This is a genomic window from Pseudosulfitobacter pseudonitzschiae (genome assembly GCF_900129395.1).
GTDB classification, from domain to species: Bacteria; Pseudomonadota; Alphaproteobacteria; order Rhodobacterales; family Rhodobacteraceae; genus Pseudosulfitobacter; species Pseudosulfitobacter pseudonitzschiae.
In genome coordinates, this window is the sequence record NZ_FQVP01000008.1 from 1 (window position 1) to 111,261 (window position 111,261).

Sequence of the window (111,261 nt, forward strand, 5' to 3'; positions counted from 1 at the left end):
TCGGTAAAACGTGTCTTCTTCATCGGAATCTCCTCGTTCATCCTGCCGAGAAAATTCTACTTCCGCATCCCCTTAAGATCGGGGGGGATTACCCCACGGCGCGGACATTGCCCATGATGTGATCGACCTGACCAAGCACACCTTCACGCATGGCCCGCAGTTCGGCGGGCGTTGCATCCGCGATAGCCTCGGCAGCATCCTCCACGGTCGTTTGCGGCCTGAGAAGTGACTGGCCAGCACGAACGGCGGCGCGGCTGCGAATGTCCGTGGACGCGGCGCTCAGGGCTTCGCCATATTCCGGCACCGCTTCTTTCACCGCTTCACGAAGATCCTTGGCAATGCGGGCAGCAAAAGCGCCATCGCTGGACAGTTTTCCGGTCACGGCGTCCTTGCCATCTTCGGCGATTTCATCAAAGGCGCGCTTGATGTAATCCAACTGCATGACATTCGGCATTTCCGAGAACACGACTTTGCCGTCATCGCCGATAGAGGCCATGATCTGGGCATTGGGCAGGCCATCATAGGCCATGCGCTCGGATGCGCTCTGGATAGCCTTCTGGGCTTTCCCTGCGGGGATGCGTGACACGATGTCCTCGATTGCGCGTCCCTCTGGCGCTGAATAGTCGATTGCCGTGTTGTAGGCCTTTTCATAGAGCGGGTGTACCTTCCCGCGTGCCGCCGCGCCCATTGCCCGCTGCGTGGCAACTGGTGGCATACGCGGGCCGCTCTTGCCGCCCGTGAGCGCGTCAATCACGCCGTAAGATGCCTCTGCCGCCCGATCATCGACACGAGTGCGCGCAACAGCAGCGCCTGGCGCTGGGTTCCGCATGGAGGCGTCAAGCATACCTGACATGTTGGGGGACGCGTCGGCCAGCATAGCATTGGGACCGGCGCGGCGGATCGCGTCCTGCATCGCGGCTGGGTTTTCTTCTCCAACCAGACGCGAGACAACCCGGCCAGCCTCGGGGGAAACGCCGAATTGGTCGCCAATCTCCTTGCCAATTCGCGAGTTTCGAAAGGCACCTTGAGCGGTACGATATACCTGCTTGCCGAATGCAGCCGCCGGAGGGATAGCGCCTCCAACCACTGCCCCAGCACCGGCCCCGATGCCACCAGACACCTCCCGATCAGAAAAGCCACCTTCGCCTTCCATGAAGCCCTGTGTGCCGCCTGCCGTTGCGCCAAGGCCCGCGCCACGTCCAATTGCACCCCAAATTGTAGGGGCCGCCTTAACGACACCAAGCCCAAGAATGGCGGGGACAACACTGCCGGTCACATCCGCAGAAAACTTGCCGACACCGGACATACCTTCCTCGTTCGCGCGAAAGCGGTCCCGCTCACTCTCGTATGAAGCTTCGGCATCGCCACCGAGACCAACCGCCGCCAAGGCGCGCTTTGCCGGTGCATAAACTGCTCCTGACAACTCATCACCGCCAAGGCCAAGCGTCATGCTTTCACCCGCACGATTTAACCATGTGCCAAGGCTTTCGCCGTAAGATTGGACCCCATCATCGGGGTTGCCGATCACGTTGTCGTAGAGAGCCGCGCCGAAGCCACGCTCTTGTGTTGGCTCCGCTGTTGTCTGCCCTTTATCAAGTGAAGCCTGCGCACGCTGAATGGCCAGGCGTTGCTGCGCCCTGCGAATCGCTGACTGTTGCTCTGGTGTTATGCCTTGAGCCGCACGGCGTCGCTCCTGTGCATTTGCAACGGCCCTGCGGCGTTGCGCTTGTTTGATTGCTTCTTGCTGTTCAGGTGTCATCTTGTGTTTGCCTTTATTCTGCTACTGATTGGTTGTTGTGGTCGGTATGGGAACTTGGGGTTTCCGCCTGTGTAGGTGCGGTTCGTCTGGCTGCTTCGCGACTAACGCGCTCGCGGAACTGGTCCGACGCTTCTTCGTCCAGCTTGGTGATGTAGACGCTTGTTCTGTCGCCATAGATGATCGACGCTGCCCAGACATCGTCGGCAATGGGCGCTGGCGAGCCATCGCTGTCCGGTTTGCCTTCGATCAGGGTGCGGAAATAGAAAACGAGGCTGTCAGTCCCACCCGTTGCACGTTCCAGGTCCTCTATGCGGTTTCTGAGGTTCATTTTTCTGCCTCCAATGCCGTGATCCGGCGTTCAATTTCTGTGGTTTCGAGTGTGCGGCGGAACTGCTCGACCACCGCCATGACAGACGCCGCTTCGAGGGGCGTAACCTCGCCGTCTGCGACGGCCCTCAGGATGGCCCGCGCTGCGTTGGCTGCATCGTCCATCGTTTCGATATCGGGCAGGTCAAATGATACCGACGCATCTTTGCGTGCTGGTGCGATCCGGTCGAGGCAGAGGCGCAGGGCCGTCACGTCGCCTTCCAGCGCCCTGTCGATGGCTTTCTGGGTCAGCGCCTCCTGCTGGCCTTCCAGCATCGCCTCGATGGCCTGCGTAGCCCTGTGGCGCGCGCCCTTGGGCTTGCCGGGATTGCCGAGGGCAAAAGTGCCATCGGGGTTCCGGTCGTCCGTATTTGAGCCGCTGTTACGGTCGCTGTTTCTTGTCACAACGAATGCCTTTCCTGAGAATGAGGTTGCTGTTGCGTCACACTGTTTTGCGTCACCACCTCGCGAGGACCAACTGAGCGCGTGACCACCACCTCCCCCCCTTTAGGGGGAGGGGTGGTGACGCAGTGGTTTTGGGGGGTGTTTGCGTCACCTTGCGTGACCTGCTTTTTCGGGGTGGTGACGCACATCATTCGGTTGCCCATTCGCCCACCTCAATCGTCGGTACGGGCTTTCTGATGGGGCCAAGCTTTGATCCTTTCACCAGTGCCCCTGATTGCAGCCATGCCGCGATCATCTTCTTGATCCGGCGTTTGTCTTTGTCCGCATCCAGACCCAGAACGTGGGCGACGATAACCCCGACCCAATCTTGGCCAGCTTGATCCGAGAAGCGCGGCTGTTTGCCTTCGATGGCGTTCTGCACTGACAGCAGATCCTTGCTGTCGAAGCCGTCGAAAGTGTCCGGCCATTCCCAGACCTCTGCCACTCCGACGCTTTCGCCGTTCGCCAGTTCAACGGAAACCATGCGTCGCCAACTGCGTTTCCCGATGGGGGCGAGGTTTGCCTTGTCACGGGTGACCGTGAAGTATGTGGTCAAGTCGTCGGGCAGGATACCAGCCTGCTCCCTCTCGTCCGATGTCATGCGGTTAAGCACGCGTCCCGACCTTGCAGCAGCCAGCAGAGCAGATCCGCCCCTGCTGTCCTCTGTGGTGGCCTCTAGGCCGTTGGTCTTGCGTGTGTGGTGAACCAACTCAATCGCGCAATTGCACCGATCCGCCAGCCGCGCCCATTCCTTTGCGATGAGGTCAACTGCGACGTTGTCGTTCTCGCCCGCTTGATGTGAAGAGACGAACGGATCAACGACCATGACATCAATTTTGCGTTCGCTGATTTCCCGCGCCAGTTCCTCAATCTCAGGCTTTACGATAACCACGCCCTCGCGGGTCTGAACTGCCGTGCAAAGCTCCCGTTCGCGGCCTGTGTCTACGAACAACCGGCCTTCAATCTCACCGGGCTGCACATCATGGTGCTGCATGGCCGCTGTGATGCGCAGGTTCATTTCATCGCGCGGATCTTCGAGGTTGTAGAGCCAGACCTTTAAGCCCTTCGCAGTCCATTCCCCCAGCAACTCGCGCTCAGAAACCATCGCCAGCCCCTCCACAATGGTCAGGGAAGACTTGCCCACGCCACCGGGGGCGACGGTCACGGCAACCTGTTTCCGCAGCAGGTGCCGCCCGTAGATCCACGGACGGCGGGGCAGGGTATTGGGGTCCTGCCAGATAAAGGGCGTAGGCAGGCGGTCCGCGCCGTTCGCATGTTCAGCCCGGTGCTGATCGAGTTGCGTCGCCATGACAGTGAAATCACGCATCAAGCTGCCTGCCTCCCCTGGACGAAGTCTAGGAAAGCGGACTGACGGTAGCCCGGCATCGCTTTGAAGCTGGCAAGGCAATATGCCTCCAGTTCCTCCGGTTCTGCCATGTCAGCCCAGAATGCAGCCTCATCCATGTGATTAAACAAGGGTGCGATGGGCTGACCTACACCGCATTGCAAAGCCGCCTCTGCCACCTGCGCGGCGATGTCGGCGTCCAGCGTTTTAAGGGTCAAAAAAGCCAGCGATGCGCACTGGTATGGCGTGAGCTTATCCAGCACGTCAGGGATCAACGCCCACCAAGCATCTTGCGTACCAATGGCAATGGCGCGGTCGAAGTCGTTGGCAATCATCAGGTTATTGGTGGTCATGTTGCGCCTCCGTCACAAAGGACTGCAACGCGTTCAGCATGTCGGGCAGCAGGGCCGCGCGGAACGCGACCCCCTGTTTGCCTGGTTTCATTTCGCCGCCGCCCGCGTCGAAGAAGACACGGACGTTGACCATGTCGTGACCTTTGAAGTCGTCACGGGTGACCCGGATGATCTCGCGACTGTTCTTGACGATGTCCGCCATTACACGGCCTCCCCGTAGTGCAGGCCAGCAACGAGGCGGGCTTGGGTTGCGGTCATGCCATAGAGACGTTGCAGGCGGGCAATCTGGATTTTGAGGGCCATAATCAAGCTGCGCCCCCATCAATCCGGCGCACCGCGCCGTTGAGGAAGTAGACGCCGAACTTGGCGCGGTCAGTCGCGCTATCGTTGGTGTACATTTCCTTGGTAATCGGCACCCCATAATCGCGCCGCAGAATGCAGACGCGGTCAGAGATGCGCACGGGGCTGGCGCAGAAGACGGGGCGTTCGATCAATGCATCCAGAATGATGCGGTTGCCTTTGGCCAGCGTGATAGTGGTGGTCTGGCCGTCCTCACCGAGTATCTCATAGCGCGCGGGTGATGTGCCGGTTGGCATGTCGCTCCACTTATCAACGCGCAGTGCGTTCGCCGGGGGACGGTCGGTCGGGATTCTGATTTTGGTTTGGTTGGTCATGGTCCGCGTTCCTTTCGGATTGAAAGGCACGGGCATTTGCGCTATCTCTTGTTCACCGCTGAAAAGAAATATCGCCCCTGTCCGTGCCTTGCGGGTGGGGGTTTTCTTTTAAGCGGTTGAGGCCGTGCGATTGGCTTCAGCTTTGCTGATGACTGCTTCGATATCGCTCAGACGCCAGCGTGACATGCCGCCAATCTTGATGGCGGCGGGCACTGTTCCGTCCGCAACGCGACGCCAGAAGGTTGCTTTGGAGCAGCCCATCATAAACGCGCCATCAGCGTCTCGGATCAGGGGGTCTTTCGCCACCAATGCGGCAACCGCAGGCATATGCTCTGAATTGCTTGGGTGGTTGAAATCTGCAGTGAGGGTCATTGCTCATCCTTTCGCCTGATTGCGTTGGGATGATCCTGCATGCTTAAACTAACGGCTCGTAGGCAGTTGAATCAGTTATCTTCCAAGGTATGTCCAAGCCGGGTGAGTGCATTTTTGAATGCCTCTGGCTGCGGGAGAAACGCTGGGACATGGGGTCTTCCGATCAAAGCATCAACGACAGCGCTACGACTTCCGAGTAGATTGGGGTGGCTGCTGCAGTAAGACCGCAGGTCTTTGTTTTCTCTTATAACTTTTCCAACTTGAGAATCCGTGACGGCCACTTCAAATTCAAGGCAAGCAGCCCAGATAGCTTGTGTTGCAGAGAAATTGCTCTCGCTGAAGCGCGCAATGCCAAAGCTCTCCTTCATTCGTTCAGCCAAAATGACAAAAAGGATGTTTCTTTCGCCGACGCTTCTCGTGCCTCCATCAGGTGGCGGCCGGACACCAGCTCTTAAAGATTTGGCAACCAAAAGTCTGATTGGCTCCGGCACGGGGTGGCCAAGGAGGATGTTTGTCTGCGCGATGTCTAAGATAAATTCATGCGCGCGCTTCGCCGACGAATAAAGGTTGCGAATTTTCTCTGTTTCAACGCCAGTGATTTCATAGCCGATGAGACTTTCATCCGACCTCCCTCGGCGTTGATAAACCGGTGTAAATGCGTGAACAATTTCAGCAAGCGCGGGATCCAGTGCGGGAATGCTTATTCGCCGGTCCCGCGCCCAGTGACCGATTACCTCGGTGGCGAACTTAACCGCTCCAATCTCATTTTCTAACAAAGTTCGGCTCATATCCATCGTTCCCCTGTAAGCAAGGCCTCTTGCGGAATGATGAGTTCTAGGTCGGCGGTCACGATGTTTTACTCAGCGAGACCGGAGCAGGTATTCCGTCGGAACGTTGGTGGATGCCTACGACCTCTGCACCACTGGAGGGCGGGACTTCGGTCAGCATTTCATGCCAATCATCAATGACTTTACGCCGAACATCGCTGTTTTTAGCACGGTTGTAGATCCGTGCGACTGCGCTGGGTGCTGACGATACCGCCGCGTGGTTCATGATGCGATCAACGATGATTTCATCTGCACCGGCTTCGCACATGACGGTCGCAAACCCGGTCCTCAAGTCATGGAACGTCCAATGTTCCATGTCCGAGCCAAGCGCTTCATCCAACCTTTCTTTGAACTTGGAGTAACCGGATGGCGGCGTGTTCCCTGTGGTCGTGAAAATATACCGGTCGTTTAAGCCCTCAGCGCCCCATCGGGCTTTGGCGGCGTCCTTCATGCTCCGCAACTCATAAATGCAAAAGCTGGGAATGTGGACGAAATGGTTCCACTCGTTGTTCTTGGTACGGCCTGCTCCAAAATTGATCTGTTGGGCGTCGAAGTCGATTTCACGCCATTTCAGATTGCCGATTTGATGCCGCCGCTGCGCAGTCGCGATGAGCAGTCTCAGCAGCGGCCCCCAAAGAGGACCCATTTCGAAAGAGACGCGTTGAATCTGCTGCATTTCCTTCAAGGATAGCACTCGGTCACGCGGGACTTCCTTGGTGGGTTTCTCCAATCCCTGCCCGATGTGGGAGGTTTGATAGCCACGCTGCCATGCGAACTTTGAGAACTTGCTAAGGTATGCTGCGACCCTGTTTGCTTGAACCGGCGCGCCGGACCCAGCCTTTTTATCCACGATGGATTGCAGGACTGACCTGTCCAGGTCTTCAAGGCGCTCATCCATGTATGGTGCAAGTACTTCATTGAGGCTCCGCATCCGCTCCGTGCGACTCTTCAGGTTTGAGCAGTGTACTTCATCATGGATCTGCAAAACCTCTCGGACCGTCTTTTGGGCTGCAAGGGCGCGCGTTCTTTGCTTCTCGGCTTCCTGTGCGTCAAGGATCCGGTCAATGCCGCGCTCCGCTTCTAGCTGAAGCTCAAGTGCAACGTCCCGCGCTTCCTTGATCGACATGCCGGGATACGTTCCCAGCGTGTGCTTTCGCTTTGCCCCGCCGCGAATGCGCTTTTCATACATCCATGTGCGCCGCCCAGAGGGCAAGACCCGCAGTCGAAGACCTTGACGAAGTGTGTCCGAATATTCGTCTCGCCCCTCGGTTGGGGGCTTCACCTTGCGCAGAAACGCGTCTGTCAGGGCCTGGGCCATTGTGTCTCCTTTGAACGGTGTTGCCCGTGGGGGACATCTGGGGGACAAACGATTTGCGAAGTCCTGACACCGATTGAGATACAATAGGTCCTCGTGCGATGTGAAATCAAACCCTAAAAACAAGGATTTGTAGGGTTGTTCACATAAATTGACACCGAATGACATTTGGTGCGACCGCATGAAAAATATTGAGCAACTGACTTTTAATCAGTAGGTCGTTGGTTCGAACCCAACACGGCTCACCACTAGATCTAAAAATGCAAGCAATCTTGGCTGGGTTTCATCCCGGTCAGGTTGCTTGCTTTTTGGTTTGGAGCGGCATGACGCGCCCGTATTTGCGCCAAACACCCTTTCAATGGAAATCCCGGCTTGGGAACAGACGTTTGGCCTGTTCGCGCGGGTGATGGGCGGCCGTTTTGTGACGTGGTCTGGGGGCGTCGTCGGCCTGGGGCTGGGTGATGCCCACGGCGTCGTCGCGCGGATGGCCAAGCTCCGAAAGCTTGTGGGACAGATCCTCGATATGTTCGGCGATAAGATGCACGACAATGCCCTCGCGCTCTAACCGGCCAGTCACCCGCAACAGCCGCCCGCCCATGACGACACGCCGAAAACGTTTGTAGACCGTCGGCCAGACCACCACGTTGGAGACGCCGGTTTCATCCTCAAGCGTCAGGAAAACCACGCCCGACGCGGTCCCGGGACGCTGGCGTGTGATGACCAGGCCACAAACAGAGGTGCGTTTCAGTGGCGCGACGGGCAAACGGTCATGCGGTGTCAGATCGGGAATCATCGGGCGCAACAATTCCATCGGATGCGCGCGCAGCGTGAGGCGGATGGAGATGTAATCCTCTACGACCTCTTCACCCAGATGCATGGTTGGCAGATGCACCTCGGGCTCGTGAATGTTTTCGCCGCTCAGCGGGTCGGCGAACAGCGGCAACGGTTTCGGTGCGCGAATCGCGCGGACCTGCCACAGGGCATCGCGCCGCGTCAGCCCCATGCCGATAAAGGCATCCGCCTCTGCCAGCCGTTCCAGCACGGATGGCGCAACACCGGCACGCAGCCAGACGCTCTCGGGGTCCTGATAACCGTTGCCCCGCGCCGCCTTAAGCCAGGCTGCGTCTTCCTCGCGGAATCCTTTGATCTGACGAAAGCCAAGGCGCAGCGCCAACATGCCATCGGCGCGGCGCTCCAGGCGGTTGTCCCATTCCGAATGATTGACGCAGACCGGTCGCACTTCGACGCGGTGATCGCGCAGATCGCGCACGATCTGGGCAGGCGCGTAAAATCCCATCGGTTGCGAATTCAGCAGCGCACAGGCGAAGACCGCCGGATGATGGCATTTCAGCCAGGACGAAATATAGGTCAGCATGGCAAAGGCTGCGGCGTGGCTTTCGGGAAACCCGTAATCGGCAAAGCCTTCGATCTGTGCGAAACAGGCCTCGGCCACATCTTGGGCATAGCCGTTATTCATCATGCCCCGGACAAAGCGGTCACGGTGTTCGCCAATGGTGCCCAGACGCCGGAACGTGGCCAGCGAGCGGCGCAGCTTGTCGGCCTCTTCCGCGGTATAGCTCGCGCCCACGATCGCGATCTGCATCGCTTGTTCCTGGAACAGTGGCACGCCAAGCGTCTTGCGGGTCACCTCTGCGAGCGCGGGCCCAAAGGGTTCGGGCGCTTCCAGCCCCTGTCGCCTGCGGATGTAGGGTTTGACCATGCCGCCCTGGATCGGGCCGGGGCGCACAATGGCGACTTCGATCACCAGGTCGTAGAATGTCGCGGGTTTCATCCGGGGCAAAAAATTCATCTGTGCCCGGCTTTCGACCTGAAACACCCCCACCGCATCGGCCCGTTGCAGCATCTCATAGGTGGCGCGATCTTCCTGCGGTACGGTGTCGAGCGTCAGGTGCATGTCTTGGTGATCCGCCAGCAGCTCAAAGCTTTTGCGCAGGCAGGTGAGCATCCCGAGCGAGAGAATATCGATCTTCAGGATGTTCAGCGCGTCGATGTCGTCCTTGTCCCATTCGATCACAGTACGGTCCTCCATCGCGGCATTCTCGATGGGGCACATTTCGTCCAGCCGTCCGCGCGTGATGACAAACCCGCCGACATGCTGGCTCAGGTGACGCGGAAAGCCGATGACCTCGCTGATGAGTTTGAGCGTTTGCGCCAGCCGCAGGTCTGTCGGGTCCAGACCAATCGCCCTGACCCGGTCCATATCGACACCCGCGTTCGACATGCCCCAGATGTCGCCCGAAAGCCGCGCCGTGATGTCCTGGGACAGGCCCATGACCTTGCCCACCTCGCGGATTGCGGCGCGGGTGCGGAAATGGATCACCGTGGCGCAAAGCCCGGCACGGTGGCGGCCGTATTTCTCATAAATCCACTGGATCACCTCTTCGCGGCGTTCGTGTTCGAAATCCACGTCGATGTCGGGCGGTTCGCCACGATGGCGCGAGATGAAGCGTTCGAACACCATGCCGATCATGTCGGGGCTGACATCGGTGATGCCCAGCAGGTAACAGAGAATCGAATTGGCCGCAGAGCCGCGTCCCTGGCACAGAATGCCACGGCTGCGTGCCTCTTGAACGATATCATGCACGGTGAGGAAATAAGGCGCGTAGCGAAGCTCGTCGATCAGCGACAGTTCCTTTTGCATCAACTGATGCACGCGCGCCGAGGCGCCATTCGGATAGCGCCGTTTCACCCCCTCATCGGCCAGGCGTGCAAGGCGGGCCTGTGGCGTTTCTCCCTCGGACATTTCGTCGGGGTATTCATAGCTTAGCTCGGACAGGTCAAATCCACAGCGTGCCGCGATTTCCAGGCTGCGTTTCAGCGCCGCCGGATACCGGTGATAGAGCCGCGCCATGTCGGATGCGCCTTTGAGGCGGCGCTCGGCATTGGGCAGCGCCTTGGTGCCGATCTGGTCAATGGTGATCCCTTCACGCAGGCAGGTAAGCACATCCGCAAGCTGACGGCGTTTGCCGTGATGCATAAGGACATCTCCCACCGCCACCATCGGCGCAGCGCACCGCTGTGCCATGGCGGCACAGGCATCGAACCACCCCTGATCGGAGCCGTCGTAACGTGGTGCAACCCCGAGAAAGACCGCACCGGGAAACCGACGTGCGAGCCGCTGTACAGGGGCCCGCGCGCGGCCCAGGTCCGCAGGAGGCAGAGCGATCAGGATCATCCCCTGGCACCCCTTCTCCAGGTCCTGCATATCGAGGAGACACTCGGCCTTTTCCGCCCGCCGTTTGCCAAGGGTCAAAAGCCGTGACAGCCGGTGATAGGCCGCGCGGTCTGTCGGCAAGGCCAGCCAGTCCACAGGGCAATCGCGCAGCATAAGACGGCTGCCGACGATCAATTTGGGCAGAGGGGACGTTCCGGTATTGTGCAGGTCCTGTGGCTGCCCGATCTCCTGACGCGAGGAAGGATCAACTTGGTGCCGCGAACGCACGGGCAGGGCCTGTGATGTTTCCTCTTGCAGGGTCTTCAACGCAGAATAGGCCCGCACGACGCCGGCAAGCGTATTGCGGTCGGTGATCGCAATGGCCCCCAGACCCAGTTCCGCAGCCCGCAGCACAAGCTCCTCGGGATGCGAGGCGCCGGTGAGAAAAGTGAAGTTGGTCGTCACACAAAGTTCCGCATAGCCCGCCCTGTCGCGGTCCCAAGGCATCGTTTCGGACCGGGCGGCTTTGACCTGTCGCTGATCGTGAACAGCCTCGGTCATGTGAATTCCCCCTGCACGAACCAGCCGGGGTTTTGTGGGGTATAGAACAGCCACAGCCGCCGCCCCTCACGCGTATCCACCTTCCAATAATCGCGCACTCCGCTGCGCCATTTGTCATCCGGCAGCCACCATTCCGGCGCGATCCGTTCGGGACCGGTGGCACGACCCGTTGTCAGGCGCATACGCCGCCAGCGGAATTGCGCGGGTGGCTGCGATCCACTGGCCGAAATCGACTCGGGGGGGAACAGGCACAGCGGCCGTGATCGTCGCACGCTCCAGCCCCGCTCGGGCGTGCTGTAGGCTGCGGGCGCAATGGAAAAGGCGCGCTCGGGGATATGGCTGTCGGCGGGCAGGAACCGCTGGACATTCTCCAGTCCGATCCGCGTGCCGATGCGTGTGATCAGATCGTTCAACTGATCGGGCGAACTGTGGCGGCTGCCGATCTGTTGGGCCGGAAGCGGCTCGACCAACGTGGCTTCGATCCGTATTTGGTCGATGCCGAACCCCGCAGCGACCTCACCCACGCCCCGCACGAACAGCGGCAGAATGCGGTTCGGGTCGTGCATCGGCGCGGCAAGGCGCAGCTCGACCTGTTGGCGTCCCTGGTCAACCCGGCGCAGGGTAAGGCAAAGCCTGCGCGCGCCCATTTCCTGCGCTTTGAGCTTGTCACACAAAGGTATAAGCAGCCGTGCGGTGACCCCCATCACGTCCTCGGTCAGCCCGATCGGCTCGGGCAGGCTCATCCGTGTCGCATAATGCGGCGGCTCGCCTTCGGGGCTGATGGGTTCGGACACGTGCCCCAGGGCCTGATCAAGTCGCAGCATCAGTTCGGGGCCAAAACGGCGGGCCAGCGGTGCGCGGACGGCGGTGGCAAGATCGCCGATACGGCGCAGGCCAAGACGTTGCAGCGCGGTGACCATCCGGTCCTCGATCCGCAGCGCCGCCACGGGCAGTTCCGTCAGCGGGCTGTGTGGATTGCCGAAATGCGCACGCGCCCATGCCGCACCACGGGTTTCGCCCAGTCCAAGCCGCAGTTCCAGCCCGGCACGCGCGCATCGGGCGTGCATATCGGCCAGCATCCCGGGCTCACCGCCAAAAAGATGCACCGCGCCCGTGACATCAAGCACCAGCCCGTCCGCCCCCTCGTAGCCCACCCAGGGGCAGTAGCGCGTCGCCCAGCGGCGCAGGACCGCCAGAAAAGGTGCATCGAGATCGGGGCGTGCGGGTTGGCTGATCAGGTCGGGGCAAAAGGCGCGGGCATCGGCAAAGCTCATACCCCGGCTCAGGCCCACCCGCTCGGCCGCGCGGTTAAGGCAATAAATCCGTTCGGTGTTATCGGCCTTGAGCGTCAGCGCAAAGGGGCCGTCAACCGGACGTGCCCGAAGAACCCGGTCGCTCGCCAACCGGGGAAACCACATCGAGACGACTCGTTTGTTGATTCCATCGAACATGCCAGACACCAAGTGTTCCTGATTTGTTCTTGATAGTTTCCCACCGCATCAGAGTCGAGTCTTGCCGTTCCGGCTCGAATACCGGGGTGGCGCGCCAACGGGTTTCCGAGGCGTTCGAGCCCATATTCTCGGGGATGATACACACCCCCGTCGTTCCGCCCGCTTTCGCCGCCAGTTGAACCCGCCGCCCCTCGCGCAGATCAAGCGGGCGGGTTATTTCCAGAACAACATAAGGCAGTGCGCCGTCCTTGAGAGCCTCTTCGGCCACGGCAAGTGCGTCCATCTGATCCTTTGGCCGTGCCAGCAAAAGCTGCGAGGGATCAAAAAGCGGCAATAGACCCTGCGGCGTCAGAGTGTCAGACAGCCATGCCTCGCGTATCCAAAGCACCGGTCCCCGCGCGGCGATTGCGGCAAACCCCAGGGCGCCGGCCCCGCAGACCTCGTGGACACGGGCAGGGCGCAGGGGAAAAAGGGTGTGAAGCGCGACTCGCATGGGGAAAGAACATAAAGGGAACACTCGAGTGCATCAATGAGCATGCTCGGCTTGCGCTCTGGGCCAGTGCGCTCAAGGCGACCAGCCTCCATGCGGCGGGCTGGTCGCCTTGTTCGGGTAACGCTCAGGCGGTGCGCCCGGCGAATTGGGTGACGGTGATTTTCGCGTCTTCCAGTGCGCTGCGCACTTCGGCGGCGATGTGCACAGCCGTCGGCGTGTCGCCGTGCAGGCAGATCGTGTCGATGGGGGTTTCGATGTGTTTGCCCGAATCGGTGATGATCGCCTGCGCCTTGACCATATCCACCATGCGCTGACCCGCGACCTTGGGGTCGTGGATCACCGCACCGGGGATCGACCGGTCAACCAGCGTGGCATCGTCGTTATAGGCGCGGTCGGCGAAGATCTCGCAGGCGAATTTGCAGCCCAAGCTGCGCACGGCGCGTTCCTGTGCGGTTGCGGCCAGCACCATGACGATCAGGTTTTCATCGACCGACAACGCCGCCTCGTAGCAGGCGCGTGCCATGTCTTCGTCTTCGGATGTCATGTTGCCCAAGGCGCCGTGCAGCTTGACATGGCGCACCTTGGCGCCCAATGCGGCGGCCATGCCCAGCGAGGCACCGACCTGACAGCGGATCGAGTTTTGCAGCGATCCGGTGGGCATCTGGATGCGGCGGCGGCCAAAGCCCTGTAGGTCTGGAAAGCCGGGGTGCGAACCGATGCCCACCCCGTTTTGCAGCGCGATGCCCATCGTGGTGGCCATCACGTCAGGGTCACCCGCATGGGCCCCGCAGGCGATGTTGGCCGAGGTGACAGTGGTCAGCAGGCTGGCGTCGTCACCCATTTTCCAGGGGCCAAAGCTTTCGCCCATATCGGCGTTCAGATCCACTTGCATGGCAATGTTCCTTTATTCAAACGGGTCGGCTTGCGCCGAGATGGCCCCGCTGACCAGTTGGTAGGACAGCAGGTCGGATATGTCGTTGATGTCACGCACCAGCGGTTGCGCCTTGGCGGCCAGACCGGCGCGGGCCTTGGCGTCCTGTTGCTGGATCGTCACGGCCTCTTCCAGCGTGATGAACTGGAATGTGATCTGCCCGCCTGCAGGGGTCTGGGCCATACGCGGCAGGTCGGCGGGGATGACGGTGCCAATGCGGGGATAGCCGCCAGTGGTCTGGCTTTCGCACATCAGCACAAAGGGGGTGCCATCGCCGGTGATCTGGATGTCGCCCTGCACGATGACCTCTGACACGATGGTGCGCATCCCCTGGGCGGCAAACCCCTCGCCGTCGTGTTCCATGCGGATGCCCTGACGGTTGGCGCGGGGGTCACGTTTAAAGACCGTGGCCTCGAAACGGGCGCGCTCCTCGGGCGGGAAGCGGTTGGTTTGCATCGACGGGACGATCCGCACGGTGCCACCGTCGAACCGCTTGTCGCGGGGCAGGTAGTACCCGGTGCGTGTGCCGCTGTCGGGCAGGGCGGGCAAGGTGTCCCCCTTGGCGATCAGCTTGCCCAGACCCGCGGACATATGGCCGCCACGTGCCCCCATGCGCACCGGCGCGTCAAAGCCGCCGCCGATGTGCAGATAGCCGTAACTGCCCGATCGTGCCGCGCCGATGGTCAGACGCTGGCCCGCCTCCATCTGATGCACCGCATTCCAGGCGGCGGTCGCGTCGTCGATGCGGGCGGTCATATCGGCACCCGTCAGGGCAATGCGCAGGGGGGCCGTGGCCTCGAACACACCGCCGACGCTGGCGATTTCCAGAACCGCGCAGTCGGGGGACTGTTTAAGCAGCGCCGCGCCCTCGTGAACCGCCAGCGTGTCGATGGCGCCGCCACGGGTCAGGCCAGAGGCGATGTAGCCGGGGCGCCCCAGATCCTGAAATCCGGCGGCGGGGCCGATCTGGATGACCTTGAGGGCGGCGGTCATGGCAGTGCCTCCCACGTTGCACCACCTGCGCCATCGGCATTGTGGGCAGCGATGGTTTTGTAATCGGCGGGTGTTGTCGCGTGGAACAGCAGTTCGTCACCGGGTGACAGCGGGAACGGCGTTTCTGACGTGGGCCGGAAGGTGTGGAATGCGGTTTGCCCCACATGGCGCCAGCCGGTCGGCGTGTCGTTGGAGAACAGGCACAGCTGGCGCACGGCGGCCACCAGCGCACCGCGCGGGATGTTGGGGCTGAGCGTGCCCAGACGCGGGATGTTCCAATGTTCGCCCAGCGTGCCCAGATAGGGTTGTCCGGGGGCAAACCCGATGGTGATCACGCGCATACGGGTGCTGGTCAGTTCGGCGATGGCGTCCTGTGATGACAGGCCTGCGGCCTCGGCGGCCTCGTCCAGTTGCGGGGCCAGATCGCCACCGAAAACCGCCGGAATATGCCACAGCTTGCGCCCCTCGGGCAGGGGGGCCGCGAACCAGTCGCGGGTGGCCAGCAGATCGGTCAACTGCTCGGTGATACCTGCTGCGGAATGCTGCGCCAGATCAGTGCGGAAAAAGGCCGAGATCAGCGAGGTCGCGCTTTCCTGCACCCAGTCCCAGCCCTGTGCGTCGACAGCCGCGCGAAAGGCCAGCGCGGCACGGTTGGCAGTGTCGTCCAATGCTTCGGCAAAGGTGACGAGGACGCCGGAGAGGCCGACCGTATGAATCGTTGGATAGGTGTTGGACATAGTCGGACACTACCTTTTCTCCGGGTGGGTGCAATCGTTGTCGCAAGAAGTGGGCCAGCCCTCCCCCGGCGTTTGCCGGGCAAGATGTAGGGTCAGAGCGGCGCGCGCAGCCAGTCGGGCGCAAAGTCGATTTCGCTGACCCCGGCGAGGTTCAGGATGCGGTTCAACTCTGCCATCAGGGCCGCCGTGCGTCCCTTGCCCCAGCGGATGCCACGTTCGGGCCAGCAGGCGCGAACCCTGAGCGTGTCTTCCGCGCGAAAGGCCTTCATGTCGATGCGTCCCACCAGCCGGTCGCCTTCGAGGATTGGAAAGACATAGTAGCCATAGGTGCGTTTGGGTTCAGGGACGAACACCTCGATCCGGTAGTGAAAGCCGAACAGTTGCTCGGCGCGTTTGCGGTCGCGCAGGGCGGGGTCAAAGGGGCTGAGGATGCGCAGGCGCGGGCTCGGTGGCGATTGTATCGCCGGATCGTCCAGCAGGTCGGGACGGGCATAGGCGGCGCGCAGGCTGCCGTCGGCGCTCTGGATGTCCACGGGGACGATGGTCCCACGCGCCAGCGCCTGTTTGACCCATATCTGCGCCTCGGCAGGGCGGATGTGGCCCCAGAAGGCGGCCAGTTCGCTGTGCGAGGCAAAGCCGAGGCGATCCAGCGCCTGTGAACAACACCAGTCGATGGTTTCCTCGGTGCCCGGCGCGTTGGCGGGATCGGTCAGCGCCGTGTCGATCACGCGTTCGGTCAGGTCATAGCGTTTCTGGAACCCGCTGCGCCCGGTGACGGCCAGCGCGCCCGACCGCCACAGGTATTCCAGTGCAGTCTTGGACGGGTGCCAGTCCCACCAGCCGCCCGAGCCTTTCTTTTCATCCGTGCCCACATCCGATGAGGAACAGGCCCCGTTGTCGCGGATGTGGTCCAGTACCGTCTGGTATTGTGCCTCGAACCCGGCGCGACGGTCCTTGCTCCACGCCTTTTTCAGTCGCTCGGCGTCGCGGGTGCGGCGCATGTGCCATTGAGGATAGAACTCGATGGGAATGACGGCCGCGTCATGCGTCCAATGTTCAAACAGGGCGCGATCACGGGTGTAGAGCGTGTCCAGCGCCTTGGGTCGATAGCGGGGCCGACGGGCGAACAGGATCAGGTCGTGGGCTCGGGCCACGGTGTTGATGCTGTCCAGCTGGACAAACCCCAGGCGGGTGATCAGCGTTTTCAGGGGGTCGCCGTGGGCCGCACCCTGCGGGGGTTCGTGCAACGCATGGCGGTCCAGAAAGACTCGCCTTGCGCTGGTGTTGTCAAGAACGGGTCGCGTCACACGCGGCGGCGGCGCAACGTATCGCCAAGGCTGAGCTTGGGTGTGAGGGTGATTTTCTGCGGCTCGGTCGGCGCGCCCTCTCGTCCGTGGTCGCGGATGATCTCGGCGGCGGCCCGGCCGATCTCGAGACGGCAGGCGTCCATTGTCGCCAACTGGCGCGGCAGACCCTGAAGCAGTTCAACCCCGTTGAAGCCGGCCAAGCCGATCTGTCCGGGCACGTCGATGCCCTGGTCAAGCAAGTACAACAGCCCGCCTGCACCAATCATGTCGTTGGAATAGTATAGGAAATCCAGGTCCGGGCTGCGGTCCAGCATTGCCTTGGTCATCTCGCGGCCCTTGGCCAGCGCCGAGCCGCCCGAGTAAAATTCGCGGTCCTCGATTTCAATCCCGGCCTTGGCCAGATGTTCGGTAAACCCTTCGAACCGTTTGCGTGCACGGTGGTCCAGCGGCATCTTGGTGCCCATGAAGCCGATGTGCTGATAGCCCTGTTTCAGGATCGCGCGGGCCATCTCTGCACCTGCGCGACGGTGCGAGATCCCCACCATCGAATCGACACAGCGCCCGTCGGTGTCCATGATCTCGACCACGGGAATGCCTGCGTTCATCATCATGGCGCGGGCGGCGTCCGTGTGTTCCAGCCCTGCGATGATCACACCCGATGGCCGCCAGGACAGCATCTCGTACAGCACCCGTTCTTCTTTCTCGGGCAGATAGTCGGTGACACCCACGACCGCTTGCAGCGGCGTGTCGTCCAGGATCTGGTTGATGCCGGTCAGCACTTCGGGAAACACCATGTTGCCAAGCGACGGGATGATCACCGCCACAAGGTTGACCCGCTTCGACGCCAGCGACCCCGCGATCTGGTTGGGCACGTAGCCCAGCGTCGTCGCCGCTTCGAGCACCTTTTTACGCGTCGCTTCAGAGACATCACCGCGATTGCGCAACACGCGGCTGACGGTCATTTCGGAAACCCCCGACGCTTCGGAAACGTCACGCAGGGTGAGAGGGCGCTGGGGGCGGTCAGTCACAAAAGCCATCCTGTTGTCATGCTGGGATCAGTAAGCCCCAGCCGCACAAAAGGTGCAAGTCTGCTCGGTCGTTTGGTGACAAAGGAAGCAAGAGGCGCTATGCGTCTGCGCGGCGGCCCCGTGGCTCAACTGGATAGAGCAGCCCCCTCCTAAGGGGCAGGTTGCAGGTTCGAATCCTGCCGGGGTCACCAAACCAGCTGAAAACGTGATTTGTGTGGAAGCTTGCCACGCGGCTTTCGAAGTGCTTGGGCGGACTCTTGTACAGAATTGGCATGATTTCGTACATCTTATCGCGCGCAGGAACGCGGGCGGGGATCGACGATGGCATGGGTGAGGTGCGTTAAGCCGGTGAGCGGTCCAGTGGGAAGGTGACAGGCTCGAGCAGTTCGATGATGACGCCTCCGGGGCCTTCGAAGATCGCGTTGCGCACATTCACCGCTGGCGTGCCAAGTGCCAGTGATTCAGCCTGGGTCACTCGCGTTGCCCCCGCTGCAATGATGTGCCGACTGGCGTCGTGCAGATCACTCACGGTCAGGCACATATGCGCCAAGGCGCCGGTTGCGACCTCTTGGCCCCGCGCGGCGCTTGCGCCCTGCATCGGGATGGCGGCATCCAGATCAAAGAGTTCGATCCAGCTGCGCGCGTCGGCGCTTTGCATCATGACGGCGGTGTCGATTTTATACGCGGGCAAGTGCCAATGGTGGACCTTTTGGTAACCTAGGGCCTGAAAAAAGGTCACGGCCTGTTCCAGGTCCGGTGCGCGCAGGGCAACGTGATGCAGACCGATGAAGGGTTGATTGGTCATGGGAGCCTCTCTTATTTACAAGAGGCACAATGTGCGGAAGGGACCTGTGTGGACCAGTCTGACAATTTTGACATAGCTGCGCGCGGCTGGACGACTGTGCAGGGGCGCAACCGCGATGCCTTGCATGGATGGTGCGATCTGGCCGTGGGGTTGCAGGCTGTACGGGGGCAGTGGAAAGCGTCGATCATCGTTGCGCTTTCCGAAGGGGCCGACAGTCTGCCACAGTTGCAAAAGCGTTTGCCCGATGCGGATCGTCGCGTGCTTGTGCGGGCATTGCGGCAGCTTGAAGCGGATGCGCTTGTTGTACGGACCGAGACGACACAGGTGACATATACGCTGACACCGGACGGGGTCGCGCTGGCAGACATCCTGCGCGCGCTGGCCGAATGGCAGGCGCAGCGCGGGTAACCGGGGTCAGTTCTTCAGAGTGTAGCTGGGCAATTGCTGGAAGGCGTCTTTCAACGCATCGCCCCAACCGTTCGAGATCGCCTGATAGACGCTGTCGGTGGCGTCGATGCGTGTCAGCCGCATGGGGTTCAGGCTGTCGCGGTCATAGATCATCAGATCAAAGGGCAGGCCGACGCTGAGGTTCGATTTGACGGTCGAATCAAAGGACACCAGCAGCAGTTTGACCGCGTCTTCAAAGCTCATTTCGCGGTCATAGGTCCGCACAAGGATGGGCTTGCCGTATTTGGTTTCACCGATCTGGAAGAACGGCGTGTCGTCGGTGATTTCGATAAAGTTGCCTTCGGGGTAGATCAGGAAGATTGTCGGTTTTCCGGTCCCGATCTGGCCGCCCAGAATGACCGAGGCGCGGAACTGGTCCGCGGCCCCCTGGCCATTGGGGGACGAATTTACGATCACTTCGTTCAGGGTTTCACCGACCAGACGGGCGACCTGGAACATGGTGGACTGACGCAGGATCGACGGATCGCGTTCCTCGGCGGTTTTGGACCGCTCTTCCAGCAGGCTGATCATCGCCTGCGTGGTGGCAAGGTTGCCTGCCGTCATCAGCACGATGGACCGCTCGCCGGGCACGTCAAAGCTGAATATCTTGCGGGTCACGGCAAAGTTGTCGACGCCCGCGCTGGTGCGCGTGTCGGCCATAAAGACCAAGCCCTTATCAAGCCGCATGCCGACGCAGTAAGTCATTTTGCAAAATCCAAAGAAGGTTCGATGACTGTGATTACTGCTGGACTTGCAAAGACACAATCATCGATTCGTCCGCAGACCCCATTCGCATGCCTTCGATGGGAGATGCTTCTTTTGCGTCACGGCCCACGGCGATGCGGATATAGCGTTCGTCTGGCGAAATGCCGTTCGAGACGTCGAAACCAACCCAGCCCAACGTGTCCAGATGCACCTCGGCCCAGGCATGGCTGGCATCTTGGTCGACCTGATCGTCCATCATCAGATAGCCCGAGACATAGCGTGCGGGCAGGCCCGCCAGACGGGCTGCCGCGATGAAGATTTGCGCGTGGTCCTGACACACGCCCTTGCCACCGGCGAGCGCCTCTTCGGCGGTGGTGGTGGCGTCGGTGTGGCCGGATTCGTAGGGCACCGCTTTCAGGATTGCGGCAGACAGCGCATGCAGGCCGGTCAGCAAGTCGTCGTGTTTGTCCAGCGTGCGGGCAAATGCCTTGATCTTGGGGCCAGCTTCGGTTGTCGGTGTCGGCATTCGCAGCAGGTACAGCGGAACGCGGCCATAGACCTTGCCAAAGACGCCGTGGGTGTCTTCGGTGTTTATGGTGCCCTGTGCGGTGATCTCGACCGCGTCGCCTTCGGGTGTGATCGAAACCAGGTCCGTCAGGTTGCCGTGGTGATCGGTGTACGAACACTCGATCTTGCCGCCTGTCACGGTCAGGGTCCAGTCAGAGACAGATTGCATATGCGACGCCACCGGCCGCAGCCGGATCTTTTGCAACCCGTAGATGACAGGTGCGTCATAGGCATAACGGGTCGTGTGCGTGACATGCAGTTGCAACTGATGTTTCCTGTCTGTGATCAATAGTTGAAACGATAGTCTTTTTCGATCTGCGCGCCCAGTGCGGCGACGTCCGAAATGATCGTGCCCAGAACGTCGTGCAGTCCCTCTTCGATGATCGAATGGATGTCGCGTCCTTTCAGCCGTGCCGCAAGACGGTCAGCCATGTCATGCGACGGGCGGCGGTCACAGTATTCTTCGGCCAGATAATCGAGGTTTTCGACGATCTGCCCTGCACAGAAGGCCAGCGACCGGGGCATACGCCGGTCCAGCACAAGGAAGTTGGCGATATTGGTGGCGGTATAGTCCTCTTCCACGGCCCAGCGATAGGACCGGTGCGCCGAGACGGAGCGCAGCAGGGTTTCCCACTGCACGTTGTCCATGCGGCTGCCCACCAGCGACGGAGACGGCAGCAAAGTGTAGTATTTCACGTCGATGATCCGCGCGGTGCTGTCCATGCGTTCGATGAAGGTGCCCAGACGGCAGAAATCATAGATATCGTTGCGCAGCATGGTGCCGTGCAGCGCACCACGCACCAGTGCCGATTGCTGGCGGATGATCGACAGCACTTCGGGCAGGTCGGTGTCTGGCACCGGGTTTTTCAACAGTTCGGTGATCAGCATCCAGGTTTCGTTCACCGCGGACCACACTTCGGTGGTCAGCGCCGTACGGACCAGCCGCGCATTGTCGCGGGCCTGTTTGACCACTGACAGAACCGACGACGGGTTGTCGGTGTCGCGCAGCAGATAGTCGATCACATTGGTGCTGTTGAATTCGGAATGCTTGGCAGTGAAACCCTGTTGGGCCGCCGAGGTCACAATGACCGATTTCCATTCGGTTTCGGTGTTTGTCGAACGTGTCAGGGCGATGCGAAATCCGGCCTCGATCAAACGGGCGTTGTTTTCCGCCCGCTCCAGACCCCGGAACATCCAGTACAGACCGCCTGCGGTTTTTCCCAGCATATCAGTCTTCCAATACCCATGTGTCTTTGGTGCCGCCGCCCTGGCTTGAGTTCACCACAAGCGACCCTTCTTTCAACGCAACCCGCGTCAGCCCGCCGGGTGTAATGTTGACCCCCTCGGGTGACACCAGCGCAAAGGGGCGCAGGTCGACGTGGCGCGGGGCCAGTCCGGCGTCGGTAAAGATTGGCACGGTGGACAGCGACAGCGTTGGTTGTGCGATATAATTGGACGGGCGCGCCTTCAGCTTGGCGGCAAAATCCGCAAGCTCTTGCTTGCTGGCGGCGGGGCCGACCAACATGCCGTAGCCGCCTGAACCGTGGACTTCCTTGACCACCAGGTCGGCCAGGTTGTCCAAGACGTATTTAAGCGAGTCTGCCTCGGAGCAGCGGTAGGTTTCCACGTTTTTCAGGATTGCGCGTTCACCGGTGTAGAACTCGACGATGTCGGGCATGTAGCTGTAGATCGCCTTGTCATCGGCCACGCCCGTGCCCGGAGCGTTGGCAATGGTGATGTTGCCTGCGCGGTAGACATCCATGATGCCGGGGACACCCAGCAACGAGTCCGGGTTGAACGTCAGCGGGTCCAGAAAATCGTCGTCGATCCGGCGATAGATCACGTCGATGACCTTGTGTCCTTGGGTGGTGCGCATGGCGATCCTGCCATCGACGATTCGCAGGTCGTGTCCTTCGACCAGCTCGACACCCATTTGATCGGCAAGGAATGAATGTTCGTAATAGGCCGAGTTGTGGATGCCCGGCGTCAGCACCGCCACCGTGGGGCGGCCTTCGCAACTGGACGGGGCACAGGCCGCCAGCGACCGGCGCAGGTTCTTGGGGTAGTCGCTGACCGGCTGAACCTTGATCTTGCTGAACAACTCGGGGAACATTTGCAGCATCGTCTCGCGGTTTTCCAGCATGTAGCTGACCCCGGACGGCGTGCGCGCATTGTCCTCCAGAACAAAGAATTCGCCCTCGCCGGTGCAGACGATATCGGTGCCGACGATGTGGGTGTAAACATCGCCCGGCGGGGTGAATCCGATCATTTGCGGCAGAAAAGCGTCGTTGTTCTGGATCAGTTCGATCGGAACGACACCCGCCCGCAGGATTTCCTGACGGTTGTAGATGTCATGCAGGAAGGCGTTGACCGCACGCACCCGCTGGTCGATCCCGCGGCTGAGCTTGGCCCATTCCGCCGAGGTCAGGATGCGCGGTACCAGGTCGAACGGGATCAGCCGTTCTTCGGCATCGGCCTGTCCGTAGACGTTGAAGGTGATGCCTGTACGCCGGAAGAAGGCTTCGGCTTCTTGGGCTTTGCGGGACAGTCGCGCGGTGTCTTGCCGCGAGAACCAAGCGTTATAATCGACATAGGGCGTGCGGACGTTGTCCTGCCCCATCATCTCGCTGAAATGCTGGCTTTGTGATGTCATGACCCAAGAGTACAGCTTTGCGGTCAATGCGCAACTGCGCCGTTATCTCGACCCTTCTAAGCCCCCTGAATTGCTTAATTATAAGGCAGGTGAAAAGGCTGCCAGTGATGACGACTAAACGCTGCCGTAGGGTCAATTGCGGCGGTGATGGTCGGTAAATTCGATGTCGAAATTTGCGGGAAAATTTCGCCCGATCCGATCGATATCGCATTTTTCCGATCACCCTGTTTCACAGACCCTTGGCAAGGAACGGCCTGTCGTGGTGTGGTCGGCGGCAACCCCTCAGACTCAGGATCGCGCCCATGACCACCCCCAGTTTTGCCCCGCCCCGACACGACAGTTATGATGTCATCCTGATTGGTGGCGCGATGTACGGATCATCCGTTGCATGGTGGCTGACGCATCTGGGGTTTGACGGTCGTATCCTGGTGATCGAACGCGACCCCAGCTATGCGATGTGCTCGACCGCGCACACCAACAGCTGCATCCGGCAGCAGTTCAGCAACGAGATCAACGTGCGTATCTCGCAGTTCGGGGCGGATTTTGTCCAGAATATGCGCGACCATATGGGTGACCCACAGGTGCCGAACCTGCCGATCCAGTCGTTCGGCTATATGTATCTGGCCGAGACCGAAGCGCAGGCGGAAAATCTGAAGCAGGCACAGGTGGTGCAGACTGCCTGTGGCGCGGGCACCCGTCACATGACCGCCGCCGAGATCAAGGCGGCCTATCCATTCTACAACACCGATGACATCATCGCGGGCAATCACAACCTGATCGACGAAGGTTATTTCGACGGCGGCACCGTGTTCGACTGGTTCCGCAAGGGCGCGCGGGCGGGCGGTGTGGAATATGTGGCGAACGAGGTGACGGGGCTGACCCTGAATGCGGCAGGCACGCGCGTGACAGGTGTGACGCTGGCCACCGGGCAGGTGATTGCCTGCGGCACTGTCGTGAACGCTGCGGGGCCGCGTGCGGCCAGGGTGGCCGCGATGGCGGGCATTCCGCTGCCGGTGGAGCCACGCAAACGCTTTACCTTTGTTTTTGCTGCAGCCCAGCGGCTGGACCGCGACCTGCCGCTGACCATCGACCCCAGCGGCGTGCATATGCGCAGCGACGGGCTGTATTACATGGCAGGTTGTCCGCCGGATGAGGACGGGGCCGTCGATGCCGACGACTTTGCCCCGGATCACAGCATCTGGGAGAACAAGGTCTGGCCGGTGCTGGCCCACCGCGTGCCGCAGTTCGAGCAGATCAAGCTGGTGAATGAATGGGTTGGTCACTATGCCTTTAACACGCTCGATCAGAATGCCATTCTGGGGCCACATCCAGAGGTTTCGAACTTCATCTTCGTGAACGGGTTTTCGGGCCACGGCCTGCAACAATCCCCCGCCATCGGACGTGGCACCGCCGAGATGATCATACACGGCGCATATCGGTCGCTTGACCTGACCTCATTCCACTTTGACCGGATCGCACAGGGCGCAGGCTTTGTCGAAAAGGCCATCATCTAAAGGACTTATCCATGCTGAACAAAATTGTACTGACAGGCGCGGCCGGCGCTTTGGGCCATGCCCTGCGCGAGCAGATGTCGAAAATGGCCAAGGAACTGGTGTCCACGGACATTGGCGCGCCGCAAGGCGACCTGTTGCCGAACGAGACCTGGGTCACCGCGGATCTGGGGGATTTCGATCCCATCCTGAAGCTGATGGAAGGCGCCAGCATGGTCGTCCATTTTGGCGCCATCGCCAACGAATCCGATTTCGATTCGATCCTGCATTCCAACTTCCGCGGCACCTATAACATCTGGGAGGCCGCGCGGCGGCACGGGGTGCAGCGGGTTGTTTATGCGTCGTCGATCCACGCGGTCGGAATGTATCCCAAGAACCAGCATATCGGCGTCGACACGCCGCACCGCCCCGATACGTTCTACGGGTTGGCCAAGTGCTTTGGCGAGAACCTGGGCCGCATGATGTGGGAGAAAAACGGGATCGAGGCGGTGTGTCTGCGCATCCTGTCCGCGGCTCCCGTGCGCAGCACGCGCGCGCTGGGCACGTGGTTGTCGATGCCCGATCTGGTGCATCTGGTGACCCGCGCGATTGATACGCCGACCACGGAATTCACGATCATTTATGGTGTGTCCAACAACGACCGCTGCCCCGTGGACAATTCGGGCGCGGCATTCCTGGGGTACAAGCCGCAGGACAACGCCGAACAGTTTGCCGAGGAAATCTTTGCCCAAGCGGCCCCAGCCGATCCGTCCGACCCTGCCCAGACGCGTCATGCCGGACCGTTCGCGACGATTCCCTTTGGTCAGGGTGTAGATCTGAGCAATATGAGCGGCAGTCAGAAGGCGGACGACTGAATTCAGACGGGCGGCGTTTGCGCGCCGTCCGTTTGTCAGCTTTCGTTCTTAATTTCGCGCAGGGTATCAGCGACCAGAGCATTCGCATGCCCGTGGCCCATGTTATGCTCGCTTTTCAGCCAAGCCACCAACTCCATGTGCTTCAGGCCGGTTTGCGCGCGGATCATTGATTTCCAATCTGCGATGGGGCGGCCGTATTTCGCCTCGATGGACGGAAAATAGGACGCGGGGCCTTTAACAGTGCCTGACATGATGTGCCTTTGTGTCTGCAAGGGGGTCGCTGCAGTTTTCATCACCACGTGTCGCACCGTCAAGCTTCGTGCAGCAACACAAAAGCCCCCGCAGGATTGCTGCGGGGGGCTGATGGTCGTGGTGTGATGTTGTGGGTCAGATATCGAAAAAGATCGTCTCGTCCGGCCCCTGCAGATGGATGTCGAACAGATAGGTGCCATCGCCTTGCGGCTCTCCCATCAGCGTCGGCACCCGCACTTGATGCTCGATCCGTTTCAGCACCGGATCGGCGGCGTTGGCCTCGGGTTCGTCTGCGAAGTACATCCGCGTATGAAGGCCAAGGTTGATGCCGCGCGCCACGATCCAGAAGGTGATGTGCGGCGCCATCGGCGTGCCGTCGCGGTTTTGTACGGCTCCGGGTTTGATCGTCTCGAACCGGAACGTGCCGTCGTCCATATCGGTGGGGCAGCGGCCCCAGCCGTAAACATCCGCGTCTGCCCCATCCTGACCGGGATAGATGCCGCTGGCGTCGGCATGCCAGATTTCCAGAAGCGCATCGCGCAGGGGCGTGCCTGTGCCGTCCAGCACGCGGCCTTTGATCGTGATCCGGTCGCCCTTTGGCGCGTCGCCCAGCATGGTCGTGCCCAGATCGGCGTCATAAACACCGGTGATGCCGCTGTAATTCGGCGTCAGGCCGATGTGCACATAGGGGCCCGCCGTCTGCGATGGGCTTTCCTTGAGGTTGTCCAGTTTCTGTACCATCACAGCCCCTCCATCCGGTTTTCGAACATGGTCTGGCGCACGCCGCGCAGCACGATGTCGAATTTATAGGCACGGGCGTCCATCGGCACGGTGCGGCGCATGTCCAGCGCGGCCACCAGCGTTTCAATCGCCTCGCGCGAGGGGATCGTCCCGACTATAGGGCACTGCCAGATCATCGGGTCGCCTTCGAAATACATCTGGGTGATCAGGCGCTGGCCAAACGATTGGCCGAAGATCGAAAAGTGGATGTGCGCGGGCCGCCAGTCGTTGGGGCCGTTGGGCCACGGGTAGGGGCCGGGCTGGATCGTGCGGAATTCGTAGTTGCCCTGTTCATCAGTGATCACACGCCCGCAACCGCCAAAGTTGGGGTCAAGCGGGGCAAGATAGCTTTCTTTTTTGTGACGGTAGCGGCCACCGGCGTTGGCTTGCCAGACTTCGACCAGCGCATTTGGCAGGCCGCGCCCGGTTTCGTCCAGAACACGACCATATACGATGATGCGCGGCCCGATGGCCGATTGTCCCTCGCTGGCAAAGTTGTGGATCAGGTCGGCGTCCTGCGGGCCCAGAATGTCGCGTGTGAACACGGGGCCGGTGTCTTCGCTCAGCGTCGAGGGCATCGAAATGGGGGCCGCAGCGGGCGAGCGTTTGACGCTGGTTTTATACGGCGGCGTTAGCGCGGCAGGGTGCCAGCTGCGGTCGCGATGGAACAGGCCAGAGGGTTTATCCGTCACTGTGTGTCCTCCATTTCGGCGTAGGTCGCCTTGGCCAAGGCTATCGCGTGGTTGGCCTTGGGGACACCCGCATAAATCGCGACGTGCTGGAACGCTTCGATCACGTCCTGTTTGCTGGCACCTGTGCGGGCGGTGGCGCGGATGTGCATCGGGATTTCCGAAAAGTTGCCGGTCGCCGCCAGCAGCGCCAGCGTCAGCATCGACCGCTCGCGGCGGCTGATGGCGTCGCTGGCCCAGACGGTGCCCCAGGCGCTTTCGGTGATCAGCCCCTGAAACGGTTGGTCAAAGTCGGTCTTGTTGGCCTCGGCGCGGTCCACGTGGGCGTCGCCCAGCACCTCGCGGCGTACCTTCATGCCAATGTCTGTCTTGTCGCTCATGTGGGGGTCCTCAATAGGGCAGGCCGACGTAATTCTGGGCCATTGCGGTCTGGGCGGCAGGGCTTTCACGCAAGAAGGCCAGTTCAGCCAGTTGCATCTTTTTGTCGAATTCGGACTGGCCCGGATAGGTGTGCATCAGGTTCGAGAACCACCAGCTGAACCGCTCGGCTTTCCAGACGCGGGCCAGGGCGCGTTCAGAGTAGTGGTCGATACCGTCGCTGTCGTGGTTTAGGTAGAACTGTTTCAGCCCGTTATACAGGTAATGCACGTCGGATGCGGCGGTGTTCAACCCCTTGGCCCCCGTGGGCGGGACGATATGCGCGGCGTCACCGCACAGGAACAGCCGCCCCCAGCGCATCGGTTCGGTCACAAAGGACCGCAGCGGTGCGATGGATTTTTCGATGCTGGGGCCGGTGATGATCGTGTCGGCCGCGCTTTGCGGGATACGACGTTTCAATTCGTCCCAGAATGCGTCGTCTGACCAGTCGTCGACGCTGTCGGTGGCGGGGCACTGGATGTAATAGCGGCTGAGATGGGCGTTGCGCATGCTGCACAGGGCGAAACCGCGTTCCGAGTTGGAATAGATCAGCTCGTCATCCACGGGCGGGGTTTCCGACAGGATGCCGAGCCAGCCAAAGGGATAGACCTTTTCGTATTCGCGCCGCTGCGCTTCGGGAATGGTTTTGCGGCTGACGCCATGAAAGCCGTCGCATCCGGCGACAAAGTCGCAGTCGATCCGGCTTTGCTGTCCGGCCTTGGTGTAGGTCACATAGGGCGCGTCAGTCTTGGCGTCGTGGATCACGACGTCCTCGACCTCGTAAATCGTTTGCAGGCCGGCCTTGTCGCGGGCTGCGTAAAGGTCGCGGGTCACTTCGGTCTGGCCATAGACCATGACAGAGCTGCCGGTGTGTTCGGCAAAGTCGATGCGGAACATGTCACCGTCATATCCGACCATGGTGCCGTCGTGAACAAAGCCTTCGGCGTGCATCCGGTCGGACACGCCTGCCTGTTCCATCAGACCCACCAGCCCGCGCTCCAGCACGCCCGCGCGGATGCGGGACAGAACATATTCCTGTGTCTTGCGCTCCAGAACGACAGCTTCGATGCCTTGCGTGTGCAAGAGTTGGCCCAAAAGCAGACCGGACGGACCCCCGCCGATGATGATGACTTGCGTTCGCATAGTGAGTTCCTCTTCCTGACGCGAACTTAATGGTGTTTCTATGCAAGTAAATTGATATGTTTGGTCGTATACTTATCAATTCTGGTAACCATGATCGATCCACGTATCAAATTCCGCCACATCCAGTGCTTTGTCGAGATCGTCCGGCAGGGCAGCCTGAAGGGTGCATCTGAGCGGTTGAATCTGACCCAGCCCGGCGTTTCGCGCACGCTCAAAGACCTTGAGGAAACGCTGGGGGCGATACTGTTGGAACGCGACAGGGGCGGTGTGACCCTGACCCCGCAAGGCGAGGTGTTCTGGCATTTCGCCCAGACTTCCATGGCTGCGCTGCAACAGGGGTTGGACGGTGTTGATCAGTTGACGCGCGGCGGGCGTACCGTGGTGGCCGTGGGCGCGTTGCCCTCGGTCGCGGCCAGCCTGATGCCGCAGGTGGTGGTGCATCTGGCGACAGCCGCCCCCAAGACGCAGATGCATATCGTCGAGGGCGCACATGGCGATCTGGTGGGACGGTTGCGGGCGGGGGCCTTGGACATGGTGATCGGGCGGCTGGGTCCGGTTGAGACGATGCAGGGTCTGTCGTTCACCCAGCTTTACACCGAGGTCGTGGACATGGTGGTGCGCCCCGGTCATCCGTTGCTGCGCGCCCCGCAACTGGCATCTTTGCGCGATTGGCCCGTGATCTATCCGCCGCGCGACAGTGCGATTTACGGGTTGGTCGAAACCTTCATGCTGGCGAACGGTATCGGTGATTTGCCTGACAAACTGGAAACCGTGTCAGGGGCCTTTGCCCACGTCTATACCCCCGTGTCGGATGCGGTGTGGATCATTTCGCACGGGGTGGTGGCTCCGGCGCTGGCGGCGGGGCGGTTGGTGCGGCTGCCGTTTGATACGGGGCCAACTCGGGGGCCGATCGGGGTGATGACGCGCGCGGGTCAGTCCGCCAGTGCGGCATCGGACACGGTTCTGTTGGCAGCGCGCAAGGTTCTGGCCGAGCGGGATTAACCCGCGTTGGGTCCGGCGGCGCGGTCTCTTGGAATCTACCGCGCCGCCCGTTGTCGGTTAGTCGGAAATCGACCCTTCGTCGTCGCCGCGCTCGTGCATCTTGGCCTTGACCTTGCGGCCCACGATCAGCGGCAGGACAAAGCCGATGATCGCAACCAGCCACAGACCAATCGCCAGCGGGCTGTCGATCAGGGTGAACCAATCGCCGTTGTCGATGGTGATCGCGCGGCGCAGGTTGTTTTCCATGGCGTTGCCCAGCAGCGTGCCCAGGATGATGGGCACCAATGGCACGTCAAACTTGCGCAGCACCCAGCCCAGCACGCCAAAGCCGATCATGACCAGCAGGTCGAAAGACGATCCGGAGATACCGTAGATGCCGACAAAGGACACCATCGCCACCACTGGCATCAGGATGCGCGGCGGCACCATCAGCACGCGGGTGAACAGGCCCACCATCGGGATGTTCATCGCAAGCAACATAAAGTTGGCGATGAACAACGCGGCGATCAGTCCCCAGACCACATCGGGGTTCTGGGTGAACAGCAGCGGACCGGGTGTGATGTTCAGCGACAGCAGAACCGCCAGCAGAACCGCAGTGGTCCCAGACCCCGGAACACCCAGCGCCAGCATCGGCACCAGCGCGCCACCGGCGGCAGCGTTGTTGCCTGCTTCGGGTGCCGCGACACCGCGCGGATCGCCCTTGCCAAAGGTCTTGCCATCCTTGTCGACCAACCGCTTTTCGAAGGAATACGATATGAACGACCCCAACGAGGCGCCCGCACCGGGCAGAACACCCGCGATGAAACCCAGGATCGTCGAGCGGATCATTGTTGGTGTGGTTTGCTTGAGCATCGACATAGGCGGCGTCAGGCGTCCCACCTTGATCTTTGAGGCCGATGCGCTGGCGTCGCCGTGACGATGCTCGAGGAAGATAAACACTTCCGACAGGGCAAACAGGCCCACGATGGCCACAAGGAAATCCAGCCCGTCGTAAAGGTGCACTTCGCCGAAGGTAAACCGCGGCACACCGGTTTGCGTGTCAACGCCGATCATTGCCAGGCCCAGACCCAAGGCAGCAGCAAAGGCCGACTTGGCCTGGTTGGTCGACGACACGCCGCCCAGTGTCATGAACGCCAGTGCAAACAGGGCGAAATATTCAGCCGGACCGAACAGCAAGGCGATCTTGACCAGCTGCGGCGCCAGGAAGATCAGCCCCCATGTGGCAAAGAACGCGCCGACAAAGGACGCGATGCCAGACAGCGACAGGGCTTGGCCCGCCATGCCTTTTTTTGCCATCGGGTAGCCGTCCAGGCAGGTCATCATTGCCGGTTCGTCGCCGGGAATGTTCAGCAGGATCGACGAGATCCGCCCGCCGTACATCGCCCCGTAATAGACCGAAGTCAGCAGGATCAACGACGCGGTCGGTCCCAGGCCAAGGGTAAAGGCCAGCGGGATCAGGATCGCCACGCCATTCGATGGCCCGAGGCCGGGCAGCGCACCCATGATGGTGCCCAGAAAACAGCCCAATAAGGCCAGCAGGATATTCTGCCACGTCAACGCGATGGCAAAACCGTCAGCAAGAGATGCGAAGGTTTCCATGTGGGGGCCTCCTTAAAATCCGAGGGGACCACGTGCGAGCGACAGGCCCAGCACGAGGTGAAAAATGACATAGATGCCCACCGATGTGCCCACACCCGTGGCAACCGAGGCCAAAAACCCCGAACCTAGGCGCCAGGTCAGGTAACCGGCGGCAAAGCAGGTGGCGATGATGAACCCCAGTTCAGGCAGCAACTCGGCGTACAAGATCATTACGACAGCCGCCGCGAGGATCTCTGCCAGACGGCCAAGGCTGGGCCATGCCGGCGACGCATCGGGTTTGAGCGCAATTGCAAGCGAGCTGAGGCCGAGAATGGCGGCGATGATCAGAGGGAAGGCTTTGGGGCCTACGGCGTCGGACAGAAAGCTTTCTTCGATCGCGAGGGCGGCAAATGCAAAGCCGATCGCGAGAAGGATGCCGACGACGCCAAAAATGCGATCAGACATAGGATGATCCTTTGCTGGAATGTCGAGGGGATGATGCACGCGGGGCGCCGCAACGTGTTGCAGCGCCCCTTGGGAAAAGCGGCAGTGACTGCAGCTTACTTGATGATGCCGATCTCGCGCGAGATGGCGGCGATTTCGGCGACGTTGTCAGCCACGAAGGCTTCGAAGTCCGCGCCTTGCAGGTCCAGCGGGGCCAGGCCGTTGTTGGCCATGACCTCTTTCCACTGGTCGCTGGCGTAAAGTTCACCGATCTTCGAGACCCAGGCGTCATAGGCTTCGTCGCTCATGCCGCCGGGGGCGTAGAAACCGCGCCAGTTGGCACCGATGGCGTCAACGCCCTGTTCCTTGGCGGTCGGGAAATCGGCGAAATCGCCTTCCAGACGCTCGGGCGCCAGAACCGCGATGACGCGGATGTCACCGCTGTCCACGAACCCTTTGGCTTCCGAGGCGTCGCCGGTGAAGGCCTGGACCGAACCGGCCAGCAGCTGGGTCACCGCCTCGCCGCCGCCGTCAAAGGCGATGTATTTGACCGAACGCACGTCGTCGATGCCATAGGCGTTCGCGGCGATCAGGACCTTCAGGTGGTCCCAGCCGCCAACAGCCGAACCACCTGCAACGGAAACGCTGGTGGGGTCGGTTTTGATCTTCTCAAGCAACTCGGGGAGATCCTTGATCTCGCTGTCCGCGGCCACGGCGATCACACCATAGTCGGCACCGACAGACGCCAGCCAGCGAACCTGTTCCATTGTGTTGCCCGGATAGGCACCTTGCGCCAGACGTGTGGCCGTGGCGGACGATGCCGCGACGATCAGGTCGTTGCTGTCATTGCGCTTGTTGACGACTTCGGCAAAGGCCACGCCACCGCCGCCACCGGCAAGGTTCACGACTTGCATGGTCTTTTCGATCAGACCTTCGTCCTGCAACATCTTGCCCACCTGACGGCAGGTGAAGTCCCAACCGCCGCCGGGGTTGGCGGGGGCGATGCATTCGGGGCTTTCAGGGGTAAAGCCCTGGGACTGTGCACCGGCGGCGAAAGTCGCCATAAAGGCCGCGGCGATGGTCAGGCGGCTTGCCTTGGTGATCTTGCTGATCATGGGTGGTCCTCCACTTTAAATCTGTCGGGCAGTTTCGATGCCCGAATTCCGTGCCAACGCACTGCAAATTGCAGTCTCCTCGCGAATGGCTGATAAGTGTTTAGGCGACAAAGCTGTCGTGAACCTGTCATGTGGGCGCAAGGCAGTCGAGGGAGAGGCTGATGCGGGTTTTGATCGTGGAGGATGCCACCGATGTGGCCGAGGCTGTGGCCGTTCGGCTGCGCAAGTCCGGCATGGCCTGCGATGTGGCCGATTGCGTCGCGACCGCCGAGGATTTTCTGGCGGTGCAGACCTATCAGGCGATCGTTCTGGACATCAACCTGCCCGACCGCAACGGCACCGCATTGTTGCAGGACATGCGCGCACGCGGTGATCGCACGCCGGTTTTGATGCTGACAGCACAGTTTTCCGTGGATGACCGGATTTCGGCGCTGAACCTTGGTGCGGATGACTATCTGGTAAAACCCTTTGACCAGCGCGAGCTGGACGCCCGCCTGCGCGCCCTTATGCGTCGCGAGGCCGCGCAGAAATCGGACGAGGTCACGCTGGGGCCGCTTTGCTTTTCGGCGGCTGCGCTGACGGCTACACTGGATCAAAGGCCGCTCGATCTGACCCGCCGCGAGGCGACCCTTTTGGGTATGCTCCTGCGTCATCAGGGACAGGTCGTCAGCAAGCAGCGGCTCTATGACGGGCTGTTCGCGTTCGACGACGCGGATGTCGGGTTGAACGCAATCGAACTTTACATCGCGCGGCTGCGCAAGAAGCTGACCCCGTCACCGGTGCGGATCGAAACGCAGCGCGGGCTGGGATACCGGATTTTCCAGGATGACTAGAATCCTGCGCGGCGGACCGCGGACATTGCTGGCGCGGGTGATGATCGGAGTTCTGTCGTTGCTGGCGCTGGGCGGTGTGGTGGTGGCCATTGCCACGTTTGAATACGGTCGCAGCGCTGCGCGGCAATCGTTCGACAGGTTGCTGGTGGGGGCGGCACAGGACATCGCGGAATCAATCAGCATCTCGGACGGTGCGCCGCTGGTCGATCTGCCTGTCTCCGCGTTCAGCCTGTTGTCGCTGGCCGCAGATGACCGCATTTTCTATGCGGTCCATGAAACCGATGGCAGCCTGTTGACCGGCTACGAGGGTTTCGACCTGCGCGGGGTGGTCCAGCAGGACCTGACGCAACCCGCCTTTTTTGATGGCCGCATGCAGCAAGAGCCAGCCCGTTTCGTGACCGTGGCCCGTCCATTTGCGGAACGCGCATATTCAGGGCGGATATTCGTCACGGTGGGCCAGACCCTGCGCGCGCGCAGTGCGCTGGCGCTGGATTTGACCACGCGCGCGCTGATGCTGACGGGGGCTGTGGGGATTGTGCTGCTTGTCAGTGCCTTTCTGGTGATCCGTTCGGCGATGCGCCCGCTCGAGGGGCTGACGGCCGAACTGTCGCGGCGCGATCCCTATGATCTGACGCCGATGCCCACAGGTGGCCCTGCAGAGATGGCGGTGATGGTGCAGGCGATGAACCGGTTCATGTTCCGTCTGGACCGGCAGGTGGGGGCGATGAAAAACCTGATCTCTGACACCGCGCACCAGTTACGCACACCGGTGGCCGCTATCCGCGCGCAGGCCGAGCTTGCGCTTGAGGATGACGAGGACAACCGCGCCCAACGATTGCAGCGGATGGTGCGGCGGACCCGGTCGTTGGGCACGTTGCTGGACCAGATGCTGTCGCGGGCGCTGGTCATTCATCGCACCGAAAACGCGGCACCCAAACCGGTCGACCTGCGCGACATTGCATTGGGTGTGTTTGAAAGCGTCGAAGATGATCCCGATGCGCAGGTCCAGTTGAGCATTGGCGACCAGCCGGTGATGGTCATGGCAGACGAGATTTCGATGGGCGAGGCGGTCAAGAACATGCTCGCCAATGCGCTGCGGCATGGGGTGGCCCCGGTGGTGATCGGCGTTTCGGGCGTGGGCGCGCACAGCGAGATCTGGGTACAGGATGCGGGCGGCGGCCCGCCTGCCGATGTGCTGACCACCATGGGGCGACGGTTTGAACGGTCCGCCGCGTCCAAAGGAAACAGCGCGGGTCTTGGCCTGTCCATCGTGCGCGCGGTGACCGAGGCTTTTGACGGTCAGATGCACATGGGGCAGGTCGCAGAGGGGTTCCGCGTTACGCTGACCTTTCCGGCCGACACTGAAGGGGACGCTGTATGATTGCCCTGATGCTTCGTCAGTTTGCTCTGGTCTGTGTGGGGCTGGTGATATGCCTGCCCCGCGCCGACGCACAGGAAGCGGTTGCACAATTCACCGCCCCCGGTGCCACGCCGACCTCCGAACTGACCTTGCGGTCCACCACCGACATTGCCGTTCTCAGCCCCGCCTTGCAGGCCTTTGTGACGCTCTATCCGGGTATCCGTTTGAACTATGAACAATGGGGATCAAATGCACTCTATGCCGACAGTCTTGGGGCGTGCATGGGGGACACCCGCGCCGCGGACGCGGTGTTTTCGTCGGGGGTTCACCAGATGGTTGATCTGGTGAACCGGTTCTGCGCCGAACCTTACATCTCTGGCCTGACAGCAGGCTTGCCCAAGGCGCGGCGCTGGCGGGACGAGCTGTGGGGCGTTACGAAAGAGGCGGCGGTGGTGATCTACAACACCGATCTGGTTCCGTTGGACGATGCCCCGCGCACACGGTTCGACCTGTTGGACCTGATGCGGCGCAAGTCCGCCACCTACAGCGGCAAGATTGCCACCTATGACATCGAGGAATCGGGTCTGGGTTATCTCTTTGCCTTCATGGACAGCCAGCAGGCAACCACCTTTGGGGGGCTTCTCGAAGGGTTCTCGCGCGTGGATGCGGTGGCAACGTGCTGTTCCGCCGAGATCATTTCAGGCGTGGACAGCGGACAGTACCTGTTGGCCTACAACGTGTTGGGTTCCTATCTGGATTTTGCATCCTTTCCCCGCGTCGGGGTGATCTATCCGCAGGATTACACGCTGTTTCTGTCGCGTGCCTATATGATCCCGAAGACGGCAGAAAACCCGCAGAACGCCGCCTTGCTGCTGGATTTCCTGCTGTCCGGTCCGGGCCAGGCGATTCTGGCCGACAGCAATCTGGTGCAGCGTGACAGCGCCGACGAGACCGGGCTAGAGCAGAGTATCCAGCGCTATATTTCCATTGATCCCACGCTTTTGGTGGCAATGGACAGGCAGCGGCGGCTGTTGTTCGAGGACAACTGGCGCACAACCTTCGACCGGGCTGAGCGGCCCTGAGCTTAGTCGGCTGTGCGCGGTGGCGATGTCCGGTAGGGACCCGTTGCCTCGAACGCGCAGGCGCAGGACAGCAGGCTGTTGTCGTCATAGGCGCGCCCGGCAAAGGTCAGGGCCACGGGCATCTGTGTATCGGCCATGGTTCCCATGGGCACGCTTACTGTCGGAATACCCAGGTGCCGGATCGCAAGGTTGCCATTGGCCACCCAGACCCCGTTGCGCCACGCCAGGTCGGCAGAGGCAGGATTGGTGTCGGCATCTGCCGGCCCCACATCGGCCACGGTGGGAAAGATCACGGCATCAAGGCCCAGGCCGTCCATCCAGTCCTCAAGGTCGATGCGCCGCGTGTCTTCCAGCCCTTGCAGTCCATCGGGCAGGGTGGGGATGGTGGTGAAATCATCGACGGGATGCGCGCGGGCGTGGGCGGGATAATGCGCGATGTCGTCGTCAAAGCCGGTATAGCGGTCAGGCAGGCTGCCCTTCGGCGCGGGGAAAATCTGCGCGCCGTCCACATCCGCAAGGCGGTTCAGGGACGGATCACCGTTGGCGCGCAAAAAGTCGTCCCAGCCCCAGACAGACAGGTCGACGATTTCACGCTTCAGGTAGTCCGCCGACACCAGCCCACGCGTGTGAATCTTTGGCGCGCCGGGGCGGTCGCCTTCGTAATTCGTGATGACCGGAAAATCGACGACAACCACTTCGGCCCCCGCCTGTGCCAATGCGTCGCGCGCCTGTTCCCACAGGGCGATCACCGACGCACGTGTTTCGATCCGCTGGCCGGTTGGGCCGCCGATGCCGGCATCCTCAGCCGTGCCCGCCTTGGGGTCGGCGTTGATATACATCGCAGGCACGCCAAAACGTTTGCCGCGCAGCGAAGCCTTTGCCAGCGCCGCATAGGACGCGGGCCGCACATCGGATGCACGGGGCAGACGCAACCACGGTTGCGCGCGCCAGAAGTCGCCGCGCGTTTCGGGGTCATCTGCCACGATCACGTCCAGCACCTCGAACAGGTCCGCCATGGTGCGCGTGTGCGGGACAACCACGTCCATGGTCGGCACCAGCGGCCAGTTGCCCCGCACCGAGATCACGCCGCGGCTGGGTGTGTAGGCACACAGCGCGTTGTTCGACGCAGGGGCGCGTCCGCTGGACCATGTTTCCTCGCCCAGACCGAAGGCGGCAAAACTGGCGGCGGTCGCGGTGCCTGATCCGTTGGACGACCCAGAGGCAAAGGCCGCTGTCAGGTAATCCGCATTATAGGGAGATTCCGCGCGACCATAGACGCCGCGTTGCATCCCGCCATTGGCCATGGGCGGCATGTTGGTCAGCCCGATCAACACGGCGCCCGCTTCGCGCAGCTGCGCGATGGCAAAGGCGTCGTCGGTGGCCACCAGATCGGCAAAGGCGGGCGAGCCTGCAGCGACGGTCAGCCCCTTGGCCTTGTAGCTGTCCTTGGCGGTGTAGGGGATACCGTCCAGCGGCCCGCGTGGCTGCCCTGCGGCCCGTCGCGCGTCCGAGGCTGCGGCATCGACCAGCGCATCGGGGTTCAGCACCGGCACCGCGTTCAGGCAGGGACCGCTGCGGTCATAACGTGCGATGCGGTCAAGGTAGGTTTCAACCAGCGCGACGCTGGTGGTTTCACCTGTCTCCAACGCGGTGCGCAGGTCGGCGATTGTGGCTTCGACGACGTTCATTGGGCACGCGGTTTCGGTTGTTGCTGGGTGATGCAATGCACGCCACCGCCGCGTGCGAACAGTTCGGTTGCATCGACGCCTACGATCTCGCGGCCCGGATAGGCGGCGGCCAATATCTCCTGGGCCTGTGCATCGGCGCGCGGTTCGTTGAAGGCGCAGGCGATGACCGCCTCGTTGATGACCAGATGGTTCACATAGCTCCAGTCGACAGGGCCGTGGGCGTCGGTCTGGGTTTCCGGCGCGGGCAGATCGATGATCTGGAAGCCGCGGCTCTGGGCGTCGGTTTCCTGCGCCAGTTGCGCGCGGATGTCTTTCATCACCGCATGATCGGGATGCGACGGGTCACGCTGGTCGTGCAGCAGGATCACACCGGGCGAGGGCAGGCAGGCCACGATGTCCACATGGCCGCGCGTGCCGAAGGTTTCGTAATCACGCTCAAGCCCGCGCGGCAGCCAGATCGCCTTGGTGGTGCCCAGCGTGCGCGCCATCTCCTCGGTCACGCGGGTGCGGTCGAGGTTGGGGTTGCGGCCGGGGTCCAGTTGCACGGTTTCGGTCAGCAATATGGTTCCTTCACCGTCCACATGGATGCCGCCGCCTTCGTTCACCAGCAGCGATGGCACGACGGGGACACCTTCCAGATCGGCGATGAACCGCGCCAGATCACGGTCGTTGCCGCTGGCGGTCCAGTCGCCGCCGCCCCAGCCGTTGAACACCCAATCCACCGCTGCCAGCTTGCCGTCTGCGTCATGCACGAATGTCGGACCGGAATCGCGCATCCAGAAATCATCTATCGTGCGCTCGTGGATGGTGATCCCTGCCGACAACATCTGTTTGGCGCGTGCCATCTCGGTCGGATCGACGACGATGGACACGGGTTGGAATTCAGCGATGGTGTTGGCCACATGGGCCCATGCTGCATATCCTGCCTCGCGTTCGGTCAGGGTTTCACCCAGCGTCTGTCCCTCGCGCGGGAAGGCCATCCAGATGCGATCCTGCGGGGCGGTTTCTGCGGGCATAAGCCAGGACATGAGGCGTTTCCTTTGGTTCTATGGCGGGGCTTGCAGCAGCCGTCCGCGTGGTCCCCGAGGTTAGACGGATTTCGCCGGAGTGTGTAAAGTCCCTTTGCACCATTTGCCATCAGCGGGGCCAATCACGGAACAGGGCGTTCCCTTTTGCGGTCCGCCGTGGTTCTGTCCGCGCGTACACGGAAAGAGGTCAGTTGAATGACAAAAGTCGGAATTATCGGCGTCGGGCTTATGGGGCACGGCATTGCAAAGAACATCCTGCAAAAGGGCTGGGACCTTGGCTTTTTGGATCACGTTGGCAACCAGCCCACCGAGGATCTGGTCGCACTGGGGGGTGTCGCATGGGACAACGCGGCCCAACTGGCGGAAACCTGTGATATCCTGCTGCTTTGTGTGACCGGTACGCCGCAGGTCGAGGATGTTCTGATCGGCAGCGGTGCAGCGCTTGCGGCCCTGCGTCCGGGGGCGGTGGTTGTTGACTGTTCGACCGCAATCCCCAGCTCGACTCGTGCGCTGGCTGCACAAGTACGCGAAAAAGGGTGCGATTTTGTCGATGCGGCCATGACCCGAACGCCCAAGGAAGCGGAAGAGGGGCGGTTGAACCTGCTTGTTGGTGGAGAGACCGCGACAATCGAACGGGTGCGGCCATTGTTCGACTGCTTTGCCGAGAACATCTTTGCCGCCGGTGGCGTCGGCAGCGGTCATCAGTTGAAGCTGACGCACAATATCATTTCGCTGGGCACGGCAACGCTGATTGCCGAGGTGGCCGCCTGTGCCATCCAGGACGGCATGGACCCCGAGGCGATGGTCGATTGCCTGCGCAAGGGCGGTGCCGGCGGCGTCGCATTGGAGCGGGTCGCACCCTATATCCTGGAAGGCAGCACCGACGCGCTGCGCTTTTCGATCCAGAATGCGTTCAAGGACGCGGGCTACTACACGCAAATGGCCACCGAACTGGGCGCGGCCCGTTTGATGGCGCAGGCCGTGAACGATACGCTGGCCGGGCTGGTCGAACGCGGCAACGGCGAGGCATTTGTGCCGGAACAGGTGTCTTTGCTGCAAAAGCCGTAACGGGTGACCGGGTCTGGCGGCAAAGGGGGGAAGATGGATATTCAGTATCTGCGCAAGTGGATCGGGCGCAACGAGACACAATCTGAATGCGTTACCCCGTCGCTGGTCCAGCGGTTCAACGCCACATTCGACCGCGAGGGTGAGACGGGTGCGGGCAGCGCGGCGCCCTTGCTGGTGCATCTGTGCCTGGCGCCGCCCGCCGCCCCGACATCGCAACTGGGTCCGGACGGGCATCCGGCGCGCGGCGGCTTTTTGCCACCCGTGCCCTTGCCGCGCCGGATGTGGGCAGGCGGGGCGTTCACCTTTCATGATGTGATCCGCGTGGGTGAAACGGTCACCCGCAATTCAACCATTCAGGATGTGGTGGTGAAAGAGGGCCGCAGCGGAACCTTGTGCTTTGTGACCGTGCTCCACGAGATCGACAGCGACGGACGGGCGGTGCTGACAGAGCGACAGGATATCGTCTATCGCGGGCCGGACGCACCGGGGGCGGCGGACAAAGTGTTGCCTTCGGCCCCGCATGGCGCGCACCGGGTGCAGGTCAATCCGTCAGCGACGCTGTTGTTCCGCTATTCGGCGCTGACCTTTAACGGTCATCGCATCCACTATGACGCGCCCTATGTGCGCAACGAGGAAGGCTATCCGGGGTTGATCGTGCACGGTCCGATGCAGGCGACGATGCTGGCGCAGTTCGCGGAAACCATCATGGGCGCGCCACCCGTCCAATTTGATTTCCGCAGCCTGTCGCCGCTGTTCGATGATGCCGATTTCACGTTGAACGCGACCGAGGACGGCGCGGGGCTGAGGCTGTGGACAGCCTATGTTGACGGTCCCGTGGCAATGGAAGCGACGGCAACGTGGTGAGAAGGGGCGAGGCATAAAACCCCGCCGCTTTCGGTGGCAAACCCATTAGGCGCAAGCCGTCGCTTCAATTTCGAACAGCAGGCCCGGGATGGCCAAGCGGGTCACGCCGACAAGCGTCATGGGCGGGGCGCTTTGCGCAGCGCCGAACCGCTGCCCCAGAACATCGAAGTTCTTCAGCGCGTCCTCCACATCTGTGGCGTATATGCCAAGGCGGGTAACGTTGCTCAGGTCCATGCCTGCGGACGTCAGAACCGCCTCCAGGTTGTCCAGTGCGAGGCCGATCTGGCCGCGCATGTCGCCGGGGTGCTGCGGGTTTCCGTTCGCATCCACGGCAGTTTGACCGGCACAGACAACCTGGCGGGTTGCGCCTTGGATGATCTCGGCCTGATTGTAACCCAGCTTCAGGGACCAGTCCCATGGATTGACGGCGGTACGTTGCATGACGAAATTCTCCTTGTTGAGGTCAATGAAGAATCCGTAGATTTTAATGGTGCCAAAAGTTGTCACCATTGATGCTATGCTGATCACATGAACATTCGCACCCGTCATGACGCCATCGTGCGCAGCCTGCGCCGTTCCGGCACGGCAACGGTCGATGCGCTGGCCGACGAGGTTGGTGCGTCGCGGCGCACGGTGTTGCGCGACATCGCCGCCCTTCGCGATCAGGGATTTGTCATTCATTCCGAGCCTGGACGCGGGGGCGGTCTGCAACTTGACCCGCAATCCATGCAGACCACCGCGCGCCTTGCCGTGGTCGAGGTCTTTGCCTTGCTGATCAGCGTTGCAGCAATGCGAGCGGCCGGGTTTCTCCCGTTTTCGGGGCTGGCGGATGCAGGACTCGCCAAGATCGAAAAGACCCTGCCACCAGAAAAGATACGCGACCTGCGCCGTTTTCTGGATTGCCTGCACGTGGGAAAACTGTCGCCGCTTCAGGACTTGTCAGACATGGGGACAATCCACACCGATCTGTTGCCTGCTTTCGAAACGGCGTTTCTGGAACGTCGTCACCTGAAGTTTGACTATCGCGACGCCAAGGGGCGGCAGACCTGCCGCGAAGTTGAACCGCAGGCCATGCTGATCCTGCCGCCGCTGTGGTATCTGGTGGGCTGGGACCCTGCGCGCGTGGACTTCAGGCATTTCCGCATGGACCGGATCAGTGCGCCAACAGTCGTCGAGGGGACAAAGTTTCGGCAACGCCACGTGCCGTTTGAAAAAGACGTGTGCCCCTACAGCAGTTTGCTTGAACGAAGCCCGTAACGCCGAGAAGCGTTCCTGTCTGGCAGGGGTTGAAAAAGTGCGGGGTGGTTTTCACCGGGGGCCAATTGACGACACAAAGGTCAAAGCCGTCTGACGTGCATATTGGTGATACTGGTCGGGCTGAGAGGATTCGAACCTCCGACCCCCTGCTCCCGAAGCAGGTGCGCTACCAGGCTGCGCTACAGCCCGACCGTGAGGCCGCGAGGTAGCCTCTTTGCCCATATTTGGCAAGTCTGAATCGCCATCGGCACCTGAAATCAGGGGCGGCGTGCGGCGATGGGAGGTGTGATGGCCGCGCCGGGTTTGGCGCCTGCCTCGCGGAAAACGATATACAGCCCCGAACCGATGATCAGCGCAGCCCCCAGCAGCGTCGGTCCCTTTGGGTATTCTGAGAAGAACAGGATGCCGAACAGGGTGCCCCAGATCAGCTGTGAATACTGCATCGGGGCAACCAGCGCCGCTTCGCCCCGTTTGAACGCCTCGATCATGCATAGCATTGCCACAAAGGAAAACAGCGCAAGGATCGCCAGTCCGCCAAAGGCCCGACCGCTGATCGGTTCAAAGGTGAACGGCATGACAGCGCCCAGCAGGACGATGATGCCCAGCATCGGATAGAGGATCATCAAGGGCAAGCGTTCCGACCCGCCGATCCGGCGCGACGAGATGTGGACCATCGCATTGCCAACGGCAGAGGCCAGCGCGGTGACATGCCCAATGTTCAGCGTGTTGGTGTCGGGACGCAGCACCACCAGCACGCCCGCCAGTCCGACCAACACCGCCGTGGCCCGCCGCCAGCGCAGCACCTCGCCCAGCAGCGGCACGGCCAGCAGGGTAACCAGCAGCGGGGCCGCAAAGAGGATGGTATAGGCCTCGGCCAGTGGCAGCACCAGAAAGGCATAAAAAGCCCCCAGCGTTGCGACCATCACCGCCACCACGCGGATCGCCATCCACAGCGGGTTGGCGGGGCGCAGGGTGCCGGGGGTGGTGTCGTGGATCAGCAGCAGGATGACGTAAGGCAGGCCCAGAAGGTAAGCAAAGAACGCGATCTGCACGGCGGGCAGGCTGCTGCCCAGGGCCTTGATGATCGCATCATGGGCGGAATAGATCAGACAGCCCAGCAGGGCGATCAGGATGCCTTGGATGTTGCGCGACATGGGATGACCTCTTGGAACCTGCGTTCGGCTTGGCCGGATTCTCGGGGATCTTCAAGGGGCCGGATGCATGCCCGCGCCGAAGGGGCGGGCACGCAAGGATTTCCGCTTAGAGCGAGGCGTCGAGCGCGGCCAGAATGGCGTCGCCCATGCCGGTGGTCGAAACGGGTGTCACACCTTCTTCGCCCAGCAGGTCGGCGGTGCGCACACCATCGGCCAGCACTTTTTCAACGGCGGCTTCCAGGCGGGCAGCCTCGTCGCCCTGGTCAAAGCTGTAGCGCAGCGCCATTGCAAAGCTGAGGATGCAGGCAATCGGGTTCGCCTTGCCCTGACCCGCGATGTCTGGGGCCGAGCCGTGTACGGGTTCGTACAGCGCTTTGGGGCGGCCATCTGCGTTCGGTGCGCCCAGGCTGGCCGAGGGCAACATGCCCAGGCTGCCGGTCAGCATCGCGGCGCAGTCGGACAGGATGTCGCCAAACAGGTTGTCGGTCACGATCACGTCGAACTGTTTGGGCGCACGCACCAGCTGCATCGCGCCGTTGTCGGCGTACATATGGGTCAGTTCGACATCGGGGTAGTCGGTGTCGCGCACTTTCTGCACCACCTCACGCCACAGGATGCCGCTTTCCATCACGTTGGCTTTTTCCATCGAACAGACTTTGTTGTTGCGACGGCGGGCCAGTTCAAAGGCCGAGCGCGCAACGCGGTCGATCTCGGATTCGGTGTAGCGTTGCGTGTTGATGCCGACGCGTTCATTGCCTTCTTCGAAGATGCCGCGCGGCTCGCCGAAATAGACGCCCGAGGTCAGTTCGCGCACGATCATGATATCCAGACCGGCCACGATATCCTTTTTCAGGGACGAAAAATCAGCCAGCGCGTCAAAGCATTGCGCGGGGCGCAGGTTCGAGTACAGGTCCATTTCCTTGCGCAGGCGCAGCAGGCCACGCTCAGGCTTTACGCTGAAATCGAGGTTGTCGTACTTCGGCCCGCCCACGGCGCCCAGCAGGACGGCATCGACTTGCAGGGCCTTGGCCATTGTGTCGTCGTGCAGCGGCGTGCCGTGCTTGTCATAGGCGCAGCCGCCGACAAGGTCCTCTTCCACGTCAAAGGCCAGATCACGCTTTGCACCGAACCAGTCGATGATGCGTTTCACTTCGGTCATGACCTCCGGGCCAATGCCGTCCCCGGGAAGGATCAACAGGGAAGGGTTCGACATGGGTTTTCTCCTCGGAAAATTGGGTTGCAAGGGGCGTAGCGCGACGGGTTGGAAGCGTCAAGTTGTCACCGCGCGAGGTCGACCCAGACAAGGCGGTGGCGGCTGGCCGTGGCAACGGTTTCGGCCAGCTGATCGGCAGGCAGCGGCCACAGCACGCCACTGTCTGTGACAGTCCAGTCGGAGGAGGGCAGGACATAGTCGGCGCGCAGGTTGCCCGGTGTCGGATCGTCCCAGTCTGCGGTGTCGGTGGCATCGCCAGCGGCTGCCGCTCCCGCGCTGGTGGGGGCCGGATCGGTCAGGCGCGGATCGTCCAGCAGCGCGCGCATCACGTGGCGGTGGCCGTCGCCTGCGTCGGGGTCCAGATTGGCATCGCCCAACAGCACAAGGCGGTCGGTGACCACAGGGCTGAAAGCGCCGTCCAGATAGAGCTGCCAGAACCGCGTTTCATCGGCGTTGCGCAGGCCGTTGCGGTCCTCGGGGCCGTCAAAGACAGGCGGGGTGGCGTGATAGGTCAGCAGGGTGATGCGACCTGTGCCCGGCACATCTATGGGGACGACCCAGTGGCCGGTGGTGGACAGGCGCTGGGCGGCTTGTGCCTCGGCGCTGGGAAAAGGGCCCGCGTCCGTGTGGGGCAGGGTGGCGTCCGGCAGATCGCTCCACAGCAGCCCAGAGAAATCGCGCACAGCGTCACGAGCCACCGGGTATCGCGAGAGGATTGCCATGCCGCCCTGACCCGAGAACGCGCCAAAGCCCTGCGCATCACGCGGCCCACCCAGACGGCCATCGCCGTCCATATCCAGCCCCGTGGCCATGCCCGTGTTGGGGCGCAGTGCAAACTGGTGAGGATAGTGCAGTCCCCTGGCCTCGAGCGCCTTGGCAAAGGCGGCCAGCGCCGCGCCCGTCAGGTCATAGTCGAACCCCTGCAACGCCACGATGTCAGGCTGGGCATGGGTCAGAACCGTGATCACTGCATTGACCTGCGCATCCTCGCCACCAGTGATGTCACGCAACAGCAAGCCGGGGCCCTTGCGGGCCAGTTCGGTATTGTATGTGGCAATGCGCAGACTGTCGGCACCTGCGGGCAGGGCCATGAACCCAAGGGCGCAGACCCAAGGGATCAGGCGACTTGGTAGTCGCTTTCCGCTTCGCGGGCGTAGCTGCGGCGGCGCTTTTCCTCGATCATGTGGGCGACCTTGCCCATCGCGATGCCGCGCATCAGAAGGCTGGCGGGTAAAAAGGCCCATAGGGTCATCGTCCAGATCAGGGTTTGCGGTTCATGCAATGTAATCGGACCTATCACCTGAGACGCCAGTTTGGCCACTGCGGGCAATACGAAGGGCAGCAAAATACCCAGAACCATGTTGATCCGCGCATCGCGTTGCAGCCGGGTCAACGCGTCGCCGCCTGCGGTCGGGTCGAACAGCGGCAGGTTGATCCACACGTTGAATGCGCCGTTGCGCGACGATGGCCAGCCGAAAAAGCGCACCATCAGAACGAAAATGCCACATGTGAACAGCGCAATCAGATAGCTGAGCCCGGCGGCGGCGCGCGCGATGCGAAAGGATGCTTCGGGCAATTCCGAGGGCAAGGCCAGGACCACAAGGCGTACCGGTGAAAACGGGAAGTCGAGCACTTGCCCCACCAGACGCGCAACCGAGGTCGTGGCGCCGGTCATCAAGGTGGGTTGCGTCAGGCCCGAGCAGATCACGGTGAGAAGGAAGACAGTGACAAAGGCACCGCAGAACCGCAGGCGGTTCAAGGGTGGTGCGTTGCGGAATTCAATGATCGACGGAAAGTTCGAGTTGTATTCGATGAACACAAGAAAGGCAGCCAACAGGGCGACAAGCAGAATGATCTGCGTGGTGTCAGCAGACACCCCCGGCAGCATCAGCGCCGGAGTGGCAATCATCAATGCCACCAAGAGACCGCGCATGGCGGCACCTGTCAGTCGTGCTATCACTTCTCGTTCCCTTCAAACTGGCCAGACGCGATACGTTGCCGCGAACTTGTTCCAACTTGATTCCACCGTTTGTGGCGGCTTGCCTCATTATTGCCCGATTTGTGCCTTGTTTCACTGGTCGGCTCAAGTTCAGCTTAAACCAAACGTAAAACTTAAGGCATTTTGTGGGAAAAGGTGGTGCCATCTTGCATCAGAAATAAGACCCAATCTGGGCATTGTAGCACATCTTGTGTCCAATCCTGCCGGGCCACATAAAAGGGGCCGCAAGCATCGCTTGCAGCCCCGAAATTTCGTGCATCATGAACTTCAGGTCTCAGACCCAGGGGCGCTCGGCGCTTGACTTGGCTTCAAAACTGGCGATGTCGTCCGCCTTGGCCATGGTCAGGCCGATGTCGTCCAGACCTTCCATCAGGCAATGTTTCTTGAACGGGTCGACGTCAAAGCGGATCACTTCGCCATCCGAAGTGGTGATCGTTTGCGCCCCAAGGTCGACGGTCATCCGCGCGTTCGATCCTTTTTCGGCGTCCTTCATCAGCAGGTCGACCTGCTCTTGGGGCAGGGCGATGGGTAGGATGCCGTTCTTGAAGCAATTGTTGAAAAAGATATCGGCAAAGCTGGGGGCGATGACGCAGCGAATGCCAAAGTCCTTGATCGCCCAGGGTGCGTGCTCACGGCTGGAGCCACAGCCGAAGTTGTCGCCCGTCACCAGGATTTCAGTGTTGCGGTAGGCGTCCTTGTTCAGCACGAAATCGGGGATTTCGTTGCGGTCGTCGTCATAGCGCATCTCGTCAAAGAGGTTCACGCCAAGGCCGGACCGTTTGATCGTCTTCAGGAAGTTCTTGGGAATGATCATGTCGGTGTCGATGTTGATCATCGGCATCGGGGCTGCAACCCCAGTGATTGTTTCGAACTTGTCCATATCTGGTGTCCTTATGTCTGTCTAAAGGGTTTGCCGCCAAAGTCATGTTTGACCCGTGCGGCGATGTTGGCAATGAAAGAGCCTGCGTAGGGAATGTTGCGCCGGTGGGCTGCGCGGATGCGGCTGGCGTACAGATGGATGCATTGTGTGTCGTCGCGCAGCCACCCCTCCACGCCGCCGTAGGGGTTGAAGTAGATATCTGCCATCGACCAATGCACCGGATTCAGCACATGGCGCGGCAGCACGTGTTCGATCTCGCCGGTTTCGGTCAACGCCCAGGTCAGGGCCTGTGGGCCGAATACCGGCGGTACCAATTGCGCGGCCCCCAGCAGCTGCTCGCCTGCGGGCAGCGCCTCCAGCTTTTTGCGATGGGCCCGCTTTAACCATGGCGGGACAAAGCCGGGGTCGTTCAGCCGGTCCAGCAGCAGGGCCAGCGCCGCGCTGTCTTTCGGCAGGCGCAGCACCGCATTGTTCACCGTAGTGGGCGATTCATATCCGACCAGATAGCCGTCTTTCGGTGTCAAAGGCCGGTGGCACAGGCAATCGGTGTCCACCCAGGTCAGGTCGGTGTCCTGAACCATGTGCAGGCGAAACAGGTCGGCAAAGACCGTGGGCGTGACCCGCCCAAGCAGCTCATCCGAATAATGATAGACCTCGGACGCATGGCGCAGCGTGACCCCCTCGATCTGCGGATCAGGCAGGTCGTGGGTGTGGAACAGGGTCACGGGATGGCCGTGGTGGGCAAAGCTGCGCAAGGCCAGAATGTCCAGCCAGCGCAGTTCCGTGCCGACCCAAAGCGAGCCGATAGGGGTATCGGCGGCGCTCATGTGCGGGCGGTGTCCTGTTGTGGTCGAAGGCGCTGCATCACGCGGGCTTCCTTTGGCGGGTGGCCGGGCGACCCCGTGTGGAACGGAGCCGCCATGCCCACTGGCTTACATCAGGTCGCGCACGTCGGTCAGGCGACCTGTGATCGCCGCAGCCGCTGCCATCGCGGGCGACATCAGGTGGGTGCGTCCGCCCCGACCCTGACGGCCTTCGAAGTTGCGGTTGGACGTCGCCGCACAGCGTTCGCCGGGGCTGAGCTGGTCGGGGTTCATCGCGAGACACATAGAGCAACCCGCCAGACGCCATTCGAACCCGGCCTCTTTAAAGATGTCGGCCAGACCCTCTTCCTCTGCCTGCGCACGGACCAGACCCGAACCGGGTACGATCATCGCGCGCATTCCGTCCTTGATCTTCTTGCCCTTCAGGATCGCGGCCGCGGCGCGCAGGTCCTCGATGCGGCCATTGGTGCACGAGCCGATAAAGACGGTGTCGATTTCGACTTCGCTCAGCGGTGTGCCCGGTGTCAGGCCCATATAGTCCAGCGACCGTTGTGCCGCGTCGACTTTGCCGCCTTTGAAGTCGCTGGGCGAAGGCACGTTGGCCGTGATCGGCAACACGTCCTCGGGCGAGGTGCCCCAAGTCACGACGGGGGCAATGTCTTCGCCTTTCAGCGTGATGACCTTGTCCCAATGGGCGTCCTCATCCGAGAACAGGGTTTTCCACCATGCGACGGCTGCTTCCCATTGCGCGCCTTTGGGCGCGTGGGGGCGGCCCATGCAATATTCAAAGGTCTTTTCGTCAGGCGCGATAAGGCCCGCACGCGCGCCACCTTCGATGGCCATGTTGCAGACGGTCATGCGGCCTTCCATCGACAGATCGCGGATCGCTTCGCCGCAATATTCGATGACATAGCCGGTGCCGCCGGCAGTGCCGGTCACGCCGATGACGGACAGGGTGATGTCCTTGGCCGTGACACCGGGGCGCAGTTTGCCGGTGATCTCGACCTTCATGTTCTTGGATTTCTTCTGGATCAGCGTTTGCGTCGCCAGAACATGCTCGACCTCGGATGTGCCGATGCCGTGGGCCAGCGCACCGAATGCGCCGTGGGTTGCCGTGTGGCTGTCACCGCAGACCACGGTCATGCCGGGCAGGGTCCAGCCCTGTTCCGGGCCGACGATGTGAACGATGCCCTGACGCACGTCGGAGACGGGGTAATAGTGAATGCCAAAATCCTTGGCGTTCTTGTCCAGCGCCTCGACCTGGATACGGCTTTCTTCGTTCATGCCGCCGTTGGCGCGGTCCAGCGTGGTGGGCACGTTATGGTCGGGCACCGCGATGGTCTGCTGGGGTTTGCGCACGGTGCGGTTGGTCATACGCAGACCTTCAAAGGCCTGCGGGCTGGTCACTTCGTGAACCAGGTGACGGTCGATATAAAGCAGACAGGTGCCGTCGTCGGCCTCGTGGGCGACGTGGGCATCCCAGATCTTGTCATAAAGCGTTTTTGCGGATTTCGTAGGGGACATGAGGGACCTCTCCCGTATTTTGGATGCAGAAATGGCGTGGGGTTCGGGTGTGTGCGACGTTATAGTCGCGCCAGCACCGCGTGGGTCGCCCCGAAGAAGCGTTCGCGCAGCCGTGCGCGGTCGTCGATGTTAAAAAGACGTTTCATGGTCGAAGAGATACGCGCATGTCCCTTGTGGCGCAAGGTGGACAAACAAAATCTGCGCCGATCCCCGAATGCCCGGCATTTGCTCCCAACCACAGCATAACAGGGCAAATCCGTCATTGCGTTTGGCTTGCGCCGCATTGCGTCTAAGTGCAACCTGAACACCAACGCTGGGAGTGCGCATGGAGAACACCACCGAGAAGGGAGCCAAGTTCGGGCTGGATCTGCTGGAAGCTATTCGGATCTCTGCGGGTACGGTACAGTCCTTCCTTGTCAGCTTGATGCAGCCTGGTTGGCGGCTCTATCAGGTGCTGATCATCCTCGGGCTGGCGGTGCTGTGCTTTGGCCTGCACAAGTTCTCGGGGCATCTTTTGCAAAACTGGGTGCGCTCGCGCGAAGGCTGGAAGGCCTGGCAATTGCGCATGATCGTGCAGATCCGGCGCAGGTTGGGTCTGTTGTGGTATGCGCTGCTGGGCTGGTCGGTCTGGTTGGTGATGCAAGAGGTCACATGGCCCTCGCGTTCCTATCTGATCGGCTTGGCGGCAACGCTGGCGACGGCTTGGGCCTTCATCGGCTTTTCCGCACGGCTTGTGCGCAACCGTTTCCTGCGGCGGGCGGTGACGTGGGGGCTGTGGATATACGTCACGCTGTTTTACCTGAACATTTCTGACGAAGTGTCTCTGTTCCTGGATCGGATCGCGATCTCGGTCGGTGACTTCCGGCTGTCCATGCTTACGCTGATTGTCGCCGCCGTGGTGATTGGCACATTGTTCACGCTGGCGCGGCTGGTCAGCAACACAACCGCTGCGACGATCCGCAAGAACGAAGATATCAGCCCCTCGATGCAAGTGCTTGCGGTCAAGGCCGTGCAGATTGGCCTGTACGGTTTTGCCTTTTTCGCGGGGATCAAGGCCGTGGGCATCGACCTGACCGGTCTTGCCGTCCTGACCGGTGCCATCGGTGTGGGTTTGGGCTTTGGTCTGCAAAAGGTGATTTCGAACCTTGTGTCGGGCGTGATCATCCTGCTGGACAAGTCGATCAAGCCCGGGGACGTGATCAGCCTTGGCGATACCTTTGGGTGGATTCAGACACTTGGCGCGCGCTATGCCTCGGTCGTGACGCGGGACGGCAAGGAATACCTGATCCCGAACGAAGACCTGATCACCGGGCAGGTGGTGAACTGGTCGCACTCCAATGATTTCGTGCGATTGGACATCTATTTTGGCACCTCTTACGACGATGATCCGCACGAGGTGCGCAGGCTGGCCATCGAGGCCGCCAAAAGCGCCGACCGCGTGCTGAGTCACCGGCCGCCTGTCTGTCATGTCGTGGGATTCGGCGACAGCAGCGTGGATTACATCCTGCGGTTCTGGATCAAGGACCCCACCGGCGGGCTGACCAACATTCGCGGGAATGTCTATCTGGCGCTGTGGGACATCTTCAAGGAAAACAACATCTCTATTCCCTTCCCGCAGCGCGAGGTGCGGATGCTGGGCGGCACGGGCAAGCAGAATTTCGGCGACGACGCCCCTGCACCCGAGCCGGAGGAAGATGCGCCTGCCGAAAAGGACGACAAGGCGCCCGACACCTAGTTCGGTTAGTCCAGTGACAGCGCCTCAAGCGCGGCCTCGTTTCCGCCCCTTGCCGCCAGCTTGAGATATTTCAGGTATGCTTTGGGGTCGGGATCCAGGCCGCTTTCACCGATGTAAAGCTGCGCCAGCGCAAAGGCGGCAGAGGCATCGCCGGTCAGGGCGGCTTTCTCCAGAAAGGACTTGGCCTGCAGGGGATCGCCGGCACCAAGGGTGCCGTCCACCAGCCATTGCCCATAGATGCGCTGGGCGGGGGGATAGCCGGCCTCGGCGGCATCCATTAGCAACGTGCGGCCACGCTCTATATCGTCCGGGCCAGTGCTGTGCTCGATCAGCATCCGGCCCAGCGAATAGCCGCTGACCATGTCGCCCAGGGCCGTCCCCTGTTCCAGAAGTTCATGGGCGGCAGCAAGGTCGCGAATGGTATAGGTGCCCGTGCCATAAAGCGTGGCAAGGGCGTTGTAGGCGATCGGATAGTGGTCATCGCGCGCGGCTTTGGTCAGCAATTCGAACGCGCGTGGGTCGTCTCCCTTGTCATAGGCGCGGCCCAGTTCAAAGCGGATACGCGGCAGCACATCGCCCGCGGCATAGGCGTTCAGACAGGCGGTGGTGGCAGTATCGGCGTCCATATCGTCCCAAGCCACGCCCGGCACAGGTGATTCGCCGTCATAGGGGTGTGCAGCCGCCGCGTCACAAGCGGCGATCCATTCGTCGCGCACCTCTGGTCCGCCTGCGCTGATTTTCTGGGCCTCGCGGGCGGCGTCAACGGCAATGCGCGACCCCGCCAGCGGGAAGGTGGCCTTTTGGTCGCCTGCCTGCAGGGTCCAGTCGCGCGCGGCCTGAAACAGTTCAACATCCTCGTCCGACAGGAAAAAGCTGTAGGACACCATGTCCGGTGCCTTGGCCCGCTCGCGGCGCAGTTGATCGCCTGTGACGGTGAGCGTACGGGCCGAACCGTCAGTCATGGTCAGGGTCGATGTGACGCTGTCCTGAAAGTCGGTTCCGGGGATAACAGCACCAATTGCAGTGTGTTTGCCTTGGGCGACCAGCACCATGATGGCAAAGCTGAAGTCTTCGAGGATAACGCCTGCCGTATGGACACCTTCGTCATACAGAAGATCGCCGGGCTGGTGATAGCGCCATTCCTCGAACACAACCTCTTGGCCAGCCGCCAGGCGGGCAGCGGCACATAGCGCCAGGACGGCGCAGAAAATTCTAACGATATGCGTCACCAGATTGGTCCTTGTTGCGGCGTCAGCCTAGTTTAAAGAGGGCTCGGGGCTGCGCGCAAGTTAAGCAGCATTCAGTTTGCGGTCGGGATCATGTCAGCCATGCGTTGAAATCCGCTCTTTGGCTTGCTACCTTAAGAGCATATCCCAGCGCCGGGGACCTGACGGCGCGTATCTAGGAGGGCAATGTCCTGTCAATCCACACAACGTCGGCACCGGCTGCCGGCCACACGGGCGCACTGATGAGCGCCGCAGCACCCGAAGCAGGCAGCGATGCGCAGCTGGCTTTGATCCTTTCTTCCCTTTCCGATGACAAAGCCGAAGATGTCGTGCAGATCAACCTGCAGGGCAAGACGGCCTTTGGCGACTATATGGTCGTCTGCTCGGGCAGGTCATCGCGTCAGGTTTCCGCCATTGCCGAAAAGCTGTTGGTGCGCCTGAAAGAGGCATTCGGCCGCCCCGCGCGGATCGAAGGCAAGGACACGGGCGACTGGGTTCTGGTCGACACGGGTGACGTGATCGTTCACGTGTTCCGTCCCGAAGTGCGCGAGTTCTACCAGCTTGAAAAGATGTGGTTGGGCACAGGCGAAACACCCGCCGCCAGCTGACGCATCTATGAAAGTTCATATCATTGCCGTGGGGCGCCTGCGTGGCGGCCCCGAGGCTGATCTTATTTCTGACTACCTGACACGATTCGACCGCACCGGACGGGCCCTGAGCCTGGGTCCGGCGCAGGTCGTTGAAGTTGACGACCGCAAGGGCGGTGGCATGGCCGCCGAGGCCGAGCTGTTGCGCCGCGCGGTGCCAAAGGGTGCTTTGCTGGCCGTGATGGACGAACGGGGCCGGGTGGAATCATCGCCAAAGTTTGCCGAGCGCCTGGCCGGATGGCGCGACGGCGGGCGGTCCGATCTGGCGCTGGTGATTGGCGGGGCCGACGGGATCGACCCGTCGCTGCGCGCCGAGGCGGATTTTGCGCTGTCTTTCGGGGCGATGGTCTGGCCGCACATGCTGGTGCGCGTGATGCTGGCCGAGCAGTTATACCGCGCCGCGTCCATCCTGGCCGGTGCGCCCTATCATCGGGATTAGGTTGGGGCGCTGTCCCAGTCTTCTGGGTGCACCCCTGCATTTTTGCCAGAGCAGACAGCGCGCCGTCTACTTTGACGAGGCTGTGCCCATCAGGATCTTGCGCGAATGGGACGCAAACTCGCGCCGCCAGATCACGCCAAGCGTGAAGGCGGTGGCGATCATCAGCGGGACCGGCCCCAGCAGCCAGGCCGCCATGGCGATGCCGAAATAGACCGCGCGCAGGCCGCGGTTGAAGCTGCGGGCGGCGGTAATGTTGATTTCGGCGGATTGGTTGGCGCGGGGCAGGGTCGTCGGGTCGTTCGGATCATTGGGCACCGAGGCCATTACCACGGCGGCATAGCCGAACAGTCGGTTGGACCAGACGAATTTCAGGAATGCATTTGTCAGGAACAGGCTGATGATCAGCAGCTTTGCCTCCCATACAAAGATGGGTTCGGACACCAGAACCAGATCGTTGGCGATATCGGTGATATGCTCGGCATTGCCGATCATCGCCAGTGCGCCACCGATGGCAATGGCCGAGGTCGAGGCGAAGAACGCAGTGCTTTGACGCAGGCTGGCCAGAATTTGCGCGTCGAAGATGCGGGGGGAACGGGTGATCATCTGGACCATCCATTCGCGGCGGTAGCCTGCCATGATGCGCGCAGTTGACGGGTGTTTGGATGTGGTGCTTTCAACGCGCCAGCCAATCAGCAGCCACGCCGTGACAAGCAGGGCGAGGGCCACGTAGTCAAGCGTGCCAAACAGGGCGAGGCGGTTGGTCCAAGTCATGCTAGAGTGATAGGGTGTAGCCCGGCCCCTTGTCACGCGGTGAAATTGGTAATATTATTTTACCAATAGGAGGAATTGCCATGGAAATGCCGATCCCGAACGCTGCTGTTCTGGCCCGCAAGGACCGTGTGGTTGCTCGGTTGTTGCAGGTTTTGCCTGCCGACGCCGTGATCAGCGACGTGGCCGAGACGCGCGCTTATGAATGTGACGCGCTGACCGCCTATAAATGCGCGCCTATGGTGGCGGTGTTGCCCGCTTCGACGCAGGAAGTCTCGGATGTGCTGCGCATTTGCCATGAAGAGGGCGTGCCCGTGGTGCCACGGGGGTCGGGAACCTCGCTGGCCGGTGGCGCGCTGCCTACGGCGGATTGCGTTATTCTGGGCGTGGCGCGAATGAATGACGTGATCGAAACGGATTACGCCAACCGGATCATCCGCGTGCAGACAGGGCGCACTAACCTGAGCGTCACGGGAGCGGTCGAGGAAGACGGGTTTTTCTATGCGCCCGATCCATCTAGCCAACTGGCCTGTGCCATTGCCGGCAATATCGCGATGAACAGCGGCGGGGCGCACTGTCTGAAATACGGGGTGACCACCAACAACCTGATGGGGGTCACGCTGGTGCAGATGGATGGCACCGTGGTCGAGATCGGCGGCGGCTATCTGGACGCGGGCGGGCTGGACCTGTTGGGGGTGATCTGCGGGTCCGAAGGGCAGCTGGGTGTGGTGACCGAGGCAACCTTGCGCATCCTGCACAAGCCCGAGGGCGCGCGGCCCGTGTTGATGGGCTTTGACGACAACGAGGTGGCGGGGGCCTGCGTGTCGGACATCATCAAGGCGGGCGTTCTGCCGGTGGCGATCGAGTTTATGGATCGCCCCTGTATCGAGGCGACCGAAGCCTTTGCCGGGGCCGGATACCCGGATTGCGAGGCCTTGTTGATCGTCGAGGTCGAAGGTTCGGACGCCGAGATTGACGACCAGCTGGCGCGGATCATGGAAATCGCCCGGCGACACAATCCGGTCGAGTTGCGCGAAAGTAAGTCGCCCGAGGAAAGCGCCCGCATCTGGCTGGGGCGCAAGAGTGCCTTCGGCGCGATGGGGCAGATCAACGATTATATGTGTCTGGATGGGACGATTCCGGTATCATCGCTGCCCTTTGTGCTGCGGCGCATCGGCGAGATGTCGGCGGAATACGGGCTGCGGGTGGGCAATGTCTTTCACGCAGGCGACGGCAATATGCACCCGCTGATCCTGTTCGATGCCAACAAGCCGGGTGATCTGGAACTGTGCGAGACCTTTGGCGCCGAGGTGCTAAAACTGTGCGTTGAAGTGGGCGGCTGTCTCACCGGCGAGCATGGTGTCGGCATTGAAAAACGCGATCTGATGCATGTGCAGTACACGATGGACGACCTTGAGGCCCAGATGGCGGTGAAGGATGTGTTCGATCCGCAATGGTTGTTGAACCCTGCCAAGGTCTTTCCGCTGGACGCCTCGGACGCGCGCCGCAGGATCGAGATGGCGGCGCAATAGGGGGCCAGCCCCCTGACCCCCCGGGATAATTGGAGCCATGAGAAGATGATGACACCGCAGAGCGAAGAAGAGCTGGCCGGGATGATTGCCGGGGCGACGGGGCCACTGGCCGTGCAGGGCGGTGGCACGCGCGGTTTTGCGGGGGCGGGCGAAGTGCTGTGTTCTGCAGGGCTGGCCGGCATCACGCTGTACGAGCCGGGGGCACTGACGCTGGTGGCAGGCGCCGGCACGCCGGTGCCTGAGATCGAGGCGGCGCTGGCGGCGGAACACCAGCGGTTGGCGTTCGAGCCGATGGACCACCGTGCGCTCTTGGGCACGACAGGCACCCCGACCATTGGCGGGGTGATGGCCGCCAATGTCAGCGGACCGCGGCGGATCGCGGTGGGCGCTGCCCGTGATTTTGCGCTGGGCGTGCGGTTCGTCGATGGTTCGGGGCGGATCGTGAAGAACGGCGGGCGGGTGATGAAGAACGTCACCGGCTATGACCTGGTCAAGTTGATGTGCGGGTCGTTTGGCACCTTGGGTGTGCTCAGCGAGATTTCGATGAAAGTGCTGCCTGCGCCCGAAACCGAAGCCAGTCTGGTGATCGGCACGGACCGCGCCGACCACGCGGTGGCGGCGCTGTCGCGCGCCTTGGGATCACCTTTCGAGGTCACAGGAGCGGCGTTTTTGCCGAACCGGGGCGCGGTGGTGCGGATTGAGGGATTTGAAACCTCTGTCGCCTATCGATTGGGGGCGCTCGAGGGAATTTTGGGCGGCTTTGGTGAAATCGAACGGCTGAACGCCGATGCGTCGCAAACCCTGTGGCGCGGGGTGCGGGACGTGCGGCCCTTTGTCGACCGCGACGGGGATGTGTGGCGTGTGTCGGTCAAACCCGGGGATGCGCCCAGGATTGTCGCCGCATTGCCCGAGGGGGCGGACTTTATGCTGGATTGGGGCGGCGGCCTGATTTGGGTGCTGTGTGCTGCAGGCACGGATTTGCGCGCGAAAATCGCGCCGTTTGCGGGACATGCGACCCTTGTGCGGGCCGACGCGGACGTGCGCGCGCGGCTGGGTGTGTTCCAGCCCGAGGCACCTGCATTGGCCGCATTGACCCAAGGTGTGCGTGCGCGGTTCGACCCGCGCGGGGTGCTGAACGGTGGCGGGGTGAAAGCGGCCTGATGGTGTTCTGGATCGCTCTTTTCGTGGTGATCTTTGGCTTTGGTCCGTGGGCGTTCCTGCGGCTGATGCATCTGACGCCATCCTCTGCCGTTTTTGCCAGGCTCGTCGCCTTTACGGTGATGGCAGCGGCGGCAAGCCTGTGGTTGCGATTTCTGGCACCGGTTCCTTGGGGCGTGAATGTCTGGGCGACGTGGACCGGCATGATCCTGATCTGGACAGCGTGGATCGCGGTGCTGGCGCTGGCGGCGCTGGCCTTGCGGCAGATGGATCAGGGCCCCGCAATGCGACGCTGGACCGGTGTGATCGGTGCAATGGGCACAACGGTGCCATGGTTCGGTCTGGCCTCGGCCCGGCTGATGAGCAGTTGAAAGAGAGACGATGCAAACGACATTCACGCCCGAACAGTTGCAGGATCCAAAGATTCAGCGCGCCAACCAGATCCTGCGGTCTTGTGTGCATTGCGGATTCTGCACCGCCACCTGTCCCACGTACCAGGTGCTTGGCGATGAATTGGACAGCCCGCGCGGGCGCATTTACCTGATCAAGGACATGCTGGAAAACGAACGGGTGCCGGATGCCAAGACGGTGGGGCACATTGACCGTTGCCTGTCGTGTCTGGCGTGTATGACGACCTGCCCGTCGGGGGTGCATTACATGCATCTGGTGGATCAGGCGCGGGAATACATCGAGGATCACTACAAACGCCCGTTCAGCGACCGCGCCCTCCGTTGGGTTCTGGCGCGGGTGCTGCCCTATCCCACGCGGTTCCGGGTCGCTCTGTTGGGCGCCAAGATGGCGCGTCCCTTTGCACGTCTGCTGCCCGACCCGCGTCTGCGCGCGATGATCGCGATGGCACCGAAACAGGTGCCGCCCGTCAGCCGCAATGACGACCCGCAAAGCTTTGCGCCGGTCGCGCCCCGGATCAAGCGTGTGGCGCTGATGACCGGCTGTGCGCAAAAGGCGCTGAACACGGACATCAACGACGCCACGATCCGCCTGCTGACACGGCTGGGCTGCGAGGTGGTTGTGGCCAAGGGTGCGGGATGTTGCGGGGCGCTTACGCACCACATGGGCAAAAGCGACGAAAGCCACGCGGCGGCGGCTAAAAACATCACGGCCTGGGCCGCTGAAATGGACGGCGAGGGGCTGGATGCGATTGTGATCAACACCTCGGGCTGTGGCACCACCGTAAAGGACTATGGCCATATGTTCGCGCGCACCGACATGGAAGGTGATGCCAGGCGCGTGGCCGAAAAGGCGATGGATATCAGCGAGTTGTTGTTGCAGTTGATGACGCCGGAACATATCGTGCGCAGCCCGAACATGGCGGCGATGGGCATCGCAGGGACGGATGCCTCGGGGCCGGGTGACAGTGATCGTGCGGTCACCGTTGCCTATCACGCGGCCTGTTCGTTGCAGCATGGTCAACAGATCAAGACCCACCCAAAGACATTGCTCAAGATGGTCGGATTTGGCGTGGTCGAACCCGCCGACAGCCACCTGTGTTGCGGTTCGGCAGGCACCTACAACCTGATGCAGCCCGAAATTTCGGCGCAGTTGAAAGCCCGCAAGGTCCGCACGCTCGAAGCCAAAAAACCAGACATCATTGCGGCTGGCAACATCGGGTGCATGATGCAGATCGGCAGTGCCACGGGGATACCCATTGTGCACACGGTCGAATTGTTGGATTGGGCCACCGGTGGCCCAAAGCCGCCTGCGCTGGCGCGCGCAACAGACAGTACACCATCGGTGCCGATTTTGCGCTGATTTTCAGCCTTGCCATAATGTCGCCGTATGACGCAGTTAGCCGGGTGCGATACCTTTAGGAGAAATCGATGCGGCGCTGGATGTCCCTGTCACTTTTGGCCCTTGTGACCACCTCTGCGGCCTTTGCGCAGGACGCACAACTGCGCCGCCTTGAGACGACGAACACCGGCCGTGAATGGGAAGCTGTCGGGCGGCTGGATATGGACGGGAGCGGGTTTTGCACCGGCGCGCTGATTGCGCCCAACCTGGTGCTGACGGCGGCGCATTGCCTGTTCGACAAACGCACCAAACAGCGCATCGACCATGACAAGATCGAATTTCTCGCCGGTTGGCGCAACGGGCGCGCATCGGCCTATCGCAATGTGCGCCGTGCCGTGGTGCATCCGGCCTATGTTTATGACGGGGCGGTGTCGTCTGAGCGTGTGCGCAACGACCTGGCGCTGCTCGAGTTGAGCCAGCCCATTCGCAACACCACCATCCGCCCTTTTGGCACGGCAGTGCGGCCTGCGACCGGCGACAGCGTGGGCGTGGTCAGCTATGCGAAATCGCGATCAGAGGTGCCTTCACTGCAAGAGGTCTGCACCGTGCTGTCGCGGCAGGAGGGCGTGTTGATCACCTCGTGCAGTGTCGATTTCGGTTCGTCCGGTGCGCCGATTTTTACCTTTGACGACGGCGAGGCCAGCATTGTGTCCGTTGTTTCCGCCAAGGCTGAATTGGACGGAAAAAACGTATCTCTGGGCACATCTCTGGGCGAGCCGTTGGAGGAGTTGCGCGCCGAACTGCTGGCAGGCAGCGGTTTTCAACAGGGGGCATCGCCCTCGGCCAGCCGTGTTCGCGTGGGCGTTCGCAACGACACCGGCGCGAAATTCATCAAGCCCTGAGCGCCTGCGCAAAACGCGGTTGCAACAGGTCTTGAAACCGCAAGATCCATCCCCACATTTGGTCTGCCGGAACGCCTGAACAGGGTTCTGGCAACTGCAAAACGGGTCCGTCCATGGATGGAGGGCCCGACATGAAATCGCTCACTCTAAGAGGATGACACATATGCGAACTTTTGATTTTGCACCGCTTTACCGCTCGACCGTCGGCTTTGACCAGATTGCTGACATGATGGACCGGGTTCTGACCAACGACCACGCGCAGAACAGCTATCCGCCCTACAACATCGAGAAAACCGACGACGATGCCTATCGCATCTCGATTGCCGTCGCTGGCTTCTCGGATCAAGATCTTTCGGTGGAAGTGCGCGAAAAAGCGTTGATCGTCTCGGCGCGCAAGGCAGACGAAGACAGCAACCGCAGCTATCTGCACCGCGGCATCGCCACCCGCGCATTTGAACGCCGGTTCCATCTGGCGGATCATGTGGTCGTGACAGGCGCGTCCCATGCTGATGGTATGCTGCATATTGACCTGCAACGCGAAGTGCCCGAAGCACTGAAACCCCGCCAGATCGAGATTTCGGCGGCGACCAAGTCGATTGGCAAGGATGTCGTTGACGCAAAGTCGGTGAACTAAACCAAGCCTGACACTGATGCTTTTGGCCCGTGCGCATTTGCGTGCGGGCCTTTTTGTTGGCGGGTTTCTTCGGCGGGGCGGGCCGCCGTTATCTGAAAGCAGATGTTGATTTGACTGGCCATTTGAGTTCCGGTGCCGCGGATACAGATCAACACTGCCGCGGACATCAGGGCCGCACCGGACGCGCGAATGGACCCAAGCGACGGCACGTCAACGTTAGCTTCCACGACGGTTTAGGCGAACATGTCCCCAAAAGCTGAGGCCGTTTCAAAGTTCTGGTCATGACCACCCCGAAACCTACGTATGATAGAGTGCATCGGGGCCACACCCGTAAGCCGTGAGTAACGTGATGACAACAATCGCCCATATTTCGCCAGTTTTCGATATATAGTTGTCTCGGTAAAAGGCTTAGAGCAGCCAGGAAGAAAAAACCCGACAGCCATAGCGGGAATGCCCTATAAAGCCTTGGTGAAGGACGGTGTGTGTTGAACAAGTACAAGAGTTATCTTGCATCAAAGGCCTATATTTTGCTGACCGCGCTTGCCCTGGGCAGCGTTGTTGGCATCGGATATTCCGTCATCACGTTGGACCGGGACAACCATTTGGCAACCGTGCGCCGTGATCTGGAACAAGATCTTTACACCGCGACAGATCAGATCCAATTGCGCTTTTTCGAGGCAATTTTGGTGGCCAAGCATATCGAAAATCTCCTGACCGCTTCAAAAGAAGTGAACGAGGCACAGATTTCCCGCTTTGTGGCTGACCTGCAATTGCACAACCCGGGTGTCCGGGCCGTGGCGCTTGCCCCCGGATTGGTCGTGACACACAGTTTTCCGATCACAGGCAATCAGAAAACGATTGGCCTGAAATATTGGCAAGTGCCCGAACAGATGGCCAGTGTGGCACAGGCCTATCGTCGGCAAAGCCCGATCGTCGATGGCCCCGTGCCGCTGATACAAGGGGGCGCGGGCTATATCCTGCGCTATCCTGTCTTTTTGCCCAACCCGTCGACCAACGTGGAACAATTCTGGGGCATCATTTCGATCGTCATCTCAGCAGACGGACTTCTCAGCGCGCAGCGACACGATTTCAGCGATGCCGAGCAGTACAGCTTCAGCCTGCGCGAGATCCAGGCGTCGTCCCCCCTGGCTAACGATGTGCCGGACGATGCTGGACCGCTGAACGCGCGACCGGTGACGACGGAATTCGAAATGCTGGGCAGCACATGGCGGGCAACCGTCCGTCCCACGGCAGGATGGCCGTCCTACTCTCCGCAAAGCCCCTACCTGCTGGCCTTCGTGCTTGTTCTGGCGGTTATTCTGGTCGGCGTGTTGCTGATCATCCGCAGTTTCGCAGCGGAAAAGGAAAGCGCGCGCGCGCTCTTGGCCGAGTCCATTGGCTGCCTCAACGAAGGCTTCATCGCATTTGACGACGACGAGCGGTTGATGTTGGTGAACGAGAAATATCTCGAATACTACCCCGAGATCGGCCCCCTGATCCAACCCGGAATGACGATAAAGGAGTTGCTGGCTCATTCGGTCAAGAACCAGCCGGACGCAACCACTGTCGAAGACGAAAACACATGGATTGCCGAGCGGCTCGAGCGGTTCCGAAATCCGGGCGTATCCTTTCTGGAGGCGGCTGCCGACAATCGCTGGCTGAAAGTGACCGAAGCCAAAACACCGCACGGCTATACGGTGGGCATTTCAACCGACGTGACCGCCGAGCAGCGCGCCTTGAAGGCTGCAGAAGCGGCGGACCGCGAAAAAACGGAGTTCCTCAACAATGTCTCACACGAATTGCGCACCCCGCTGACCGTGATTTCAGGGCGCGCATCCTTTCTGCGCAACAGCGAAAGATTGCCCCAGTCCAAAAGCCTCGCCGCCGCCTTGGAGAATGCCACGCCTGCCGATGGCGCGGTGACCACGGCAGTCACCAGCTTTCAGCGGTTCGTATCGGAGCAGAGTGCAGGCATCGAGAATTCCGCAAAGCACATGCTGCGTCTGGTCGAGGATTTGCTGGACTGGACACGGGTTGCGCGGGGTCAGCTCGAACTGGACCTTGCGCGGATCGAGGTCACTGACCTTGGCAGAACTGTCGTCGAGGATCTGCGTCCCGATGCCGAGGCCAAGGGGCTGACACTGACCTATTCCCAAGACGGCCCGGCGGAAGCAATGGCCGACACCATCAGGCTGAAACAAATTCTGTACAACCTGATCTCGAACGCCATCAAGTTCACCGACACAGGCAACATTCATCTTTCGATCGAGCAGTTGGGCGACCAGATTGTGTTCAGCGTGGCAGACACCGGATGCGGCATCGCGCAAGACGATCTGGAACGGGTGTTCCAACGGTTCCAGCAGGTCGACGGGTCGATGTCACGCCAGAAGGGCGGTCTGGGCCTGGGGCTGGCCATCGCCGAGCAACTGGCCGTGCTGCACGGCGGCGCCCTCTCTTTGGAAAGCGAACTGGGCAAAGGCAGCACGTTCCGCCTGACCCTGACGCGGGCAGAAGCGGCCTTTCAGCGGACCGGGTAACGATCCGGTTGGTGTGGGAAAAGCCAAGCTTCTATCGCCCGCTCCCTTCACCCGGAACGGAAGAGGCAGTGCCTGCGAAAGGAAATGGGCGCTGATTGCCTTCGGGGCCATATTGGCAAGATGCTGTTGAATTCTGCAATAAACTGACCCAGCTTTCCGTGAGTGGGAATTTATGATCACGACGCACCTTATGGGCTTGATATTGCCCGCAATCCCGGTCGAGATGATCTGTGCTGGCGCCAGGGTCGTTCTGCCGGAATTGGCATAGGGGAATGCACATCACGTTGGTGTCAGCTGTGGCGCAGCCAGAGGGTAAAGATATGCGGATCGCGAGTTACAATATCCGCAAAGCCGTAGGGCTCGATTGGCGGCGTGATCCGGAACGGATTGTTGATGTGCTGGCCGAAATCGACGCGGATGTCATCGTTTTGCAAGAAGCGGACAAACGTGTCGGCACACGTGCGGGTGTGTTGCCGCTGGACCATTTGGAAACCGAACTTGGCTACATCATGGCGGATGTCTCGCTGCGCCCGCTAAGCCATGGATGGCACGGCAACGCTATACTCTTGCGCTCGGACTTTGCCGATCATGTGCCCGCGCGGATCGAGTTGCCTGTGCTGGAACCCCGAGGCGCGGTATCCGTCCTGTTGGAGCAGCCGCACATCGAAGTGATCGGTGTTCACCTTGGCCTTACACCCGGCATGCGGCGCAAACAGATGCTGGCCCTGCAAAAGGTCGTGGATGAGCGCGAACATCCCGTTCTGCTGGCGGGCGATTTCAATGAATGGAATTCCGCGCAGCTTCCGTTCGTGGACCCTGTAACCGTGGTCTCTCCGGGGCCCAGCTTTCACGCAAGCCGCCCGACGGCCACGCTTGACCGATTTGTGCTTGGTCAAGGGCTGCGCGCTGTGTCCTCGCATGTGCATCATTCGTCCTTGGCAAAACGTGCCTCTGATCACCTGCCCATCGTCATCGACCTTGCCTTTGCGGAGACCGCATAATGACGACCTTCCTCCTGACCCTTCATGGGTTCATCGTCATTGGATTTACGCTGCGCATCTTGCTGCGGGAAAATCTTTCCCCGCAGGCGCGGTTGGCGTGGTTCATTATCCTTGCGGTGCTGCCATATATCGGCAGCGCCATCTATTTTCTCTTTGGAGAAGTGGACATCGGGAACCACGCGAACGCGCGCCACGCAGAGGTTTTTGCGCAAATCCGCGCCAAGGGGTCCCATCTCATGGGGGTGCAGGATGACACAGAGCGGCTGATTGAGCCGCTTTACAAGCCTGCGTTTCGCTATGCGGCCTCGATCAACGGTTTTCACGTTGTTGGGTCAAACCGTGCGGAGCTGATGGCCGACGCCGCCGCTACGAATGCGCGCCTCATCGCCGATATCGACGCCGCGCAAAGCCATGTTCACGTGCTTTATTACATCTGGCTGGGCGATCGCACAGGAACGGATATCGCACAGGCCCTGATCCGCGCCGCAGCGCGCGGGGTCACCTGCCGCGCGATGGCAGACGGTTTGGGGTCGCGCGCCCTGATCAAGTCGCCCCTCTGGCAACAAATGAAAGATGCAGGGGTTCAGATGGCCGTGGCCCTGCCGCTGGACAACCTCATACGCACGATGCTGAAAAGTCGCGTTGATTTGCGCAACCACCGAAAGATCACTGTCATAGACAGCAAGATAACCTATTGCGGCAGCCGGAATTCGGCCGATCCCGAATTTCGTGTCAAAGCCAAATACGCGCCTTGGGTCGATATCATGCTGCGGTTTGAAGGGGCCGTTGTCGCACAAAACGAACTATTGTTCCTGAGCGACTGGATGCAGGCTACCGGAGAAAATATCGACGGGTTCACCCTGACTGCGACCCCGGTCGCGGACGGGTTCCCCGCGCAGGTGATGGGCGATGGACCGACCGAGCGTCGCGGTGCCACACCTCAGCTCTTTTCGTCCCTCATTGCATGTGCGCAGGACACTCTGACGCTCTCCACCCCGTATTTCGTTCCAGACGCGACCGTTCTGGAAGCCTTGTGTTCCGCCGCGCACCGCGGCGTCGCGGTAAAGCTGATTTTTCCCAAGGTGAACGATAGCTGGATCGTCGCGGCTGCGAGCCGCAGCTATTACAGCAAGCTGCTGTCTGCGGGATGCGAGATCCATGAATTCAAGGGCGGCCTGTTACATGCAAAGACGCTGACACTGGACGGCAAGGTCACAATGATCGGGTCATCGAACCTAGATCTGCGCAGCTTTGACCTGAACTATGAAAACAACATCCTTTTGCAGGATCTTAACGTGACCCTTGCAGTGCGCGAACGTCAACAGGACTATATTGTCCGATCCGATCCCATAACCCTCGATTTGGTGTCCGCATGGCCGAAATCCAAACGCATCTGGTACAACGTGATCGCCACGATTGGCCCCGTCCTTTAGCCGACGCAAATTTACCGGATGAGGTATCCCGCAAGTCAACGAAGTGAACGGACAACTGCGCCGGACCTCGGCCTTTGACACGCGATGCCGCACCACGGGACGGAAACCCAAATCCCCGAAGCGCCCGGGGCAAACCGCATGTCCGATGTGTGAAGCTTTTCGGGCAGTGCCTCGCGGCACATGATTTTGATCACCAGATTTCGGAAAACCAAAAGCGCACCGAGGAATGGTGGCGGAGACGAAGGGATTCGAACCCTCGAGACCCTTCCGGGCCTACTCCCTTAGCAGGGGAATTGACGCATCGGTAATTTCTCTTAAATATCAAGCGATTGCGCGGGGTGTGTGAAATGACTGCACGGATTTTGCACAATCTGGCATTTTATCCTTGGTTGTCAAAACCTTATAAGGTTTACCTCACCCAAGGGGCGGCTCATGCCGCCCCTTTGATATAATCCTCAACGTCAATCTGATCGGGATCGCTCAGCGGTGCGGCGGGCTTGACGCTTAGGCCCAAGATGCGGGCGATCTCATCCGGCTTGAGGTATCCCGCGAGCATTGCCGCCGCCTCATCGGGCTCAACGGTATTCGGGATCATGGGCAGCTTGCAATCGGCGCAATGGATGTGCAGCACCGGCTTGCCCCATGCGTTAGACCCGCACCCAACGCAGGTGAATTTTGCCCGCGTTGATGGCTTGGCCTCTTTTGGTGGCGGTGTGGTGTCGATGCTCAGCCAAGGGATCATAAAGCCATCCTCAAGCAACTCGGCAAGCGCCGCCTCAAAGGGCCCGCCGGGCTCAATGTAATCGGCCATTTGCTGCCCTGTACGCTTGCCGCCCGGCTTGCCGGTGTTGGACGGTGTGAGGCCGATCTTGTCCATCATCGCGCCCCATTCTTTGTTGTGGTATCCGTTGCGGCTTGGCTCGCCAAAATGGTGCTGTTCAAGGTGGCACATTTCGTGCGCGAGCGTTTGCATGTTCTCTTGCAGGCCCGCCGCCATCATCTGATTAGGGTTGATGGCGATCTCATCGGCGGCATAGCCCTCAACCTTTTGGCTTTGCCAGATTTCCGCATGGAAGTGCCCGCATCTTGTCGATTTGGCGCGCTGCATGACGAAAAGGCACGGCATCAACCGGCCATCAAAAAGGCGCTCATTGAAAAAGTTATAGGCGGTTTCAAGTGCGCCGTAGGTTTCGGCGGTGGGTGTTGCTGGCAGGTTGTGGCCGGTGCTGGTCATGAGGTGCGATCCTTGTCTTGAGGGTGAGCGCCTGGCGCTAAGGCTGGGCGGCAGGATTAGGCGTCTGGGCGGCGCTTGAGCTTGGCGCTCCGATACTCAAGGAATTCGGCGGCCATCGTGCGGATGGTGTCGCCTTTGATTTCCCCGGCGTTGATCGCGCCATTCCACGCTCTGACAAGGCCAGCTGGCCACTCGTTCACGTCGGTAGGCAGGAAGCATCCGATTGCGATCTCTATGGCGCGTCTTTGCGGGAGGTTTTGAACGCTGCTGACTTTGGCGAGGGTGTTGATCTTTCTCATCGTCTTATCCTTTGCGGTGGCGGGCGCTGCGCCCTGTTACTGCATCCTTATTTTCACCTTTAAAGGTGAAGGTCAACTAAATTGTTTTGCACAATACAAAAAAGATGCGGGCGCAAGTGCGCCCTGGTTCTCATATTCCGGGTGGCTCACGCCCGGCGCGAAAGGAAAATAGGTGTCTGATACACAAAACGCGGATGAGCAAATCCTTGCGATCCTCGCCAAGCTGCAAGAAACCTTGGGTGATGATTTCTCAAAGCTTGAGGCGGCTGAGCTTGAGGATGTGCGCGCAATTCTCAAGTATGGAAAGACGCTGATTGAGATCGCCAAGTATGAGGAAGCCAAGGGGCTTTTCTGGGCGCACTGGCGCGGCTTGATCCTCGGCGCGGGCGCGATCCTGTCGGTTTTGGTGCTTTTCTGGAACAACATTGAGCGGCTTGCGCGCGCAGTGGGGAAGGTGCTGCAATGATGCGCCATCCATGCCGCCCCAAGATGCGGAAACGTGAACGCGCAAGCGCCCTGATCATCCTGGCTTGCTTGGCTGGTCTGACCTTGCCGCGATGGCTGGGGCAGTCTGAGCGCCCGGCTGAGGTGCGCGTTGAGGCTTGCGCCGCTGTGGTGGTTGGCAATGTGCCTGCCGCCACATCCTTTGCGGTTGCGCGTGCCGCGTGCCTGCGCCAAAATCCCGGCAACTAAAGGGGGGAAATCGTGAGAAAATTTCTGATGTTGGCGTTGGTGGCGGGGTGTTCCCAAATGACGGATTATTACCCCGATGCTCAGACGGTAGAGATCGCAGGACGCTCGTTTTTCGTGACGCCCCGCCCGGCCAATGGTCCGGGCGTGTATCTTGCCGGGCCGAATGATCCTAAGGGCGGTGAGGTTTTCCTTGCGTCCAATATGACGCTGCCGGTTGCAAATGTCGCTGCGATTGAGGCGGTCACCGGATGCCCCGTGCTGCGCGAGACAGTCCGAAATTTGAATGTCGGCACCACATATGCGGCAGTTTCGTGCCCTTGATCTGAAAAGGCCCCGGCGCTGATCTCGCTGGGGCCTTTCTGAATGTGGTTTAGATTGCTGTTTCCTGTTCTGACTTCGCAAAGCGGCGGTGTGATGCGGCCTTGCGGGTCATGTTCTCAATGTCCCTCTGATCCATTGCGCCGATGCCGCGCGGGTTGTTGTGTGCGGGGTGTTTGGCAACCGCCGCCTCAAGGTGTTCGGCGGCTTCGATCCAGCTCAGGGCTTTTTCGGCTTTTGCGGCGGCGGTGCGGTGTTGTGCCGTGTTCATCTTAAGCCGCCGCCTTCGCAGCGTCATAGAGGGCGTGACCGGGCATCAGGCGGATGCAATCAGCCTCAAAGTAATCCTCGCGGCTGTCGCTGTTGTTCTCGATTGTCAGCGCTTCGCGGAAACCGGCGGGAAAGGTGCCCTTTTTGCAGCGCACTTTAATCAGCTCGGCGGGCACGCCCGAGATCCAAGGGCCTGCGCTGATCTGGATGCCTGCGCGCGTGCCGTTCACGGTGAGGAATTTTGCGGAAAGTGTGATGCGGTTTTTCATGTTGTGATCCTAAGGTTTGCCGGGCGGTGTGCCCTGTCTCTGCAATCCTTTTCTCACACTTAAAGGTGACATGCAACATTAAAAGGTGATAACCGCGCAAATAGATGCGCGGCTAAATTGGGCGGGGCTTGGCGGTTTTAGGCTGCTATCTGCGCCCGGCTGGCAATGGCGTGCGCAGACCACTGAGCGGCCATCGCGGCAGCTACGCCGGGGAAAAAGCGGCTGCGCTCTTTCCATCTGTCTTTTGTGGGGCTTGCGTTGTGGACGGTGCTGCGTGCTGTCGATCCGTCAAGGGTGCCCGTTGCGGTGAGCTTGGGGAGGTTGCGCAGCCAAAGGCATGTGCGCTTTTTTTCGTTGTCTGGTCCCGCCTCATCGGTGGCGTATTGCCAAGGCTGAAAGCTCTGAGCGTGCTTTTGAAAGTTTTTGATCCGTGCCTTGGCGTGCTTGTGCATCACCGGGTTTTCAACGGCAACGTGGGGAATGTGTGGCACGTTCCAGCAATCTGAAAAGAGCGCCGCGCCCTCATCCAGTTCCCGCCACATAAAATTAAGGCGCTCGGCGTGGGTCCAGCCATCGTATGCTTCGGGGTAGCTGGGTTGCCTCTTTTTGGGCGGACTGGTGAGCCAGCGCACGCCGCTGTTGCAAAGGCGAGTGCAGGGCGGGTGCATCACGGCCAGAATGTCCCATTCTTGCCAGTTCATCACCTCGCGCACATCGCCTATGATGTGCCGGTTTGTCGGGGTTTCGGCTGCCAAAAGGTCGCAGGACCATGCGTCGTGCCCAAGGGCGGCAAAGGCGTCCCTCACAACGCCAGACTGTTCGCAGCCTATTAAAACCTTCAATTCCATTGCATCGCTTTCTTTCGTCGTTGATCCTGAATTGCGGTCAGGATCACACATTAAAAGGTGATTTGCAACACTTAAAGGTGAAGCGGCGGCAGGTAAACGCCGCCGCCGGTATCAATTGGCAATGCCGATCAGCTCAAGCGCGCTATCGGTCGCAGTCTGGGCAATGGCTTCAAGTGTTGCGGCCTGATCTGCAAGCGCCTCGCTGTTCGGGCTGAGCTGATCGGCCTCGCTCATCTGGTCATAGAGCGCCCTAAGGTGGGCCGCTCTAGCTTTCAGGTTTCCCGCAACGCCTGCAAGGGCGCGAGCGTCGGCGGTGATCTGCAACTTGATCCCGGCAATCATGCTTGTGCGCTTTCGATGCTCTCAAGGTATTCGCCATCATCAAGCGGCGGCTCGGCAGATGATCCGCCGCTTTCGTCACCGCCCTCACATGGCTTGGGTGCGTCCTGGTCTTTGAACCCAAGAGCGCGCCCAAGATCGGAGAACATGGCGTGAGCGTTCACGGGGCGATCACATCGCCACACGCCCGCGCGCCAGATGGCGCGCGCGACCACGCGCAGCGCACGCCCCTCATGCACCGCGTCTGATGTGGTTTGCAGGCCCGCGCCAAACATTGCCTTGCACCGGCTCTGAGCGGATTGCATGACCCGTTCCTTTGCTGCCGCCTCGCTTGGGAAATCTTGCCCGACCATAACGCCCGCCGCGCCCGGTAGGTATGACATCCCAAGCCATCGCCCGGCGTCCTTTGATGTGTTGATTGCGCCGATGATGGTGCGACCAAGAAAAAGATGCCTGCCGATCCATACCGGGCCGTTCATGGCCGCGCCTCTCGTTTTGCCTTGGCGGCATCGCGCCGCTTCATGTTCTGGCGGTGCGTGACAAGCTCAAGGTGATCCTCTCGAATGCAAAGGCGCGTTAGGCAAAGGTGATCCAGTTGCTTGCATGGCGGGATCGGCCCGTTTTCGTTGATCCAGTTTGCGCGGTGTGTCGCCATCGTGCCCCCGTCAAGATTGATCCGGGGATAGCCGCCGCCTCGGCCCTCACCTGACGTGCCGCCGGTCCAGATGTGGCACCCTGTTTTGATTTCGCCTGTTGCCGGACAAATGTAGTCCGGCTCAATGATGGTCTTTGCCGCGATCTTGGCGCGTATCCTGTCTCGCCGGTTCATTTCTCTCATTCCTTCTCGGGTTCAATTAACCTTTTAGGGTTAAAGCTAGGCGTGCGTATTCTCAGAACGTGCAGCGCTTGTGCGCCTGTGCGCTTGGATTTCCGCCCGCTTCGATGCAGCGCATGGCTGTGCGGTGGGTTGTGAGGGTCATGGTGATTGCGGTGATGAATACAAGCAAGCTGATCAGCGCGATCAGCTTTTGCTCTGCGGTGAATTTGTCTCTCATTTTTCGATCCTTTTTTAGCGCACAATGCGCAGAGGTGATTGTTGCAGGGCGTCCAAGCGCCCGGCGGTGCGGTAATCCCATCCGTGCGCGAGCAATCGCTCTGCGAGGTCGTCCGGGGCGATCTTGCGGTAAATGTTGGCGACATCGGCCTTTGACCAGCCGCCCAAATCCAAGAGCGCCCCAAAGTCGCGATTTTGGGCGTAATGCCACGTTGCCCAAGTGTGCCGGATGGTGTGCGGCGTCACGTCTGGCCCAAGTTCGGCGGCATCGCGCGCATTATTAAAGCCGCGCCTGATCTGCCCGCCGGTGTTGTCTTTGATGGCGTATGGCAGGCCCTTGTTGGTCGTGAACGCTGTGCCCATTTCCGGCAGCTCGCGGGTTTCGATCATTTCAACCGCGCGCCCTGGCAGGCGCACCATGCGCGGTGCGCCATTCTTTGTGTCGGTCAAGAGCGCCTGCCCTTGTGCGAGGTATAGCGTAGAGGTTTGCAGGGTGAGCGTTTCGCGCACGCGCGCGCCGGTGCCGATCATAAAGCCGATGATCGGCACCAGATGTGCATCAAGCTTTGCGGCCAGTGTCTCAAATTCCTCTGGCGTGAGCCATCGCGTCTTTTTGTCGCTCACGCGGCGGCGGCGCAGCTTGCGCCATTCGCAAAGGCCGTCCTCTGCGGCCATCGTGAGGATCGCGGAAATCGGCGTGATGAGCTGCCGGTTGATTGTGGCGGGCTTGGCCCCGGCGTAGAGCTTTGCGGCGGCTTGGTTAACTGCCGCATTGTCAATCTCTGCAAGGCGGGTGTCGCGGCCAAAGTGCTTGAGGATGGGTGCGAGGAATCGGGTTTCGCCGCCGGTGTTCATGTAGTTCAAGGCGGCTTCGGCAAAGGTTACTGTCGCGCGTCGGCCAAGCGATGCACGTTCGAGGATTTGCGCCTCTGTCCTGATCCTGATGTTTTCCGCCGCTTGGTGGTCGCTTGTGCCAGTGCTTGTGTAAATATTTGATCCGGCAACATTGCCTCTGAGGTAATAGTTTCCCGTACCATTTCTGCGGATGAGTTTGAGGGGCATGTTTGAAATCCTTCAAAAAAGGCGGCGGCAAGGTGTTCCCGCCGGTATAGAATGCGTGCTTTTCCCGAAACTTTAAGCCAAGTCAGCTTGCCGGATTTTCGGGCTTGATCAAGGCCGCTGCGGCTGGTGTGAATGCCTTGGCTTTTCAGCCATGCAATCGCTTGATCGGTGTTGAGGTTTTCGGCCTCTTGCAAGGCGCTCATTTCGTTCATCGCTTTGCCTCGCGCCCGATCATGTAACCGGCAAAAATGAGGAAAGCGATTAGCAGGCTCACGCCGCCGCCTGAGCCGTTAATGAGCAAAGTCAGGGGTTCTACTTGACCGCTGATCTCGCTGGCGTGCGTCGTTGTAAACTGGGTTGGCATGTTGATCACCTCGGCTATTCTTCGAGGGTTTAGACCACATTTAAAGGTGATAGTCAAATAAAAAGGGGTTGCTGAAAATCGGTCAAAATTGAGGCGCTCAGGGTTGACCGCTCGGGGTTCCCGCACTAGTAGTGAGGGGGATTTCACACTATAGGGTTGAGGGCATATTAAAATGATGGAAATGCGCGGTCAGGTTGATGATGACCCAAGGGCACCTAGCGGTGCTAGTTGTGATTTGGTGGGGGTGGTCGATGCGTTATCAACCGGCAAGAGGGAGGGGGAGATTAATGCCCTCTGTGATCGCTTGGAATTGTTTTGCGGCCTGCGCAAGAGTGAGCGCGGCGATCCTGGACGTGGCGTTTGATGTGGGCGGCGCTTTGTGCCGCCCTATCGCAGTTCTTTAGGGGTGCTTTGCTTTGAGCCCTTATTCCGCCCCCTCAATCTTGCGCGCAGTTTCGCTTTCAAGGAATTTTTGCAAATCATCATCGCTCATTCTGAGCAATATTTTTGCGAGGCGTATCCTTGCTGGAGTAATTTGCCGCTCTGTTGTTATCATCGCAAGGGGCACGTCAAGAACGTCGCAGATTGCCTGCATGTTCGCAAAGCTAATCATGGTTTCGCCTCTGAGGTACTTGCCTAACACGTTGACGCTCAACCCGGCTCTTGTGGAAACCTCGGACGCGCTGAGGTCGCTAAGAGCTACCGCGATTTTCATATTGGTTCGGGCGTTTTGAATTTTGCGCTCAGTTTGTTCATTGATCATCGGTGGTCCCATTCAATTTTGGCGCTGTTCGCTTGGTGGTTGATCCGCCATAGCTGCACCCATTAATTTAACACTAAAAGGGGATTGCTGCAATGCAAAGTATGGAATTCCCCACCTTAGGTGCGCTTCCCCTCTTGATTTAACCCTAAAAGGTGATATCAAGCTATTAGTGTTAAAAAATGAGGTTAAGACGTGTCCCAAGTTATCCATATTTGCGAAATCCCGCCTACCGATACCTTCCGTGCCTGGGTCCTTGAGGCCCTTGAGTTGGTTGAGGTGAAGCCTGCAAGCGTATCGCGCTCTATCGGCGCGGGTGTCAATTCGGTTGGCGTATTCTTGCGCGATCCGGCTCGTGGCATTACCCTTTCACTTGCCGTCGATATTGAGCGCCATCTTCGCCAAGCCGCCGCCGATCAGGGCAAAGAGTTGCCTGAGATCACATCGCGCGAGGCTGAATAGATGGCTGAGCTGATCTTGAAAGTCGGTGAGCAAGAGCTACGCCAAATCGAACATATTGCACAAAGCGCGAGCGATGCGGCGGGCGGCACTTCCCCGATTTCGGTCGACCAAATGGCGCTCGCGTTGCTGCAAGCTCATTTGATCCTCATCCGTGATTGCGGCGGCGTTCTGCCCGATGATGTGCGCAAGCCTGCGCATGGGGCTGAGGTAGCGCCTCAGCCCGTCAAGATTGTGGGAAAGGGCGGCGTGAGCTTGTCGGGTGGTATCAGTGAGAATTATTGATTCTGACATCACCGGCCCTGATGGCAAGCGCCTCATGCCTCGCCGCCATCGCCCGCTTGATCCTGCGTGCCCGATACATCTGCGGCGCGTCTGTGGCACCTGCACGGGCTTCCCTGCCGGTGTTGCGATCCGCGAGATGGCGCAGCCTTGCGCGCGGCTGGGCATCGTCGTGAACGGCTTACGTTGCGCCGCTCATTGCAAGTTGTGGGTGCGAAAAGGCTAGATCGCTGCCCCGTTGACACATCTCTCCTAAAGTAAGGAATATCTTATGGGAAAACTTCTATCTTCGATTTCAATCTTGACTATCTCTCTGGTGATCGCTGCGGTGATCGGATGGATTCTCAACATAGGCAAGTTGGTTGGTGGCTTGTCTTTCGGGCTTGAGCAGGCGGGGTCGATTGAGCTCTTGCGTGGCTTTGGCATCATTGTCCCGCCGCTTGGTGCTGTGTTGGGGTGGTTCTGATGGCTGGTTCACTTAACAAGGTCATGCTGATCGGCCATCTGGGCCGCGATCCTGAGGTGAGGTCATTCCAGAGCGGCGGTAAGGTTTGCAATCTGCGCCTTGCAACCTCGGAAAGCTGGAAGGATCGCAACACCGGCGAGCGCCGCGAAAAGACGGAATGGCATTCAATTGCGATCTTCCAAGAGGGCCTTGTTCGCATCGCTGAGCAATATCTCAAAAAGGGCTCGCTCATCATGGTTGAGGGCCAGTTGCAAACGCGCAAGTGGCAAGATCAATCCGGCGCTGATCGCTATTCGACTGAGGTGGTTTTGCAGGGCTTCAATGGCAGTTTGCAAATGTTGGATAAGCGCGGCAGCGATGGCGGCGGCTCATCCGGCGGAAGCTCAGGCGGCGGTGATGATCGCGGTCCAGGCTATGGCGGCGGGGGTTCAGCGGGTGGCTCTGGCGGCTCGCGTAATCTCGATGATGAAATTCCGTTTTGAGGGTGGCACCCTCTCAACCTGACTGTGTGAAAGGAAATCAAATGTCAGTCACAGATACAAAATTCAATCCGTCCGGTGACCCGGCAATCCATGCGATCAAGACAAAAGCCAATGAGCTTACGGCGGAGATCGAAAACTTGCCGCCTAGCCGCCGCCGCGCGGTTGCGCTCACGCAACTTGAAACCGCCTCAATGTGGGCCGTGAAGGCTGCGGCCTGCGGCGACGATTAACCAACCTGCCGGGCGCAGATGCACCGCGCCCGGCATTCACCTTTTTTCTGCATTTTCACCCTGAGGTGTTTTGATGTACCGCTCCGTTGATCCCCGCATAGAAAGCGCCAAGGCCCGCACCATGCGCGAGGTTTTGGACCGCTTGGCTATCCCTGATCTGACCGCCCTTGGTGATGAGCGGGTTGGCCCCTGCCCGCGCGCCGGGTGTGGCGGCACTGATCGGTTCTCTGCAAACGTCAAAAAGGGCGTTTGGCGCTGCCGCATCTGTGATCCCAAGGGGGGCGATGCGCTCGCGCTCGTCCAGCTCGCCCTTGGCACCGATTTCATGGGCGCGGTTGAGTGGCTTGAGGGCGCGCAGGGCGTTGAGATAGATCCCGCTGAGGTCGAGCGCCGCCAGATTGAAAAGCAAAAGGCTGATGCTAAGGCTGAGGCTGATGCCGCCCGCTATCGGGCATTTGCCAAGGATCAGGCGGCTGTCATTTGGCGCTCAGCTTTGCCGTTTGCCGGATCGCCTGCCGCCGCCTATCTCGCTGCGCGCAATGTCGATCTCGCGGGCCTGCCTTATTCCTTCGCCTGTTTCCGGTATCTGCCCGCGCACCCCTACGTCAAGAAAATCGGCCGCGCCCGCCGCGAGCTGCACCGGGGCCCCGCGCTGATCTCGGCAATCCAAGGGCGGGATGGGCGGTTTTCAGCGGTGCATCAGACTTGGTTCAACCCGGACGCGCCCGGCCAAAAAGCGACGATTATTGACCGGGAAACCGGCGAGGCGCACCCTGCAAAAATGGTGCTGGGCAGTAAAAAGGGCGGCGCTATCCGCCTCACCGGCACCGCCTGCGCCCGCGTCCTGGTGATGGGCGAGGGGATTGAGACAACAGGCACGGCGCTTGTCGCTGATGCCGTTCTTGGCGCGTCATATTGGGCTGGGGTCGATCTCGGCAACATGAGCGGCAAGCAAACGGGCCGCAATTCTGGCGTGCCTGATTTGAGTGATGTGCGGGCGTTCCTGCCGCCCGCATCCGTTGAGCGCCTTATCTACATCCAAGATGGCGATAGTGAGGAAAAAATGACCCGCGCCAAGCTCACGGCGGGCTTGCGGCGGGCAATGAATGCCAACCCCTACCTGCGCTCGCACATCGTGCGAGCTGGCGATGGGGTTGATTTGAATGATCTGACACAAGGCCAACCCGAAAATGAGTAAATTCGAGCAAGTAAACCGCGCATTTGAGGGCGCTGACGAAATCTTACCTGAGGGCGTGAACCCTGATGATGGGGCCACCACACCCCGCACCCCTGACAATGGCGTCCCGGCTGTTAAATCATCGCAGGAATTGGCTGAGGAATGTGGCGCTCTGCCGCTCAATGACTTCGGAAACGGCAAAAGGTTCACGGCCTATTTCGGCGCTGATGTTCTCTTTGTGCCGCGTGTCGGATGGTTCGTTTGGGATGGTCGATGCTGGGCGCAAGATGATGATCAACTTGAGGTGCGCCGCCTGTCACAACAGGTTTCGGCAAAGGTGACCGCTGAGGCTGAGTTTATTCGCCTTGAGGATTGGGAGGCCGCTCAGGTTGCCGATGGTGAGCTTGCGCGTGAGGCGGCGGCTGAGATCAAGGAAACGCCCGCATCAAAGCGCACGCCAGCGCAAAAGGCGCAGCTCAAGGATTTTGATGTTCTGATTGAGCGCGCCGATGATCTCAAGAAAAAGCTTGCCGGAATGCGTCGGGGCCATCACTCGCACGCCAAGGCGGCGGGTAATACCGGCCCGATCAACAACATGATGCGTGAGGCGCAGGTTGACGTTTACAAGCCGCTTAAGACGCTCAACGCAAACAAGGTGATGTTCAATACTGAAAATTGCGTTCTGTCGTTTAACGAGGGTACGCACCCCGTCACGGAAAAGCGCATTTTCACCCTTGAGCGTGAGGATCACAACCGTGATCTCTATCTCACGAAAATGATGCAAGTTGCTTATGACCCGGACGCTACCTGCCCAAATTTCCAAGAGTTTATGGCAACAATTTTGCCATCGCCTGAGCTGCGCGCGTTTGTCCAGCGGTGGTTTGGCTATTCGATCACTGGCCTCACGACTGAGCAAAAGCTTGCCTTTCTCTATGGCAGCGGGCGCAACGGTAAATCAACGCTTTTAGAGCTAATTGCAAAGATCATGGGGGCCTATGCCGCAAGCGTTCCGATTGAAAGCCTGAGCGGCACCGAACAACGCAAGGGCGGCGATGCAACGCCCGATCTGGTGCGCTTGCCCGGCGCGCGTCTGGTGCGCGCCTCTGAGCCTGAGCGCGGCACAAAGATGCGCGAGGCGCTTATCAAGCAACTCACCGGCGGCGCTGATATTCTGGTGCGCCGTATGATGCAGGAATTTGTTGAGGTAACGCCTGAATTTTCCCTCACAATTGATGGCAACTACAAGCCTGAGATCAGGGGCACAGACAACGGCATTTGGCGGCGCGTTCTGCTGGTGCCTTTTGTTGTGTCGATCCCTGATGAGGCTGTTGATCCGCTGTTGCCTCAAAAGCTTTGGGATGAGCGCGCGGGTATCCTGAATTGGCTTTTGGATGGCTGCAAGGTGTGGCTTGAGAATGGCCTGATGATCCCGCAAGAGGTGCTGGACGCTACCAAGGATTACCGTGAGGAAAGTGACCCGATCCTGGAGTTTATCTTAGGCTGCTGTGAGGTCACGGGCTCAGATGATGATTTCACGCGCGCCAAGGAAATGAATGAGGCTTTTGTTTGGTGGCAGGTAAATTCGGGCTCAAGCGATCCTTGGGGCACGCGCACCATTTTCAAACACCTCAAGGATAAGACGGACTTTTTCAAAGATGCAGAGGGCCGATCATTCCGGCACGATAAGAGTAACAATACCGGATGGCGCGGCATCAAGCTCACTGATGAGTTCAAGCAACGCCGCCAAGACGGTGAGGCGGATGATCGCTATCAGGCCCCCGCCTGATCTACGCACGGCCCTGCGCATCCCGCTTGCCCTGCGCCGCTGCCCTTGCCCGGCAGCGGCGTTTTGCGTTTTCTGATGCGATCCCCGCACCCCTCTCACATGACATCAGGGCGCTCTGATCCCAAAGGTTAGGGCAATCAAGGGGCGAGGCGATGGGTAAGGACAAGCGGTATTGATGGGGAATTTGAGGCACGGGTGCGCTCAGGATCGGGCCGGATCGCCGTGATTGGGGCGGGGTTAATCCCAAGCTTGGGATTAACGGGGCTGATTTGGGATTAGGTTGGGACTAATAAAATTAGGGGTTTGGGGTGAATATCACCTTATATCAGTAATTTAACCCTTGAATTGGGATTAGGGGATTGTTGGGATCAGCTTTGCCGGGGTTGCGCCAATACGCGCAAGGTAATCTGTCTGTTTTGTTATCCCTTATATGTTTAGGGAATTATTAATCCCATAATCCCAAATAGGGATAAAATGGAAAATAAATAAACAAAAACAATTGCTTAGGCTTGGGATTAGCGAAAATCCTTAATCCCAACCTAATCCCATAATCCCAAATTGATCCCGGTTCTCGCCGTAAAGAAAACCTTTTACGGTGAAGGAAACACAATATATAGTGAACCTACGGGCCAATTGGGCGCGCATTTGGTAGAGTAAGGGACAAGATATGACGCAAGCGGCGGCACGGTTGAGGGCTGAGCGGATCAATTTCCACATCATCGGGACTTATGCGGCGCGTCGGGCGATGGCTGGCGTGGGCTTGGGCGCGCGGGTCACGCCGGGCGCAGCTCGCGGTTTTTTCGATCTGGCGCAGATTGAGGATGTGGCGCAGCATCGTGATGCTGAGGGGCGCAGGTGTTCGGTCAAAGTCCTTCGGACTGATCCTGGATGTCTAACGGCTCGCCGCCGATTGCCCGCCGTATTGGGTCGCATGGCTGACGTTGACCCGCGCCGCCGGGCGGCTGAGCGGTATGCCTATGCGAGCGAAAAGATCGGCTCAATTGCTGGCACATCGGCTGAGGGGGCAAAGTCTGATGGCGGCGCGGCCACCAATGATGGCGGCGTTACGTCCCGCATCATGCACGCCAGTGCTATCCGTTCTGTTGAGCGGGTGCTTGATGCCGTTGGCAACGTGTTGACGCCAAGTGCGCGCGGCGGTGGGCAGCGCCGGGCGATCTCGGCGCGCGAGCTGATGGATGCGTTGTGCCTTGAGGGTTGTGATATGAAGGCGATCCTCACGCGTGCGGGGTGGTCGGGTCAGCGGCGTGACGTGGCGGCTCTGAGCGCATCGGCTGAGGTGATCCTTGAGGGGATGGCGCGCGCCCTTGGCCTGATCGCCACGGCGGCGCGTCTTGAGAGCGATGATGAAACGCCGTTGGGTTTTTGTAATGCACAAAACAAAACAAGAGCGCTGACGTGATACCGCGCAACGAGGAATTTGACAAAGCGGGATACTTCACCTTATAAGGTTCATTACTTGATTAAAGGTGTGTCTCAACAAAGCGCCCGCCCCGGTCCCTCGGTGGTGGGCGCTTTCATTTGGCCCCGGCGCTTCGAGCGCCCGGCAGGCCCGCCTTTTATCATATTGGTGCCGGGGCGTGTCGCGCGCCCCTCATGCCGCGTGACCGGAAAAGGCTCAAACTTATGTTGCAGATGTCCGTTGATACACGCGCCATTGAGCGGCGGCTGAGTGGTGTTGCAAAAACGCAGATGCCATTCGCTGCGGCCCTCGGCATCAATGATGTGGCCGGTCAAATCGCTGAGGCTGAAAGGTCAGCTCTTAACCGCGATATTGACCGGCCCACGACATTCACGACGCGCGGCCTCACAACTCAGCGCGCGACAAAGCGCAAGCTTGTCGGTGTCGTGGGGTTCAAGCCTGTTCAGGCGGAATATCTAGGATTGCAGGCAACCGGCGGTACTCGCCGCGCTAAGCGCAAGGCTGTCGTTGTTCCGGTTAATCAGCGCCTCAACAAATATGGGAACATGCCAAAGGGTGCGATTAAGCGCGCCCTGGCTCGGCCTGATACGTTCTCTGGAACGGTCAAGGGTGTTGCGGGCATCTGGCAGCGGCCAAAGGTCGGCAAGCGCAGAACAAAGGCGGGCGGGGCGGGCACCGGCGCGGCTGGAACGGTTGGCGCGCGCAAGGGCCTCAAGCTCTTGGTCGCCTACAGGGATGCGGTGAGCTATTCGCCGCGCCTCAAGTTTGTGCCGCGCGCACATCGCCTTGCTCGCTCTGAGATCGGCCCGGCCATCGCGAGGCGCTTGGCTCAGGCTGTAAAGACGGCGCGTTGATGTTGCGGCTTAGTGCGTTGGGTCCTTCCGGGGCCTGAGGCTCATGCGGGTAATTCGCACCGCATGTTTTTGTTGTGTTTCAAATTCTCAAGAGGTGCAGATTGGCGTTGATGTTGTTGTTTTAGTCAGCGCCCGCTGTCCCTTGGATTTCCCTTTTATGCGCGAGGTGATCGAAATGGTTAAGTAGATAGCGCCCTGCGGGGCGATCCAAAATCAAACTGTTTTGCTGATGCGCTTAGGCGCTTTTAAGGGCCGGTTTTGATCGGCACCGGGGCCGGGCACTGGCTGGCTGCCATCCCGCCCCATTAAACTTTCCGCCCTGATGAAATTTGATGATGGCGGGCAGTGATGCCCGATGGCTTCAAGATAGGACGTTTGAAAGCCTGCGCCTCTGTGCCGCGCCCCTGTTGGCTGGCGAGGGCAAGCGCGGCGGTCAACGCGCCAAGTGAAACGGCCCGCCATCTTTTAATTTCGCCAGAATTCTTTTGAGGGGCAGGCCATGACCGATGATCTCGGCGGCGCTGAGCCGCTTTTGAACCGCGCACAAATCGCGCAGATTTTCAACGTATCTGAAAACACAATCGACAAGTGGCGGGCTAAGGGAATGCCGGTCGATACTGAGGGAGGCAACGGGGTCGCCTACGGTTTCTTGTACTCAGATTGCAAGGCTTGGTTTGATGAAACTCAGGCCCGTGCGGCGTCTGAAAAGCGCGCGGCTGAGGAATTTGTTGCTCAGCAACGCATGGCCTTTCTGGGCATCGACAAGCGCGACCAAAAGGCGGGGCTGAGCCCGGCGCAGATGCGCGAGTTGGCGCAAGCTGAGCTTGTTTGGATGCAGGCCGCTGAGCGCCGGGGCGCTTTGGTGCAGGTTGATGAAATGGTTGAGTTGCTTGATCTCGTTTTTGCTGAGGTCCGCGCCGGTCTTGACGGTCAACCCGATTGGCTTGAGCGCGAGTTTGCCTTGAGTGGGTCGGATGTTGAGCGCGTTGTTTCCTACAACGACGAAATTCTAAGGGCGATCAAGGCAACCATTTCGGCGGCTGCGCTCAGCGATCCGGCTGAGCTGGTTGATCCGCTTGATGGGGGGCTGATCTGATGGTGACGTTGCCAAGCCGCCGCGCAGGTGAGAATTTTGAGCTGCCGCCGATGCCGCCTTATGCGAGCGCCGGGGCGGTTCTCGCGCAAGCTCTGCCGTCGCTGAGCCCCGCAACCCGCATGAGCGTTGTTGATGCTGCTGAGGCTCACATGAAAGTCAACGCAAACGGGCGTTGGGCAAGCTTTGATCGGGGCGTGACGCCCTACATGATTGAGCCCGCAAATATGACAACCTCGCGGCTCTTTCGTGAGGTGATCTTTGCGGGTCCTGCGCGCGCGGGAAAGACCGTCATGCTCATGTCAACCGTGAGCCATCTGGTGATTTGTGACCCCGGCGTTTGCCAAATCGTTCACATGACTGAGGCCACGGCTGAGGCATGGGTTGATGAAGAATTGATGCCGATGATCGAAAACAGTCCTGAGCTTGCCAAGCGGCAAGGCCGGGGCCGATCTGATCGCAACATTCTGAGCAAGAAATTCATCGGCGGGGCAAAGATTTCCATCGGCCCGCCAACCAAAGCTTTCCTCAGCGGCAAGACAACCCGCACAGTGCTGTTTACTGATCTTGACCGCATGGCGCTCAATATCGGCAAAGAGGGCTCACCCTTCGCTATGGGGGCCAAGCGCACGGAAACGCTCGGATCGCGCGGCATGACGGTTGCAGAGGCATCGCCGGGGCATGTGGTCACTGATCCGGGGCATAAGCCCGCAACGCCGCATGAGGCCCCGCCGGTGGCGGGTGGTATCCTTGAGCTTTACAACGGCGGCACGCGAGGCCGCTGGTATTGGGATTGCCCTGGCTGCGGCGAGGCGTTTGAGCCGCGCTTTGATCGGCTAAGCTATGACAAGGCCCTGAGCCCGGCGGATGCCGGGGCGTCTGCGGTTATGGTCTGCCCGCACAACGGATGCGTGATTGAACACCGCGAAAAGGTGGCGCTCAACCGCGCTGGCTATTGGTTGCACGAAACGGCAGCGGGTGGCCTTGCCCGGATCGAAAGTGGCGACGTTCTGAAATCGGATCGCGTGAGCTATTGGCTCAACGGTGCGGCGGCGGCGTTTGCATCTTGGGCCCGTCTGGTCAGCAAGTATGAGACGGCGCTGCGTGGGTTCAAGGCCGGGGGCGATGAAAGCCCGCTGCAAGTGACAATCAACACGGATCAGGGCTTGCCCTATCTGCCCCGCGCGATGAGCGATGAGGGTGCGTTGAGCGTTGAGGATTTGCGCAAGGCTTGCAAGCCGTATGCGCAGGGGGTCGCGCCTGAGTGGGCGCGGTTCGTGATCTTGTCGGCTGATGTGCAGGCGGGCCGCTTTGTGGTGCAGGCAACGGCCTTTGGTGTCGATGGGTGCCGCGCGGTGATTGATCGCTTTGACATCCACACGCCGCCATCTGACGCGCCTGGCGCTGCTGATCGGCAGCTTGACCCGGCGGTATATTCTGAGGATTGGGCGGCGCTGCTGCCCTTGATGGAAACTGTATATGCCGTTGAAGGGCAGTCTTACGGTTTGCGCCCTATGGCTATGGGTTGTGACTTTCACGGCGCGCCGGGGGTTTCGGATAACGCAACAAAATTCTGGCAGGCGCGCCGCAAAGAGGGCGATGCGCTCAGATGGTATATGATACGTGGGCACGGCGGTTTCAAAGTTGAGGGGCGGCAATGGTACAAGGCACCAACCCGCGCCAGTGACGGCAAGCAAGTGCGCGACATCAAGCTTTTGAATATCGCCACTGACAAGCACAAGGACACTACGTTTTCGGGGCTTGGCCGCTCTGACATCGGCCCTGGCGCGCTGATCCTTGGTGAGTGGATGCCTGACGGCCCGATCAAGGAATTTACCGCTGAAAAGCGCGGCGAAAAGGGTTGGGTTAAACGCCCCAACATGCCCCGAAATGAAAGCATCGACTTGTGCGGATATGCGCAAGCGGTGGCTGAGCACAAGGGGCTTTTGAAACTTGACCCGGCCAACCCGCAACCTTGGGCAATCGGCGGTCTGAAAAATCCTTTTGCGGTGGAAATCACGGCGGCGGGCAACCCTGTTGACGCGCCAAGCGGCGCATCACGCCCGCGCAAACCGGCGCGGCGCATATCGTTTTTGGAGTAACGCAAATGGCTGATTACACGGCGCAAGATTTGGCAAATATCAATCAGCTCATTTCCGGCGGGCTGTCGCAAGCGATGATTGCGGGCGAAATGGTGCAGTATCGCACCTTGCCGGAATTGCTGCAAATCAAGCGGCTGATTGAGGCGGCGCTCGCGCCCGCATCGCGCGTGCCTTTTCAGGTGCGCCACGTCGCAACTGATCGAGGGGTTTGATCATGAAGCATTTTAGCAATGCCTCAATGTTTGATCGTGCCGTTCTCGCGGTCGCGCCGATGCGCGGCCTGAGCCGCATCCAAGCCAAGGCTAAGGCCGCAATTCTGATGAATTACGATGCGGCGGGCAATGGTCGGCGCGTCAAGGGGTGGAAGTCGCCGGGCACGGATGCTGATGCGTCCTCAATGGCCGGGCGTGCAACGCTACGGCAGCGCTCGCGCGATCTGATCCGCAATGCCCCGTTTGCAAAGCGCGCTCAGATGGTTGTCACGAACAATGTGGTTGGCGCGGGCATCGCCCCGACGATCACCGGCACTAACAAGAAGGCGGCTCAGGATGCGGCGGATGTGATCTTGCCGTTCCTGCAATCGGTTGAATTGGACGCGCACCGCGCGATGAATTTTGCAACCATGCAATCGGTCGTTTGCAATAGCCTGTTTGAAAGCGGTGAAGTCTTGGCGTTGCGGCGCACACGCCCCGCCTCCGATGGTGCGACCTTGCCGCTCGCGGTCGAGATTTTGGAAATTGATCACCTTAATTCAACCATTATGGGTTGGGGTGCCAATGAGGTGCGCGACGGCATTGAATACAATGATCAGGGCATCGCAACGCACTATCATATCTATGAGCAACACCCCGGCGCGGCCTCGCGTCGGCGCACGCTCAGAACCCACCGCGTGCCCGCCTCGGATGTTTTGCACATCCGGCGCATTGATCGGCCCGGACAGATGCGCGGCGTTCCCTGGCTCGCGCCGGTGATGCTGACGCTTGGCGAAATGCGCGATTATCAAGAGGCGCAGATTTTAAAGCAAAAGATCAGCGCGCTTTTGGCGGGGGTTGTTGAAGCCGGTGATGGTGGTGTGCCTGAGGGCGCGAGCGGGCTTGATGCTCTCTCGCCGGGATCGCTGGTCTATACTGAGGCCGGGCAAAAGGTTTCTTTCACAACGCCGCCCCGCGTTGATGATTACAATGTTGTCATGCGTCTGGGGCTTTGGGCTGTCGCAATGGGCATTGGCATCACAGGCGAAAGCCTCAGCGGTGACCTCAGCGGCGTAAATTTCTCATCCATGCGCGCCGGTCGGCTTGAAATGGATAAGAATATTGAGACTTGGCAAGAGCAAATCTTGATCTCTCAATTTTGCGCCGGTGTCGGGCGGTGGGCTCTTGAGGCTTACCGGCTGACAAAGCCCGGCCTGCGCCCGCTGCAAATGGCGTGGACTGCGCAGCGCCGCGCCCTTGTCGATCCGACAAAGGAAATTCCCGCGATCATCAAGAAGGTTGAGGCGGGTCTTTCCAGCTTGTCGCGCGAGCAACGCGCGATGGGGCTTGATCCCGACACGGTTGCGCGCGAGCGCGCTGAGGATTTGGCGCGCAACCCCGCCCCTGTGGATGGGGCGGTTGATGAAACCAAGAAAGGAAAAGCCGCATGAGCGACTTGATCCAAAACGGCGAAATCCGCCTGTTCGGCACAATCGTCAAGGATGAGTATATTTGGCCTGAGGATGAGGGCCTTTTTTCTGCAAAGATGGTCATCAACGCCCTCGCCAAGATGCAGGGCGATGTTGTGATTTTGGTCAACTCTGATGGCGGTATGCCCTCGGAGGGCGAGGCGATCCGCGCGGCTCTTGAGGCGCACGGCGGGCGGGTCACTGCCCGTGTTACGGGTAATGCCCATTCCGCCGCATCGCTGATGATCATGGGGGCCGATCAAATCGAAATGTCGGCGGGCTCGCTGATGCTGATCCATGATCCGTCAAACGCAGCTTATGGCAATCCTGCGCAACTGAGCGCTGCGGCCAATGAGCTGAGCCTGATGGCCGATGCTTACGCCGGTGTCTACGCCGCGCGCGCTGGCATCACTGCTGAGGCGGCACGCGCGCTGATGCAGGCTGAAACGATGCTGAGCGCCCCGGCTGCGGTTGAGGCCGGTTTTGCTGATGTGGTCCTTGCCGCGCCCGTCAAAACGTCCAGCAATCCGGCGATGAGCCGGGCCGCTGCGCTTGTTGCGGTTGGTGCCGCAATGAGCCGCGCCCATGAGGCGCAAATGAAATTCGAGGCCAGTGCTGAGGCGGGCCTTGAGATTGGTGAAAGCCAAGAAACCGGCCAAGAGGCCATCCTTGAGGAACAGGAAATTTCCATGACAAAAGCAAACCTGAACACGCCCGCCGTCACGCCCGCCCCGGTTGCACCCGTTGCCGCTGAGCCGGTCATGAGCGCCGCCGATGCTGTCGCTGCGGATCGCGCCCGCGTGAAAGCGATCCGCGCCGCCGCCGCGCCTTTCATGGCGCATGTTGGGCAGGCTGAGGTTGATCGCATGATTGACGATGGCGTGACGATTGATGAGGCAAATCGCGTGATCATGTCCGCCGCCGCCGCCGCTCAGCCGCGCACCACGCGTGTTGAGATCACCCGCGACGAAACCGAAACTCAGATTGAGGGCATGATTGGGGCGCTGATGCACCGCGCCAACCCGCGTATGCACGCGCTGGAAGGTCCCGCAACTGATTTCCGTGGCCTGCGCATCAAGTCGCTGGCGATGCACCTTGCGGGCACCACGCGTGGCTTCAATGACATCGACACGGTGCGGGCTGGCCTGCGCGGTACGTCGCTGATGTCGGGCGCTCTGGGCGTTTCGGATTTCTCTTACATCACAACTGAGGTGATGAACCGCACGCTGCAAGCCGCGTATGCCCGCCGGGCCGCAACGTGGGGCATGATCTCGCGCCAGCGCAGCGCCAACGATTTCCGCGAGCTGCATTCGATCATTGCCGGTGGTGATTTCGAGCTGAAGGCAACCGCTGAAAATGGCGAGTACCTGCAAAGCCAAATCACCGATGAGGCGGCGGGCCTGCGCCTTGCGAAATACGGGCGTCAAATCAACCTTACGTTTGAGGCGATCATCAATGATGATATGGGCGTTTTCGAGCGCCTGCCCACCGATTTTGCCCGCGCCGCTGGCACGCTGGAAAGCAAAATTGCATGGGGTGCGATCCGTTCCAACAAACCGCTCGGTGATGGCAAGGGTATTTTCCACGCCGATCACAAGAACCTCGGTGCTGCCGGTGCGATCAACGTGGCAAACGTGGGTGAAGCCCGTGCCGCGATGTATCACCAGCGCCCCGCCGGGTCCAAGGACAAGGATGATTTTATCCAAGTCACACCCGATCTGCTGTTCGTGCCGCCCGCTCTGGAAACTGCCGCCGGTCAATTCGTCACGGCGGTCACGCCGGGCAAAATGGAAGATGCCAACCCCTACAACACCCTCACGCCGGTTGTTGAGGCGGCGCTGAGCGCCGCCGCCGATGGTTCGGATACGCGGTGGTATCTGTTCGCCTCTGATCTGCCTGTTTTGGAACATGCCTATCTTGATGGCTATGAAGCGCCCACGGTCATGACCAAAGAGGGCATGAACCCTGACGGCGTTTCGATGGTTGCCCGGCATATCTTTGCCGCCGCGCCTGTCGAGTATCGCGGGGCGTACCGCCGGGGCTAAGCGCGTCCTGGCTTAACCCTATAAGGCTTTGAGCACCCTTCGGGGTGTTCACTTTCGATTGAGCTGACACTTTCAACCTGAACCCTGAAAGGGAAAAATGATGAAAAATTACATTCAAGAAGGTAAAAACCTTACCGTTCCTGCCCCGTATGATGTCGAACCTGGCGCGGGCGTTCTTGTGGGCGCAATGTTTGGCTTTGCGACGGGGAAAGCTCTGGCCGGTGAGCTGGTGACCATTGCGCGCACGGGCGTATATTCTCACCAAAAACTTGGCGCGCAGGCGTGGGTTGTTGGTGCAAAGGTGTTCTGGAACGACGCGAACAGGGAATGCACCACGGTGGCCAGTGGCAACACGCACATCGGCTTTGCTGTCGCCGCCGCCGCCGATCCCTCGGCTGAGGGTTTGGTTGCCCTGATCTAATGCAGGGTCCCTTTCGTGGTGTCGCCGGTTCGCTCGCGCGGGCCTTTGGCGGCACCGTCACCCTGCACTATGGAACACCTCAGGCGCGTGACGTGTCTGCGGTGTTCCGGCGTGTGCCGCGCCGGGTCGATGGGCTTAATGGTGCAGAGATTGAAACGCTGGTGCCGGTCCTGCGCGCCTCGCGCCCTGAGCTGGCCGATCTGGCTGAGGGTGATCTTGTCGATCCCAAGGACGGGCGGATTTACCGCTTTCTGTTTCTTGAGGAAAGCCCAAGCCCGGCCTCTGATGCTCTGGTGACGGCGCAGCTTGAGGATGTCCAATGAGTGCAACCCTGGTCGCAAAAGAAATCCGGCACCGCTTCAAAGCCGCCCTCACTGCCGCTGAGATCACTGTTGATCCTGGCGGTGGTGCGGTGCCGGTGGCGATGCTGAAAACACCGCCTGCCGGTTGGGTGGTGCCTGATGATAAGCTGCCTGCGCTTTACGTCTTTGCGTCGGGTGAGGCCCTATCTCATGAGGCTTTGAGTGAGGTCACGCGTCAGCTTTTCCTTGATGTTGTTTTGATGGCGCGCGGCTCCGGTGATCCAATGGATCAGTTGGACGATATGCAGCTTGCCGTTGAGCAAACCATGATTGCGGCTGGTGGCTTTGGCCTCGCCCGATCAAATCGGCTGCAATCCGCTGAGATCGCCCAAAGTCAGGGGGCGTTGATCATCGGCACGCGGGTGATGAAATTCGAGATCATCTTTGGTGTCACGCCTGATGATCCATCCCTTTAATCTCTGAAAAAATTGGAGTTCCGGCTATGACCGTAACGAGCGCCGTTATCGGCATGAAAGCGACTTTTTCCATTGGCGATGGTTTCGATGGGGGGTCTGTGACCTATGCCAAAGTTGGCTTTGAGGTCACATCTATCACCTCGCCCGGCATCACGCGCGAAACAATCGACGCAACCCATTTGGAAAGCCCGGATGATTTCCGCGAATACATCGCCGGTTTGCTGGACACGGACCCGGCAACCATTGCCTTCAACTACAACGCCTCGGCGGCTGATCCGCTTTATGCGGCGATGATTGCGGGCAAGGGTGATTTCCGCATCACGTTTCCCAATGGCGTGAAGTTCGATTTCAGCGGCATCGCGCAAAGCTGGAAACCTGGCGATCCTTCGACAACCACGATGGCCGGTGAGTTCACGGTGAAGCCATCCGGGAAGCCTACGCTGTCTGCCGCGTAAGCGCGGCGCGCAGTCACCTTTAATCAATATTCAAACCCAAAAGGGGCGCTCTCATGGCGAACAAAGTGCGCGGCCAAATCGCCGCTAAATTTCAGGGCGAAAAGATCAACCTGGTCCTTTCCACAAATTCGATTTGCGAGCTTGAGGACGCCACGGATCAGGGGATTGATGAGTTTCTTGAGAAATTCATGCCCGGCAAAAAGGTCCGCATGAAAGATTTGCGGCTCATGTTTTGGGCCTTGATGCTGGATGAGCGCCCCGGTGCAACGATTGCAGAGGCGGGCGCTCTTATTGATGAGCTGCGCGGCGATCATGACCGCATCATGACGCAGGCCATCTTGGCGGCGTTTCCTGATGCTGAGGGCGATACCTCGGGAAAGTAAGCGGCGAGCGTGTTGCGTGGGACTGGCTTGAGCTGCATCGCGTTTATGTAGCGCACGGCCTTGATCCTGAGGGGTTTTGGCGGATCACGCCCCGTGAGGTGGTCGCGCGCCTTGAGGGCGCGCGCCGCCGACTTACCGCTGAGCAAGATGGCCGGGCGTGGCTCGCTTGGCATGTCGCAGCGCTCTCGCGTCAAACAAAGCTGCCTGATCTTAGCAGCATGTTCGCAAAACAAGAAAAGCCGGTCCCTCAGACAATCGAACAACAAGAGATCAGCATTGATCAACTGTTTCTCGCTTGGGGTGGTGATCCGGCGCAGCTCGCGCCTGTGCGCGAAAAAAGGGGGCAAGGCTGATGGCGGCTCAGAATATCGGAAACCTTAAGGTATCCATCGGCGCAGATACTAAGGACCTTGCGCGCGGTATTGGCCGGGCCAAGGCGCTGATGAGCGGGTTGAGCCGTGTTGCACAGGTATCCGGCGTTGCTGCTGGTGCGGCCTTTGCTGCCGCCTCTGCCGGGCTTATTGCCATGACTAAGGGCGGGCTTGAGGCGGTCGATGCGCAGGCCAAAATGGCCCGCTCTGTTGATGGCACCATTGACGGGCTGCGCGCCCTGCAAATCGCGGGCTCTGATGCCGGTGTTGCCGTAAGCGAAATGAATGGCGCTGTGCAGATGATGGGCAAACGGCTCTCTGAGGCGGCGCGTGAGGGCAGTGGCCCCGCGCATGACGCGCTCAAAATGCTTGGCCTTGACGCTCGCGAGCTGATGAAAATGGACGTTGATGAGCGGTTCGGGGCAATCGCTGACAAGATCAACGAAATGGGCCTCTCGGCGCAGGACGCCGCCGGGATAATGCGTGAATTTGGTGTTCGTTCAAATGAGGTTTCGCTTGCGCTCTTGCAGGGCTCTGGCGCGATCCAAGCTGCTCGCGGCGAGGTTTCAAAGTTTGGACTGAGCATGTCCGGTGAAATGGCTGCCGGGGTCGAGGCGGCTAACGATGCAATGAGCCGCATCGCTTTTGTGTTTGAAGGGATGCGCAACAAGCTCGCTGTCGGGCTTGCCCCGGTTCTGCATGATTTGGCGCTCAACTTCCAAGCGGCTAATCAGGCGGGCGGGCCGCTGCAAGGGGTTGTTGAAAGCCTCGTTGGCGCATTTTCCAACCTCGCAACGACAATCATGAGCCCGGAATTTTTGGAGGCTGCAACGCTTTTTGGCGTGACAATCGCAAACGCTGTTTCGGGCCTTGCAAATTTTATGGTGGTGCTGGCTGACAACGCTGAGATCGCCGGTATTGCAATGGTCGGCCTTGGCGCTGCTATGGCCTTTTTCAGCGGTCCGATCGGTCTGGCAATCGCGGCGGTGGCTGGCGGCATTTTCCTGCTGTCAACCCGATTTGGTGAAAGTCAGACTGCCGCTGAGCTGGCTGATAAGGCTTACCGCGACCTTCAAGCGGCGCTTGCGGTGGTTGATCGCAGCAACGCTGCGGCGGTGGCTTCGGGTGAGCAATTGATTGCAACTCACATTGATCAGGGCCGCGCAGCGCTTGAGGCGGCAAAGGCTGAGCTTGCCCTCGCCCGTGCCAAGCAAACGGCGGGGAATGCCCTCTTGGATCAGAACCCTCTGACTGCTGGGGGCAACTCCGGTTATGCTGAGGCGATGGCTGAAAACACCGCTGCGGCTGAGGCTCAATTGACTGCGGCTGAGGCGCAGCTTGAGCGTTATCAAAAGACGCTTGAGGGGTTCAAGCGCAGCCAATATCCAACGCAGGGCACCGGCGCGCCATCAAATGTGCCGGCTGATCCAGATGGTTCCGGTGGTGGTGGTTCTGACCCGCTTTCGCTGGGCAAGCTGAACGAAAACCTTGAAAACCTCATCACGACGATTGACCCCGCAAAGGCGCGGCTGGATCAGCTCACGGCGGCGCAGAAATTGCTTAAGCAAGCGCTGGATGAGGGCGTTATCACGCAAGATGAGTACAATTTGCGGCTGTCTCAGGTGAACGAAAAGTTCAAAGAGGTTCCGGCAAATGCGGGTGCCGCTGCTAAGGGTGTGCGCGGTCTGAGCAAGGAAGCCAAAAAGGCCAAAGATGCGAGCGATGAGGTCAAGCAGGGGTGGGAAAGTGCATTCTCAAGCCTGATCGACAACATTGATCAGGGCACGGATGCGCTGAAATCCTTCATTATTGAAGCCCTCAAAATGACGGCGATCAACGGGATTTCGCGGTTCCTTGGTGGCTCTGATTGGTTTGACGGCCCGTTGATCGGAAAAAATGCACTTGGCACTGACAATTGGCGCGGTGGTTTGTCGTGGGTTGGTGAAAAAGGCCCTGAGTTGGTCAACCTGCCAATGGGTGCGCAGGTAATCCCCAATAGCAAGCTCGGCGGTGGTGGTGGTGGCATGAGCTTCACCTATGCGCCAAAGATCGACGCGCGCGGTGCCTCGCTTGCGGCGGTGCAAGAGCTTGAGCATCGGCTGAATGCCGATGCTGCCCAATTCAACGGCAAGGTGCAGCAAGCGGTTCTAAAGGCTCAGTCAGGAAGGAAATTGCCATGATTTACCCTCGCGCTGATCTCTTTGATCTCTGCAAGGTGGCGGATGCAACATTTTGGCCGATGCACCGGCAAGAGCTGAGTCGCACAGTTGGCGGCTCAACTCAAGCCAAGGATTTAGGCCCGGCGCTTTGGCGTGCGAGCTTCACCACGGCGCCAGCTTTGAGGGGTGATGCTGCTGCTATTGAGGCGGCGCTGATCACCCTTAACGGCTCGGCGGGCTCATTCCTTGCCTATGATGTCCGCCGCCCGTTTCCGGCGGCGCATCCGGGCGGGTACGCCGGTGCAATCTCGGTTTCTGCTCTTTACCCCGCTGATGCGTTCTCTATCCAGCTCAGCGCCGCCGCTGGCGGGCTTTCGCTGCGTCCTGGTGATTATATTTCGTTTGAGTATGGCCCCCGGCCAAGCCGGGCGTTGCACATGATCCAAGCGGCGCAAAATATTGTTGGTGCGGGTTCGGCCAAAAAGTTTTCGGTGTTCCCTGCGCTTCGCCCTGGCGTAACGGTTGGCGCGGCTGTGACGGTTAACCGTGCGCCTTGCGAAATGATCCTTGAGCCCGGTCAATCGCCGCCCTCTCTGCGTGATCTGGTGGCCTCATCGGTGAGCTTTTCGGCGGTACAAATCTTCTAAGGTTTCCCTACAATTCAGAGGTGAGAAAAATGCGGGTTATTCCTGTAAGCACTCAAGCATTGCTTGAGGCTCAAACGCTTGTCGTGCGCGATTTCATGCGGATCACCGGGCGCGTGCGCGCAACCGGCGCGCCGATCACTGAGGGCTTTTGGTCTGATGTGGGGGATGTAAGCGCGCAAGTAATGGATGCGGATACCGGGTTGCCGGTCACCTATGATTTTAAGGGGGTGGGCGCGCTCATCGCCATTGATCCGATCCCGATGGTGTCAAACCTCACGGTGCAAGAGGTTGAGGTGAAATTCTCGCAACTTGATGATCGTATCAATGAGCTGTTGCGCCTCTATGACATCCGGCAGGCAAAGGTTGAGATTTATCGCGGTGAGTTCGACCCCGATACTTGGCGCATGGTTGAACCTGCCGCCTCGCGTTTCGTCGGCTTTGTCGATGGCGCGCCGGTTGAAACGCCCGCTGAGGGTGGCGAGGGCAGCATTTCGATCAAGTGCATGTCCAGCGCTCAAGAGCTGACACGCGGCAACCCTGATCTGCGCAGCCATGAAAGCCAGCAAGTGCGCTCGCCCGGTGATGATTTTTACAAGGATGTCACAAGCTGCGGCGATCTGGTGATTTTTTGGGGTAAGCGCGGCACTGTGCGCGATGCTGCTGGCGCATGAGCTGCGCCGCCATTGTGCGCCCTGCGCGGCCTGATGAGCGGTTTGCGGTGTTGTCCCTCTGTCGTGACTTTCATGCAGCATCGGGCATCCCGTTTGATTTTGATCCTGCGCACGCCTCTCGCGCCGCTCAGGACTACATTGAGGACCCGCGCAAGCTCTGCCTCATCCTTGAGGTTGGCGGCGCTGTACGGGGCGTTTTAGCGGCTTCAACGGCGATCTCGCCGCTTTCCCCGGTTCGCATTGCTCAAGAATTGGTTTTTTGGGTCGATCCGATGCACCGGGGGCGCGCCTCGCGCCGTATGCTCGCGGGCTATGAGGCGTGGGCGCTCGCTGAGGGATGTGCAGCCGCCGGTCTGTCTGGCCTCAATGATCCCCGTGTTGCCCGATTTTTCGGCGGCGCGGGTTTTGCTCTATCTGAAAACAAGTTCCTAAAATTGGTGGGTTGATCTCATGGCTATCTTTACCGCAATTGCTGCCGCCATCACCGCAATTTCAAGCTGGACGATTGGCCTGGGCGCGCTTGGCTCTTTTGCGATTGGCAACTTTTTGCTGCGTGCGGCTGTGCAATTGGGTGTTTCGGCTTTGGCGCGGGCCTTTGCTGGCAAGCCTCAGGCTGAGCCCTTTTCCATTCAGGGCAGCATTCAAACCGGCGGATCGGTGCCGCGTTCCTTTGTGTTGGGTCCCTCGCTATCGGCGGGCTCGCTGGCGTGGCATTCTGAATGGGGTGATGTTGGTGGCACGCCAAACGCCTATTACACTCAGGTGATTGCGCTGAGCGATCTGCCGGTTGCCGGTTTGCGCCGTTGGTTCATTGAAGGCCGCGCCGTGTCTCTTGAGGATACTGGTGACGAAAAGGGGCTTGCCGCTGTTGAGTACCGTGAGAACGGGAAAGATCATGCTTGGTTGCGGTTTCACGATGGCAACCAAACGGCGGCTGATGAATTTCTCACGGGCACAGTGAGCCAAACCGCGCCGCGCGTTTATTCGCCTTCCCGCATCGGATTTGGTGTGGCTTATGTGGTGGTCACGTTCCGGGTTAACCAAGAGATTTTCACGGGGTTTCCGCGTTCAAAATTCGTTCTTGATGGTGTCAAGCTTTATGACATCAGCAAGGACGGCTCGCAGGGCGGCGTTGGCTTGCAGCGTTGGGATGAGCCCGCAACGTGGGGTGGTGACGGTGACGCCCTGCCCGCTGTGCAGGCTTACAACCTGGCCCGTGGCTTCCGCTATGGTTCCCCGGCGCTCGGCGGTGGCTTTGAGGCTGCCGGGCGCGTTTCTCTCGGGTCTGGCGTTTCTACGCTGTCTCTAGAGCTTATTGGCGGCGGCGGTGGCGGCATGACAGACGAGGCGGGCACCGACACTGTGGCGACCCTCAAGGATGGCGCTGCCGTGGTGCAGGTTTGGACCGCCAGCGGCGGTGCGGCGCGTAGCGCCTTGGATCATAACGGCGGGGTTTCGCCTCGCTCGCCGTTTGGCGATGGTGCTGAGGGGCAAAAGTATATTCAGGCGTCAGGCAAGGGCGAAAACGGGGGGCAACCGCTCATCCGTGGCGGTGCGTCGGGCGTTGTGGTTGTGGTGTCTGATTTTGACATTTCCGGGCTCAGCGATCCGATCCTTGAGATTGAGATTGGTGCGGGTGCCACGGATGCCCGCGATGGTGTGGCGCTCTACTCTGCTGGGTTTGAGGCGGGTTCCCGTGCGGCTAGCTGGTTCTATGGCCTGCAAGGCTTGACTGCCGCGCGCTTGCCTGCCGCGCATTGGATTTCTCAGGTCGAGAAGTGCCGTGCGGAAATTCAGGGTGAGGACGGGCTTGAGCCGATTTATCGCGCTGCCGGTGAGATCACTGTGAATAGTGAAATTGGCGCGGCGTTCGAGGCGCTTTTGACGGCTTGCGCCGGGCGCATGAGTGAAGTGGGCGGGATCTTCAAAATCTATGTTGGTGGCCCTGATGCGCCTGTTGCTCACTTCACTGATTTGGATATTGTAAGCCTCTCGCCGCAATCGTTCACGCCTTTCTATGGCTTGAGCGATACGGTCAACGGCGTGATCGCCTCTTACCCCTCGCCCGATGAGGGATATGTGATGCGTTCAACACCGCCGCTCTACAACCCTGCATTTGAGGTTGAGGATGGCGGACGCCGCCTGATGGCTGATGTTCAACTGCCTTTTGTGCCTTTCCCGGCTCAGGCTCAGCGCTTGCTTGTGGGCGAGCTTGCTGCGGCGCGCCGGGCGCGTCGGCATACGCACACTCTGCCCGCGCGTTTCCGGCTCATTGAGCCCGGCGATGTCGTGACGTGGACAAGCGCGCGCAACGGATACGAGGCAAAGCAATTCCGGGTTGATGGCATTATTGATCTGCCCAATTGCGATTTGATCGTTGATGTAACTGAGGTTGATCCGGCGGATCATGGGAATTGGGATCATGCTTCTGATTTCGTCCCGGTTACGCCCTCGCCGTTGCCGCCGGTGCTGCCGTCTGCGCAAAGTGTCGTTGGTTTCGATCCTATCGCGGCTGATGTCGGGGATGGTACGGGCGCAGCCCGCCGCCCTGGCTTGCTTATGCGTTGGGATGGCGGCGTTGATGATGTTGCGGGCATTCTGTTTGAGGTGAGTGTTGCGACAACTCATGAGGTTGTTGCCCAGGTCGAAACTCGCGCCTTTGAGGTGGGTGTTTTGCCTGTGGTTTCTGGGCTTCTGCCCGCTACCATTTACGAGGTTCGCGCAAAATATATCCCGGCATCGCCGCGCGCTGTTTCGTGGACGCCTTCGGTTTTGGTTTCTACGAACGGCGTGTATCTTGGTGTGGACGATTTGGATGGTCCGGTACAGGACACTCTGAAAAACGCCGATGAGGTACGCGGGGACCACGACGCGCTGGTGGACGGCTTTGTGGGAAAGCTGTCTGACGCCTTTGACGGGGTGGATACGGCCATAGACGCCATGGGCGCGGACGTGTCCTCTATCGTCAGTCAAGTCACCGGCTTGCTGCCGAGTGGGTTCGGTGGTGGCGCACAGTATTGGCAGGAAGCAAGCGGAGCGCTTGCGCCTCAGGCCGCCAACACCCCTTACCCGATTTCCTACGATGCGGCGCTGTCGGCCAATGCCATCGAATTGAGCGCAAGTAACAAGAACGTCGCAACCAAAGGAATAGTCGAGGTCCAGAGTGATCGCGTCTATGAAATCGAGGTTAAAGGCCGTGTCACCAATGACGGCACCAAGGGGCCGATCTTTCACTACCTGGGCATTAGCACTTGGGACAGTTCTGGCGTCGCATTGCTGACCAATTTCCAATTCAAGCTGGATGATGTCAGTGTAGCGGACGGCGTTTTTCACCTAACAATGATTGTTGCGGGTGAGGGTTCCGCCGCCTACCCTGCGGGATCGGCCGGAATTAACATGCCGACCGGCACGGCGGTGTTTCGCCCGCACTATCGTGTGAATGGTGGGAATAATTCGGACGCGACGGTCAAGATTTCCATGCTGGCGGTGCGCGAGGTCACCGGCATTTCCAAGGCCGACTCTGTGAAGGCCACCCTTGAGACGCAGTACCTGACCAGCGAGGGCGTGAACGGGGCCATTGCGGCCATGCAGACGCTGTTGCAGGCGGGGATCGACGACAACGCGGACGATATTGGTTCGATTTCAGCAACCCTGACCAGCGAATATCTGACCAAGGCTGACACGGAAAGCGCCATCGCCGCCGTGCAGACGCTGTTGCAGGCGGGGATCGACGGAAACGCTGATGATATTGGGCAGGTGTCGGCAACGCTGACCAGCGATTATCTGACAAAGGTTGACACGGAGAGCGCCATCGCTGCGGCCCGCCTCTCGCTGAGTTCCGCGTTCTCAAAATCTCAAGGCGTTCTGATTGACCAATTCTTGACGGACGCCCTTGGCTGGAATCGATATGCGGCAGAGGGGGTATTGACCAAGGCAGCCAACGAAATCTTTGACGAGGGTGAAACCTGGGGGTTCGATTTGACCGCCGTACAGCGCGATGGCTTGGCTTCCGGCACAGGTACAGGTGCGTGGAGCGGACAAAGAAACGCTCTTGGGTATGTTGTAGAGTGTGATTTCACGCTGGTCAGCGGGACACTGACCGGGGCCGGTCTATATCTGGCTTGGAAGAACACCGGGGGTCAAACTTGGGCCTCGTTCAAGGAGATGCAAGATTGTCTGTCTGGACCGGTCGTCTTGGGTCAGAGGGCAACGGCGCGGGTTCTGCTAAAGCGTCCTAGTGCTTTTACTGGCACCTTCGATCTTCACGTTTTCCACGCTTTTGCGAACTGGAATGGCTTTCCGGCGATGGCCGCAAAGAATATCAAGTTTCACCGCGTCAATATCCGCGTGGCGACGGCGGAGGAATTGGCGCAGGAGCAAATACAGGATGATGTGGCAGATGTTGCCGCTGATCTGGCTGTTAACCATTACACCAAGGCCGCTACAGACAGCGCCATTGCTGCGGCCACAACCGATCTAAGCGTCGATATTTCGAACCTTCAAGGCAACATCACCGACATCCTCGGTCTCGAAGCGAATTTCACCAACGGCACTATATTCGGCACGATGCTGACAGAGTTGGGCGTTATGGCGAATGGGGTTCCGTCTGTTGTCACCGCTCAGGGTACGGCCATTGCTGACCTGGAAGGCAATGCATCGGCGGGGTACTTAATCAAGGCGCAAGCGGGTGATGAGGTTTCCTTATTGGAGCTGATCGCCGCTGATGGCTCTGAGGGGTCGGTTTCGATTGCCAAAATCTCGGCCGCTTCGATCTTGCTTGATGGGTCTGTGACGGCGGCGCACGTTAGTGTTTCGTCTTTCGCGGCGGCGGGTCTGGCGGTGTTTGGCGGCACTTTGAGGTCAAGCACCTTCAACGGCGCAATCAACGGGTCGGGCGCGATCACTGATCCTGGTTCTCAGGGGTGGGCAATCACCAAGGAGGGCAATGCCGCCTTTACAAACCTGATCTCGCGCAGTGATCTGGTTGTTGGTTCGGTGTCTGATGGCTCGGCGCTTTTGCTTTATGCAACGCCGGTGGTCAAACTGCATTTTGAGAGAGCAACCGCAAATAGCTTGGGTGTGTGGACGCAAGATAATTTTTGGACGCTGGCATGGGCTGCGAGCTACCGCCACTATGAGTCGCGCTCAGTGTATTCCGGGGGTAAGGGTGACATCACAACCTACTACACGGATCGCACTAGTGTGATTTTCCGTTACCGGCTCAAGATTGCCGGGGTCTGGGGCGCTTGGGTGAATTATTCCCAAAGTGGCTGGTCGGCATCCTTCACAACTTGGCAGACGCACACTGCGACTGAGGTGCTTTTGGGCAATTATGACGATGTTGAGCTTGATGTGCTGATTGCTCACAACGAAATAAGCCAGCCTAGCAATCCTAGCTATTGGGGTGGTAGCGCCTTTACGCAGCCAAATATCAAAGACGTGGCCCTTATCGGAAAGGCAATTGCACGATGAAACATTACGCAATCATTGATCAAGATGGGTTTGTTGAGGGGGCGGGTTTCGGCGTGCCCCCTGTCGGGGCTGTTGTGGTTGATAGGGTTGGGCTTGCTGACCTGTTGCTGATGCATGTCGATGGTGAGGCCGGGCTAGTCCCTCGGCCCGCCATTGCCGCGCCTGTGCTTGATGGGGATAGCTTGTCGCTTCCGTCTGGCCCGGTCGGCACGCGGTTGCGTGTTGTGGACAGGGTGAGTGATGAGGTTCTTTGGCAAGCGGTAACTGATGGGGGCTTGGTGGCGCACGTTTTGACGCTGCCGGACCCCGGTAGCTATGTTGTCGATATTGAGCCGCCATTGCCCTTTGTGCCGGTCCAATTGGAGTTTGTGAAATGATCCTTCACCGATCTGCGGAGAGTAAGCAAAAAGAGCTTGCGGCACACAAGGCGCAGGCAATTCAGGATATCAATCAGCTTATCGGCGCTGTAAGATTGCTGTTCATCACTGATATCGCCGGGCAACAAATGATTTACGCGGAAAAGGAGCGCGAGGCGAATAGCTTTTTAGCGGCTGTGCCTGAGCCTTCCGATCTCGCGCCATACCCTTTCATTTTTCAGGAAATGAACGCAACCGGCATGACGGCCTATGAGGTGGCGCAGATGTTTCTAAACCTCTCTGTGCATTGGCGCGCGGTTGGCTCGTCCCTTGAGGGGGTGCGTATCAACGCAAATGCCACGGTTGATGAGGCATCTACAAGAGCCGAAATTGAAAGCGCTCTTGGCTTTCTTCGCCTGACCTTGGAGGGTTACAGGTGAATATTGTTAGTCGTCCGCTGCGGGAAATGCGTCTTTTTTTCAGCCGCATGTGCGAGCTGCAAGGTTCCCGAAGGTTGGAGGATGCGCTTGCTGAGTTGCGCCACTATGTCGATCTTGACGCTCATTGCGTGCTTGCGGTTGATGGCCGCAAGGTTCTCGGGTCAGTCATTTTCTTTCCGGTTGGAAAGTCGAGCGTGGCAACTGGCTATGCGGAAAAGATCGGCGCGGCCCCGGATAGGTCAATCTTGTGGTCTTTTATTTGGGTGGACAAGTCGCGCCGGGGCGAAAGCATTTGGGCAAGAATGAATGAGGTTTGTCTATCGGAGGCGCGCGCGCAAGGGTTCGTGTCGGTCATTAGTTTTGGATATGAAACTGAGGAAATCTATCGGTTCTTAATCCAGAACCCTCGCAACATTGCTACTGAGGTGATCGACTATACGGGCCGCGCGGTGTTGATTGCGGAAATTTGACGCCTGCGCGCTAATCTGGTGATCCCTGTTTTGGCTTGATTTGTGACGTATCTTAACCTTATAAGGTTTGAATGTCCCTAAACGGTTTGCGCCGGTGCGCGCCGTCACCTTGGCCCGCTTTCGAGCGGGCCTTTTTTTTGAGGAATGAAATCATGAAATACGTTGAAAACGTGCGGGCCGTTCTGCGGTTCTCTTGGTCGGTGCGCCTGATGGTTCTCGCCGCTATCCTGTCGGGCTTGTCTGCGTTCTTTGATCTGGTCGATGCGCGTATGCTTGGGCTGCACCCGCTTGTTTTTGCGGGCATTGCCTCTCTGGTGAGCGCCTTGGGTGTATTTGCTCGCGTGATCCGGCAAGTTGCTGTTTCCGGTGTCGTGCGCCGGTTTTGCTCTGATGAAAGCGGCGCGATGCGGGTGCGTAAGCGCACCCTGGCCGCGAGCGTTGTGGCCGTGGCGATTGCATCGGCCTCTTTCGTCGGACAATGGGAGGGTTTGCGCACGCAAGCCTATCAAGATGTGATCGGCGTTTGGACGGTTTGCTACGGCGAAACCAAGGGCGTGAGCCGGGGCGATAGCTATACCAAAGCGCAATGCGATGCGATGCTTGATGAGGAATTGCGATCCTACGCCGTTGGCCTCGGCAAGTGCCTCAAGGCCCCGTTGCCTGAGGGTGCGGCGGTCGCGTTCCTGAGCTGGTCTTACAACGTCGGCACCGGCGCGGCTTGCCGGTCAACGGCGGTGCGCAAGGCGAATGCGGGCGATCTTTTCGGTGCCTGCGATGAGCTGTTGCGGTGGAACCGGGCCGGGGGGCGGGTGATCAATGGTTTGGTCAATCGGCGCAAATCTGAGCATAGCCTTTGCACGGGATCGCTGATCGCGGCGGGGCTCAGCCGCCCGGTCGGCAAATGATCAGCGCGGCAATAGCCGCCCTGCGCGCCCTGTGCGTCCGCCCTGCGTTGCGGCGGGCGCTTTGGGTTGCTGCCTTCGCGTTCGCGCTTTGCGGCGCTGTGGTGGCCTTTGTGGCGCGCGAGCGCGCCGACGCGGCGGCTGATGTGCGCCGCGAGCTGGACGCACAACAATCCCAAGAGGTGAAAGATGCAATCATTCGATCTGCGCCGGGGCCTCGCCCTAGTGGCTCTGAGTTTCTTGAGTGCCTGCGGCGAGCCGGGCCGGGCTGTCTTTGACGCCTCAGCGGTGCCTGCACCGCCGGAATATACGGCTGAGTTTAAGCGCGAGCTGGCGGCGGAAATCGACGCCGCGCCGCGCAATAAATTGATCATTCAGGCGCTCACGGATGCCTCTCAGCACTATGACCGCATCCGCCGCTTGAAGCGAGATAAAGGGTAAACCCAAAATGAAAAGTCAACGCAAAACCGGCGCGCAGGACCCCGCTCGCGCGCAGCGGATCAAGGATGCTCTTGAGGCATCCTTGCGGGATGGTTTCGACCCGTTCCGCAAGCCGATGGGCGGCAAGGGGTCGAGCGTTTCGGAGGCGGCGCGGCGGCTCACCGAAACCGGCTATCAAACGACTGAGCGCATGGTGCGTGCATTCCTTGAAACGCAGGCGGCGGCTCATGCGCGCGGTGGGGATCACTTTTTGCCTGATTGGGGGTTGTTCGCTCGCCCTGGCGCACCCGCTGCCGCGATCCGCAAGGGTGAGGTGCGGCGCTGGCTTCTGACATCGGCGCAAGATGATACGGATGTGCATTTGCGTTTTTGGTCTAACCTGCAAGCCTATGCCCGGCACATTGGCGCTGAGGTTGTCGTTGGCGGGTTCACCTACAATCACGCACTTTACACCGATCACCAGACGCGCACCGCGCAGTTTGCGCGCGAGGTGTTGCCGCATTTGCGTTTCGATCCGATGGATTGCGGCCCGGTGTTGTTCTGCGCTGAAATGAATACCCTGCCAACGGCGGTGCGCCCACTGAGCGGCCTAACAACCTACGCCCAAGGGCGCACGGCTGTTTTTCCACACGCAAAGCTTGCCTTTGAAAGTGTGCCCGCCATGCCCGGCAAATTCGTGCCATCGGTCATGACAACGGGTGCTTGCACGCTGCCAAACTACGTCAAGAAAAAAGCCGGTCTCAAGGCTGAGTTTCACCACGTTCTAGGCGCGACCGTTGTTGAGGCTGATGATAGCGGCGGGGCATGGCTGCGCCAAATCTCGGCAACCTCTGATGGCGCGTTTCAGGATTTGGATGTGATCGTGCGCGCCGGGCGCATCAGTTCGGGAAACCGCGTAAAGGCGGTCACCTTTGGCGACATCCATATCCCAAGCCTTGCGGATGATGTCTTTGACGCTCTTTGGGGGCGGCATTGCGGTTCTCTGATGGATGTCCTGCGGCCTGAATACCAATTCATTCACGACTTGATGTCCTTTGAAATGGCATCGCGTCACGTTGATGGCGATCCAATACACCGCGCCCGGATGAGTGCCGCCGGGCACTCTGGCATCCGTTGGCAGGTGCGCGAGGGCGCAAAGTTTCTGCGCGCCATTGAGCGGGATACCTGCCGCACGGTCATGGTCGAGAGCAACCATGATGATCGGCTGATGCAATGGGCGCGGCGCGATGGTGACCGCATGGATACGCCAAATTCCGAATATTGGCATGAGTGCAACCTTTCCCTTTTGCGAGCGATCCGCGAGGGCGTTGAGGGGTTCAACCTTTGCCGTTGGGCGCTCAAGAATGAGGATGCCCGTGAGCTTGAGGGCATCGACTTTGTGCCAATTGGCGGCTCTTTCGTGATCTGTCAGGATAGCGGTGGCATTGAATGCGGGATGCACGGGCATCAGGGGCCGAACGGTTCGCGCGGCACGGCGGTTGGCCTTGCTAAGATGGGCACGCGACTCACGATTGCTGATAAGCACTCGCCGCAAATCCTGGATGGCGTCTATATCGCCGGGATGTCTGGCGATCTTGATCAGGGCTATAATAATAGCCCGTCAAGCTGGCAGCGGTCCCATGTTGTCACATACGCAAACGGTAAGCGCACTCTGATCACGCAAACCCCTGATGCCCGGTGGCGGGCATGATCGGCGCGGCGGCTGTTAGTGCCCTGTCCGGCTATCTGTCCAGCGTGATTGCGCGGATCGTGGCGCACGTCTGGGGGCAAGCCTTGCGCCTGTGGTGCTGGCCTCTGCGTGAGGCCGTGAGCGCGCCCTCAGCGTGGCACGCGGGCGCTGTCCTGCGATGGCACGCGCACCGGCACCTTGCGGGCTCTGGTGATCGCGTTGATGGGCACTCTGCCCGCGTGGCGATCCTGATCTTGCAGTTTTGGCCATATCCGCGAGCTGAGCTTTTGAAGGCGGCGCTCACTCATGACTTGGGCGAGTTTGCAACGGGTGACATTCCGGGGCCGGTCAAGAGGTCGAGCCCGGAGCTATACGCGGGCATTTCTGATCTTGAGGCTGGTGCGATTGCCGCCCTCGGTTTTGAGGCTGTTGATCTGATGCCCTATGAGGCAAAGATTTTGCGGCTCGCTGATGGCTTTGACGCCTATCTGTGGGCCTTGCATCATGCGCCTGCATATGTGCGCCGCTCGGCGGCGTGGCGGGCCTTGCTCAAGCGGTTGCGCCAGCTCGCGCGCGAGCTGGGCGTTGTCGATCAATTCAATGAAATTTTGCGGGGTGTTTCTGATGTCAGGGCATAGCGTTTCACTTACGGGCGCTATGCGCCTGTTGATCATCGGTCACGGTCGGCATGGCAAGGATAGTGTGGGCGACATCCTGCGCGACAACTACGGCTTGCGCAGTTGTTCCAGCTCTGAATTTGCGGCGCAAAAGGCTGTCTTTCCGCTTGTGTCTGATCTCTATCCAAATTGGCGCGCGGCCTATGAGGATCGGCACGCGCACCGCGATCTCTGGTTTCATGCGATCCGGGCTTACAATCTGCGCCCTGGCCCTATGCTCGCTGAGCAAATTCTTGTGGGTCATGACATTTACACGGGGATGCGCTCGCGTGATGAGTTTGAGCGGTCCCGTGAAATCTTTGATCTTGTGGTTTGGGTGGATGCCTCACGGCGCTTGCCGCCTGAGCCTGCTGGCTCAATAGAGCTGAGCGCGTCGGATGCGGGGTGGATCATTGATAACAACGGCCCGGCAGACGCCTTGCCGGGTGAGGTTGCCAAGATGATCGACCGCATTCTTGATGATTGGGTGATTTCGGATGCTTGCGAGCGCCACTTTTAGACCGGACGATTCGGCGCATGTGACCAGAACATAGCGGAAACCGACTGCACGGATTTTGCACGGGCAATCCGTGCAGTCACAATCAATTCACACTAAAACGCATCAAAAAACCTTAAAAGGTTCCTCTCTTTTGACCCCTAAACCCAAGTGAAAAAATTAGTCTTTTCAGGGGTTTAGGTGGCGGAGACGAAGGGATTCGAACCCTCGAAACCTTGCGGTTTACTCCCTTAGCAGGGGAGCGCCTTCGACCACTCGGCCACGTCTCCACCGACGCGTATAGCCGTGCAAACATTGGGTTTACAAGGCCAAAAATGGAGAACTTGTTTCACATCGGAAATCGTCGGTTTTCCTGCAAAGAGCCCTGAAATGTGACCTAATGCCAGTGGAAGCGTGGCAAGCGGACGGCTCAATCGGTTGCCTTGAACCGCGCGCGAACGACATATCCCATGGCGACAAGGAACAGGGCGGCCATCGCGTACCAGGTCAGGGCATAGGCCAGATGGGTGTTGCGGAAAGTCAGGCGGGTGAGCCCGCCGCGTGGCCAGCCGCGATCTGTGGCAGAGGCTTCGGCATCTATGAAATATGCGGTTTGCGCATTTTCGAGGCCCGCGGCACGGCTCATCTCGGTCAGGTCGGCCGAGACCCAGCGTCCCGTTTCGGGCTGATTGCTTTCCAACAATGTGCCACCCGGTTGATCCAGCCGTACCAGGCCGGTCACCCCGAGAGGGCCTTTGGGCGTGTCCCAGGCCGCTTGGTCCAGCCCGTTCGGCACAAAGCCGCGGTTAACCCAGACAGTGGCGTCGTCGCCTGCAAGAGGTGTCATGATCCAGTAGCCGGGGCCGAGGTCTGTGACGGCCTTGATCCGCAAGCTTTGATCATGGGCAAAGGTGCCCGTGGCAAAGACCCGCAAGTATTCCGGTGCGGCACCTTTTGGGGCGGGCACCGGATCGCCATAGGCGCGGGTTTCGACGTTTTCGATCAGGTCCAGCTTCCACGCCAATCGGCGCATCTGCCAGTTGCCCAGGGCGATCATGCTGGCAAACATCACGGCTGCCAGCACCAGTATCGTCACATCGACCCAGACCGGGCGTCGGGTGCCGCTCACTTCACCGCGCGCACACGTTCGATCTGGTCGTGTGCGGGCATCATGTTGTTGTTCAGGTGCGTCATCACCCAGATCGAACCGACCAGAACGATCAAAAGGAGTATGCCGGTAAAGACCAGCGACATGACCTGCCACCCTGCTTCGGCCTTCACCGTGACATGCAGGAAGTAGATCACGTGCACGATGATCTGAATGGCCCCCAGCCCAAAGATGATCGTCAGTGCCAGCCACAGGTGGATTTCCACCTCGCCCAGCACGATCCAGAAGGGGATCACCGTGAGGACAACCGAAAGCGCAAAGCCGATCAGGTAGGACCGGTAAGACCCGTGCGCGTCGTCAGTGGCGTGATCGTTGGTGGTCATAGCAACACCCCCGTGAGGTAGACAAAGGAAAACACCCCGATCCAGATCAGGTCGAGGAAGTGCCAGAACAGGCTCAGGCACAAGATGCGGCGTTTGTTGTCGTGGTTCAGCCCGTGCTTTTGCACCTGCACCAGCAACACCGCCAGCCAGATCGTCCCGGACAACACGTGCAGGCCGTGGGTGCCCACCAGGAACCAGAAGGACGACAGGAAGGCGCTTGCGCCCGGACCGGCCCCCAGGTGCCACAGATGGTGGAATTCAAGCACCTCCATCGTCAGGAACCCGATGCCAAAGGCTCCGGTGACCAACAACCAGATGGTCATGACGCCTTGCTTGCCCAGCTGCATGTTGATCACCGCGAAACCGTAGGTGATCGACGAGAACAGCAAGAAGAAGGTGGCCAAAAGGATCTTTTCGATCTCGAACAGGTCCGACGGCGCGGGGCCGGCCGCATAGTTCGTTCCAAGGACAGCATAGATCGCAAAGAGGATGCCAAAGATCAGGCTGTCGCTCATCAAATAGATCCAGAATCCCAGCATGGTGCCGGTTTCGTGGTGGCCGTCCGCATGGCTGGCAGGATCGGTGTCGTAGAAATCAAAGCCTTCGGAAGGCTCGGGGGGATGGGTTGCTGTTGTCATGGCTGTTTACTCCGCCGGAACCACGGGCCTGCGCCCGTTCGCGATGGCGCGGACCTCGTCCGGCTGCAAATAGAAATCACGGTCATAATCAAAGGTGTGGTAGATGCCGTAGGCAACCGACCCGATGAAACCGACCAGCGCCAGCCACCAGATGTGCCAGATCATGGCAAAGCCCATCACCGTCATCAGGGCCGAGATGACAAGGCCGCTTGCCGTGCGTTTTGGCATGTGGATCGCCACATAGTCATCTTGCGGATCTTCGGCATTGTGCGCCTTCATGTGGTCCCAGGCGTCCAGCGCATAGACGTTCGGCACATGCGAAAAGTTGTAGTAGGGCGGTGGCGAGGACGTGGACCATTCCAGCGTCCGCGCGTTCCACGGATCGCCGTCACAGGCCAGCGCGGCGCGGTCGCGGATCGACACGAAGATCTGGATGATAAAGGCCACCACGCCCACCGCGATCATCGCCACGCCCAGCGCGGCAATGCCGAACAGCAGCGCATAGCTTGTGTCCTCGAACTGGCTCAGGCGCCGTGTCACGCCCATCAGGCCCAGGATGTACAGCGGCATGAAGGCGAACCAGAACCCGCCGACCCAGCCGTAAAAGCTGACCAGTCCCCAGAACTTGTTCATGTGGAAGCCAAAGGCCTTGGGCCACCAGTAGTTGATCCCGGCAAAGACGCCAAAGACCACGCCGCCGATGATCACGTTGTGAAAGTGCGCGACCAGAAACAACGAGTTGTGCAGCACGTAATCCGCCGGTGGCACCGCCAGCAGCACGCCGGTCATGCCGCCAATGGTAAAGGTGATCATAAAGGCGATGACCCACATCATCGGCAACTCGAACTTGATACGTCCCTTGTACATGGTGAACAGCCAGTTAAACAGCTTGGCCCCTGTCGGGATCGAGATGATCATCGTGGTGATCCCGAAGAACGAGTTCACGTCCGCGCCCGCGCCCATGGTGAAAAAGTGGTGCAGCCAGACCAGATAGCTGAGGATCATGATGACGCACAGCGCGTAGACCATCGACGTATAGCCGAACAGCCGCTTGCGCGAGAATGTCGGCACGATTTCCGAGAAGATGCCAAAGATCGGCAGGATCAGGATGTACACCTCGGGGTGACCCCAGATCCAGATCAGGTTGATGTACATCATCGCGTTGCCGCCCATGTCATTGGTAAAGAAATGGGTGCCAAGGTAGCGGTCGGCGGTCAGCAGCGCCAAGGTGGCGGTCAGAACCGGGAAGGATGCGACGATCAGGATGTTGGTCACCAGTGTGGACCAGGTAAAGATCGGCATCTTCATCCAGGTCATGCCCGGCGCGCGCATCTTTACGATTGTCACGATCAGGTTGATGCCCGAAAGCGTCGTGCCGATCCCTGCGATGTTGAGCGACCACAGGTAATAGTCGACGCCGACGCCGGGGCTGAACTCCAGCCCTGACAGCGGTGGAAATGCCAGCCATCCGGTCGCCGCGAATTCGCCCACGAACAGCGACAGCATCACCAGAACCACACCGGAAAACGTCAGCCAGAAGCTGAAGTTGTTCAGAAACGGAAAGGCGACATCCCGCGCGCCGATTTGCAGCGGCATGACATAGTTCATGAACCCGGTGATGAAGGGCATCGCCACGAAAAAGATCATGATCACGCCGTGCGCGGTAAAGACCTGATCATAGTGATAGGGCGGCAGGAATTCGAGAACGCCGGCCGAGGCAAGCGCCTGATGAATGCGCATCAGGATCGCGTCGGAAAAGCCCCGGATCAGCATCACGGTGGCCAGCACCATATACATGATGCCGATTTTCTTGTGATCGACCGAAGTGAACCATTCCGTCCACAGATAGCCCCAAAGCCGTTTGTAAGTCAGCCAGCCGACGATACCCAGACCAAGCGCCATGGTGACGAGAAAGGTGCCCAGGATAAGCGGGTCGTAGAACGGGAAGATGTCCCAGCTCAGCTTGCCCCAGAACCAGTTCACGGGATTGGTGATGTCGGGAAAGCTGTGTGCGGTGGTTTCGGTTGCTGTGGCCATGTTCAGTTCTCCCTTGGCACGGACATCTGCGGCGTCTCGGGCGGCAGCAGGTCCATGGCGGCAGTGATGTCGGTGGCGCGGTCGGACAGGTCCGGCCGCAGGATTGCAAACATGCCCTCGGGATTGTCGGCCGAGCACAGGCCGCGGTACAGTTCGCGGTTGTACAGCCCGTCAATGCCGCCGCCACCCAGCGCGTCCACCATCATCATGTCGTTCATGCACAGCTTGTCGTCACCGACGCACATGTTCAGGATACGTTGCCACAGGCCGTCCTGGACCGAGCCGTAATAGTGGACGTCGTTGTCGATGCTGGGCTGTTCCAGTTGGACAAACGACTCGCGGTCCAAAGGTTGTTCTGCGCCGGCCACTTGCGCGGTCCATTCGTCGAACCCGGCTTCGTCCAGCGCCTTGACGTCAAAGCGCATGCGCGAAAATCCCGCACCGTTGTAATGCGAGGCAAAGCCCGCGTAGGTGCCGGGGCTGTTGAGTACGCCGTTCAACTCGGTTTCCATGCCCGCCATCGCGTAGATCATGCCGACCATGTCAGGGATATAAAACGCGTTCATGACGGTGGTCGACGTCAGCTTGAATTCAACCGGACGGTCCACGATGACGGCCATCTCGTTCACAGTGGCAATGTTGTATTCGGGATAGATGAACAGCCATTTCCAATCCAGCGCCACCACCTGCACCTGCAGGGGCGTCACGTTTTCATCGACGGCCTTGGTGGCGGTAATGCGGGGCAGGTCGCGGTAGGGATCAAGACGGTGCGTCGCCACCCAGGTCAGACCGGCCAGGCAGATGATGATCGCGAGCGGCACCGACCAGACAACGATCTCAAGGCTGACCGAATGGTCCCACTCGGGATCATAGGCCGCCTCTTCATTGTCCGCCCGATACCTGATCGCAAAGAACACCGTCAGAGCCAGCACCGGAACAATCACGATCAACATCAGAACGGTCGCGTAAATGATCAGGTCGGCTTGCTGCGATGCGACATCTCCGGCCGGGTTCATGACAACCAGATTGCATCCCGACAATGCCAGCGCCCCAAGCGCCAGCAAACCGAAACGACCAATCCTGCGGCTTGTTCTGGGTTGAAAGAAAGACATCCAAGACCTCTTGTGTGTTTCTTCGGAGGGTGTTCACCTGTGGCAGCTAAATAACACTCGGGGCTGATTTAGACAGCGCGATCGCTGCGGTATTTTGGCACGGCTGCCCTGGGTCGGGCTGCGGTATTTTAGCACGCCTGTCGGAAATTGTGGTGATTTCCATCTTGGCCGCTATCCTAAGAATGACAGCGAAGAAGGGGTTAGGTCATGGCGATCGGTAATGCGGCAGGCACGGGCATTCGCAAATCGGGCGACGTCGATCCGAATGCAAGACAGACTGTGCAACTGGACGACGTTATCACGACGGTGGTGATGGCGCGGGTGACCGATTATTTCGGGTTCTTCGTGTTCGCCATCGCCTCGGCACTGGTTTTTCCGACAATTTTCTTTCCCTACCTCGAACCCGTCCCTGCAACGCTGGCCTCTTTCGCAGTGTTCTCGCTGGCCTTTCTGGCCCGTCCCGTGGCCAGCCTGATCGGCCGCAGGCTTGAGCCGCGGATTGGAAAGCCTGGGAAAATTACGGTGGCGCTGATGCTGCTGGGGACCTCGACCGTCGCAATCGGGTTGCTGCCCGGATACGACCGGATCGGCTGGGTCGCCCCCGCGCTGCTGGCGGTTCTGCGTGTTATTCAGGGTCTGGGCCTGGGCGGCGCGTGGGACGGTATGACCCTGCAGCTCAAATCCGCCGCCCCGAAAGAGCGTGACGGCCTGTACAGCATGGTACCGCAACTGGGCGGACCCATCGGATTCTGTGTCGCCGCCGCGATGTTCTATGTGCTGACCGGTTTCCTGACCGAAGAGGAATTCTATCAATACGGCTGGCGGTTTGCGTTCTTTGCGGTGATGGCCGTCAACGTCGTGTCTCTGTTTGCACGGCTTCGGCTGCTGACCACGAATTTCGGATCGGATGAAGCCACGATGATGAAATCCGCCCCGCTTGGCTTCCTGCTGCGGACACAATGGCGCGAGATCCTGCTGTCGGCGTTCCTGCCGCTGTCCAGCTATGCGTTGCTGCACATGCTGACGGTTTTCCCGGTCAGCTATACGCTGCTGTTCACAGACAACGCCATCGACCGTATCATCCTGTGGCAACTGGTTGGCGGCGCGCTGGCTGTCGGAACTGTGATCCTGTCGGGGTTGCTGGCCGACCGGTATTCGAAACGTGCCGTGATCATCGGGTCCAGCGTGCTGACGCTGCTGTTGTGCCTCAGCATCGGAACGCTGAACGACAATCCTGCCGTCTATATCGTGGCCGGTTTCATCATCTTCGGCCTGTCCTACGGCCAATCCAGCGCAATCGTGCCCGACCGGTTTTCTCCCGATTGCCGCTATTCCGGCTCGGCGCTGGCCACCAACCTGTCCTGGATCTTTGGCGCAGCCTTTGCGCCGTTGGTGGGGCTGTTCCTGGCCAGCACCTTCGGGCTTTGGGCGGCTGCGCTCTACCTCGTTTCGGGCGTGGTTGTGACGCTGGTGGCACTTTTCAGTCTGCGGCGTCAGTCCGACAAGATCTGAGCCGTCAGGTTTGATGACCTCGCCCTAAGCAACGTGCGGTCGCATCTTCTGCGGCCGTATTGATTGCATTTGACGGTCCTGCCCAAACACCCTATCCCTCTGCGTACCAGGGGCGCTGCAAAGCTGAGACGTACCCTTTGAACCTGACCCAGATAATGCTGGCGTAGGGAGGTCGTATGTTCCGCTTTTCCGCGTGCCATTCCTCCCTTTTTGCCTGCGCGAAAAGGAGAGACCATGACCCCCCAAGACATTCTGACCGCGTTGCGTGACCAGAATCCGCTGGTCCACTGCATCACCAATTACGTGGCGATGAACATTGCCGCCAACGTGGTGCTGGCAGCGGGTGCATCGCCTGCGATGGTCCACGCGCCTGAGGAAATCCCGGAATTCACGCCGATTTGCGGGGCTTTGACGATCAACATCGGCACATTGTCGTCCTCGTGGCTGGCCAGTATGACCACCGCCGCGA

The 111,261-nt window shown here is 60.0% G+C and carries 119 protein-coding genes, 4 tRNA genes and 1 riboswitch (1 of these 124 only partly in view); of the genes, 60 read left to right on the forward strand and 63 right to left on the reverse strand.

Going from position 1 to position 111,261, the window contains the following annotated elements; all coding sequences use genetic code 11:
* Window positions 1–88: 88 nt before the first annotated feature.
* The 10 genes from BUC08_RS19255 to BUC08_RS19300 form a co-directional block, all read right to left on the reverse strand.
* The gene (locus BUC08_RS19255) at window positions 89–1,759 is read right to left on the reverse strand and encodes a hypothetical protein (protein ID WP_143186788.1); all 1,671 of its coding nucleotides are present in this window, start codon (window positions 1,757–1,759) and stop codon (window positions 89–91) included.
* 13 nt (window positions 1,760–1,772) lie between these two features.
* On the reverse strand, window positions 1,773–2,087 hold the full coding sequence (locus tag BUC08_RS19260; protein WP_037930444.1) for a hypothetical protein: 315 nt from the start codon (window positions 2,085–2,087) through the stop codon (window positions 1,773–1,775).
* Window positions 2,084–2,530 (reverse strand): DUF5681 domain-containing protein, encoded by a 447-nt coding sequence (locus BUC08_RS19265; protein WP_037930447.1) that lies wholly within the window; start codon window positions 2,528–2,530, stop codon window positions 2,084–2,086. Before BUC08_RS19265 ends, BUC08_RS19260 begins: the two co-directional genes overlap by 4 nt.
* Before the next feature lie 187 nt (window positions 2,531–2,717).
* The gene (locus BUC08_RS19270; RefSeq protein ID WP_037930449.1) at window positions 2,718–3,896 is read right to left on the reverse strand and encodes an AAA family ATPase; all 1,179 of its coding nucleotides are present in this window, start codon (window positions 3,894–3,896) and stop codon (window positions 2,718–2,720) included.
* On the reverse strand, window positions 3,896–4,267 hold the full coding sequence (locus BUC08_RS19275) for a hypothetical protein (RefSeq protein ID WP_037930452.1): 372 nt from the start codon (window positions 4,265–4,267) through the stop codon (window positions 3,896–3,898). The genes BUC08_RS19270 and BUC08_RS19275 overlap by 1 nt, the downstream gene beginning before the upstream one ends.
* Window positions 4,254–4,469: a transcriptional coactivator p15/PC4 family protein gene (locus tag BUC08_RS24655; protein ID WP_037930454.1), complete on the reverse strand. Its 216-nt coding sequence runs from the start codon at window positions 4,467–4,469 to the stop codon at window positions 4,254–4,256. Before BUC08_RS24655 ends, BUC08_RS19275 begins: the two co-directional genes overlap by 14 nt.
* A 103-nt stretch (window positions 4,470–4,572) precedes the next feature.
* The gene (locus BUC08_RS24400; RefSeq protein ID WP_037930456.1) at window positions 4,573–4,941 is read right to left on the reverse strand and encodes a hypothetical protein; all 369 of its coding nucleotides are present in this window, start codon (window positions 4,939–4,941) and stop codon (window positions 4,573–4,575) included.
* A gap of 108 nt (window positions 4,942–5,049) precedes the next feature.
* Window positions 5,050–5,313: a helix-turn-helix transcriptional regulator gene (locus BUC08_RS19290; protein WP_200796219.1), complete on the reverse strand. Its 264-nt coding sequence runs from the start codon at window positions 5,311–5,313 to the stop codon at window positions 5,050–5,052.
* A gap of 71 nt (window positions 5,314–5,384) precedes the next feature.
* Window positions 5,385–6,101: a hypothetical protein gene (locus BUC08_RS19295; protein WP_143186789.1), complete on the reverse strand. Its 717-nt coding sequence runs from the start codon at window positions 6,099–6,101 to the stop codon at window positions 5,385–5,387.
* A 58-nt stretch (window positions 6,102–6,159) separates the two neighbouring features.
* Complete coding sequence (locus BUC08_RS19300) at window positions 6,160–7,458, reverse strand: tyrosine-type recombinase/integrase (RefSeq protein ID WP_037930462.1); 1,299 nt, start codon at window positions 7,456–7,458, stop codon at window positions 6,160–6,162.
* A 132-nt stretch (window positions 7,459–7,590) separates the two neighbouring features.
* Between BUC08_RS19300 and BUC08_RS24660 the strand changes: the two genes are divergently transcribed.
* Window positions 7,591–7,703: transfer RNA gene (locus tag BUC08_RS24660), tRNA-Lys, on the forward strand.
* A 107-nt stretch (window positions 7,704–7,810) separates the two neighbouring features.
* Here BUC08_RS24660 and BUC08_RS19305 read toward each other — a convergent pair.
* The 8 genes from BUC08_RS19305 to BUC08_RS19340 all read right to left on the reverse strand — a co-directional run bounded on the left by BUC08_RS19305 (window position 7,811) and on the right by BUC08_RS19340 (window position 18,131).
* Window positions 7,811–11,137 (reverse strand): error-prone DNA polymerase, encoded by a 3,327-nt coding sequence (locus BUC08_RS19305; RefSeq protein ID WP_037930592.1) that lies wholly within the window; start codon window positions 11,135–11,137, stop codon window positions 7,811–7,813.
* A 50-nt stretch (window positions 11,138–11,187) separates the two neighbouring features.
* A complete protein-coding gene (locus tag BUC08_RS19310) occupies window positions 11,188–12,642 on the reverse strand; it encodes a Y-family DNA polymerase (protein WP_037930465.1) in 1,455 nt (484 codons plus the stop codon).
* A complete protein-coding gene (locus tag BUC08_RS19315) occupies window positions 12,557–13,135 on the reverse strand; it encodes an ImuA family protein (RefSeq protein WP_073194400.1) in 579 nt (192 codons plus the stop codon). The genes BUC08_RS19310 and BUC08_RS19315 overlap by 86 nt, the downstream gene beginning before the upstream one ends.
* A gap of 124 nt (window positions 13,136–13,259) precedes the next feature.
* Entirely contained in the window at window positions 13,260–14,027 is a 768-nt protein-coding gene (locus BUC08_RS19320) for a LamB/YcsF family protein (RefSeq protein ID WP_037914862.1), read from the reverse strand.
* Window positions 14,028–14,039: 12 nt separating this feature from the next.
* Window positions 14,040–15,059, reverse strand: a complete 1,020-nt coding sequence (locus tag BUC08_RS19325) for a 5-oxoprolinase subunit C family protein (protein ID WP_037930468.1) — start codon at window positions 15,057–15,059, stop codon at window positions 14,040–14,042.
* A complete protein-coding gene (locus BUC08_RS19330) occupies window positions 15,056–15,796 on the reverse strand; it encodes a 5-oxoprolinase subunit B family protein (protein ID WP_037930471.1) in 741 nt (246 codons plus the stop codon). The genes BUC08_RS19325 and BUC08_RS19330 overlap by 4 nt, the downstream gene beginning before the upstream one ends.
* A gap of 92 nt (window positions 15,797–15,888) precedes the next feature.
* Complete coding sequence (locus tag BUC08_RS19335; RefSeq protein ID WP_037930473.1) at window positions 15,889–17,103, reverse strand: winged helix-turn-helix domain-containing protein; 1,215 nt, start codon at window positions 17,101–17,103, stop codon at window positions 15,889–15,891.
* The gene (locus BUC08_RS19340; protein WP_037930596.1) at window positions 17,100–18,131 is read right to left on the reverse strand and encodes a LacI family DNA-binding transcriptional regulator; all 1,032 of its coding nucleotides are present in this window, start codon (window positions 18,129–18,131) and stop codon (window positions 17,100–17,102) included. Before BUC08_RS19340 ends, BUC08_RS19335 begins: the two co-directional genes overlap by 4 nt.
* Before the next feature lie 114 nt (window positions 18,132–18,245).
* On the opposite strand from BUC08_RS19340, the gene BUC08_RS19345 reads away from it, so the two are divergent.
* Window positions 18,246–18,322: transfer RNA gene (locus BUC08_RS19345), tRNA-Arg, on the forward strand.
* Between the two features lie 149 nt (window positions 18,323–18,471).
* On the opposite strand, the gene BUC08_RS19350 is transcribed toward BUC08_RS19345, so the two are convergent.
* Window positions 18,472–18,936 carry a VOC family protein gene (locus tag BUC08_RS19350; protein WP_037930476.1) on the reverse strand — a complete coding sequence of 155 codons (465 nt, stop codon included), beginning with the start codon at window positions 18,934–18,936 and terminating at the stop codon, window positions 18,472–18,474.
* A 48-nt stretch (window positions 18,937–18,984) separates the two neighbouring features.
* Here BUC08_RS19350 and BUC08_RS19355 point away from each other — a divergent pair, with 48 nt between their 5' ends.
* On the forward strand, window positions 18,985–19,344 hold the full coding sequence (locus BUC08_RS19355; RefSeq protein WP_051694646.1) for a winged helix-turn-helix transcriptional regulator: 360 nt from the start codon (window positions 18,985–18,987) through the stop codon (window positions 19,342–19,344).
* 6 nt (window positions 19,345–19,350) lie between these two features.
* On the opposite strand, the gene BUC08_RS19360 is transcribed toward BUC08_RS19355, so the two are convergent.
* From BUC08_RS19360 to BUC08_RS19375, 4 genes are read right to left on the reverse strand one after another with little or no spacing between them, the layout of a single operon-like run.
* Window positions 19,351–20,088, reverse strand: a complete 738-nt coding sequence (locus tag BUC08_RS19360; RefSeq protein WP_037930482.1) for a proteasome-type protease — start codon at window positions 20,086–20,088, stop codon at window positions 19,351–19,353.
* Between the two features lie 34 nt (window positions 20,089–20,122).
* On the reverse strand, window positions 20,123–20,920 hold the full coding sequence (locus tag BUC08_RS19365) for a transglutaminase family protein (RefSeq protein WP_037930602.1): 798 nt from the start codon (window positions 20,918–20,920) through the stop codon (window positions 20,123–20,125).
* A gap of 20 nt (window positions 20,921–20,940) precedes the next feature.
* A complete protein-coding gene (locus BUC08_RS19370; RefSeq protein ID WP_037930485.1) occupies window positions 20,941–21,882 on the reverse strand; it encodes an alpha-E domain-containing protein in 942 nt (313 codons plus the stop codon).
* Between the two features lies 1 nt (window position 21,883).
* Window positions 21,884–23,308, reverse strand: coding sequence for a circularly permuted type 2 ATP-grasp protein (locus BUC08_RS19375; protein ID WP_037930487.1), 1,425 nt, complete (start codon window positions 23,306–23,308; stop codon window positions 21,884–21,886).
* A 302-nt stretch (window positions 23,309–23,610) separates the two neighbouring features.
* Between BUC08_RS19375 and BUC08_RS19380 the strand changes: the two genes are divergently transcribed.
* Window positions 23,611–24,822: an NAD(P)/FAD-dependent oxidoreductase gene (locus BUC08_RS19380; protein ID WP_037930489.1), complete on the forward strand. Its 1,212-nt coding sequence runs from the start codon at window positions 23,611–23,613 to the stop codon at window positions 24,820–24,822.
* Between the two features lie 11 nt (window positions 24,823–24,833).
* On the forward strand, window positions 24,834–25,673 hold the full coding sequence (locus BUC08_RS19385) for an NAD-dependent epimerase/dehydratase family protein (protein WP_037930492.1): 840 nt from the start codon (window positions 24,834–24,836) through the stop codon (window positions 25,671–25,673).
* A gap of 35 nt (window positions 25,674–25,708) precedes the next feature.
* Here the strand turns inward: BUC08_RS19385 and BUC08_RS19390 are convergent, their stop codons facing one another.
* From BUC08_RS19390 to pobA, 5 genes are all read right to left on the reverse strand, one after another.
* On the reverse strand, window positions 25,709–25,924 hold the full coding sequence (locus tag BUC08_RS19390) for a DUF4287 domain-containing protein (RefSeq protein WP_037930495.1): 216 nt from the start codon (window positions 25,922–25,924) through the stop codon (window positions 25,709–25,711).
* A 136-nt stretch (window positions 25,925–26,060) separates the two neighbouring features.
* Window positions 26,061–26,666 (reverse strand): protocatechuate 3,4-dioxygenase subunit alpha, encoded by a 606-nt coding sequence (pcaG, locus tag BUC08_RS19395; RefSeq protein ID WP_037930496.1) that lies wholly within the window; start codon window positions 26,664–26,666, stop codon window positions 26,061–26,063.
* Entirely contained in the window at window positions 26,666–27,397 is a 732-nt protein-coding gene (gene pcaH, locus BUC08_RS19400; RefSeq protein WP_037930499.1) for a protocatechuate 3,4-dioxygenase subunit beta, read from the reverse strand. The genes pcaG and pcaH overlap by 1 nt, the downstream gene beginning before the upstream one ends.
* Window positions 27,394–27,774: a 4-carboxymuconolactone decarboxylase gene (gene pcaC / locus BUC08_RS19405; protein WP_037930503.1), complete on the reverse strand. Its 381-nt coding sequence runs from the start codon at window positions 27,772–27,774 to the stop codon at window positions 27,394–27,396. Before pcaC ends, pcaH begins: the two co-directional genes overlap by 4 nt.
* 10 nt (window positions 27,775–27,784) lie before the next feature.
* A complete protein-coding gene (gene pobA, locus BUC08_RS19410) occupies window positions 27,785–28,954 on the reverse strand; it encodes a 4-hydroxybenzoate 3-monooxygenase (RefSeq protein ID WP_037930506.1) in 1,170 nt (389 codons plus the stop codon).
* A gap of 90 nt (window positions 28,955–29,044) precedes the next feature.
* On the opposite strand from pobA, the gene pcaQ reads away from it, so the two are divergent.
* Window positions 29,045–29,956: a pca operon transcription factor PcaQ gene (gene pcaQ, locus BUC08_RS19415; RefSeq protein WP_037930509.1), complete on the forward strand. Its 912-nt coding sequence runs from the start codon at window positions 29,045–29,047 to the stop codon at window positions 29,954–29,956.
* A gap of 57 nt (window positions 29,957–30,013) precedes the next feature.
* Here pcaQ and BUC08_RS19420 read toward each other — a convergent pair whose 3' ends face one another.
* From BUC08_RS19420 to BUC08_RS19430, 3 genes are all read right to left on the reverse strand, one after another.
* A complete protein-coding gene (locus BUC08_RS19420; RefSeq protein WP_037930511.1) occupies window positions 30,014–31,555 on the reverse strand; it encodes a tripartite tricarboxylate transporter permease in 1,542 nt (513 codons plus the stop codon).
* 12 nt (window positions 31,556–31,567) lie between these two features.
* Window positions 31,568–31,999, reverse strand: a complete 432-nt coding sequence (locus BUC08_RS19425; RefSeq protein ID WP_037930518.1) for a tripartite tricarboxylate transporter TctB family protein — start codon at window positions 31,997–31,999, stop codon at window positions 31,568–31,570.
* Between the two features lie 95 nt (window positions 32,000–32,094).
* Entirely contained in the window at window positions 32,095–33,093 is a 999-nt protein-coding gene (locus tag BUC08_RS19430; protein ID WP_037930520.1) for a Bug family tripartite tricarboxylate transporter substrate binding protein, read from the reverse strand.
* 161 nt (window positions 33,094–33,254) lie between these two features.
* Between BUC08_RS19430 and BUC08_RS19435 the strand changes: the two genes are divergently transcribed.
* From BUC08_RS19435 to BUC08_RS19445, 3 genes are read left to right on the forward strand one after another with little or no spacing between them, the layout of a single operon-like run.
* Window positions 33,255–33,926, forward strand: a complete 672-nt coding sequence (locus BUC08_RS19435; RefSeq protein WP_037930522.1) for a response regulator transcription factor — start codon at window positions 33,255–33,257, stop codon at window positions 33,924–33,926.
* The gene (locus tag BUC08_RS19440; protein ID WP_037930525.1) at window positions 33,919–35,307 is read left to right on the forward strand and encodes a sensor histidine kinase; all 1,389 of its coding nucleotides are present in this window, start codon (window positions 33,919–33,921) and stop codon (window positions 35,305–35,307) included. The genes BUC08_RS19435 and BUC08_RS19440 overlap by 8 nt, the downstream gene beginning before the upstream one ends.
* 8 nt (window positions 35,308–35,315) lie before the next feature.
* Window positions 35,316–36,368 (forward strand): ABC transporter substrate-binding protein, encoded by a 1,053-nt coding sequence (locus BUC08_RS19445; protein ID WP_037930605.1) that lies wholly within the window; start codon window positions 35,316–35,318, stop codon window positions 36,366–36,368.
* A 2-nt stretch (window positions 36,369–36,370) separates the two neighbouring features.
* Here the strand turns inward: BUC08_RS19445 and BUC08_RS19450 are convergent, their stop codons facing one another.
* Both BUC08_RS19450 and BUC08_RS19455 read right to left on the reverse strand, forming a co-directional pair.
* Window positions 36,371–38,056 (reverse strand): amidase, encoded by a 1,686-nt coding sequence (locus tag BUC08_RS19450; RefSeq protein ID WP_037930527.1) that lies wholly within the window; start codon window positions 38,054–38,056, stop codon window positions 36,371–36,373.
* Window positions 38,053–39,084, reverse strand: a complete 1,032-nt coding sequence (locus BUC08_RS19455) for an agmatine deiminase family protein (protein ID WP_037930529.1) — start codon at window positions 39,082–39,084, stop codon at window positions 38,053–38,055. Before BUC08_RS19455 ends, BUC08_RS19450 begins: the two co-directional genes overlap by 4 nt.
* Before the next feature lie 195 nt (window positions 39,085–39,279).
* Between BUC08_RS19455 and BUC08_RS19460 the strand changes: the two genes are divergently transcribed.
* Window positions 39,280–40,152 carry an NAD(P)-dependent oxidoreductase gene (locus tag BUC08_RS19460; protein ID WP_037930531.1) on the forward strand — a complete coding sequence of 291 codons (873 nt, stop codon included), beginning with the start codon at window positions 39,280–39,282 and terminating at the stop codon, window positions 40,150–40,152.
* 33 nt (window positions 40,153–40,185) lie between these two features.
* Entirely contained in the window at window positions 40,186–41,016 is an 831-nt protein-coding gene (locus BUC08_RS19465) for an HTD2 family dehydratase (RefSeq protein WP_037930533.1), read from the forward strand.
* A 45-nt stretch (window positions 41,017–41,061) separates the two neighbouring features.
* On the opposite strand, the gene BUC08_RS19470 is transcribed toward BUC08_RS19465, so the two are convergent.
* Window positions 41,062–41,457: a RidA family protein gene (locus BUC08_RS19470; RefSeq protein ID WP_037930608.1), complete on the reverse strand. Its 396-nt coding sequence runs from the start codon at window positions 41,455–41,457 to the stop codon at window positions 41,062–41,064.
* An 87-nt stretch (window positions 41,458–41,544) separates the two neighbouring features.
* On the opposite strand from BUC08_RS19470, the gene BUC08_RS19475 reads away from it, so the two are divergent.
* Window positions 41,545–42,273 (forward strand): helix-turn-helix transcriptional regulator, encoded by a 729-nt coding sequence (locus tag BUC08_RS19475; RefSeq protein WP_037930536.1) that lies wholly within the window; start codon window positions 41,545–41,547, stop codon window positions 42,271–42,273.
* Between the two features lie 112 nt (window positions 42,274–42,385).
* On the opposite strand, the gene BUC08_RS19480 is transcribed toward BUC08_RS19475, so the two are convergent.
* The 8 genes from BUC08_RS19480 to leuC all read right to left on the reverse strand — a co-directional run bounded on the left by BUC08_RS19480 (window position 42,386) and on the right by leuC (window position 49,867).
* Window positions 42,386–42,462: transfer RNA gene (locus BUC08_RS19480), tRNA-Pro, on the reverse strand.
* A gap of 68 nt (window positions 42,463–42,530) precedes the next feature.
* Entirely contained in the window at window positions 42,531–43,427 is an 897-nt protein-coding gene (locus BUC08_RS19485) for a DMT family transporter (RefSeq protein WP_051694647.1), read from the reverse strand.
* A gap of 106 nt (window positions 43,428–43,533) precedes the next feature.
* Window positions 43,534–44,640 carry a 3-isopropylmalate dehydrogenase gene (leuB, locus tag BUC08_RS19490; protein ID WP_037930539.1) on the reverse strand — a complete coding sequence of 369 codons (1,107 nt, stop codon included), beginning with the start codon at window positions 44,638–44,640 and terminating at the stop codon, window positions 43,534–43,536.
* Between the two features lie 65 nt (window positions 44,641–44,705).
* A complete protein-coding gene (locus tag BUC08_RS19495) occupies window positions 44,706–45,731 on the reverse strand; it encodes an endonuclease/exonuclease/phosphatase family protein (RefSeq protein ID WP_037930542.1) in 1,026 nt (341 codons plus the stop codon).
* A gap of 26 nt (window positions 45,732–45,757) precedes the next feature.
* Window positions 45,758–46,573, reverse strand: coding sequence for a hypothetical protein (locus BUC08_RS19500; RefSeq protein ID WP_224769828.1), 816 nt, complete (start codon window positions 46,571–46,573; stop codon window positions 45,758–45,760).
* Window positions 46,574–46,913: 340 nt separating this feature from the next.
* Entirely contained in the window at window positions 46,914–47,519 is a 606-nt protein-coding gene (gene leuD, locus BUC08_RS19505) for a 3-isopropylmalate dehydratase small subunit (protein ID WP_037930548.1), read from the reverse strand.
* Window positions 47,520–47,530: 11 nt separating this feature from the next.
* Window positions 47,531–48,346, reverse strand: a complete 816-nt coding sequence (locus BUC08_RS19510; RefSeq protein ID WP_037930549.1) for a hypothetical protein — start codon at window positions 48,344–48,346, stop codon at window positions 47,531–47,533.
* Window positions 48,347–48,451: 105 nt separating this feature from the next.
* Entirely contained in the window at window positions 48,452–49,867 is a 1,416-nt protein-coding gene (gene leuC / locus BUC08_RS19515) for a 3-isopropylmalate dehydratase large subunit (protein WP_037930550.1), read from the reverse strand.
* 424 nt (window positions 49,868–50,291) lie between these two features.
* On the opposite strand from leuC, the gene BUC08_RS19520 reads away from it, so the two are divergent.
* Window positions 50,292–51,602, forward strand: coding sequence for a mechanosensitive ion channel family protein (locus tag BUC08_RS19520; protein WP_224769829.1), 1,311 nt, complete (start codon window positions 50,292–50,294; stop codon window positions 51,600–51,602).
* 5 nt (window positions 51,603–51,607) lie between these two features.
* Here BUC08_RS19520 and BUC08_RS19525 read toward each other — a convergent pair whose 3' ends face one another.
* On the reverse strand, window positions 51,608–52,831 hold the full coding sequence (locus BUC08_RS19525) for a tetratricopeptide repeat protein (protein ID WP_037930553.1): 1,224 nt from the start codon (window positions 52,829–52,831) through the stop codon (window positions 51,608–51,610).
* 239 nt (window positions 52,832–53,070) lie between these two features.
* Here BUC08_RS19525 and rsfS point away from each other — a divergent pair, with 239 nt between their 5' ends.
* Both rsfS and rlmH read left to right on the forward strand, forming a co-directional pair.
* Entirely contained in the window at window positions 53,071–53,436 is a 366-nt protein-coding gene (gene rsfS / locus BUC08_RS19530; RefSeq protein WP_037930556.1) for a ribosome silencing factor, read from the forward strand.
* Between the two features lie 7 nt (window positions 53,437–53,443).
* Entirely contained in the window at window positions 53,444–53,914 is a 471-nt protein-coding gene (rlmH, locus tag BUC08_RS19535; protein ID WP_037930559.1) for a 23S rRNA (pseudouridine(1915)-N(3))-methyltransferase RlmH, read from the forward strand.
* A 66-nt stretch (window positions 53,915–53,980) separates the two neighbouring features.
* Here the strand turns inward: rlmH and BUC08_RS19540 are convergent, their stop codons facing one another.
* Complete coding sequence (locus BUC08_RS19540) at window positions 53,981–54,685, reverse strand: DUF599 domain-containing protein (protein ID WP_037930561.1); 705 nt, start codon at window positions 54,683–54,685, stop codon at window positions 53,981–53,983.
* 80 nt (window positions 54,686–54,765) lie between these two features.
* Here BUC08_RS19540 and BUC08_RS19545 point away from each other — a divergent pair, with 80 nt between their 5' ends.
* The 9 genes from BUC08_RS19545 (at window position 54,766) to cls (ending at window position 65,628) form a co-directional block, all read left to right on the forward strand.
* Window positions 54,766–56,214 carry an FAD-linked oxidase C-terminal domain-containing protein gene (locus tag BUC08_RS19545; protein WP_037930563.1) on the forward strand — a complete coding sequence of 483 codons (1,449 nt, stop codon included), beginning with the start codon at window positions 54,766–54,768 and terminating at the stop codon, window positions 56,212–56,214.
* A gap of 48 nt (window positions 56,215–56,262) precedes the next feature.
* On the forward strand, window positions 56,263–57,375 hold the full coding sequence (locus BUC08_RS19550) for an FAD-binding protein (protein WP_037930566.1): 1,113 nt from the start codon (window positions 56,263–56,265) through the stop codon (window positions 57,373–57,375).
* Window positions 57,375–57,743: a hypothetical protein gene (locus BUC08_RS19555; RefSeq protein WP_037930570.1), complete on the forward strand. Its 369-nt coding sequence runs from the start codon at window positions 57,375–57,377 to the stop codon at window positions 57,741–57,743. The genes BUC08_RS19550 and BUC08_RS19555 overlap by 1 nt, the downstream gene beginning before the upstream one ends.
* Before the next feature lie 10 nt (window positions 57,744–57,753).
* The gene (gene glcF / locus BUC08_RS19560) at window positions 57,754–59,142 is read left to right on the forward strand and encodes a glycolate oxidase subunit GlcF (protein WP_037930573.1); all 1,389 of its coding nucleotides are present in this window, start codon (window positions 57,754–57,756) and stop codon (window positions 59,140–59,142) included.
* Window positions 59,143–59,210: 68 nt separating this feature from the next.
* The gene (locus tag BUC08_RS19565) at window positions 59,211–60,023 is read left to right on the forward strand and encodes a trypsin-like serine peptidase (RefSeq protein ID WP_081855472.1); all 813 of its coding nucleotides are present in this window, start codon (window positions 59,211–59,213) and stop codon (window positions 60,021–60,023) included.
* 163 nt (window positions 60,024–60,186) lie between these two features.
* Window positions 60,187–60,657 carry an Hsp20 family protein gene (locus tag BUC08_RS19570; RefSeq protein ID WP_037930575.1) on the forward strand — a complete coding sequence of 157 codons (471 nt, stop codon included), beginning with the start codon at window positions 60,187–60,189 and terminating at the stop codon, window positions 60,655–60,657.
* Between the two features lie 482 nt (window positions 60,658–61,139).
* On the forward strand, window positions 61,140–63,194 hold the full coding sequence (locus BUC08_RS19575) for an ATP-binding protein (RefSeq protein WP_037930578.1): 2,055 nt from the start codon (window positions 61,140–61,142) through the stop codon (window positions 63,192–63,194).
* A gap of 320 nt (window positions 63,195–63,514) precedes the next feature.
* A complete protein-coding gene (locus BUC08_RS19580; RefSeq protein WP_037930581.1) occupies window positions 63,515–64,195 on the forward strand; it encodes an endonuclease/exonuclease/phosphatase family protein in 681 nt (226 codons plus the stop codon).
* A complete protein-coding gene (gene cls / locus BUC08_RS19585) occupies window positions 64,195–65,628 on the forward strand; it encodes a cardiolipin synthase (RefSeq protein WP_037930585.1) in 1,434 nt (477 codons plus the stop codon). Before BUC08_RS19580 ends, cls begins: the two co-directional genes overlap by 1 nt.
* Window positions 65,629–66,058: 430 nt before the next feature.
* Here cls and BUC08_RS19590 read toward each other — a convergent pair whose 3' ends face one another.
* Together BUC08_RS19590 and BUC08_RS19595 are read right to left on the reverse strand one after the other, a co-directional pair.
* A complete protein-coding gene (locus BUC08_RS19590) occupies window positions 66,059–66,862 on the reverse strand; it encodes a SprT-like domain-containing protein (RefSeq protein WP_051694674.1) in 804 nt (267 codons plus the stop codon).
* Window positions 66,863–66,918: 56 nt separating this feature from the next.
* Window positions 66,919–67,161: a hypothetical protein gene (locus BUC08_RS19595; RefSeq protein WP_037931054.1), complete on the reverse strand. Its 243-nt coding sequence runs from the start codon at window positions 67,159–67,161 to the stop codon at window positions 66,919–66,921.
* Between the two features lie 172 nt (window positions 67,162–67,333).
* On the opposite strand from BUC08_RS19595, the gene BUC08_RS19600 reads away from it, so the two are divergent.
* Window positions 67,334–67,627 (forward strand): hypothetical protein, encoded by a 294-nt coding sequence (locus BUC08_RS19600; protein WP_037931057.1) that lies wholly within the window; start codon window positions 67,334–67,336, stop codon window positions 67,625–67,627.
* A 239-nt stretch (window positions 67,628–67,866) separates the two neighbouring features.
* Window positions 67,867–68,175, forward strand: coding sequence for a hypothetical protein (locus BUC08_RS19610; RefSeq protein WP_143186790.1), 309 nt, complete (start codon window positions 67,867–67,869; stop codon window positions 68,173–68,175).
* 49 nt (window positions 68,176–68,224) lie between these two features.
* Here the strand turns inward: BUC08_RS19610 and BUC08_RS19615 are convergent, their stop codons facing one another.
* From BUC08_RS19615 to BUC08_RS19650, 11 genes are all read right to left on the reverse strand, one after another.
* On the reverse strand, window positions 68,225–68,443 hold the full coding sequence (locus BUC08_RS19615) for a hypothetical protein (protein WP_037931064.1): 219 nt from the start codon (window positions 68,441–68,443) through the stop codon (window positions 68,225–68,227).
* 1 nt (window position 68,444) lies between these two features.
* Window positions 68,445–68,711 (reverse strand): hypothetical protein, encoded by a 267-nt coding sequence (locus tag BUC08_RS19620; protein WP_037931066.1) that lies wholly within the window; start codon window positions 68,709–68,711, stop codon window positions 68,445–68,447.
* Between the two features lie 137 nt (window positions 68,712–68,848).
* Window positions 68,849–69,559 carry a hypothetical protein gene (locus tag BUC08_RS19625; protein ID WP_037931069.1) on the reverse strand — a complete coding sequence of 237 codons (711 nt, stop codon included), beginning with the start codon at window positions 69,557–69,559 and terminating at the stop codon, window positions 68,849–68,851.
* Between the two features lie 111 nt (window positions 69,560–69,670).
* Window positions 69,671–69,901, reverse strand: coding sequence for a hypothetical protein (locus tag BUC08_RS19630; RefSeq protein ID WP_037931073.1), 231 nt, complete (start codon window positions 69,899–69,901; stop codon window positions 69,671–69,673).
* Complete coding sequence (locus BUC08_RS24405) at window positions 69,898–70,203, reverse strand: hypothetical protein (RefSeq protein WP_143186791.1); 306 nt, start codon at window positions 70,201–70,203, stop codon at window positions 69,898–69,900. The genes BUC08_RS19630 and BUC08_RS24405 overlap by 4 nt, the downstream gene beginning before the upstream one ends.
* A gap of 170 nt (window positions 70,204–70,373) precedes the next feature.
* The gene (locus tag BUC08_RS19640) at window positions 70,374–70,727 is read right to left on the reverse strand and encodes an HNH endonuclease signature motif containing protein (protein ID WP_037931078.1); all 354 of its coding nucleotides are present in this window, start codon (window positions 70,725–70,727) and stop codon (window positions 70,374–70,376) included.
* Between the two features lie 61 nt (window positions 70,728–70,788).
* Entirely contained in the window at window positions 70,789–70,953 is a 165-nt protein-coding gene (locus BUC08_RS24665) for a hypothetical protein (RefSeq protein WP_156024898.1), read from the reverse strand.
* A 14-nt stretch (window positions 70,954–70,967) separates the two neighbouring features.
* Entirely contained in the window at window positions 70,968–71,807 is an 840-nt protein-coding gene (locus BUC08_RS19645; RefSeq protein WP_224769830.1) for a tyrosine-type recombinase/integrase, read from the reverse strand.
* 26 nt (window positions 71,808–71,833) lie between these two features.
* Window positions 71,834–72,226: a hypothetical protein gene (locus BUC08_RS25010; protein ID WP_224769717.1), complete on the reverse strand. Its 393-nt coding sequence runs from the start codon at window positions 72,224–72,226 to the stop codon at window positions 71,834–71,836.
* Window positions 72,223–72,378 (reverse strand): hypothetical protein, encoded by a 156-nt coding sequence (locus BUC08_RS24670; protein ID WP_156024899.1) that lies wholly within the window; start codon window positions 72,376–72,378, stop codon window positions 72,223–72,225. The genes BUC08_RS25010 and BUC08_RS24670 overlap by 4 nt, the downstream gene beginning before the upstream one ends.
* Window positions 72,379–72,802: 424 nt before the next feature.
* A complete protein-coding gene (locus tag BUC08_RS19650) occupies window positions 72,803–73,141 on the reverse strand; it encodes a helix-turn-helix domain-containing protein (protein WP_037931085.1) in 339 nt (112 codons plus the stop codon).
* Between the two features lie 192 nt (window positions 73,142–73,333).
* Between BUC08_RS19650 and BUC08_RS19655 the strand changes: the two genes are divergently transcribed.
* The 32 genes from BUC08_RS19655 (at window position 73,334) to BUC08_RS19815 (ending at window position 104,026) form a co-directional block, all read left to right on the forward strand.
* Complete coding sequence (locus BUC08_RS19655) at window positions 73,334–73,600, forward strand: hypothetical protein (RefSeq protein ID WP_037931088.1); 267 nt, start codon at window positions 73,334–73,336, stop codon at window positions 73,598–73,600.
* Window positions 73,601–73,882, forward strand: a complete 282-nt coding sequence (locus BUC08_RS19660) for a hypothetical protein (protein ID WP_037931090.1) — start codon at window positions 73,601–73,603, stop codon at window positions 73,880–73,882.
* A 268-nt stretch (window positions 73,883–74,150) separates the two neighbouring features.
* Window positions 74,151–74,345 carry a hypothetical protein gene (locus BUC08_RS19665; RefSeq protein ID WP_037931091.1) on the forward strand — a complete coding sequence of 65 codons (195 nt, stop codon included), beginning with the start codon at window positions 74,151–74,153 and terminating at the stop codon, window positions 74,343–74,345.
* Entirely contained in the window at window positions 74,345–74,827 is a 483-nt protein-coding gene (gene ssb / locus BUC08_RS19670; RefSeq protein WP_037931129.1) for a single-stranded DNA-binding protein, read from the forward strand. Before BUC08_RS19665 ends, ssb begins: the two co-directional genes overlap by 1 nt.
* A gap of 41 nt (window positions 74,828–74,868) precedes the next feature.
* The gene (locus BUC08_RS19675) at window positions 74,869–75,057 is read left to right on the forward strand and encodes an Acb2/Tad1 domain-containing protein (RefSeq protein ID WP_051694675.1); all 189 of its coding nucleotides are present in this window, start codon (window positions 74,869–74,871) and stop codon (window positions 75,055–75,057) included.
* 73 nt (window positions 75,058–75,130) lie between these two features.
* Window positions 75,131–76,255: a DUF7146 domain-containing protein gene (locus tag BUC08_RS19680; protein WP_037931094.1), complete on the forward strand. Its 1,125-nt coding sequence runs from the start codon at window positions 75,131–75,133 to the stop codon at window positions 76,253–76,255.
* On the forward strand, window positions 76,248–78,020 hold the full coding sequence (locus BUC08_RS19685) for a DNA primase family protein (protein WP_051694676.1): 1,773 nt from the start codon (window positions 76,248–76,250) through the stop codon (window positions 78,018–78,020). Before BUC08_RS19680 ends, BUC08_RS19685 begins: the two co-directional genes overlap by 8 nt.
* 667 nt (window positions 78,021–78,687) lie before the next feature.
* On the forward strand, window positions 78,688–79,440 hold the full coding sequence (locus BUC08_RS19690; protein ID WP_037931097.1) for a hypothetical protein: 753 nt from the start codon (window positions 78,688–78,690) through the stop codon (window positions 79,438–79,440).
* Between the two features lie 224 nt (window positions 79,441–79,664).
* Window positions 79,665–80,315, forward strand: a complete 651-nt coding sequence (locus tag BUC08_RS19695) for a hypothetical protein (protein WP_051694677.1) — start codon at window positions 79,665–79,667, stop codon at window positions 80,313–80,315.
* A gap of 499 nt (window positions 80,316–80,814) precedes the next feature.
* Window positions 80,815–81,411 (forward strand): terminase small subunit, encoded by a 597-nt coding sequence (locus tag BUC08_RS19700; RefSeq protein WP_051694678.1) that lies wholly within the window; start codon window positions 80,815–80,817, stop codon window positions 81,409–81,411.
* 149 nt (window positions 81,412–81,560) lie between these two features.
* The gene (locus BUC08_RS19705; protein WP_159436707.1) at window positions 81,561–83,510 is read left to right on the forward strand and encodes a terminase gpA endonuclease subunit; all 1,950 of its coding nucleotides are present in this window, start codon (window positions 81,561–81,563) and stop codon (window positions 83,508–83,510) included.
* Between the two features lie 5 nt (window positions 83,511–83,515).
* Complete coding sequence (locus BUC08_RS19710; protein WP_037931100.1) at window positions 83,516–83,722, forward strand: phage head-tail joining protein; 207 nt, start codon at window positions 83,516–83,518, stop codon at window positions 83,720–83,722.
* A gap of 2 nt (window positions 83,723–83,724) precedes the next feature.
* A complete protein-coding gene (locus tag BUC08_RS19715) occupies window positions 83,725–85,152 on the forward strand; it encodes a phage portal protein (protein WP_037931101.1) in 1,428 nt (475 codons plus the stop codon).
* On the forward strand, window positions 85,149–87,215 hold the full coding sequence (locus BUC08_RS19720; RefSeq protein ID WP_037931103.1) for a head maturation protease, ClpP-related: 2,067 nt from the start codon (window positions 85,149–85,151) through the stop codon (window positions 87,213–87,215). The genes BUC08_RS19715 and BUC08_RS19720 overlap by 4 nt, the downstream gene beginning before the upstream one ends.
* 100 nt (window positions 87,216–87,315) lie before the next feature.
* Window positions 87,316–87,636: a DUF2190 family protein gene (locus BUC08_RS19725; RefSeq protein WP_037931104.1), complete on the forward strand. Its 321-nt coding sequence runs from the start codon at window positions 87,316–87,318 to the stop codon at window positions 87,634–87,636.
* Complete coding sequence (locus BUC08_RS19730; protein ID WP_037931106.1) at window positions 87,636–87,959, forward strand: head-tail joining protein; 324 nt, start codon at window positions 87,636–87,638, stop codon at window positions 87,957–87,959. The genes BUC08_RS19725 and BUC08_RS19730 overlap by 1 nt, the downstream gene beginning before the upstream one ends.
* Window positions 87,956–88,414, forward strand: a complete 459-nt coding sequence (locus BUC08_RS19735; protein WP_037931108.1) for a hypothetical protein — start codon at window positions 87,956–87,958, stop codon at window positions 88,412–88,414. Before BUC08_RS19730 ends, BUC08_RS19735 begins: the two co-directional genes overlap by 4 nt.
* A 26-nt stretch (window positions 88,415–88,440) precedes the next feature.
* Window positions 88,441–88,869 carry a phage tail tube protein gene (locus tag BUC08_RS19740; RefSeq protein ID WP_051694679.1) on the forward strand — a complete coding sequence of 143 codons (429 nt, stop codon included), beginning with the start codon at window positions 88,441–88,443 and terminating at the stop codon, window positions 88,867–88,869.
* Window positions 88,870–88,922: 53 nt separating this feature from the next.
* Complete coding sequence (locus BUC08_RS19745) at window positions 88,923–89,252, forward strand: GTA-gp10 family protein (protein ID WP_037931109.1); 330 nt, start codon at window positions 88,923–88,925, stop codon at window positions 89,250–89,252.
* A 352-nt stretch (window positions 89,253–89,604) separates the two neighbouring features.
* A complete protein-coding gene (locus BUC08_RS19755; protein WP_051694680.1) occupies window positions 89,605–91,803 on the forward strand; it encodes a phage tail tape measure protein in 2,199 nt (732 codons plus the stop codon).
* Window positions 91,800–92,429 carry a hypothetical protein gene (locus BUC08_RS19760; RefSeq protein WP_037931111.1) on the forward strand — a complete coding sequence of 210 codons (630 nt, stop codon included), beginning with the start codon at window positions 91,800–91,802 and terminating at the stop codon, window positions 92,427–92,429. Before BUC08_RS19755 ends, BUC08_RS19760 begins: the two co-directional genes overlap by 4 nt.
* Before the next feature lie 29 nt (window positions 92,430–92,458).
* Window positions 92,459–93,100 carry a hypothetical protein gene (locus tag BUC08_RS19765; protein ID WP_037931114.1) on the forward strand — a complete coding sequence of 214 codons (642 nt, stop codon included), beginning with the start codon at window positions 92,459–92,461 and terminating at the stop codon, window positions 93,098–93,100.
* Window positions 93,097–93,546: a GNAT family N-acetyltransferase gene (locus tag BUC08_RS19770; protein WP_051694681.1), complete on the forward strand. Its 450-nt coding sequence runs from the start codon at window positions 93,097–93,099 to the stop codon at window positions 93,544–93,546. Before BUC08_RS19765 ends, BUC08_RS19770 begins: the two co-directional genes overlap by 4 nt.
* A 4-nt stretch (window positions 93,547–93,550) precedes the next feature.
* The gene (locus BUC08_RS19775; RefSeq protein WP_051694682.1) at window positions 93,551–98,572 is read left to right on the forward strand and encodes a phage tail protein; all 5,022 of its coding nucleotides are present in this window, start codon (window positions 93,551–93,553) and stop codon (window positions 98,570–98,572) included.
* Window positions 98,569–98,949, forward strand: a complete 381-nt coding sequence (locus tag BUC08_RS19780; protein ID WP_037931116.1) for a hypothetical protein — start codon at window positions 98,569–98,571, stop codon at window positions 98,947–98,949. The genes BUC08_RS19775 and BUC08_RS19780 overlap by 4 nt, the downstream gene beginning before the upstream one ends.
* Entirely contained in the window at window positions 98,946–99,368 is a 423-nt protein-coding gene (locus BUC08_RS19785) for a hypothetical protein (protein WP_037931118.1), read from the forward strand. The genes BUC08_RS19780 and BUC08_RS19785 overlap by 4 nt, the downstream gene beginning before the upstream one ends.
* A complete protein-coding gene (locus BUC08_RS19790; RefSeq protein ID WP_143186793.1) occupies window positions 99,365–99,838 on the forward strand; it encodes a hypothetical protein in 474 nt (157 codons plus the stop codon). Before BUC08_RS19785 ends, BUC08_RS19790 begins: the two co-directional genes overlap by 4 nt.
* A 71-nt stretch (window positions 99,839–99,909) precedes the next feature.
* Window positions 99,910–100,743, forward strand: a complete 834-nt coding sequence (locus BUC08_RS19795; RefSeq protein WP_234973775.1) for a lysozyme — start codon at window positions 99,910–99,912, stop codon at window positions 100,741–100,743.
* A gap of 186 nt (window positions 100,744–100,929) precedes the next feature.
* Complete coding sequence (locus BUC08_RS19800) at window positions 100,930–101,181, forward strand: hypothetical protein (protein WP_037931123.1); 252 nt, start codon at window positions 100,930–100,932, stop codon at window positions 101,179–101,181.
* A gap of 7 nt (window positions 101,182–101,188) precedes the next feature.
* The gene (locus BUC08_RS19805; RefSeq protein ID WP_051694683.1) at window positions 101,189–102,871 is read left to right on the forward strand and encodes a hypothetical protein; all 1,683 of its coding nucleotides are present in this window, start codon (window positions 101,189–101,191) and stop codon (window positions 102,869–102,871) included.
* 218 nt (window positions 102,872–103,089) lie between these two features.
* Window positions 103,090–103,488 carry a YfbR-like 5'-deoxynucleotidase gene (locus tag BUC08_RS25180; protein WP_159436708.1) on the forward strand — a complete coding sequence of 133 codons (399 nt, stop codon included), beginning with the start codon at window positions 103,090–103,092 and terminating at the stop codon, window positions 103,486–103,488.
* Window positions 103,489–103,507: 19 nt separating this feature from the next.
* Complete coding sequence (locus tag BUC08_RS19815; protein ID WP_037931125.1) at window positions 103,508–104,026, forward strand: hypothetical protein; 519 nt, start codon at window positions 103,508–103,510, stop codon at window positions 104,024–104,026.
* A gap of 178 nt (window positions 104,027–104,204) precedes the next feature.
* On the opposite strand, the gene BUC08_RS19820 is transcribed toward BUC08_RS19815, so the two are convergent.
* The 6 genes from BUC08_RS19820 to cyoA all read right to left on the reverse strand — a co-directional run bounded on the left by BUC08_RS19820 (window position 104,205) and on the right by cyoA (window position 109,280).
* Window positions 104,205–104,292, reverse strand: a tRNA-Ser gene (locus BUC08_RS19820).
* Window positions 104,293–104,432: 140 nt separating this feature from the next.
* Window positions 104,433–105,131, reverse strand: a complete 699-nt coding sequence (locus BUC08_RS19825; protein WP_037931342.1) for an SURF1 family protein — start codon at window positions 105,129–105,131, stop codon at window positions 104,433–104,435.
* Window positions 105,128–105,493, reverse strand: coding sequence for a cytochrome o ubiquinol oxidase subunit IV (gene cyoD, locus BUC08_RS19830; protein WP_037931344.1), 366 nt, complete (start codon window positions 105,491–105,493; stop codon window positions 105,128–105,130). The genes BUC08_RS19825 and cyoD overlap by 4 nt, the downstream gene beginning before the upstream one ends.
* The gene (gene cyoC, locus BUC08_RS19835) at window positions 105,490–106,131 is read right to left on the reverse strand and encodes a cytochrome o ubiquinol oxidase subunit III (RefSeq protein ID WP_037931347.1); all 642 of its coding nucleotides are present in this window, start codon (window positions 106,129–106,131) and stop codon (window positions 105,490–105,492) included. Before cyoC ends, cyoD begins: the two co-directional genes overlap by 4 nt.
* Window positions 106,132–106,137: 6 nt before the next feature.
* Window positions 106,138–108,168, reverse strand: coding sequence for a cytochrome o ubiquinol oxidase subunit I (gene cyoB / locus BUC08_RS19840; RefSeq protein WP_081855493.1), 2,031 nt, complete (start codon window positions 108,166–108,168; stop codon window positions 106,138–106,140).
* Window positions 108,169–108,170: 2 nt separating this feature from the next.
* On the reverse strand, window positions 108,171–109,280 hold the full coding sequence (cyoA, locus tag BUC08_RS19845; protein WP_051694698.1) for a ubiquinol oxidase subunit II: 1,110 nt from the start codon (window positions 109,278–109,280) through the stop codon (window positions 108,171–108,173).
* A 207-nt stretch (window positions 109,281–109,487) separates the two neighbouring features.
* Between cyoA and BUC08_RS19850 the strand changes: the two genes are divergently transcribed.
* Both BUC08_RS19850 and thiM read left to right on the forward strand, forming a co-directional pair.
* Window positions 109,488–110,792 (forward strand): MFS transporter, encoded by a 1,305-nt coding sequence (locus BUC08_RS19850; RefSeq protein WP_051694699.1) that lies wholly within the window; start codon window positions 109,488–109,490, stop codon window positions 110,790–110,792.
* A gap of 98 nt (window positions 110,793–110,890) precedes the next feature.
* A riboswitch (TPP riboswitch) is annotated at window positions 110,891–110,979 on the forward strand.
* A 47-nt stretch (window positions 110,980–111,026) separates the two neighbouring features.
* Window positions 111,027–111,261, forward strand: the start of a protein-coding gene (thiM, locus tag BUC08_RS19855) for a hydroxyethylthiazole kinase (protein ID WP_037931349.1). It continues 539 nt past the right edge of the window; 235 of the gene's 774 nt are visible here — the first part of the coding sequence; it begins with the start codon at window positions 111,027–111,029; its stop codon lies off the right edge, out of view.

Coding starts and splice junctions, on each gene's coding strand:
- BUC08_RS19675 (WP_051694675.1), top strand. CDS start 74,869: ATGTCAGTCACAGATACAAAATTCAATCCGTCCGGTGACCCGGCAATC.
- BUC08_RS19260 (WP_037930444.1), bottom strand. CDS start 2,087: ATGAACCTCAGAAACCGCATAGAGGACCTGGAACGTGCAACGGGTGGG.
- BUC08_RS19325 (WP_037930468.1), bottom strand. CDS start 15,059: ATGACCGCCGCCCTCAAGGTCATCCAGATCGGCCCCGCCGCCGGATTT.
- leuC (WP_037930550.1), bottom strand. CDS start 49,867: ATGTCCCCTACGAAATCCGCAAAAACGCTTTATGACAAGATCTGGGAT.
- BUC08_RS25010 (WP_224769717.1), bottom strand. CDS start 72,226: ATGAACGAAATGAGCGCCTTGCAAGAGGCCGAAAACCTCAACACCGAT.
- BUC08_RS19430 (WP_037930520.1), bottom strand. CDS start 33,093: ATGATCAGCAAGATCACCAAGGCAAGCCGCCTGACCATCGCCGCGGCC.
- BUC08_RS19425 (WP_037930518.1), bottom strand. CDS start 31,999: ATGTCTGATCGCATTTTTGGCGTCGTCGGCATCCTTCTCGCGATCGGC.
- BUC08_RS19320 (WP_037914862.1), bottom strand. CDS start 14,027: ATGCAAGTGGATCTGAACGCCGATATGGGCGAAAGCTTTGGCCCCTGG.
- BUC08_RS19630 (WP_037931073.1), bottom strand. CDS start 69,901: ATGATTGCCGGGATCAAGTTGCAGATCACCGCCGACGCTCGCGCCCTT.
- BUC08_RS19730 (WP_037931106.1), top strand. CDS start 87,636: ATGCAGGGTCCCTTTCGTGGTGTCGCCGGTTCGCTCGCGCGGGCCTTT.
- leuB (WP_037930539.1), bottom strand. CDS start 44,640: ATGTCGAACCCTTCCCTGTTGATCCTTCCCGGGGACGGCATTGGCCCG.
- BUC08_RS19310 (WP_037930465.1), bottom strand. CDS start 12,642: ATGTTCGATGGAATCAACAAACGAGTCGTCTCGATGTGGTTTCCCCGG.
- BUC08_RS19785 (WP_037931118.1), top strand. CDS start 98,946: ATGATCCTTCACCGATCTGCGGAGAGTAAGCAAAAAGAGCTTGCGGCA.
- BUC08_RS19570 (WP_037930575.1), top strand. CDS start 60,187: ATGCGAACTTTTGATTTTGCACCGCTTTACCGCTCGACCGTCGGCTTT.
- BUC08_RS19380 (WP_037930489.1), top strand. CDS start 23,611: ATGACCACCCCCAGTTTTGCCCCGCCCCGACACGACAGTTATGATGTC.
- BUC08_RS19720 (WP_037931103.1), top strand. CDS start 85,149: ATGAGCGACTTGATCCAAAACGGCGAAATCCGCCTGTTCGGCACAATC.
- leuD (WP_037930548.1), bottom strand. CDS start 47,519: ATGGACAAGTTCGAAACAATCACTGGGGTTGCAGCCCCGATGCCGATG.
- BUC08_RS19800 (WP_037931123.1), top strand. CDS start 100,930: ATGCAATCATTCGATCTGCGCCGGGGCCTCGCCCTAGTGGCTCTGAGT.
- BUC08_RS19290 (WP_200796219.1), bottom strand. CDS start 5,313: ATGACCCTCACTGCAGATTTCAACCACCCAAGCAATTCAGAGCATATG.
- cyoC (WP_037931347.1), bottom strand. CDS start 106,131: ATGACAACAGCAACCCATCCCCCCGAGCCTTCCGAAGGCTTTGATTTC.
- BUC08_RS19705 (WP_159436707.1), top strand. CDS start 81,561: ATGAAAGTCAACGCAAACGGGCGTTGGGCAAGCTTTGATCGGGGCGTG.
- BUC08_RS19270 (WP_037930449.1), bottom strand. CDS start 3,896: ATGCGTGATTTCACTGTCATGGCGACGCAACTCGATCAGCACCGGGCT.
- BUC08_RS19510 (WP_037930549.1), bottom strand. CDS start 48,346: ATGAGCGCCGCCGATACCCCTATCGGCTCGCTTTGGGTCGGCACGGAA.
- pcaQ (WP_037930509.1), top strand. CDS start 29,045: ATGATCGATCCACGTATCAAATTCCGCCACATCCAGTGCTTTGTCGAG.
- BUC08_RS19495 (WP_037930542.1), bottom strand. CDS start 45,731: ATGGCCCTGCCCGCAGGTGCCGACAGTCTGCGCATTGCCACATACAAT.
- BUC08_RS19455 (WP_037930529.1), bottom strand. CDS start 39,084: ATGTCCTGGCTTATGCCCGCAGAAACCGCCCCGCAGGATCGCATCTGG.
- BUC08_RS19465 (WP_037930533.1), top strand. CDS start 40,186: ATGGATATTCAGTATCTGCGCAAGTGGATCGGGCGCAACGAGACACAA.
- cyoA (WP_051694698.1), bottom strand. CDS start 109,280: ATGTCTTTCTTTCAACCCAGAACAAGCCGCAGGATTGGTCGTTTCGGT.
- BUC08_RS19300 (WP_037930462.1), bottom strand. CDS start 7,458: ATGGCCCAGGCCCTGACAGACGCGTTTCTGCGCAAGGTGAAGCCCCCA.
- BUC08_RS19520 (WP_224769829.1), top strand. CDS start 50,292: ATGCAGCCTGGTTGGCGGCTCTATCAGGTGCTGATCATCCTCGGGCTG.
- BUC08_RS19850 (WP_051694699.1), top strand. CDS start 109,488: ATGGCGATCGGTAATGCGGCAGGCACGGGCATTCGCAAATCGGGCGAC.
- pobA (WP_037930506.1), bottom strand. CDS start 28,954: ATGCGAACGCAAGTCATCATCATCGGCGGGGGTCCGTCCGGTCTGCTT.
- BUC08_RS19330 (WP_037930471.1), bottom strand. CDS start 15,796: ATGTCCAACACCTATCCAACGATTCATACGGTCGGCCTCTCCGGCGTC.
- BUC08_RS19740 (WP_051694679.1), top strand. CDS start 88,441: ATGACCGTAACGAGCGCCGTTATCGGCATGAAAGCGACTTTTTCCATT.
- BUC08_RS19690 (WP_037931097.1), top strand. CDS start 78,688: ATGACGCAAGCGGCGGCACGGTTGAGGGCTGAGCGGATCAATTTCCAC.
- BUC08_RS24655 (WP_037930454.1), bottom strand. CDS start 4,469: ATGGCGGACATCGTCAAGAACAGTCGCGAGATCATCCGGGTCACCCGT.
- cyoB (WP_081855493.1), bottom strand. CDS start 108,168: ATGGCCACAGCAACCGAAACCACCGCACACAGCTTTCCCGACATCACC.
- BUC08_RS19625 (WP_037931069.1), bottom strand. CDS start 69,559: ATGGAATTGAAGGTTTTAATAGGCTGCGAACAGTCTGGCGTTGTGAGG.
- BUC08_RS19305 (WP_037930592.1), bottom strand. CDS start 11,137: ATGCCTTGGGACCGCGACAGGGCGGGCTATGCGGAACTTTGTGTGACG.
- BUC08_RS19440 (WP_037930525.1), top strand. CDS start 33,919: ATGACTAGAATCCTGCGCGGCGGACCGCGGACATTGCTGGCGCGGGTG.
- BUC08_RS19580 (WP_037930581.1), top strand. CDS start 63,515: ATGCGGATCGCGAGTTACAATATCCGCAAAGCCGTAGGGCTCGATTGG.
- BUC08_RS19755 (WP_051694680.1), top strand. CDS start 89,605: ATGGCGGCTCAGAATATCGGAAACCTTAAGGTATCCATCGGCGCAGAT.
- BUC08_RS19450 (WP_037930527.1), bottom strand. CDS start 38,056: ATGAACGTCGTCGAAGCCACAATCGCCGACCTGCGCACCGCGTTGGAG.
- rsfS (WP_037930556.1), top strand. CDS start 53,071: ATGAGCGCCGCAGCACCCGAAGCAGGCAGCGATGCGCAGCTGGCTTTG.
- rlmH (WP_037930559.1), top strand. CDS start 53,444: ATGAAAGTTCATATCATTGCCGTGGGGCGCCTGCGTGGCGGCCCCGAG.
- glcF (WP_037930573.1), top strand. CDS start 57,754: ATGCAAACGACATTCACGCCCGAACAGTTGCAGGATCCAAAGATTCAG.
- BUC08_RS19555 (WP_037930570.1), top strand. CDS start 57,375: ATGGTGTTCTGGATCGCTCTTTTCGTGGTGATCTTTGGCTTTGGTCCG.
- BUC08_RS24405 (WP_143186791.1), bottom strand. CDS start 70,203: ATGCAATCCGCTCAGAGCCGGTGCAAGGCAATGTTTGGCGCGGGCCTG.
- pcaG (WP_037930496.1), bottom strand. CDS start 26,666: ATGGTACAGAAACTGGACAACCTCAAGGAAAGCCCATCGCAGACGGCG.
- BUC08_RS19780 (WP_037931116.1), top strand. CDS start 98,569: ATGAAACATTACGCAATCATTGATCAAGATGGGTTTGTTGAGGGGGCG.
- BUC08_RS19795 (WP_234973775.1), top strand. CDS start 99,910: ATGTCCCTAAACGGTTTGCGCCGGTGCGCGCCGTCACCTTGGCCCGCT.
- BUC08_RS19725 (WP_037931104.1), top strand. CDS start 87,316: ATGAAAAATTACATTCAAGAAGGTAAAAACCTTACCGTTCCTGCCCCG.
- cyoD (WP_037931344.1), bottom strand. CDS start 105,493: ATGACCACCAACGATCACGCCACTGACGACGCGCACGGGTCTTACCGG.
- BUC08_RS19315 (WP_073194400.1), bottom strand. CDS start 13,135: ATGCGAGTCGCGCTTCACACCCTTTTTCCCCTGCGCCCTGCCCGTGTC.
- BUC08_RS19745 (WP_037931109.1), top strand. CDS start 88,923: ATGGCGAACAAAGTGCGCGGCCAAATCGCCGCTAAATTTCAGGGCGAA.
- BUC08_RS19445 (WP_037930605.1), top strand. CDS start 35,316: ATGCTTCGTCAGTTTGCTCTGGTCTGTGTGGGGCTGGTGATATGCCTG.
- BUC08_RS19475 (WP_037930536.1), top strand. CDS start 41,545: ATGAACATTCGCACCCGTCATGACGCCATCGTGCGCAGCCTGCGCCGT.
- BUC08_RS24670 (WP_156024899.1), bottom strand. CDS start 72,378: ATGCCAACCCAGTTTACAACGACGCACGCCAGCGAGATCAGCGGTCAA.
- BUC08_RS19640 (WP_037931078.1), bottom strand. CDS start 70,727: ATGAACCGGCGAGACAGGATACGCGCCAAGATCGCGGCAAAGACCATC.
- BUC08_RS19685 (WP_051694676.1), top strand. CDS start 76,248: ATGAGTAAATTCGAGCAAGTAAACCGCGCATTTGAGGGCGCTGACGAA.
- cls (WP_037930585.1), top strand. CDS start 64,195: ATGACGACCTTCCTCCTGACCCTTCATGGGTTCATCGTCATTGGATTT.
- BUC08_RS19350 (WP_037930476.1), bottom strand. CDS start 18,936: ATGACCAATCAACCCTTCATCGGTCTGCATCACGTTGCCCTGCGCGCA.
- BUC08_RS19375 (WP_037930487.1), bottom strand. CDS start 23,308: ATGACATCACAAAGCCAGCATTTCAGCGAGATGATGGGGCAGGACAAC.
- BUC08_RS19700 (WP_051694678.1), top strand. CDS start 80,815: ATGACCGATGATCTCGGCGGCGCTGAGCCGCTTTTGAACCGCGCACAA.
- BUC08_RS19805 (WP_051694683.1), top strand. CDS start 101,189: ATGAAAAGTCAACGCAAAACCGGCGCGCAGGACCCCGCTCGCGCGCAG.
- BUC08_RS19650 (WP_037931085.1), bottom strand. CDS start 73,141: ATGATCAATGAACAAACTGAGCGCAAAATTCAAAACGCCCGAACCAAT.
- BUC08_RS19420 (WP_037930511.1), bottom strand. CDS start 31,555: ATGGAAACCTTCGCATCTCTTGCTGACGGTTTTGCCATCGCGTTGACG.
- BUC08_RS19775 (WP_051694682.1), top strand. CDS start 93,551: ATGGCTATCTTTACCGCAATTGCTGCCGCCATCACCGCAATTTCAAGC.
- BUC08_RS19710 (WP_037931100.1), top strand. CDS start 83,516: ATGGCTGATTACACGGCGCAAGATTTGGCAAATATCAATCAGCTCATT.
- BUC08_RS19715 (WP_037931101.1), top strand. CDS start 83,725: ATGAAGCATTTTAGCAATGCCTCAATGTTTGATCGTGCCGTTCTCGCG.
- BUC08_RS19590 (WP_051694674.1), bottom strand. CDS start 66,862: ATGACCAGCACCGGCCACAACCTGCCAGCAACACCCACCGCCGAAACC.
- BUC08_RS19540 (WP_037930561.1), bottom strand. CDS start 54,685: ATGACTTGGACCAACCGCCTCGCCCTGTTTGGCACGCTTGACTACGTG.
- BUC08_RS19595 (WP_037931054.1), bottom strand. CDS start 67,161: ATGAGAAAGATCAACACCCTCGCCAAAGTCAGCAGCGTTCAAAACCTC.
- BUC08_RS19545 (WP_037930563.1), top strand. CDS start 54,766: ATGGAAATGCCGATCCCGAACGCTGCTGTTCTGGCCCGCAAGGACCGT.
- BUC08_RS19665 (WP_037931091.1), top strand. CDS start 74,151: ATGGGAAAACTTCTATCTTCGATTTCAATCTTGACTATCTCTCTGGTG.
- BUC08_RS24665 (WP_156024898.1), bottom strand. CDS start 70,953: ATGAGAGACAAATTCACCGCAGAGCAAAAGCTGATCGCGCTGATCAGC.
- BUC08_RS24400 (WP_037930456.1), bottom strand. CDS start 4,941: ATGACCAACCAAACCAAAATCAGAATCCCGACCGACCGTCCCCCGGCG.
- BUC08_RS19275 (WP_037930452.1), bottom strand. CDS start 4,267: ATGACCACCAATAACCTGATGATTGCCAACGACTTCGACCGCGCCATT.
- BUC08_RS19295 (WP_143186789.1), bottom strand. CDS start 6,101: ATGAGCCGAACTTTGTTAGAAAATGAGATTGGAGCGGTTAAGTTCGCC.
- ssb (WP_037931129.1), top strand. CDS start 74,345: ATGGCTGGTTCACTTAACAAGGTCATGCTGATCGGCCATCTGGGCCGC.
- BUC08_RS19695 (WP_051694677.1), top strand. CDS start 79,665: ATGTTGCAGATGTCCGTTGATACACGCGCCATTGAGCGGCGGCTGAGT.
- BUC08_RS19660 (WP_037931090.1), top strand. CDS start 73,601: ATGGCTGAGCTGATCTTGAAAGTCGGTGAGCAAGAGCTACGCCAAATC.
- BUC08_RS19390 (WP_037930495.1), bottom strand. CDS start 25,924: ATGTCAGGCACTGTTAAAGGCCCCGCGTCCTATTTTCCGTCCATCGAG.
- BUC08_RS19680 (WP_037931094.1), top strand. CDS start 75,131: ATGTACCGCTCCGTTGATCCCCGCATAGAAAGCGCCAAGGCCCGCACC.
- BUC08_RS19620 (WP_037931066.1), bottom strand. CDS start 68,711: ATGAAAAACCGCATCACACTTTCCGCAAAATTCCTCACCGTGAACGGC.
- BUC08_RS19615 (WP_037931064.1), bottom strand. CDS start 68,443: ATGAACACGGCACAACACCGCACCGCCGCCGCAAAAGCCGAAAAAGCC.
- BUC08_RS19435 (WP_037930522.1), top strand. CDS start 33,255: ATGCGGGTTTTGATCGTGGAGGATGCCACCGATGTGGCCGAGGCTGTG.
- BUC08_RS19770 (WP_051694681.1), top strand. CDS start 93,097: ATGAGCTGCGCCGCCATTGTGCGCCCTGCGCGGCCTGATGAGCGGTTT.
- BUC08_RS19460 (WP_037930531.1), top strand. CDS start 39,280: ATGACAAAAGTCGGAATTATCGGCGTCGGGCTTATGGGGCACGGCATT.
- BUC08_RS19760 (WP_037931111.1), top strand. CDS start 91,800: ATGATTTACCCTCGCGCTGATCTCTTTGATCTCTGCAAGGTGGCGGAT.
- BUC08_RS19765 (WP_037931114.1), top strand. CDS start 92,459: ATGCGGGTTATTCCTGTAAGCACTCAAGCATTGCTTGAGGCTCAAACG.
- BUC08_RS19565 (WP_081855472.1), top strand. CDS start 59,211: ATGCGGCGCTGGATGTCCCTGTCACTTTTGGCCCTTGTGACCACCTCT.
- BUC08_RS19550 (WP_037930566.1), top strand. CDS start 56,263: ATGACACCGCAGAGCGAAGAAGAGCTGGCCGGGATGATTGCCGGGGCG.
- pcaC (WP_037930503.1), bottom strand. CDS start 27,774: ATGAGCGACAAGACAGACATTGGCATGAAGGTACGCCGCGAGGTGCTG.
- BUC08_RS19255 (WP_143186788.1), bottom strand. CDS start 1,759: ATGACACCTGAACAGCAAGAAGCAATCAAACAAGCGCAACGCCGCAGG.
- BUC08_RS19815 (WP_037931125.1), top strand. CDS start 103,508: ATGCGCCTGTTGATCATCGGTCACGGTCGGCATGGCAAGGATAGTGTG.
- BUC08_RS19645 (WP_224769830.1), bottom strand. CDS start 71,807: ATGAACACCGGCGGCGAAACCCGATTCCTCGCACCCATCCTCAAGCAC.
- BUC08_RS19735 (WP_037931108.1), top strand. CDS start 87,956: ATGAGTGCAACCCTGGTCGCAAAAGAAATCCGGCACCGCTTCAAAGCC.
- BUC08_RS19360 (WP_037930482.1), bottom strand. CDS start 20,088: ATGACTTACTGCGTCGGCATGCGGCTTGATAAGGGCTTGGTCTTTATG.
- BUC08_RS19500 (WP_224769828.1), bottom strand. CDS start 46,573: ATGCGCGGTCTCTTGGTGGCATTGATGATTGCCACTCCGGCGCTGATG.
- BUC08_RS19385 (WP_037930492.1), top strand. CDS start 24,834: ATGCTGAACAAAATTGTACTGACAGGCGCGGCCGGCGCTTTGGGCCAT.
- BUC08_RS19485 (WP_051694647.1), bottom strand. CDS start 43,427: ATGTCGCGCAACATCCAAGGCATCCTGATCGCCCTGCTGGGCTGTCTG.
- BUC08_RS19370 (WP_037930485.1), bottom strand. CDS start 21,882: ATGCTGGGAAAAACCGCAGGCGGTCTGTACTGGATGTTCCGGGGTCTG.
- BUC08_RS19470 (WP_037930608.1), bottom strand. CDS start 41,457: ATGCAACGTACCGCCGTCAATCCATGGGACTGGTCCCTGAAGCTGGGT.